General features: G+C 35.4%; 101 protein-coding genes, 1 tRNA gene, 1 other RNA gene and 3 pseudogenes (1 of these 106 only partly in view). 42 read left to right on the top strand and 64 right to left on the bottom strand.

Annotated features, from left to right (window positions below; all coding sequences use genetic code 11):
* The 3 genes in view from IPP61_16525 to trmB are tightly spaced (at most 9 nt apart) and all read left to right on the top strand, a layout consistent with a single transcriptional unit that may run on beyond the window.
* Window positions 1-39, top strand: partial view of a hypothetical protein gene (locus IPP61_16525; GenBank protein MBL0326754.1) — the final stretch only. 903 nt of this gene lie to the left of the window's left edge; 39 of the gene's 942 nt are visible here — the last part of the coding sequence; its start codon lies off the left edge, out of view; its stop codon occupies window positions 37-39.
* 9 nt (window positions 40-48) lie between these two features.
* A complete protein-coding gene (locus tag IPP61_16520) occupies window positions 49-1341 on the top strand; it encodes a bifunctional folylpolyglutamate synthase/dihydrofolate synthase (GenBank protein ID MBL0326753.1) in 1293 nt (430 codons plus the stop codon).
* Window positions 1342-1344: 3 nt separating this feature from the next.
* Window positions 1345-2019 carry a tRNA (guanosine(46)-N7)-methyltransferase TrmB gene (gene trmB / locus IPP61_16515; protein ID MBL0326752.1) on the top strand — a complete coding sequence of 225 codons (675 nt, stop codon included), beginning with the start codon at window positions 1345-1347 and terminating at the stop codon, window positions 2017-2019.
* 38 nt (window positions 2020-2057) lie between these two features.
* On the opposite strand, the gene gap is transcribed toward trmB, so the two are convergent.
* Window positions 2058-3068 carry a type I glyceraldehyde-3-phosphate dehydrogenase gene (gap, locus tag IPP61_16510; protein MBL0326751.1) on the bottom strand — a complete coding sequence of 337 codons (1011 nt, stop codon included), beginning with the start codon at window positions 3066-3068 and terminating at the stop codon, window positions 2058-2060.
* Window positions 3069-3498: 430 nt separating this feature from the next.
* On the opposite strand from gap, the gene IPP61_16505 reads away from it, so the two are divergent.
* Both IPP61_16505 and IPP61_16500 read left to right on the top strand, forming a co-directional pair.
* Window positions 3499-4308, top strand: coding sequence for a 2,3,4,5-tetrahydropyridine-2,6-dicarboxylate N-succinyltransferase (locus IPP61_16505; GenBank protein MBL0326750.1), 810 nt, complete (start codon window positions 3499-3501; stop codon window positions 4306-4308).
* A 402-nt stretch (window positions 4309-4710) separates the two neighbouring features.
* The gene (locus IPP61_16500) at window positions 4711-5127 is read left to right on the top strand and encodes a helix-turn-helix transcriptional regulator (protein MBL0326749.1); all 417 of its coding nucleotides are present in this window, start codon (window positions 4711-4713) and stop codon (window positions 5125-5127) included.
* A gap of 106 nt (window positions 5128-5233) precedes the next feature.
* Here IPP61_16500 and IPP61_16495 read toward each other — a convergent pair whose 3' ends face one another.
* The 7 genes from IPP61_16495 to IPP61_16465 all read right to left on the bottom strand — a co-directional run bounded on the left by IPP61_16495 (window position 5234) and on the right by IPP61_16465 (window position 13135).
* On the bottom strand, window positions 5234-6646 hold the full coding sequence (locus IPP61_16495) for a hypothetical protein (protein ID MBL0326748.1): 1413 nt from the start codon (window positions 6644-6646) through the stop codon (window positions 5234-5236).
* 84 nt (window positions 6647-6730) lie between these two features.
* A complete protein-coding gene (gyrA, locus tag IPP61_16490) occupies window positions 6731-9283 on the bottom strand; it encodes a DNA gyrase subunit A (protein ID MBL0326747.1) in 2553 nt (850 codons plus the stop codon).
* Between the two features lie 87 nt (window positions 9284-9370).
* Entirely contained in the window at window positions 9371-10048 is a 678-nt protein-coding gene (gene trmD, locus IPP61_16485; protein MBL0326746.1) for a tRNA (guanosine(37)-N1)-methyltransferase TrmD, read from the bottom strand.
* Window positions 10049-10052: 4 nt separating this feature from the next.
* Window positions 10053-10583 carry a 16S rRNA processing protein RimM gene (gene rimM, locus IPP61_16480; GenBank protein ID MBL0326745.1) on the bottom strand — a complete coding sequence of 177 codons (531 nt, stop codon included), beginning with the start codon at window positions 10581-10583 and terminating at the stop codon, window positions 10053-10055.
* 62 nt (window positions 10584-10645) lie between these two features.
* Complete coding sequence (locus tag IPP61_16475; protein ID MBL0326744.1) at window positions 10646-11287, bottom strand: 30S ribosomal protein S16; 642 nt, start codon at window positions 11285-11287, stop codon at window positions 10646-10648.
* An 82-nt stretch (window positions 11288-11369) separates the two neighbouring features.
* Window positions 11370-11719, bottom strand: an RNA gene (rnpB, locus tag IPP61_16470) — RNase P RNA component class A.
* Window positions 11720-11764: 45 nt separating this feature from the next.
* On the bottom strand, window positions 11765-13135 hold the full coding sequence (locus IPP61_16465; GenBank protein ID MBL0326743.1) for a DUF4403 family protein: 1371 nt from the start codon (window positions 13133-13135) through the stop codon (window positions 11765-11767).
* A gap of 241 nt (window positions 13136-13376) precedes the next feature.
* Between IPP61_16465 and IPP61_16460 the strand changes: the two genes are divergently transcribed.
* A complete protein-coding gene (locus IPP61_16460; protein MBL0326742.1) occupies window positions 13377-14651 on the top strand; it encodes an aminotransferase class I/II-fold pyridoxal phosphate-dependent enzyme in 1275 nt (424 codons plus the stop codon).
* Between the two features lie 77 nt (window positions 14652-14728).
* Here the strand turns inward: IPP61_16460 and IPP61_16455 are convergent, their stop codons facing one another.
* The 6 genes from IPP61_16455 to IPP61_16430 all read right to left on the bottom strand — a co-directional run bounded on the left by IPP61_16455 (window position 14729) and on the right by IPP61_16430 (window position 23220).
* Window positions 14729-16819 carry a VWA domain-containing protein gene (locus IPP61_16455; GenBank protein MBL0326741.1) on the bottom strand — a complete coding sequence of 697 codons (2091 nt, stop codon included), beginning with the start codon at window positions 16817-16819 and terminating at the stop codon, window positions 14729-14731.
* A 25-nt stretch (window positions 16820-16844) separates the two neighbouring features.
* The gene (fabG, locus tag IPP61_16450) at window positions 16845-17588 is read right to left on the bottom strand and encodes a 3-oxoacyl-[acyl-carrier-protein] reductase (GenBank protein ID MBL0326740.1); all 744 of its coding nucleotides are present in this window, start codon (window positions 17586-17588) and stop codon (window positions 16845-16847) included.
* Window positions 17575-18270 (bottom strand): 16S rRNA (cytidine(1402)-2'-O)-methyltransferase, encoded by a 696-nt coding sequence (gene rsmI / locus IPP61_16445; GenBank protein MBL0326739.1) that lies wholly within the window; start codon window positions 18268-18270, stop codon window positions 17575-17577. Before rsmI ends, fabG begins: the two co-directional genes overlap by 14 nt.
* Before the next feature lie 578 nt (window positions 18271-18848).
* Window positions 18849-18933 (bottom strand) — tRNA-Ser (locus IPP61_16440).
* Window positions 18934-19073: 140 nt separating this feature from the next.
* Window positions 19074-21827: a PD-(D/E)XK nuclease family protein gene (locus tag IPP61_16435; protein ID MBL0326738.1), complete on the bottom strand. Its 2754-nt coding sequence runs from the start codon at window positions 21825-21827 to the stop codon at window positions 19074-19076.
* A gap of 82 nt (window positions 21828-21909) precedes the next feature.
* Window positions 21910-23220, bottom strand: coding sequence for a deoxyribodipyrimidine photo-lyase (locus tag IPP61_16430; GenBank protein MBL0326737.1), 1311 nt, complete (start codon window positions 23218-23220; stop codon window positions 21910-21912).
* A gap of 117 nt (window positions 23221-23337) precedes the next feature.
* Between IPP61_16430 and IPP61_16425 the strand changes: the two genes are divergently transcribed.
* The 4 genes from IPP61_16425 to IPP61_16410 are packed head-to-tail and all read left to right on the top strand — an operon-like array spanning window position 23338 to window position 26332.
* Window positions 23338-24048, top strand: coding sequence for a hypothetical protein (locus IPP61_16425; protein MBL0326736.1), 711 nt, complete (start codon window positions 23338-23340; stop codon window positions 24046-24048).
* A 3-nt stretch (window positions 24049-24051) separates the two neighbouring features.
* Entirely contained in the window at window positions 24052-25191 is a 1140-nt protein-coding gene (locus tag IPP61_16420) for a 5-(carboxyamino)imidazole ribonucleotide synthase (GenBank protein ID MBL0326735.1), read from the top strand.
* 5 nt (window positions 25192-25196) lie between these two features.
* The gene (gene purE, locus IPP61_16415) at window positions 25197-25679 is read left to right on the top strand and encodes a 5-(carboxyamino)imidazole ribonucleotide mutase (protein ID MBL0326734.1); all 483 of its coding nucleotides are present in this window, start codon (window positions 25197-25199) and stop codon (window positions 25677-25679) included.
* Window positions 25679-26332: a LysM peptidoglycan-binding domain-containing protein gene (locus IPP61_16410; GenBank protein ID MBL0326733.1), complete on the top strand. Its 654-nt coding sequence runs from the start codon at window positions 25679-25681 to the stop codon at window positions 26330-26332. The genes purE and IPP61_16410 overlap by 1 nt, the downstream gene beginning before the upstream one ends.
* A 48-nt stretch (window positions 26333-26380) precedes the next feature.
* On the opposite strand, the gene IPP61_16405 is transcribed toward IPP61_16410, so the two are convergent.
* The 3 genes from IPP61_16405 to IPP61_16395 are packed head-to-tail and all read right to left on the bottom strand — an operon-like array spanning window position 26381 to window position 28454.
* Window positions 26381-26671, bottom strand: a complete 291-nt coding sequence (locus IPP61_16405) for a hypothetical protein (GenBank protein ID MBL0326732.1) — start codon at window positions 26669-26671, stop codon at window positions 26381-26383.
* A 2-nt stretch (window positions 26672-26673) separates the two neighbouring features.
* Window positions 26674-27360: a lipoprotein signal peptidase gene (locus IPP61_16400; GenBank protein MBL0326731.1), complete on the bottom strand. Its 687-nt coding sequence runs from the start codon at window positions 27358-27360 to the stop codon at window positions 26674-26676.
* The gene (locus IPP61_16395) at window positions 27357-28454 is read right to left on the bottom strand and encodes a proline dehydrogenase family protein (GenBank protein MBL0326730.1); all 1098 of its coding nucleotides are present in this window, start codon (window positions 28452-28454) and stop codon (window positions 27357-27359) included. Before IPP61_16395 ends, IPP61_16400 begins: the two co-directional genes overlap by 4 nt.
* 208 nt (window positions 28455-28662) lie before the next feature.
* Here IPP61_16395 and IPP61_16390 point away from each other — a divergent pair, with 208 nt between their 5' ends.
* The 4 genes from IPP61_16390 (at window position 28663) to pdxA (ending at window position 33451) form a co-directional block, all read left to right on the top strand.
* Complete coding sequence (locus IPP61_16390) at window positions 28663-29757, top strand: bifunctional 3-deoxy-7-phosphoheptulonate synthase/chorismate mutase type II (protein MBL0326729.1); 1095 nt, start codon at window positions 28663-28665, stop codon at window positions 29755-29757.
* A gap of 91 nt (window positions 29758-29848) precedes the next feature.
* Complete coding sequence (locus IPP61_16385) at window positions 29849-30487, top strand: Crp/Fnr family transcriptional regulator (protein ID MBL0326728.1); 639 nt, start codon at window positions 29849-29851, stop codon at window positions 30485-30487.
* Between the two features lie 163 nt (window positions 30488-30650).
* Entirely contained in the window at window positions 30651-32063 is a 1413-nt protein-coding gene (locus tag IPP61_16380; GenBank protein MBL0326727.1) for an MBL fold metallo-hydrolase, read from the top strand.
* Between the two features lie 308 nt (window positions 32064-32371).
* Window positions 32372-33451 (top strand): 4-hydroxythreonine-4-phosphate dehydrogenase PdxA, encoded by a 1080-nt coding sequence (gene pdxA, locus IPP61_16375; GenBank protein MBL0326726.1) that lies wholly within the window; start codon window positions 32372-32374, stop codon window positions 33449-33451.
* 3 nt (window positions 33452-33454) lie between these two features.
* Here the strand turns inward: pdxA and IPP61_16370 are convergent, their stop codons facing one another.
* The 3 genes from IPP61_16370 to IPP61_16360 all read right to left on the bottom strand — a co-directional run bounded on the left by IPP61_16370 (window position 33455) and on the right by IPP61_16360 (window position 36261).
* Complete coding sequence (locus tag IPP61_16370; protein MBL0326725.1) at window positions 33455-34294, bottom strand: tyrosine-type recombinase/integrase; 840 nt, start codon at window positions 34292-34294, stop codon at window positions 33455-33457.
* A gap of 255 nt (window positions 34295-34549) precedes the next feature.
* Window positions 34550-35770, bottom strand: a complete 1221-nt coding sequence (locus tag IPP61_16365; protein MBL0326724.1) for an NAD(P)/FAD-dependent oxidoreductase — start codon at window positions 35768-35770, stop codon at window positions 34550-34552.
* Window positions 35770-36261 (bottom strand): hypothetical protein, encoded by a 492-nt coding sequence (locus IPP61_16360; protein ID MBL0326723.1) that lies wholly within the window; start codon window positions 36259-36261, stop codon window positions 35770-35772. Before IPP61_16360 ends, IPP61_16365 begins: the two co-directional genes overlap by 1 nt.
* Before the next feature lie 96 nt (window positions 36262-36357).
* On the opposite strand from IPP61_16360, the pseudogene IPP61_16355 reads away from it, so the two are divergent.
* Window positions 36358-38487 (top strand): annotated as a pseudogene (locus tag IPP61_16355) (RNA-binding transcriptional accessory protein).
* A gap of 2 nt (window positions 38488-38489) precedes the next feature.
* On the opposite strand, the gene IPP61_16350 reads toward IPP61_16355, so the two are convergent.
* The 3 genes from IPP61_16350 to IPP61_16340 are packed head-to-tail and all read right to left on the bottom strand — an operon-like array spanning window position 38490 to window position 41362.
* Window positions 38490-39119, bottom strand: a complete 630-nt coding sequence (locus tag IPP61_16350) for a threonylcarbamoyl-AMP synthase (protein MBL0326722.1) — start codon at window positions 39117-39119, stop codon at window positions 38490-38492.
* The gene (locus IPP61_16345; protein MBL0326721.1) at window positions 39101-40465 is read right to left on the bottom strand and encodes an amidohydrolase; all 1365 of its coding nucleotides are present in this window, start codon (window positions 40463-40465) and stop codon (window positions 39101-39103) included. The genes IPP61_16350 and IPP61_16345 overlap by 19 nt, the downstream gene beginning before the upstream one ends.
* A 21-nt stretch (window positions 40466-40486) precedes the next feature.
* Window positions 40487-41362: a glycerophosphodiester phosphodiesterase family protein gene (locus IPP61_16340; GenBank protein ID MBL0326720.1), complete on the bottom strand. Its 876-nt coding sequence runs from the start codon at window positions 41360-41362 to the stop codon at window positions 40487-40489.
* Window positions 41363-41537: 175 nt separating this feature from the next.
* Here IPP61_16340 and IPP61_16335 point away from each other — a divergent pair, with 175 nt between their 5' ends.
* From IPP61_16335 to IPP61_16325, 3 genes are all read left to right on the top strand, one after another.
* On the top strand, window positions 41538-41795 hold the full coding sequence (locus IPP61_16335; protein ID MBL0326719.1) for a 30S ribosomal protein S20: 258 nt from the start codon (window positions 41538-41540) through the stop codon (window positions 41793-41795).
* A gap of 93 nt (window positions 41796-41888) precedes the next feature.
* Window positions 41889-42587, top strand: coding sequence for a DNA repair protein RadC (gene radC, locus IPP61_16330; protein ID MBL0326718.1), 699 nt, complete (start codon window positions 41889-41891; stop codon window positions 42585-42587).
* 12 nt (window positions 42588-42599) lie between these two features.
* The gene (locus IPP61_16325; GenBank protein MBL0326717.1) at window positions 42600-42887 is read left to right on the top strand and encodes a rhodanese-like domain-containing protein; all 288 of its coding nucleotides are present in this window, start codon (window positions 42600-42602) and stop codon (window positions 42885-42887) included.
* 243 nt (window positions 42888-43130) lie between these two features.
* Here the strand turns inward: IPP61_16325 and IPP61_16320 are convergent, their stop codons facing one another.
* The gene (locus tag IPP61_16320) at window positions 43131-44294 is read right to left on the bottom strand and encodes a divalent metal cation transporter (GenBank protein ID MBL0326716.1); all 1164 of its coding nucleotides are present in this window, start codon (window positions 44292-44294) and stop codon (window positions 43131-43133) included.
* A gap of 158 nt (window positions 44295-44452) precedes the next feature.
* Here IPP61_16320 and IPP61_16315 point away from each other — a divergent pair, with 158 nt between their 5' ends.
* Genes IPP61_16315 through IPP61_16305 form a run of 3 tightly spaced genes read left to right on the top strand, consistent with a single transcriptional unit; the run spans window position 44453 to window position 49953 of the window.
* Entirely contained in the window at window positions 44453-45526 is a 1074-nt protein-coding gene (locus tag IPP61_16315) for an efflux RND transporter periplasmic adaptor subunit (GenBank protein MBL0326715.1), read from the top strand.
* A 5-nt stretch (window positions 45527-45531) separates the two neighbouring features.
* Window positions 45532-48618: an efflux RND transporter permease subunit gene (locus IPP61_16310; protein ID MBL0326714.1), complete on the top strand. Its 3087-nt coding sequence runs from the start codon at window positions 45532-45534 to the stop codon at window positions 48616-48618.
* A 33-nt stretch (window positions 48619-48651) separates the two neighbouring features.
* On the top strand, window positions 48652-49953 hold the full coding sequence (locus tag IPP61_16305) for a TolC family protein (GenBank protein ID MBL0326713.1): 1302 nt from the start codon (window positions 48652-48654) through the stop codon (window positions 49951-49953).
* Here the strand turns inward: IPP61_16305 and IPP61_16300 are convergent.
* The 5 genes from IPP61_16300 to IPP61_16280 are packed head-to-tail and all read right to left on the bottom strand — an operon-like array spanning window position 49930 to window position 55887.
* Window positions 49930-50670 (bottom strand): LamB/YcsF family protein, encoded by a 741-nt coding sequence (locus IPP61_16300; GenBank protein MBL0326712.1) that lies wholly within the window; start codon window positions 50668-50670, stop codon window positions 49930-49932. The two genes, IPP61_16305 and IPP61_16300, sit on opposite strands and share 24 nt — an antisense overlap.
* Window positions 50663-51580: a biotin-dependent carboxyltransferase family protein gene (locus tag IPP61_16295; GenBank protein ID MBL0326711.1), complete on the bottom strand. Its 918-nt coding sequence runs from the start codon at window positions 51578-51580 to the stop codon at window positions 50663-50665. The genes IPP61_16300 and IPP61_16295 overlap by 8 nt, the downstream gene beginning before the upstream one ends.
* Window positions 51577-52233 (bottom strand): 5-oxoprolinase subunit PxpB, encoded by a 657-nt coding sequence (gene pxpB, locus IPP61_16290; GenBank protein ID MBL0326710.1) that lies wholly within the window; start codon window positions 52231-52233, stop codon window positions 51577-51579. The genes IPP61_16295 and pxpB overlap by 4 nt, the downstream gene beginning before the upstream one ends.
* Complete coding sequence (locus IPP61_16285; protein ID MBL0326709.1) at window positions 52230-54236, bottom strand: thioredoxin domain-containing protein; 2007 nt, start codon at window positions 54234-54236, stop codon at window positions 52230-52232. The genes pxpB and IPP61_16285 overlap by 4 nt, the downstream gene beginning before the upstream one ends.
* Window positions 54229-55887 (bottom strand): T9SS type A sorting domain-containing protein, encoded by a 1659-nt coding sequence (locus tag IPP61_16280; GenBank protein ID MBL0326708.1) that lies wholly within the window; start codon window positions 55885-55887, stop codon window positions 54229-54231. Before IPP61_16280 ends, IPP61_16285 begins: the two co-directional genes overlap by 8 nt.
* 33 nt (window positions 55888-55920) lie before the next feature.
* Here IPP61_16280 and IPP61_16275 point away from each other — a divergent pair, with 33 nt between their 5' ends.
* Window positions 55921-56370 carry a hypothetical protein gene (locus IPP61_16275; protein MBL0326707.1) on the top strand — a complete coding sequence of 150 codons (450 nt, stop codon included), beginning with the start codon at window positions 55921-55923 and terminating at the stop codon, window positions 56368-56370.
* Window positions 56371-56480: 110 nt separating this feature from the next.
* Window positions 56481-57965 carry a helix-turn-helix domain-containing protein gene (locus IPP61_16270; protein ID MBL0326706.1) on the top strand — a complete coding sequence of 495 codons (1485 nt, stop codon included), beginning with the start codon at window positions 56481-56483 and terminating at the stop codon, window positions 57963-57965.
* On the opposite strand, the gene IPP61_16265 is transcribed toward IPP61_16270, so the two are convergent.
* The 3 genes from IPP61_16265 to rplU all read right to left on the bottom strand — a co-directional run bounded on the left by IPP61_16265 (window position 57962) and on the right by rplU (window position 59274).
* On the bottom strand, window positions 57962-58558 hold the full coding sequence (locus tag IPP61_16265) for a NifU family protein (GenBank protein MBL0326705.1): 597 nt from the start codon (window positions 58556-58558) through the stop codon (window positions 57962-57964). The genes IPP61_16270 and IPP61_16265 overlap by 4 nt on opposite strands.
* Window positions 58559-58660: 102 nt before the next feature.
* A complete protein-coding gene (gene rpmA / locus IPP61_16260) occupies window positions 58661-58927 on the bottom strand; it encodes a 50S ribosomal protein L27 (GenBank protein MBL0326704.1) in 267 nt (88 codons plus the stop codon).
* A gap of 32 nt (window positions 58928-58959) precedes the next feature.
* The gene (gene rplU / locus IPP61_16255) at window positions 58960-59274 is read right to left on the bottom strand and encodes a 50S ribosomal protein L21 (protein MBL0326703.1); all 315 of its coding nucleotides are present in this window, start codon (window positions 59272-59274) and stop codon (window positions 58960-58962) included.
* 301 nt (window positions 59275-59575) lie between these two features.
* On the opposite strand from rplU, the gene IPP61_16250 reads away from it, so the two are divergent.
* The gene (locus IPP61_16250; protein ID MBL0326702.1) at window positions 59576-60715 is read left to right on the top strand and encodes a glycosyltransferase family 4 protein; all 1140 of its coding nucleotides are present in this window, start codon (window positions 59576-59578) and stop codon (window positions 60713-60715) included.
* Window positions 60716-60768: 53 nt separating this feature from the next.
* Here IPP61_16250 and IPP61_16245 read toward each other — a convergent pair whose 3' ends face one another.
* The 5 genes and pseudogenes from IPP61_16245 to IPP61_16225 all read right to left on the bottom strand — a co-directional run bounded on the left by IPP61_16245 (window position 60769) and on the right by IPP61_16225 (window position 68946).
* Window positions 60769-61761, bottom strand: coding sequence for a hypothetical protein (locus IPP61_16245; protein MBL0326701.1), 993 nt, complete (start codon window positions 61759-61761; stop codon window positions 60769-60771).
* A gap of 422 nt (window positions 61762-62183) precedes the next feature.
* Window positions 62184-62723 carry a hypothetical protein gene (locus tag IPP61_16240; GenBank protein ID MBL0326700.1) on the bottom strand — a complete coding sequence of 180 codons (540 nt, stop codon included), beginning with the start codon at window positions 62721-62723 and terminating at the stop codon, window positions 62184-62186.
* Window positions 62724-62770: 47 nt separating this feature from the next.
* Window positions 62771-65152, bottom strand: a complete 2382-nt coding sequence (locus IPP61_16235; protein ID MBL0326699.1) for a TonB-dependent receptor — start codon at window positions 65150-65152, stop codon at window positions 62771-62773.
* 66 nt (window positions 65153-65218) lie between these two features.
* Window positions 65219-68205, bottom strand: a pseudogene (locus tag IPP61_16230) (DUF2723 domain-containing protein).
* 111 nt (window positions 68206-68316) lie between these two features.
* Window positions 68317-68946, bottom strand: a complete 630-nt coding sequence (locus IPP61_16225) for a deoxynucleoside kinase (GenBank protein MBL0326698.1) — start codon at window positions 68944-68946, stop codon at window positions 68317-68319.
* Window positions 68947-69062: 116 nt separating this feature from the next.
* Between IPP61_16225 and surE the strand changes: the two genes are divergently transcribed.
* Window positions 69063-69833 (top strand): 5'/3'-nucleotidase SurE, encoded by a 771-nt coding sequence (gene surE, locus IPP61_16220; protein ID MBL0326697.1) that lies wholly within the window; start codon window positions 69063-69065, stop codon window positions 69831-69833.
* Here the strand turns inward: surE and IPP61_16215 are convergent.
* Entirely contained in the window at window positions 69830-70381 is a 552-nt protein-coding gene (locus tag IPP61_16215) for an NUDIX hydrolase (GenBank protein MBL0326696.1), read from the bottom strand. The two genes, surE and IPP61_16215, sit on opposite strands and share 4 nt — an antisense overlap.
* Window positions 70382-70431: 50 nt before the next feature.
* On the opposite strand from IPP61_16215, the gene IPP61_16210 reads away from it, so the two are divergent.
* Window positions 70432-71427 carry a cation transporter gene (locus IPP61_16210; GenBank protein ID MBL0326695.1) on the top strand — a complete coding sequence of 332 codons (996 nt, stop codon included), beginning with the start codon at window positions 70432-70434 and terminating at the stop codon, window positions 71425-71427.
* Window positions 71428-71429: 2 nt separating this feature from the next.
* Here the strand turns inward: IPP61_16210 and IPP61_16205 are convergent, their stop codons facing one another.
* From IPP61_16205 to IPP61_16195, 3 genes are all read right to left on the bottom strand, one after another.
* A complete protein-coding gene (locus IPP61_16205) occupies window positions 71430-73751 on the bottom strand; it encodes a glycoside hydrolase family 65 protein (GenBank protein MBL0326694.1) in 2322 nt (773 codons plus the stop codon).
* 25 nt (window positions 73752-73776) lie between these two features.
* On the bottom strand, window positions 73777-74424 hold the full coding sequence (gene pgmB / locus IPP61_16200; protein MBL0326693.1) for a beta-phosphoglucomutase: 648 nt from the start codon (window positions 74422-74424) through the stop codon (window positions 73777-73779).
* Window positions 74425-74519: 95 nt separating this feature from the next.
* Entirely contained in the window at window positions 74520-76385 is a 1866-nt protein-coding gene (locus tag IPP61_16195) for a glycoside hydrolase family 13 protein (GenBank protein ID MBL0326692.1), read from the bottom strand.
* Window positions 76386-76519: 134 nt separating this feature from the next.
* Between IPP61_16195 and IPP61_16190 the strand changes: the two genes are divergently transcribed.
* Both IPP61_16190 and IPP61_16185 read left to right on the top strand, forming a co-directional pair.
* On the top strand, window positions 76520-78241 hold the full coding sequence (locus tag IPP61_16190; protein MBL0326691.1) for an alpha-amylase family protein: 1722 nt from the start codon (window positions 76520-76522) through the stop codon (window positions 78239-78241).
* Between the two features lie 94 nt (window positions 78242-78335).
* Window positions 78336-79619, top strand: a complete 1284-nt coding sequence (locus tag IPP61_16185; GenBank protein ID MBL0326690.1) for an MFS transporter — start codon at window positions 78336-78338, stop codon at window positions 79617-79619.
* A 27-nt stretch (window positions 79620-79646) separates the two neighbouring features.
* Here the strand turns inward: IPP61_16185 and IPP61_16180 are convergent, their stop codons facing one another.
* The 4 genes from IPP61_16180 to IPP61_16165 all read right to left on the bottom strand — a co-directional run bounded on the left by IPP61_16180 (window position 79647) and on the right by IPP61_16165 (window position 81212).
* Window positions 79647-79841, bottom strand: coding sequence for a hypothetical protein (locus IPP61_16180; protein ID MBL0326689.1), 195 nt, complete (start codon window positions 79839-79841; stop codon window positions 79647-79649).
* Entirely contained in the window at window positions 79841-80050 is a 210-nt protein-coding gene (locus tag IPP61_16175; GenBank protein MBL0326688.1) for a hypothetical protein, read from the bottom strand. The genes IPP61_16180 and IPP61_16175 overlap by 1 nt, the downstream gene beginning before the upstream one ends.
* Window positions 80051-80572: 522 nt before the next feature.
* Window positions 80573-80986, bottom strand: coding sequence for a putative toxin-antitoxin system toxin component, PIN family (locus tag IPP61_16170; GenBank protein MBL0326687.1), 414 nt, complete (start codon window positions 80984-80986; stop codon window positions 80573-80575).
* 1 nt (window position 80987) lies between these two features.
* Window positions 80988-81212, bottom strand: coding sequence for a hypothetical protein (locus IPP61_16165; GenBank protein MBL0326686.1), 225 nt, complete (start codon window positions 81210-81212; stop codon window positions 80988-80990).
* Between the two features lie 186 nt (window positions 81213-81398).
* Between IPP61_16165 and IPP61_16160 the strand changes: the two genes are divergently transcribed.
* On the top strand, window positions 81399-84209 hold the full coding sequence (locus tag IPP61_16160) for a leucine--tRNA ligase (GenBank protein ID MBL0326685.1): 2811 nt from the start codon (window positions 81399-81401) through the stop codon (window positions 84207-84209).
* An 89-nt stretch (window positions 84210-84298) separates the two neighbouring features.
* Here IPP61_16160 and IPP61_16155 read toward each other — a convergent pair whose 3' ends face one another.
* From IPP61_16155 to bshA, 6 genes are all read right to left on the bottom strand, one after another.
* The gene (locus tag IPP61_16155) at window positions 84299-85999 is read right to left on the bottom strand and encodes a carbohydrate-binding domain-containing protein (GenBank protein MBL0326684.1); all 1701 of its coding nucleotides are present in this window, start codon (window positions 85997-85999) and stop codon (window positions 84299-84301) included.
* A 92-nt stretch (window positions 86000-86091) separates the two neighbouring features.
* A complete protein-coding gene (locus IPP61_16150; protein ID MBL0326683.1) occupies window positions 86092-86658 on the bottom strand; it encodes a pentapeptide repeat-containing protein in 567 nt (188 codons plus the stop codon).
* A gap of 67 nt (window positions 86659-86725) precedes the next feature.
* Window positions 86726-88000, bottom strand: coding sequence for an acetyl-CoA hydrolase/transferase family protein (locus IPP61_16145; GenBank protein ID MBL0326682.1), 1275 nt, complete (start codon window positions 87998-88000; stop codon window positions 86726-86728).
* Window positions 88001-88172: 172 nt separating this feature from the next.
* Window positions 88173-88838, bottom strand: coding sequence for a hexitol phosphatase HxpB (gene hxpB, locus IPP61_16140; protein MBL0326681.1), 666 nt, complete (start codon window positions 88836-88838; stop codon window positions 88173-88175).
* Window positions 88838-90622 (bottom strand): ABC transporter ATP-binding protein, encoded by a 1785-nt coding sequence (locus IPP61_16135; GenBank protein ID MBL0326680.1) that lies wholly within the window; start codon window positions 90620-90622, stop codon window positions 88838-88840. Before IPP61_16135 ends, hxpB begins: the two co-directional genes overlap by 1 nt.
* Window positions 90619-91749 (bottom strand): N-acetyl-alpha-D-glucosaminyl L-malate synthase BshA, encoded by a 1131-nt coding sequence (gene bshA / locus IPP61_16130; GenBank protein ID MBL0326679.1) that lies wholly within the window; start codon window positions 91747-91749, stop codon window positions 90619-90621. Before bshA ends, IPP61_16135 begins: the two co-directional genes overlap by 4 nt.
* A gap of 189 nt (window positions 91750-91938) precedes the next feature.
* Between bshA and IPP61_16125 the strand changes: the two genes are divergently transcribed.
* Together IPP61_16125 and purN are read left to right on the top strand one after the other, a co-directional pair.
* Window positions 91939-92784, top strand: a complete 846-nt coding sequence (locus IPP61_16125) for a geranylgeranylglycerol-phosphate geranylgeranyltransferase (protein ID MBL0326678.1) — start codon at window positions 91939-91941, stop codon at window positions 92782-92784.
* A 56-nt stretch (window positions 92785-92840) separates the two neighbouring features.
* Window positions 92841-93407 carry a phosphoribosylglycinamide formyltransferase gene (purN, locus tag IPP61_16120; protein MBL0326677.1) on the top strand — a complete coding sequence of 189 codons (567 nt, stop codon included), beginning with the start codon at window positions 92841-92843 and terminating at the stop codon, window positions 93405-93407.
* On the opposite strand, the gene IPP61_16115 is transcribed toward purN, so the two are convergent.
* From IPP61_16115 to IPP61_16100, 4 genes and pseudogenes are all read right to left on the bottom strand, one after another.
* Window positions 93404-93805, bottom strand: coding sequence for a DoxX family protein (locus IPP61_16115; protein MBL0326676.1), 402 nt, complete (start codon window positions 93803-93805; stop codon window positions 93404-93406). The genes purN and IPP61_16115 overlap by 4 nt on opposite strands.
* Before the next feature lie 6 nt (window positions 93806-93811).
* Window positions 93812-94047: pseudogene (locus IPP61_16110) on the bottom strand (DUF4834 domain-containing protein).
* A 99-nt stretch (window positions 94048-94146) separates the two neighbouring features.
* The gene (locus tag IPP61_16105; protein ID MBL0326675.1) at window positions 94147-95394 is read right to left on the bottom strand and encodes a TlpA family protein disulfide reductase; all 1248 of its coding nucleotides are present in this window, start codon (window positions 95392-95394) and stop codon (window positions 94147-94149) included.
* Between the two features lie 139 nt (window positions 95395-95533).
* Window positions 95534-98170: a T9SS type A sorting domain-containing protein gene (locus tag IPP61_16100; protein ID MBL0326674.1), complete on the bottom strand. Its 2637-nt coding sequence runs from the start codon at window positions 98168-98170 to the stop codon at window positions 95534-95536.
* A gap of 122 nt (window positions 98171-98292) precedes the next feature.
* Here IPP61_16100 and IPP61_16095 point away from each other — a divergent pair, with 122 nt between their 5' ends.
* The 4 genes from IPP61_16095 (at window position 98293) to folK (ending at window position 101872) form a co-directional block, all read left to right on the top strand.
* The gene (locus IPP61_16095; protein MBL0326673.1) at window positions 98293-100191 is read left to right on the top strand and encodes a RecQ family ATP-dependent DNA helicase; all 1899 of its coding nucleotides are present in this window, start codon (window positions 98293-98295) and stop codon (window positions 100189-100191) included.
* A gap of 121 nt (window positions 100192-100312) precedes the next feature.
* Window positions 100313-100654 (top strand): hypothetical protein, encoded by a 342-nt coding sequence (locus tag IPP61_16090; protein ID MBL0326672.1) that lies wholly within the window; start codon window positions 100313-100315, stop codon window positions 100652-100654.
* Window positions 100632-101390, top strand: coding sequence for a geranylgeranylglyceryl/heptaprenylglyceryl phosphate synthase (locus tag IPP61_16085; protein MBL0326671.1), 759 nt, complete (start codon window positions 100632-100634; stop codon window positions 101388-101390). Before IPP61_16090 ends, IPP61_16085 begins: the two co-directional genes overlap by 23 nt.
* Window positions 101387-101872 carry a 2-amino-4-hydroxy-6-hydroxymethyldihydropteridine diphosphokinase gene (folK, locus tag IPP61_16080; protein ID MBL0326670.1) on the top strand — a complete coding sequence of 162 codons (486 nt, stop codon included), beginning with the start codon at window positions 101387-101389 and terminating at the stop codon, window positions 101870-101872. Before IPP61_16085 ends, folK begins: the two co-directional genes overlap by 4 nt.
* Window positions 101873-101882: 10 nt before the next feature.
* On the opposite strand, the gene thyA is transcribed toward folK, so the two are convergent.
* The 9 genes from thyA to IPP61_16035 form a co-directional block, all read right to left on the bottom strand.
* Complete coding sequence (gene thyA / locus IPP61_16075; protein MBL0326669.1) at window positions 101883-102674, bottom strand: thymidylate synthase; 792 nt, start codon at window positions 102672-102674, stop codon at window positions 101883-101885.
* 84 nt (window positions 102675-102758) lie between these two features.
* Window positions 102759-102953: a hypothetical protein gene (locus IPP61_16070; GenBank protein ID MBL0326668.1), complete on the bottom strand. Its 195-nt coding sequence runs from the start codon at window positions 102951-102953 to the stop codon at window positions 102759-102761.
* 57 nt (window positions 102954-103010) lie between these two features.
* Window positions 103011-103430: an OsmC family protein gene (locus IPP61_16065; GenBank protein ID MBL0326667.1), complete on the bottom strand. Its 420-nt coding sequence runs from the start codon at window positions 103428-103430 to the stop codon at window positions 103011-103013.
* 26 nt (window positions 103431-103456) lie between these two features.
* Window positions 103457-103807, bottom strand: coding sequence for a heavy-metal-associated domain-containing protein (locus IPP61_16060; protein ID MBL0326666.1), 351 nt, complete (start codon window positions 103805-103807; stop codon window positions 103457-103459).
* Between the two features lie 72 nt (window positions 103808-103879).
* On the bottom strand, window positions 103880-106072 hold the full coding sequence (locus IPP61_16055) for a carboxypeptidase-like regulatory domain-containing protein (protein ID MBL0326665.1): 2193 nt from the start codon (window positions 106070-106072) through the stop codon (window positions 103880-103882).
* A gap of 57 nt (window positions 106073-106129) precedes the next feature.
* Window positions 106130-106504: a hypothetical protein gene (locus IPP61_16050; protein MBL0326664.1), complete on the bottom strand. Its 375-nt coding sequence runs from the start codon at window positions 106502-106504 to the stop codon at window positions 106130-106132.
* A gap of 111 nt (window positions 106505-106615) precedes the next feature.
* The gene (gene bcp, locus IPP61_16045) at window positions 106616-107065 is read right to left on the bottom strand and encodes a thioredoxin-dependent thiol peroxidase (GenBank protein ID MBL0326663.1); all 450 of its coding nucleotides are present in this window, start codon (window positions 107063-107065) and stop codon (window positions 106616-106618) included.
* A complete protein-coding gene (locus IPP61_16040) occupies window positions 107049-108947 on the bottom strand; it encodes a M23 family metallopeptidase (protein MBL0326662.1) in 1899 nt (632 codons plus the stop codon). The genes bcp and IPP61_16040 overlap by 17 nt, the downstream gene beginning before the upstream one ends.
* A complete protein-coding gene (locus tag IPP61_16035) occupies window positions 108948-109556 on the bottom strand; it encodes a fumarylacetoacetate hydrolase family protein (protein MBL0326661.1) in 609 nt (202 codons plus the stop codon).
* A 138-nt stretch (window positions 109557-109694) separates the two neighbouring features.
* On the opposite strand from IPP61_16035, the gene IPP61_16030 reads away from it, so the two are divergent.
* The 7 genes from IPP61_16030 (at window position 109695) to IPP61_16000 (ending at window position 114864) form a co-directional block, all read left to right on the top strand.
* Complete coding sequence (locus IPP61_16030) at window positions 109695-110528, top strand: M48 family metallopeptidase (GenBank protein MBL0326660.1); 834 nt, start codon at window positions 109695-109697, stop codon at window positions 110526-110528.
* A 116-nt stretch (window positions 110529-110644) separates the two neighbouring features.
* Complete coding sequence (locus IPP61_16025) at window positions 110645-111238, top strand: hypothetical protein (GenBank protein ID MBL0326659.1); 594 nt, start codon at window positions 110645-110647, stop codon at window positions 111236-111238.
* Complete coding sequence (locus tag IPP61_16020) at window positions 111235-111981, top strand: hypothetical protein (GenBank protein ID MBL0326658.1); 747 nt, start codon at window positions 111235-111237, stop codon at window positions 111979-111981. The genes IPP61_16025 and IPP61_16020 overlap by 4 nt, the downstream gene beginning before the upstream one ends.
* The gene (locus tag IPP61_16015) at window positions 111978-112730 is read left to right on the top strand and encodes a hypothetical protein (protein MBL0326657.1); all 753 of its coding nucleotides are present in this window, start codon (window positions 111978-111980) and stop codon (window positions 112728-112730) included. The genes IPP61_16020 and IPP61_16015 overlap by 4 nt, the downstream gene beginning before the upstream one ends.
* Window positions 112727-113002, top strand: a complete 276-nt coding sequence (locus IPP61_16010) for a hypothetical protein (GenBank protein MBL0326656.1) — start codon at window positions 112727-112729, stop codon at window positions 113000-113002. The genes IPP61_16015 and IPP61_16010 overlap by 4 nt, the downstream gene beginning before the upstream one ends.
* Window positions 113003-113358: 356 nt before the next feature.
* On the top strand, window positions 113359-114375 hold the full coding sequence (locus IPP61_16005) for a tetratricopeptide repeat protein (protein MBL0326655.1): 1017 nt from the start codon (window positions 113359-113361) through the stop codon (window positions 114373-114375).
* A 267-nt stretch (window positions 114376-114642) separates the two neighbouring features.
* Window positions 114643-114864 carry an antitoxin VbhA family protein gene (locus IPP61_16000; protein ID MBL0326654.1) on the top strand — a complete coding sequence of 74 codons (222 nt, stop codon included), beginning with the start codon at window positions 114643-114645 and terminating at the stop codon, window positions 114862-114864.
* Window positions 114865-115343 lie beyond the last annotated feature (479 nt).

Genomic DNA, 115343 nt, shown 5'->3' with positions numbered 1-115343 from the left:
TCAACAGGTACAATTACCATTAATATCACCAGGGGATAATATTTGGGAATGACTTACGATCAAACCATCGAATATCTTTACAGTCAATTACCTGTTTTTCAAAAATTAGGTAAAAAGGCTATAAAACCAAAGCTTACCAATATAAAACTTCTGTGTGAAGCTCTTGGAAACCCGCAGAATGATTTTAAGAGCATTCATATTGCCGGTACCAACGGAAAGGGTAGTAGTTCTCATTTTTTAGCCTCTATTTTACAGGAAGCCGGTTTTAAAGTAGGATTATATACTTCTCCTCATCTCAAAGATTTCAGAGAAAGGTTCAGAATAAACGGAGAATTAATTTCTAAAAGCTATGTTGTTGATTTTGTTGAAAAAAATAAACAACTGATAGAAGAAATTGAACCTTCATTTTTTGAACTTACAGTAGCACTTGCATTTAAGGTATTTTCCGAAGAAAAAGTGGACTATGCAGTGGTTGAAGTTGGGCTGGGAGGGAGGCTTGATTCTACTAATATAATTAGCCCTATCTGCTCTTTGATAACCAATATTGGTTTTGACCACATGGACATTTTAGGCAATACCTTACAAGAGATTGCAAAAGAAAAGGCAGGAATAATAAAACCTGGGATTCCGGTTATTATTTCTGAATATAATGCTGAAACAGCTCCTGTTTTTAATAATAAGGCTTCAGAATGTCATTCTGATATATATTTTGCCTCAGAGTCTTTTAATATTTCTAATCTGAAAGATAGTATTGATAAACTTTCATTTACTATAACTGATAATTATTCTTTGGATACTTTTGAGGTAAATTCAGAGTTAGTTGGTTTTTATCAAATTGCTAATATAATTGGTGTTTTTCAAACATGTTCGGTTTTAAACAAAATTGGTGTAGTCATTTCTACAAAAAACATGTTGGATGGAATTAAAAAAGTTGTGACTAATACTAATTTAAAAGGCAGATGGCAAATATTAAATAGAAATCCATTGGTTATTTGTGATACCGGACATAACGAACATGCATTGAAAATAACTTTAAAAAGGCTTTCTGAGGCTAAATTCGATAATTTACATCTTATATTGGGGTTTGTAAAAGATAAAGACTTAAAAAAGGTTTTCGATCTCTTTCCCAGTAACGCAAAATATTATTTTACCACATTTGACTCATTTAGGGCCCATAATCCTTCTTTTTTAAAAGATTTTGGAGATAAATATGGGTTAATATCTGAAACCTACACAAATGTTAATCAAGCTTTGGCACATGTAAGATCAATTTCCTCCCAAAAAGATATTATTTTTGTGGGTGGAAGTACATATTTAGTCTCAGAATTAAACGAATTATAAGAATTGTCAAGAAAGAAACTACCCCGGTTTGAACATAACCAAACTGCTCAAAATGTTATTGAAAGAGGTAAAGAATTATATACCACAATAAAAGGGAAATGGAATGAGGTTTACTTTAAGAATCAAAACCCAATTTCACTTGAGCTTGCTTGTGGAAAAGGTGAATATACCGTTGGACTTGGAAAAGAATTTCCAGAGACAAATTACATTGGAATTGACATAAAAGGTGATAGAATAGCCAGAGGATCAAAAAAAGCAATTGAGTTTGGCCTGAAAAACGTAGCATTTCTTAGGACCGGAATTCAATATCTGGATGAGTTTTTTGTCCCTGATGAAGTAGATGAAATTTGGTTGATTCACCCTGACCCACAGCCCAGGGACAAAGAAGAAAAAAGGAGGTTGACTAATACGAAATTTTTGAATTTATATAAAATCTACTTAAAAAACGAAGGTTTATTTCATTTGAAGACTGATAGTAAATTCTTATACGAATATTCACTGGAAGTAATTAAGTCTGATCCTGAATTTGAAATAATTGATTTCACTGATAACTTATATCTCTCCGAACTCAACAAAGAACATTTTGAAATCAAAACCCACTATGAACAACTATTCCATCAAAAAGGCTCAGATATTCATTACATAAAAGCCAGGCATAAAAAAAGAGCTTCAAAGTGATTTGAAGCTCTTTTTAATTGTTGAAATTAATTTCGAAATTACTTAATCAACGAGGCAAAATATTTCACTGTTCTAACCAATTGAGATACATAAGACATCTCGTTATCATACCAGCTAATAGTTCTCACTAATTGAGTATCACCTACTGTTTGAACTCTTGTCTGAGTAGCATCAAACAACGATCCGAAGCTGATTCCGATAATATCTGAGCTTACAATTTCATCTTCTGTGTAACCAAAGCTTTCGTTAGCAGCGGCTGCCATAGCTTTATTGATTTCTTCAACAGTAACTTTTTTGCCAAGTACACAAGTCAATTCAGTTAATGATCCTGTCAGGGTTGGAACTCTCTGAGCTGATCCGTCAAGTTTTCCTTTCAAACTAGGCAAAACCAAACCAATTGCTTTAGCTGCCCCTGTACTATTAGGAACAATATTTTGTGCTGCCGCTCTTGCCCTTCTCAAATCACCTTTTGCATGAGGTGCATCCTGAGTGTTTTGGTCATTAGTGTATGCATGAATAGTTGTCATCAAACCATTAACTATGCCATATTCATTCTCTAAAACTTGTGCCATTGGAGCAAGACAGTTGGTAGTACAAGAAGCTCCACTTATTATGGTCTCTGTTCCATCCAAAATGTCATGATTAACATTGAATACTACAGTTTTCAAATCACCGGTAGCAGGAGCTGAAATCACAACTCTTTTGGCACCAGCAGTGATATGAGCACTTGCTTTAGCGGCATCTGCAAAAAATCCTGTGCATTCCAAAACCACATCTACATCATGTGATCCCCAAGGAATTTGTGCCGGATCTCTCTGAGCATAAATATTAATTGAATCGCCATTTACGATAATTGAATTCTCAGTAGATTCCACTTTTTCTTCAAATCTACCTTGAGCTGTGTCATATTTTAGCAAGTGAGCAAGGGTTTTGGGGCTTGTTAAATCGTTGATAGCTACAACATCGATACCTTCCATGTTATATATTTGTCTGTAAACCAAACGACCAATCCGGCCAAATCCATTAATTGCTACTTTGATGTTTTTCATTGTCTTCAAATTTTATGTAAAAAAAGATTCACAAAATTAGAAATAATATTCCCAATTACTATATCAATTTAGTATTTTTATTGCCTTAATTCTATGAAAAGCAACACACAATCTTTAAAAAAATCAATATGTTTTAAGATTTTTATTTGGGGAAATTGTATTATTTTTAAAGAATACCAATAGGGGAGAGACAAAGCTATATTACTAATAATTTTAGTACATTAGCATGCTCTTTTATTTTTTATCTTAACCTAAAAAATCTTATATTTGTATTATATTTTTCTTTAACGAAATAATATTCGGGTAAAAAAAATGAAATTTCTGATCCTGAAAAAGTCTTTTATTTTATAACTTTAACAGATTGATTTCGTACAATTTAAGTGTATCTTAATTAAGTAAAACTATTTCAAAATATAATAAAAATAATACAATGGAGGAATTGATATTGGCAGCATGGGAGGATAGAACTCTTTTAAAAGAAAAAAGTACAGTAGATGCTATCAATGAAGTGGTGAGAAGAGTGGATCTTGGGGAAATTAGGGTGGCTAATTTAAATAGCAATAACGAATGGGTGACTAATGAGTGGGTGAAAAAAGCCATTATTTTATTTTTCCCTTTGAGACAAATGGAAGTCCTGGAAGCAGGAATCTTTGAATACCATGATAAAATGGAGTTAAAAAGAAACTATAAAGAACTGGGTGTAAGAGTGGTTCCTCCTGCAGTAGCAAGATATGGTTCTTATATTGCCCCTGGAGTAATTTTAATGCCCTCATATGTAAATATTGGTGCTTATATCGATGAAGGTACAATGATAGATACTTGGGCCACAGTAGGAAGTTGTGCCCAAATTGGTAAAAATGTACATTTAAGTGGGGGTGTAGGCATTGGAGGTGTTTTGGAGCCACCTCAGGCAAGCCCTGTTATAATTGAAGACGGTGCATTTATTGGATCAAGATGCATTGTGGTTGAAGGAGCACATATCGGTAAAAAAGCAGTACTTGGTGCCGGAGTAACGATTACAGGTAGCTCAAAGATTATTGACGTTACCGGACCGGAGCCTGTTCAATATATCGGACATGTACCTGATAACTCAGTTGTAATACCTGGTACGCTTACGAAAGCTTTTCCTGCCGGAGAATATGGCATACCGTGTGCATTGATAATTGGAAAAAGAAAGGAAAGTACTGACTTAAAAACTTCATTAAATCAAGCACTTAGAGAAAATAATGTTAGTGTTTAATTAGAATAATAATAATTAAAAAGGGGCTCAATGTAATAATTGAGCCCCTTTTGTTTTAATAAGTTTGCAGATTAGAAACTTTTTTATAATTTGAAAGCACAAAAGCCGGAACCCTTAAAATAGGACTCAGTTTAAAAAAAACTGAGTCCCTAGTTCTTAATTAGTTTAATGGATATAGCAATTAGTTTATTATAGGAAAACACAAAGCCGAAACCCAAATTCTTTTTGCAAATATTATCTCCTAAAAAATTAAATCCAACAAGCTTTCTATTTATAATTATCCTGCAAAAAAGTTGACTTTTTTTGTCAATAATTTTAAGTATGTATATGTATATAATTAACAAATGTTATTTATTTTGAATTTATTTGTCAATTATTGCACAAATTTGCTACATTTGTGTTATGGAATTAAGGGATAAGATAGAAAAGTTAATTATAGGGCTTGGTTTGAGTGCAGCCAGATTTGCTGATTATATAAACGTTAGCAGACCTATAATAAGCCACATTCTTTCTAACAGAAATAAACCCAGCCTGGAGATTATTCAGAAAATAATTAGCAAATTTCCTGAGCTCGGTTATGAATGGATTTCAGATGAAAAAGACATCGACAAAACAATAATTCAAAAACTAGCCAAAGATCTTAATTTTCAATTTAGATCTGATGATTTTTATGATGAACGAGAATTGAATATTCCCATACAATATAAAGGTGAAGAAAAAATATTCAATTCTCAGGCCTTACCGAATCAGGAAAGAAAAGAAGTAAAAGTTATGATTTTTTATTCTGATGGTACGGTTGAATCATTTATTCCTAAATAATAATTATATCTTATTTTCTGATTTATGATTTGTTTTATAATTTATATTATGTTAAATATTAAAATATAAAATAGGCCACAATATCTTGTGGCCTATTTTGCAGAAATTAGTTTTTACACTGTTCCAATATACGGTTTAGATTTTTTAAGTTTTCAATAACCATATCATCATCAGATTTTAATGTTTGACATTTATCAAAATATGGTTTTGCAATACTAAACTGTTCGCAAGCTTTTTGCTCAATTACTTTACCTTCTTTCTGGAAAGTTTTCATATCCATCGCATCAACTGCTTTTTTAGTCTCTACGGCCTGATTAAAATATAATACTGCCATATTGAAATTAGTTTCATAGTGGTCCGGATCCAAAGCCAGAACTTTATTATAAATATTCAATGCTTTATCTTGAAATGACTTCTGGTTTTGAATTAGTTCGGGCAATTTAGCATCCAAACCTACAGAGCTCAAATCCGCTTTTTTGGTTTCAATTTCACTTTGGATCTTGGTTATCCCCTCTTCAATACTCACTTTTTGACTTGTTACCTCAGCAATTCTCTTTTTAGTGGCAGCGGCTGTTTTAGGTTCTTTTTTCAATTTTGTAGTTAAATTGGCAATCTCACTTTGATAAGCTGAAAGTTTATCCTTTTCATTTTCCAGCTTTTTCTCCAGATCAACAGTGCTGTGTTTTTCGATTGCATCTTTAATTTTGAAAATTTCTGAGTTATAATCCTGTGATTTGCTATCGTATAGCAATCCAAGATTAGAAAGATTTAAAACATTTGTAGGGTCATTTTCAACCATTTTATTTAGGTCAGCAATAGCTCCATCAATATTGTTTGAAACGATATAAGTATTGATAATTTCATTTTTCAAATCTTTATCAGCAGGATTCATTGCAACGCCTTTTCTAAGAATCGTCACTGCCTCATCCCATTTTTTCTCTACTTTTAGAATCTGTGCCAGGCTATAAAATACCGCCGGATCTTTCCCGCCATTGCCGATATAATTGTTGAAACTCACTTTTGCATCTTCGTTATTTCCTACCGCCTGATAAACGATTCCGGAATACAATGAAGCAAGTGTATCTTTCGGGTTAATCTTAGTGCTCATCCCGAAATATTTGGCGGCCATTGCCAGATTTTTGCTATTATAGTAGTTTGCTCCTTGTGATAGGAATAAATCACTCATTGTTTTACTGCTAAGGGCTTCTTCGATAGCCTTAGATTTTTTTCCACCCGCTGCTTTTTCAATTTCTAATGCCTTCGAATAAGCATCAAAAGCTTTCTGTGCAGCAGATGAATCATCAGTACAACGACTTCCCTGAGTTACATATGCTTCTGCCAATTTTACCCAAGTAGCACTTTTTACGTTTTGTTTAGGGTTTTCAGAAGTTTTAATTGCTTTGTTTACAGCATCGGCATAACCTTTACATTCAATCTCTTTTAAAGGGTCTGCTGCTGTCTGACCTTTAGCAGTTAAAGCGATTACACTTATAAAACCTGCTACAATTATTTTTTTCATTTTTTAATTGATTTTATTTTTGTTTTAGACAAATATTTAAAATTTGGTTTATTTTTTTCTTATTGTTTAACAATTCATTAATTATTAAGATTCGGGAGTTACTTCAGGATTATCTGATGATTCTCCTGACTGAACATCACCTTCCTCACCTTGTTCATCTACAGCATCTTCACTAATAATTCTGGTCACTGAAGCAATTCCATCATTGTCATTTATCCTGATCAACTTAACTCCCTGTGTATTTCTACCCATAACCCTTAGATCAGCCACCTGTATCCTTATTGTTATTCCTTTGTTGGTAATAATCATTAAGTCGTCAAAATCTGTCACTTCTTTAATCGAAACGAGCCTTCCTACTTTATCAGTTATATTAAGTGTTTTAACTCCTTTGGCACCTCTGGCAGTGATTCTATAATCTTCAATATCAGATCTTTTACCAAAACCATTTTCCGATACTACCATTAATTGTGCATCTTCTCTGTTGATACAAATCATACCAATAACGTGATCATCTTCAGCCAACGAAATGCCTCTCACACCAGTCGCTCCCCTACCCATAGGTCTGATACCTGATTCGTGGAATCTAACCGCTTTACCCTGACTTGCAGCAATAATGATGTAATCATTGCCATTAGTTAAAGCTACGTCAATCAAAGTATCACCTTCATTGATATTAAGTGCAATGATACCATTTTGGCGTGGTCTGGAATATAGCTCAAGTAGCGTTTTCTTCACAGTACCTTTTTTGGTACACATTACAATATAATTATTCTTGATATAATCAGGATCTGACAATGTTTTCACATTTAATACAGCCTTGATTTTATCATCTGACTCTATATTAATCAGGTTTTGAATGGCTCTTCCTTTAGACAATTTATTTCCTTCAGGAACTTCAAAAACCCGCAACCAGAACAGTTTACCTTTTTCAGTGAAAAACAGCAGGTAATTGTGATTTGTAGCCATGAAAAGGTGTTCTGTAAAGTCTTCGTCTTTAGTTTTCACACCTCTGGATCCTGTACCACCTCTACCCTGAGTTTTATATTCGGCCAGGTTGGTTCGTTTAATATATCCTTGATTAGAAACTGTTACGAGCATTTCGTCGTCAGGTATCATATCCTCGATATTGAACTCCCCTCCTACCATCTCAATTTTGCTTCTACGAGCGTCACCAAATTTGGTTTTTATATCGAGCAAGTCGGCTTTTACAATTTCTTTCTTTCTTTCGTCAGAGGCCAAAATTGAATTTAGTTCATCAATAAGTTCTTTGATTTGCTTATATTCTTCAATGATTTTGTCTCTTTCAAGGCCGGTTAACCTCTGCAATCTCATGTCAAGAATTGCCCTGGCTTGAATTTCTGAAAGACTATATGTACTTATCAATCCTGCTCTTGCTTCGTCAGGATCCTTAGAATTTCTAATTAAAGCAATTACCTCATCAAGGTGATCTAAGGCTATTAATAAACCTTCAAGAATATGGGCTCTTTTTTCTGCTTCTTTTAATTCAAACTGTGTACGACGAGTAATTACTTCAATCCTATGCTCAACATAATATTTGATTAATTCTTTGAGATTGAGAGTAACAGGTTTTCCTTTTACCAAAGCAACATTGTTGATGCTAAAGGATGATTGCAGTTGAGTATACTTGAAAAGGTTATTTAATACTACATTTGGAACGGCATCGCGTTTTAAATCATAAACAACCCTAAGACCTTCACGGTCTGACTCATCTCTAAGATCGGAAATCCCCTCAATTTTCTTTTCATTGATCAGTTGAGCCGTTTTCTCAATCATGTTGGCTTTATTGACCATATAAGGAATCTCGGTAACGACGATTTGTTCCTTACCAGTTTTTGAAACTTCAAAATTGGCAACAGATCTGATAACGATTCTACCTCTACCGGTTTCAAAAGCCGATTTTACACCACTATACCCATAAATAATTCCTCCTGTAGGGAAGTCAGGGGCTTTAATAAATTCCATCAATCCTTCAATTTCGATATCTGGATTGTCGATATATTGAATAATTCCTTCAGCTACCTCAGTTAAATTATGAGGAGCCATATTCGTGGCCATACCTACAGCTATACCGGAAGTACCATTCAACAAAAGATTTGGGATTCGGGCTGGTAATACAGAAGGTTCGGTAAGAGAATCATCAAAATTGCCCTGAAAATCAACTGTTTCTTTGTTGATATCAGAAAGCATTTCTTCAGCAATTCTTCTTAGGCGGGCCTCTGTATAACGCATCGCTGCTGGCGAATCGCCATCAATCGAGCCAAAATTACCCTGACCATCGACCAGAGGATATCGTAAGGACCATTCTTGTGCCATACGCACCATGGTATCATAAACCGAGGAGTCTCCATGAGGGTGATATTTACCCAAAACCTCTCCCACAATACGGGCAGATTTTTTGTAAGGCCGGTTATGATAGACACCCAACTCAGACATACCGAAAAGTACTCTGCGGTGTACTGGTTTGAAACCATCTCTAACGTCGGGTAATGCTCTGGAAACGATCACTGACATAGAATAGTCAATGTACGCACCTCTCATTTCATCCTCAATATTAATTGGAATAATTGTGCCGTGATTACCAGCACTCAGATCTTGATTTTCGTTTTCTTCTGCCATAAATATAGGTGAAGGATTCTATTAAAAATTAAGGTAAAGTTTTTACTATTTTTTTGTAAAAGTACGTTTTTTTCAGGAGAAAAACAATCAAAAATCCAACAAATCGGGCCTTCTGTTTTGAGTCCTTTCTATTGACTTCTCCAGTCTCCATTCATTGATTATTTTTTCATTCCCGGATAGTAAAACCGAAGGAACTTCAAGGCCTTCAAACACTGCCGGACGCGAATAAACGGGGGGGGCTAAAAGATTATCCTGGAATGAGTCTGTTAGTGCTGAAGTTTCATCATTTAATACACCCGGTATAAGCCTAACGAGGGCATCAGTAAAGACAGCAGCTGCCAATTCACCACCAGATAATACATAATCACCGATTGAAATTTCTCTGGTTACAAATATCTCTCTAATTCTTTCATCTATGCCTTTATAATGCCCACAGATTATTAAAATATTTAGCTTTAATGACAAGAAATTTACAGTTTTTTGATTCAAATTCTCACCGTCTGGGGTCATGTAAATTATCTCATCAAAATTAACCTGTTTCTGTAAATCCCGGATGCAATTAGCCAGTGGCTCAACCATCAATACCATACCGGCACCACCTCCATATTGATAATCATCGATTTGCTTATAGTTTCCCTGTCCATATTTTCTTAGGTCGTGAATATATATGGAAACATGGCCATTTGATTGAGCATTTTTCACAATTGACTGCGAAAAGAACCCTTCAATCAGTCCGGGTTGACAAGTTATTATATCAATTCGCATTTTCTCAGGAATTTAAATATACATCTACCAAGCCATCAGGGATATTTAATTCAATAGTAGTATTTTGGTGATCAATTTTTTTGATGAATTGATCAACGATGGGAATTAAAATTTCAACGCCATTATGGTCAACAGCAAACAAATCATTGCCCGTACTTTCATATATTGCCTTTATTTTACCAATTTCTTTTTCAGAGTTACTATCATAAATATTATAGCCAATTATTTCATGATAATAAAACCTATTCCCTTTTAGTTTTGGCAAAGCAATTAATGGAAGGAATACTTCAGCATTGACGACTTTCTCGGTTTCTTCAATTGAGGTTATTTCTTTCAATTTTAGAATTGACTTTTTCCCTCTAATCTGTATTTTCTCTACATCGTATGGAATCAATTCACCTTTTATGTCTAAAAGGATAACGTCAAGTTTTTTATAATTTTCTGGTTGATCTACATCGAGATAAATTGTCACTTCACCTTTTAATCCATGTGATTTAGTGATTTTTCCCAGAGAATAACACTCGTTTTTTTTCATAATACTAAAATAAAAAATCCCCGCCGTAAAAGCGAGGATTTATAACAAAAATCTTCTGAAAATTATTCAGCTGCAGGTGCTTCTTCTGAAGCTTCTGTAACTTCGGTTGTAGCCTCTGGTGCTGCAACTTCTTCAACAGATGGAGTTTCTTCAGCAACAACCTCAGCTTCTACTTCTGTTTCCACAGCGGCACTTTCTTCTGAAGCTTTCTGTGCTGCTTCAGCTTGATTAGCAGCATCAATAAGAGCTTGCTCAGCTTTTAAAACTGCTGCCTCTTTTTCTTCTTTTTTCTTACGCTCGATATCTAAAGCAGCAATTTTCTGAGAGTTTTTATCGCCAGCTAGTTTTGCGATTTTTTTAGCTCTAAGTTCTGCTTTTTCATTACTCCAGGCTTCGAATTTTGCATCGGCTTGTTCCTGAGTAATTGCACCTTTAGTAACACCAATCTGAAGGTGTTTTTTTATCATTACACCATTAACTGACAATATTTTTCTAGTGGTGTCAGTTGGTTGAGCACCTACTTGCAACCAATACAAAGCTCTATCAGCTTTCAAGTTAATTGAAGCCGGAGTAGTATGAGGGTTATATTGACCAAGTTTCTCGATAAATCTACCATCACGTGGTGACTTAGCGTCTGCAACAACGATATCGTAAATAGGCATTTTTTTACGACCTCTTCTTGCTAATCTGATTTTAACAGCCATTAAATTGTTAATTTAGTGGGGAACCCGTCCCCTGTTTTTAAAATTGGAGTGCAAAAATAGAAATTTATTTTTGTTTTTCAAAAAAAGAAATAAGCTAATAAGCCGAATTCTGTATTTTCCTATCATTTATCTCGGTGAAAAATCACTTCTTCACTCTAGCGACCTACCCTCCGACTAAGGCGAGCAGCCCTGCAATGTCGGTATATTTGGTCTTTCAACTCATGAGGTTTACCAATGCAGCCAATTTCGCAATCGGCTCGGGGGTCTCTTACACCTCCATTTCACCCTTACCCCGCAATTGCTGGGCGGTATTATTTCTGTGGCACTTTCTGTATTTCATTAAAATGAAACCCTACCCGTTAGGTAGCATGATGCTCTTTGTTGTTCGGACTTTCCTCTACGGTCACCCGCAGCGATAGGTTAGCTTATTTCAATACAAAATTAATAAAAAATATCCAAAATAGAACCGGCGAATTATCACATGCCTTTTACAACTATCTCTACTTTGGCTTTGGAATTTACTATGGCCAAAATCCCGCTTTCAGAAGCTTTGACTTTATCGGGGGTAATGGATACAATCTCACCTTTCATTTTTACTCCTTTAGTTATTTCAGAGTTTATAGTTTCAAGTACAGCAGCTCTACCATAATTAATAATATCATCGACCGGAAGGCCAAACTCACTTTCGATTTTTCTTTCCATATAGCCTTCCAGTAACCATGCACCGGATTTATGAAGAATATTTTTGGTTTTGATATCCAGTTCCGCTGCTGTCAATTCCACGACTTTCTTTTCAGGATTATACTTAGGGACACCTTTTATGAAAATAGTCCCTTTAAAGCTTCCTTTAGTTACGGTTTTAATCAATAGTTGATCATCCAAAAAGCCAACTTCAAGGTCGAGGATTTCAATTTTGTATTTCCCATTTTTAAATTCATATTTCTGACCTTTAAACATGTTTTGGCTGATTTTGGTAGCTTGTTCATAGCTTATGACATTAAAAAGCTGTATTTCAAATATGTCTGGGATACTGGCTACCGTTTTAAATACCGGAAGTTTGATAGGTTTTGGATCTAAGCTGGTAGGATTTCCAACCAAAGTTTCAACAAAGACTTTGATTCCAAGTGTAGATTTGAGGCTTTTTCCAACTGTCTTCAGGGGTGTCATAAACATGTCAACAGGATCTACAATTACCCAGGTATTATATTCCTCTGAAGCCAGAAAAGGCTTTTTGGCAGTTTCCCATGCTTTTAAAACATAGGGTTTAAGGGAATAATTTTCTTTAATGGTCTGATCTATTTGCCTCGCAAAAAGCGACAAATTATTTTCAATTAGTTTTCCAATTATTGGTGTAATCGGAATGTCCATATAACCAGTTTTCAAAACAGGTTTAGTAATCCAAACGTAACCTAAACCATTTGTTAAAGTTTGAATATCATAATCAGGGGTAATTGAAAATTTTGAAGAGAATTTTAATTTTAATTCAAATTCAGTGGCTGGTGCCTGTGAAACACCCAAAACAGATATTCTTTTTTGTGCCCAAATTTTTAAAGGTACTTCGTAGGAGAAAACATCATTTTGTAATCCGGTAAAAATCAAATTTCCTTTTCTCCAGACTTTTACTTTCAATTCATCATGATCGTTATCATCAAAACTTTTATCCTCATAAATCATATCAGGCATTCCGGAGTTAATCTGATTTTGTAAATCATCAATCGAAATATCAATTGGAATACTAATGATAGAAGGCTTTTTTTCAAAATCCAATGCGGCATTTATTTCTTTTACATCCTGAGCACCGGCTAAAACTGAATACAGTAGAGAAATACTAAAAATTACTTTTTTCACTCAATCGACTTTTATTAAAACAAAGATACAAACGAAAAACTTTGACTGGAATTTTAAATCAATTTTAAGAATTAAAATAAATAATAACAATGAAAATTATTTTTTATTCGTTTTTTAAGTTTATTTCAAGTATATAGAGAATTTGATACCGTTTAATAATTGACCTATATCAACCACCCAATATTTTGCTTTTTTTGGTATAGACCTTGTAATCTGGTTGTTATATTAAATCAAACCAGTAATGATACATATTTCAAAAGAATTAGAAGCATTAAATCAATCATTTGTTGCCGCACAGGAAATTGGGGTAATCAAAGCAGTCTCCACCGGAGACCACTATGATGGTCATAAAGTAACCGTCAGAGGACAAGAAGCAGTTTTTTTTGGTAACTGCAGTTATATGGGATTAGACCAAAATGAGGAAATAAAAGAAGCTGCCAAAGAAGGAATAGACAGATATGGCATGTATTTTTCATCATCAAGGTCATTTATGGGCTTAGAGATTTTTGAACAAATGGAAGAGTCTATCGAAAAAATGTACGGTCAACCTGTAAATATCACTACTTCCACTACTTTTGCTCATGTTTCCAATTTTCCAATACTTTTGGGAAAAGAAGATGCAGTAATTCTGGATTTATATGTTCACAGTAGCCTTCAAACCGCCATTAACATCACCAGAAACTCGGATATTCATGTCGAATATATCAGACATAGCCGCATCGACCTTCTGGAAGAAAGGATCAAAGAATTAAAAGAAAAACACCGAAACGTGTGGTACATGATTGACGGTGTGTATTCGATGATGGGTGATGGTGCCCCAATGAAAGATATTAAAGTATTACTCGACAAATATGAACAATTTCATGTTTATGCCGATGATGCTCATGGTACCAGTTGGATTGGAAAAAACGGTGTCGGTTACGTTTTGAATGAAATGGGACAACATGAAAAATTGTATTTGGGACTATCAATGGCAAAAGGATTTGGTGTAGGTGGTGGATTAATGGTATATCCCAATCGGGAAACAAAAGAATTGGTAAAGACCTTGGGTACAAATATGGTGTTTTCCGGTCCACCCCACCCTGGTGTTGCTGCCGCTGCAATAAAATCCGCTGAAATACATATGAGAGCGGAATTTGCCGATTGGCAACTTGAATTAAAACAAAAAATAGAATACTTCTGGAAAAAAGCCAACCAACTCAACCTGCCATTGAGCGGTGACCACAAAACTCCAATTTTTTATGTGGTTTTAGGAAGTCTCGAAAATGTCTTTTATGCCTCAAAATATTTAGTTGACCATGGTGCTTTTGTTGATACATGCAGCTTTCCAAGTGTACCTATGAATAAGTCAGGATTAAGAATGACGATTTCCAGGTTTATTACTATTGAAGACATTGACAATGTGCTTAATAACCTAAATGATGCTTATACTCAACTTGAGCAAATGGGTCAGGCCGACAGAGAAAAAATGAAAAAGCTTATGCGTCCAAAACAAGCTAAGGTGTTGGTAAGTTGATTTTAAGAATTTGCCATGAAAATCACTTATAATTTTTTAGCTTTCCGTAAAATAAAAAACCGGCTTGTCCGGTTTTTTTAATATCCTCCCAGGAATTTTCTATAGCCCCATTCGATAGAAGCCAGGGCAATAAGAAGAAATAAAATCCATTTCAGGCTCACTAAATCCTTCATTTCTTCATTGCTGACCACTTTATTAATTAATCCCTTGCTTTTCAAACTATTACGAAGTTCAATAACATTTTTATAGTAAACATAGTCACCGTTATTTTCGTTTGAAAGGGTTTTTAACAAATCAAAATCAGCCTTTACATTTATTGTTTCTATATCAGAATTGCTAACCATAAACTGTCCCGTAGCTGTTTCTTTTTTTCCTAAAATTTCAGCAGTGGCCGTATAAGAATATAATCCAGCGGATAAATTTGAAAGTTCAAAACGTGAAGTCTCAGGAGTATTGGTAAAACCATAATTTTTTACTGTACCATTTTCACTTTTTATACTTAATGAAATACTCTGATTATAGATTTTTTCAAAAATATTATTGTACGCCTCGGCTTCGAAAACAATTTTTTGGTCTAATTCAAATTTTTCATTTAAAGGATAAACCCTCAATTTACTCTTATCCTCTTTTATGGTAAGAAGTTGAAGTGTTTTTATGAAAAAATCATCAATTACAAACTGTCGGCTGTCAATAGAAAATTCTTCCAAACGCCACTGCCAGAGGCCTTCACCAACGAATACGGCGTTTTTCCGATCTAAATTTCCATTATATGCCAATAGCGGTCGCTCTGTATTTATACCTGAAAACCTTTGATACATGATAATTTCTGAACCTGGAAAAGTTTTATATTCACCAAATGGCGAATTAAGGGGAGGAAGTTTGGCAATTAATTCATTAGCATTTACGGGTAAATTAAACCTGTTAAATGATGAATTGATTAATCCAGTGACTTTATCAATTTTATTGATTTGTGCATTTATGCCCATCACATTCTGCATCCCATTTAAAACCTGCAGGTTGGTACGACTTCCAACAAAAAAAAGTGTTGGTTTTTTTTGAGCAATTAAAGCATTGACTAACTGGATGTTACTGCCGTACATATCGGGTAATTGATGCAGAATCAATAAATCAAATGACTCTTTGGGTATTTGGTTTGCGGTTACGTTTTGAGCTATTACCACTTTTAATTCAAATAAATCATTTTTTTCAACAATAGACTTAATGGCTTTTATATCAGGGTGTGGTGCATAAGCCACCAAAAGGATTTTTTCTTTTCCGTTTACAACATCAATTAAAAAATCTTTTACATTATTTTTCAACGAATACTCCCCTTCCAATGCTTTTGCTTCAACGATATACCGCTGCTTTCCTTCTTTTTCGGCTTGAAGTTCAAAGCTAATGGTTTGAAAATCATCAGTTTGTGAAATGATAATGTTTTTTGATTGTAAAATTTTGCCCTGACCATTTTTAATATTTACAATGGTTGACTTCCCCTTTAAAAGTGTGGAATTAATATCAACATTTACCAGGAATTTATTCCCTAAATATGCAATTTTATTGGCGGATATTCCATTGATTGACAAGTCTTTAACACTGGTGGTATCACCATAACCAATGGTATGAACATTGAAAGGATATTTTTGAAATGAAGGAAAAACGCCTTGATTTATTATTCCGTCACTTACTAAAATCACATCAGAAATATTCTGACCTTCATAATTATTTTTAATATCAGAAAAAGTTTCAGAAAGATTAGTGGTATTTAATTCGAACTTAATTTTTTCAAAATCTTTAAAAACTTCATCACTTTTGAGGGTTTTTACCTCATAATCAAATTCATTTTCCTGTAAATAGTCGCTCAATGCAGTCAACCCATTTTTTAACTCTAAAAAAGCCTTAATTCCCAAAGCATTCATAGATCGGGAATTGTCAACCAATATCAAAACCTTGGGTTTAATGATAAGTTGAGAAACATACTTGACTAATGGCCCTAGTAATAAAAAACAAAGAATAAAAGTAATTAAACCTCTTGTGGCCGCTAATAAATATTTGGGAGAAGCTTTGTAATTTTTCTCTTTTATATAAGTAAAAATAGCAAAAACTATAGCAACAAACACACAGATTAATACATACCAAAGCGGAGATTGGAGAATTAATTCTGGTTTCATTGAAAAATTAGGCTTTATTGTTGAATTACATTAACATACCACCATCCACTACAATCACTTGGCCGGTGATATAAGATGAGGCATCAGAGGCTAAAAACAAGCAGGCATTTGCAATGTCCTGACCTTGGCCGGCTCGTTTTAGAGGTATAGATTTAGTCCACTCTTTCAATTGCTCCTCGTTGAGTTCACCTGTCATTTCAGTTTCTATAAAACCGGGGGCAATAGCATTGCAACGGATATTTCTTGAACCTAATTCTTTGGCAATTGACTTGGTAAACCCGATCATTCCGGCTTTTGATGCAGAATAATTGGCCTGACCGGCATTTCCCATAAGGCCAACCACGGATGTAATATTAATAATTGAGCCACTTTTTGCTCTCATCATCGGCTTGGTGGCGGCTTTGGTAAGGTTAAAAACCGATTTCAGGTTGATTCTCATCACCTCATCCCATTGTTCTTCTGACATACGCATCAACAATGTATCTCGGGTAATTCCGGCGTTGTTTATCACAACATCCACACCACCAAAGTCCTCAACAACTTGACTAATAAGATTTTCAGCTGAAACATAATCAGAAGCGTCAGATCTGTAACCTTTACAAAAATTACCAAATTGTCCAAGCTCCTGTTCCAAGGCCTGCCCTTTCTCAATTGATGAAAGGTATGTAAATGCTACTCTGGCTCCATTTTTTGCAAATTCGGTGGCAATCGCTTTTCCAATTCCTCTTGATGCTCCTGTTACCAAAACACATTTATTATTCACGTTCATAATCTTTCTTTTTTGAATTATTACCTTCTAAAACAATTACAATTTCGCCTTTAATTGTACGATTCGCAAAAATAGTAAGAATTTCTGACAAAGTGCCTCTCAAAGTTTCCTCATGTAATTTTGAAATCTCCCTAGAAACTGAAACCCGCCGGTTTTCTCCAAAATACTCTATGAAATTTTCTAAAGTTTTGACCAATCGGTGTGGTGATTCGTAAAAAACCATGGTCCTGGGTTCCGTTTTTAGCTCTGTAAGTTTGGTTTGCCGACCTTTTTTTACGGGCAAAAAACCTTCAAATACAAAACTATCGGTTGGTAAACCAGAAATTACCAAAGCCGGAATAAGAGCAGTGGCACCTGGCAAGCAAATAACCTCAATTTGATTTTGGATACATTCCCTCACGATCAAAAAACCCGGGTCGGAAATTCCAGGCGTGCCCGCATCCGAAATAAGTACTATCTTTTTGTCCTTTTTTAACTCAGTAATTATTTTGTCAACGGTTTTGTGTTCGTTAAAGATATGATAGCTTTGAAGAGGCCTGGAAATTTCAAAATGCTTTAATAAAATACCTGAAGTGCGGGTATCTTCAGCGAGAATTAAATCTGCTTCTTTAAGATTTTCTAAAGCCCTGATAGTCATATCTTTAAGATTACCGATAGGCGTAGGCACTAAAATAAGAGGCATTTGTCGTAAAATTGTTAATGTTGATATCTTGATAATATTTTCTTTGGCAAAAAAAATGTATCGTGTTATATGTTAGTTAATTATGCAATATAACCTAATTATTAATACCAATGATACTATTTTTAACTATTGCCATTTTATTAATTTCTATTTTGATTGTTTCGAAATTTAAGCAAAAAAAGGAAGCCGCATTTCCTAAAGAGTATTTAGAGATGATGAGAAACCGACCAAGATCTACAAATTATTAACAATCAGTATTTTATAAAATTTCTATTGGAAATAAATTTCCAAATAATGCAAGACAATCACAATCAAAAGTACCTAAACACGATATTTTTATCCTGTTGTGCCCTTTTTATTGAATTTTATCCAATTCACTGATAATCAACATATCAACAAATAGAAGGCTCTAATTTCCAATGATTTAAGCCTTTTCATATCAATTTTTATCCTTAAAATATTTCTCAAAGGAATTGCCCGTTTTGATTTATGGAATAATTCTGATGAGAAAAATGTCTAATTATTATTTTCCAAAAGGTAAAAACATAAAAAAAACCGACAAATTGTCGGTTTTGGAGCAGAGAGAGAGGGATTCGAACCCCCGGACCTGTAACAGTCAACGGTTTTCAAGACCGCCGCATTCGACCACTCTGCCATCTCTCTAAAGTAAGCTTGTCAGCCAAATCGGATGCAAAGATACCAGTTTTTTCTTTACTCGCAATATCCAACAAAATGTTTTTTTTAAATATAATTTGAATATCATCCTAAAACTCTAGGAATCAAGCTTTAGAATGATGTAAAATTTATTCTCTTTTACAAATATTTCTGAAGTCGCAATACTGACAATTCTTTTTCTCTTCAGTTTGAACAATCTCTACCTCTGGATTTAAAATTTCCAATACTATTTTTTCCAGTGTTTCATCTATTGTTTTTACAAATTGCAGGTCTTTTAATTCGATTTGTTCAAGCGATAAATCCTTTGTTAAGTTTCTGAAAGAGTAAATTCTAGCTTTTAAATTAAGATCGGATTGATTATTTTTCAGTACCGAAATAATACTTATATTTTTGAAAACCAGATAAATATAAAAATATAATTGCCTTTGTTTACCAAGTTTATTTTCTGAAAATATCTCCTCAATAGTTTTATTTCCAGTTTTAGAAAAATCTACTTCCCCTGATTTAAAATCGATTAATTCCAGTGTGTTACCATGTTTTTCGATTTTGTCAATTGTTCCCTTAAACTTTACCCGGGAATCCCCTATCAACCTGCTATATTCCAAAAATATTTCATTATCTATGATTTCATAAGGATTTTGAAAATTGGCAATTCGCATTTCAAAATATTGGTCGAGAAGTTTTTCTGCAACGTTTTTTAATAAATAATTTATACCCTGCTGATTATCCACCTTTACTTTTAATTCAGTAAAAACTTTTTCAATAACAGCAGGAATATTTATCCGGTTAAATTCTAATTCTTCTTTGGATTTTAAACCTTTGTCTTTGTCGATCAGCTCGAGTGCAGCATGTAATATTACTCCGAATGTATCTACCATGATGGTTTCAGAGATTTCGTTTTCAGGTTTTAATTTTTCAACATTGAGCCAATAAAATCGTAAAGGGCATTCAATGTAATTGTTAAGTGTTGTTGGACTCAAGCCGTTATATTCAAGATATTTCTTTATATTTTTTAAGATAAACTCGTTTTTCTTAATTACAATATTTTGTTTTTCAGCACTTTCTATATTTTCATTTTCAAAAACAATCCTTGGATAGAAAATATTGATTTTAGGATTTTTGGGAACCAATTGATTTTCTATCTGGCTAATAAAACGGCTTTTTTCTTTTATGGTCATTTCATTACTTGCTCCTGTCAAATAAACAAAATTTATATTTTTTGCCCTTTGAAGTAATCTTAAAAAATGATATGCCATGATAGAATCCTGATCGGTGTACAGTGGCAAATTGAAATAATATGCGGCATCATCGGAAATAAAGCTATTAGAACGAGTATTGGAAGGCAAAAAACCTTCATTAAACGACATCAAAGTTACATTTTCAAAATCTAAACACCGGGTCTCCAATAAGCTCATTATTTGTAAAGGAGTGTTTTGGTCACCTTCAAATGGTAGTTTTTCATTCTTTAGCATTTCTGTAATCAATACCTCAAAAGCCTTGACCGAAATATCAAAACCGGTAACCAATTGATCCAGAACTAATGAAAGCTTGGAAATCAGAACATTGCAAAAAGTTATTTCAAGTGTCTGTTCCCTTAATATTTCAATCAATGATTCAGCCCATTCTCTCAGAATTTCAATCAAAACCCGGGTGTTACCCTGTTCAAACAATTGGCTGAATAATTTAGAATCTTCTTGATTGAAATCTGATTTTTCAAAATAGAATTTTGAGCTTTTATTAATTATTTTCTCAATTTGAATATAATTTTTGCCTAATAATTCTTTAAAAATATCAAGTTCAAAAAAACGCATTAATGAATTTCTATGAATTTTTTTATTTTTTTGAAAATCTATATAATTAACTATCAATAATTTAATCAATCCAGAAACCTTGCTATGAGAAAGCGGAATACCGATAGATACATTCAATTTCAAAGATTTTTGAGGAAGATTTAGTATTAGTGGTTCAAATTGAGCCTCGTCTAGAACTGCAAGTACGTGATTCTGTTCCCCGGTTTCTAAAACAATATTATTCAGCAATTTAATTTGAGCTGATTCATTGGGAACTTCAAAAACCCTGATATTTTTTGCTGAATTAGTCAAATAGTCAAATTCATAATTCCAGGTTCCATATTGGCCAGTTTTTTTGTATTGAAGGAGCTTTTTGCCTGCTTTTTGGCCAGAATTCATATAATATGTATCTGTATCCCAAATACAAAAAGCTTTTTGATTCTTTACCAGATGTTGAATAATCTCTTCTTCAGCTTTACTTAATGCATTTAAACCAATGAAATAATGAAATCCGCAGTTTGTACCAAACAACTCATTTTTTTGCAGAGATACCATGCGATAGGCTTGTCCTCGGCTGCATTCATTGTTTTTTATAAGGTCTTTTTGAAGTTCTTCATAAAGAAAAGCGACTTTGTCAAAAAAACTGAAATAAGTCATCGTGTTGGCAGAAAACTGGAAATCATCTGACAATCCCCATCTTTCAATGGCCTGGGCCTCACTCATATACTTAAAAAGTTGATGAGGTTGCTCTACCAAGGAGAAATCTATATTTTCAAAATCTTTTAAGAGCGTAGGAATCCATTGCAAGAAAGTTTCGATAGATTGATCGGCATCAATTCTTTTCCAAATTTGGAAAGCCCGAAGATACAAACTCACATTATCAATCAATTTCAATCCTGATTTTTCTATCAGAAAATCATCAATTGCCCAGATTTTGGGTAAAAAAAAGGGTTTATCTGAGAAATTGGAAAGTTCCTTTTTGAAATAATAAACTGCCCTCCTACTGGGTAAAATCACCTGAATGTCACGAAGTGATTCGAGTTGATTTTGTTGAAAAATATCTTTGGCGGCAATTTTTAAAAAAGAATCCATCGGGAATGATAATTGTCCAAAACTACGAAAAAGACATATTAATCTTGAATTTTAATAAAAAATAGATTTCAATATTTAATAATTATAATACGCTTAGTGCTTCTTTATAAACTTCCAAAGCCCTTTTTCTGGCAAAATCATGGTTCACAATAGGTTTTGGATAGGAGAAATCCTGAAATTCCGGTACCCATCTCTTAATATATTCCAACTGTGGGTCAAATTTTTTGGTTTGTTCTGAAGGATTGAAAACCCTGAAATAGGGAGCGGCATCACACCCACTACCTGAGGCCCACTGCCAACCTCCATTATTGGCGGCAAAATCAAAATCCAGGAGTTTTTCAGAAAAATAAGTTTCACCCCACCGCCAATCAATAAGCAAATCTTTGCATAAGAAGGACCCCACGATCATCCTTACACGGTTGTGCATAAAACCAGTCGCATTGAGCTCCCTCATTCCCGCATCCACAATTGGAAAACCCGTTCTGCCATTACACCAGGCTTCAAATTCTTCAGAATTATTACGCCAATTTATCAAGTCGTATTTAAGTTTAAAACTCAATCCTTGATTAATCTGGGGAAAATTGGCCAGGATATTCATATAAAAATCCCTCCAAATCAATTCATTTAACCATGTCTCATTGTATTTCAAAGCAAACTGTACGCATTTTCTTATACTTATTGTCCCAAATCTTAAATGCATACTGAGTTTTGAGGTTCCAGATATTGAGGGTATGTCTCTGTTTTTATGGTAGTTGGCTATAATTTTGGTATTTAATTCCGGGTTTTGAAACTGGATATTTGTTTTTTCAAATCCAATTTCCTCAATTGAAAGCATTGGAAATGGATCTATTTTTAAAAATAAATTGACGTATTTCTCTATAGGATAAGGCTTTACATAAAATTCAGTCAAAGTTGCTTTCCATTTTTTCGAATAAGGTGTAAAAACCGTATATGGCTCATTTGAACCGGAAAGTATCTCTTTTTTCTCGAAAATACACTGATCCTTAAAAGAATAAAAGGCAATTCCTGATTGATTACTTATATTTTTAATTGCCTCATCCCTTTCCAGAGCATATTTTTCGTAATCATGATTGGTATAAATTTCTTTGACATTGTATTCTTTAAAAATCTCTTTCCAAATGTCTGAAGGAAAACCTGACTTTACCAGCAAAGTTGTGCCCAACTTTTCAAGCTCTTTTTTTAAAGAAAATATTGTCTGATATATAAAATCAACTCTTTTATCGTATTTATTATTAAGCTTTTGTAAGATATTTTGATCAAAAATAAATAAAGGAAGTACTTCCAAACCAGATTTTAGAGCATGATACAAACCGGCGTTATCTTCCAATCTTAAATCTCTTCTAAACCAAAAAATTGCGATTTCTTTTTTCATTAACATCATTTTTAAGAGTAACTTTGTTCTAATAATTTTGTTTGGGTTTTCAGATAAAAATCTCTCAAAATTGCGTTTTCTATCATATTCAATTTTTCATTACTAAATACAATTATCATGAAATTTAAAGTTTTTGTATTGTTAATGTTGGCTGTAAATATAGCCAATGCACAAAAAACCGCTCAGGATGTAATCAAAAAATACCTTGAGGTTACCAATATTTCAAAAAGTAGTGCCACGATTACCGACATGGTAATGTCAATTACCACCGAAACTCCCCGAGGTGTTAGCGAAACTGAAACCAAAATTGCATTTCCGTTTAAATATAGTACCTCCATGTTCTCAAACGGTATGGAATTGATGTCAACTAAATTTGATGGCGAAACAATGGTTATGAAAAGCAACTGGGGAAATAACAATCAGGAACCCAAAAAAGGAAAAGAAGCCATTACAGAATCTGCAAGACTCAATCCTTTTGTTGAAATGGAGTATGAAAAATTAGGGTTTACACTCGCACTTCTACCTCAGGAAACAATTGATGGCAAAACTTACGATGTAGTAGAAATAAAGGATGCTGACGGAAAAGTTTCAAAAGACTACTTTAACACAGCTACAGGCTTGAAAGACAGAACTTCTATGAGTAGAACTAGTCCAAGAGGAACAATAGAAATTGTTGCAATTTTTGAAGATTATAAAGCATTTAAAGGTTCTGATATTTTATTACCAGTGGTAAGAAAACAAAAAACTCAAATGGGAGAAATCAGTTCTGAGCTTCAATCAGTAAAATTTAATAAAGGTTTAAAACCCAAAGAATTCGAAATAAAATAAAATATGGGTTTTAAAAACAATACTAAAATCGGAATTTTAGGGGGCGGTCAATTGGGCAAAATGCTTATTCAGGCTGCCCTTGATTTTGATTTGGATGTTTCGGTGCTTGAAAATGACGCTCATTGCCCTTGTGCGGGGATTACCAGAAATTTTGTTTTGGGAGATATAATGGACTTTGACACAGTCTATAATTTCGGAAAAACTTTAGATGTAATTACTATCGAAATTGAAAATGTCAATATTGAAGCACTAAAAAAACTGGAGGCTGAAGGCAAAATGGTCTATCCACAACCTGCAATAGTGGAAACAATAAAAGACAAAACCATACAAAAGCAGTTTTTTGCAGACCACAATATTCCAACATCGGATTTTTTTCTTATTGAAAATAAGGAAGATGCAAAAAATAAAATCCAAAGTTTTCCGGTAGTTAATAAAATTGGAGTAGGTGGCTATGATGGTCGGGGTGTGCAAATCATCAGAGATAGTGGAGATATTGAGAAGGTTTTTAATGCCAATGGAATCATTGAACAATTAATTGATTTTGAAAAAGAACTTGCTGTGATTGTCGCACGTAATCCTTCAGGCTCAATTGTGGCTTTTCCTGTTGTAGAAATGGTATTTCACCCTGAAGCCAACCTTGTTGAATATTTATTTTCCCCTGCAAATATTAGCACTGATGTTGAGGAAAAAGCCAAAAGCATTGCTAAAACTGTAGCTGAAAAATTTGGAATAGTTGGCTTACTTGCTGTTGAAATGTTTTTAACTAAAGATGGGCAAATTTTGGTCAATGAAGTGGCTCCACGACCACATAACAGTGGGCATCACACTCAAAAAGCCAATCTGATTTCTCAGTTTGATATGCATTGGAGGGCAATTCTTGATTTACCATTGGTAGATTTAAAACCAGTTTCAACTGCGGCAATGGTAAATATCCTGGGAGAGCCCGGCTACGAGGGGGCTGTAAATATTGAAGGAATGGACCAAATACTGGGCATCGAAGGTGTATTTCCGTTTTTTTACGGCAAAAAGACCACAAAACCATTTAGAAAAATGGGTCATGTAACAATTTTAGACTCAAATTTTGATAATTTGATTGAAAAGGTGAATTTTGTAAAAGATAATTTAAAAGTAATTTCCAAATAATCTGCATGGTAGGAATAATAATGGGTAGCAGTTCTGATATGAAAGTCATGCAGGGTGCTGTAGAAATATTTGAAAAATTTGAAGTTCCTTACGAAATTGAAGTCGTATCGGCACACAGGACACCCGAGAGGATGATAGATTATGCCAAATCAGCGGTTGAAAGAGGTTTAAAAGTCATAATTGCAGGTGCGGGTGGTGCCGCACATTTGCCTGGAATGGTTGCTTCAGCTACGATTTTGCCGGTAATTGGAGTGCCTGTAAAATCAAGTAACTCTATTGATGGATGGGATTCAATATTATCTATTTTGCAAATGCCCAATGGAGTACCCGTGGCCACAGTTGCACTAAACGCATCTACAAATGCAGGATTATTGGCAGTTCAGATACTCGGAATTGAGAACAAGGAATTGAAAGACAAACTTTTGGGTTACAAAGAAGAATTAAAAGAGAAAGTGAAATTAATGAACATTGAAATAAAAAATAAGTAATGGAATTTGAAGACAGAAACCCCAAACCCGAGCATCCAAATAGCACCACCCCTACTGCTGTTTTGGCTATTTTGATTGTTTTAGTATGTGTTTTGCTTTATGTTGGCTGGCAGATGATGTCAGATGAGTCCAATTCAAGCTCTGAACTTGCCGCCGAAGAAATGGTAGTACCAAAAACTACTGATTCAGTAGTAGTAGATGAAGACGATATGAAAGATCAAAAAACTGAAGTCTCATCGCCTGAAGTAGCGAAAACTGAAGAAAAAACTTCCGAAACGGTCGTCTCTGATGCAAAAGTTGAAGAGAAAAAGGAAGAAAAAATTTCAGAACCTGTTGCCATTAAAAGCGAAACTGGTAAATATACCGTAAAATCAGGAGAGACTTTTTTTGGTATAGCCAATAAGTTTAATGTGAGTGCAAGTACTATGAAAAAACTGAATCCTGGTGTTGATCCTGAAGGAATTAAGGTAGGAGTTACAAAATTAACCGTACCCGTTCAGGCTGTTCATACTGTAGGACCGGGAGATATTTTAAGAGTTGTTGCCAGTAAATATGGAATTTCAGTAGAACAATTGATGGCTGCGAACGGAAAAACTAAAAATTTCTCTGAAAGAGGAGAAAAATTGCTGATTCCCAAAAAGGAAAAAGAATAAAATTTAAATTGATTAATATTGAAAAGCTGTTTGAAAGAACAGCTTTTTTTATACTTCAAATAAATATAAAACCATAGTAATCACTATTGCGGCAATAACACCTATATTGAGCCACTTTCTTGATGATTCAACTTTATGATTCATTATCACCAACATAAGCAATACAGAAATGCCTAAAAACACCTCTTTAAACATAGTTTGGTACTTACCTTGCGGAATTTGATAAGAGAAAAACAATGCCATAAAAATTCCTGCGGCAACTCCTACTTTATAAAATCTTAATTTATTTTCAGTACTCATAATTTTTTCATTCAATCGTTTAAAATAAAAACCTCTCATTTTCAGGAATTCCCTTCACTATTATCCTGATTTTGTGAGCTTTTGTGTTCACCAGTTTCTAATATAGACTCATTTTCAGTCATATGCATTACAAAATCATTATCCATAGGTTTCATTTCCAAAAACCTTTTTTGAAAAAAGAGAATTGAAACTACACCTAAAAATATACAAGCATCAGCAAAATTAAATATCGGTGTAGAATGGTAGGTCCCTCCCACTATAGGCACCCACTCTGGCCAGAAACCATCGAGAAAATAAAAATAAAACATATCAATCACCTGTCCATGAAACCAGGGATAGGGTGCTTCTGTTGGTGCATTTCCATTTATTAAAACACCATAAAACGTACTATCTAAAACATTTCCCATTGCCCCTGCAAGTATTGCTGCAATTGCCCATAAGAGACCATTATTTGGGGTCTTTGTGGCTTGAAAATTAAGATACCATCCAATACCAAACATTGCAACCAACCTGAACAATGTCAAAGCGAGCTTACCATATTCTCCACCCAGCTCCATCCCAAAAGCCATTCCTTTATTGGTAACATAATGCAGCTTAAAAATTCCTGGTATTAAATCAATATTTCCAAAATGTTGGGGTAAAACCACAAAATGCATCCATAATTTCAAAACCTGATCCACAATTATCAGGGTAATAGCAAACAAAAAATACTTTAAGGAATTATTCATACATTCTCTTTCTTTCTTCTGTCAATTTCAATTTTAAACATTCTGAACTCTCTGCTTGTTTGTCCGGCAATTGATGTATTTTCCTCAGCTCTACGCAATAAATAAGGCATTACAGATTCTACGGGACCAAATGGGACATATTTTGCCGTGTTAAAACCAGCTTTAGCCAAATTAAAAGTTATATTATCGCTCATTCCCAAAAGTTGGGCAAAATAAACACGTTGATCCCCAACATCCAAACCTTTTTTTTCAATATGCTCCACCCCCACTTTACAGCTCTCTTCATTATGGGTACCTAAGCACACACTAATCCACTCGGCATTTTCAATACACAATATGGTGGCATTGTTAAATTGACGGTCAGTTATTTCCTTATTTGCATTGATTGGGTCTTCATAATCAAGTTTTTGTGCCCGTTCTCTTTCTTTTTCCATATAAGCACCTCTAACTAGTTTAGCACCAACTTTAAAACCTTCACTTTTCCCGGTTTCAAAATGACTTTTTAAAATATTGTATGCCTGGGTTCTGTATAATTGATAGGTATTAAAAATTATAGGTTGATTTCCCTTGTTATATTTTCTCATTAAATCCAGTACCAAATCATCAATAACATTTTGTATCCAGGTTTCCTCAGCATCAATAAATAGTCTCATTTGATGATTTTTGGCTGCTTCTGCCAAAGTATTCAATCTGTTTTTAAATGCCTCATATTTCCTCTTTTCTTCAGTATCCAAGGGATTTTTATTTTCCTGTATTTTGGTCAGTAGATCTCTGGAACCAATTCCTGTTATTTTAAAAACAGAATAGGGAATCTTATCCTTGTGATCTTTGGCATAAATTATTGATTGTAATATCTCATCTTTAGTTTGATCAAAACTCAATTCATCATCTTCCCCTTCAACCGAATAATCGAGTATTGTTCCAATTTGAAAATTATGCAATTTATGAATAGTCCTCTCGCACTCATCAATAGTTTCTCCTCCACAAAATAACCCAAAAACTGTGTCCTTTATTATTTTTTTTATGGGCAAGCCAATCTTGAGACTAACTTTTATAAAAAAAGTGCCTATATTTACGAGCCAATTTTGGTTCATTAGTCGGTAAATATTGTAATTCTTCCACAAAATCGAAGAGTTTTGGCTTTCAAACGCAACTTTTGTGTCTGTAAAGTCTATTTGAGAAATCAGATTTTTCACTATGATTTTAGATTTGTTAATGAATATACAAAGATACTAATGATTGGAAAAAAAATATAAATTTAGGATAAATCAATTGGTAGAAGTACCCAATACTAATTAAAAAATGAAAGCGAATATTGATGTTTTACCCTTAAATACATGGGTAGAAACCGAAGGAAAACCATTAATCATTGCCGGTCCTTGTAGTGCTGAATCTGAGGAACAAGTAATGGAAACTGCTATTAGTATAAAAAATAATGGTTTTGCCCATATTTTGAGAGCCGGAGTTTGGAAACCGCGTACCAGACCGGGTAGTTTTGAAGGAAAAGGCGAAGAAGCATTGCCATGGTTGCAAAAAGCTAAAGCTGAAACCGGTCTGAAAACTGCTGTTGAAGTTGCCACGCCTCAGCACGTTGAACTCGCCCTTAAATATGGCGTTGATGTACTTTGGATTGGTGCCCGCACTACAGTTAACCCATTTAATGTACAGGACCTTGCCGATTCACTGAAAGGTGTAGATATTCCGGTTTTAATCAAAAACCCTGTAAACCCTGATTTAGCTTTATGGGTTGGTGCTTTTGAAAGAATTGCGGGTGCTGGTATTAATAAAATGGGAGCTATTCACAGAGGATTCTCCAATGCTCAGGAAACCAAATATCGCAATTCTCCAATGTGGCAAATTGCCGTTGAATTGAAGACATTATTTCCTCAAATTCCGTTGATAGGTGATCCTAGTCATATGGCCGGAAAAAGAGCTTATTTGGCAGAACTGACCCAAAGAGCAATGGATTTAAACTATGACGGTCTGATAATTGAATCTCATCGCAATCCTGACGAGGCCTGGTCTGATGCTTCTCAACAATTGACTCCGAATGCTCTTGCTGAAATGCTTTCAAATATTGAATTCAGAAAAGCGACTTACGAGAGTGATTTTCAAAGTGAACTAGAAAGATTGAGACAAAGATTAGATAATCTGGATCGCGAGCTATTGGAGGTTTTGGCAAGCAGGATGTCAGTAGTAGAGCAATTAGGTGAATACAAAAGAGATCATAATGTGGCTGTTCTTCAACTTGACAGATGGAAAGCAGTGCATGAAACCCGTGCAGAATGGGCTAAAAGTCTCAATTTGTATCCTGAAGTTGTGGAGGAATTATTCAAATTGATTCACATGGAGTCAATTAGAAAGCAAACCGAAGTTATGAATCAACAAAATGCCTGATATTTTGAGTTATTGAATAAGAGAGCACTTTTCTTTTGAGAAAAGTGCTTTTTTGTTTTATTTTTGTTAAAAATAGAAATCAACAATCAATATGCAGAAAGATCCGGAATTCTACGAAAAGCAATTTAAAGGGCTTTTTGAAACCGAATTAATCCAGGAATTAAGCCAGATTGGAAATTTTATGGAACTTGAAGCAGGTAGCTATCTTATGCGACCAGGAAGCTATATCAGGTTTGTTCCCATAATAATCGAAGGCACAGTAAAAATAATGAGAGAAGATAAGGATGGGAAAGAAATGCTGCTTTATTATCTTTCCGGAATGGACAGCTGTGCTATGTCATTAACTTGCTGTTTACAATCCAAAATCTCAGATATTGCCGCTGTTGCCGAGGAAAAAACAAGATTTGTTGCAATACCAGTTGAGAAAGTTGACGAATGGATTTGCAAATACAATAGTTGGAAACAATTTGTATTTAATACTTACCAGAAAAGGTTTGACAGCTTGATGGAGACCATTGATTGTATAGCTTTTAACAAACTAGATCAGAGACTTATATCTTTGATTAGAAAAAAAATCAAAATTACGGGCGGTACCAGAATACTCTACACCACACATGAAGAATTGGCAAACGAACTGGCGACCTCCAGGGAAGTAGTTTCCAGACTATTAAAACAATTGGAAAAAATAGGTCAATTAAAACTTTCGAGAAACAAAATTGAATTATTATAATTTTATTTGTTTTTCAATATAATTTATAGAAATAATCCAAACGTGACAAAAATCACTTTTTGAAAGAATTCCGTTTACGAGATTTGCTTCGAAATTATTACTTACAAAACCAAAAAATTACAATTGGTGTAATAATAAGAACAATAATCTAAACAGAATTATTATGAAAGTCGAGCAAATGTACACCGGCTGTTTGGCCGAAGCCGCTTATTACATTGAATCAAACGGAGAAGTTGCTATAGTTGATCCATTAAGAGAACCGGATCCCTACATACAAAAAGCAGCCTCTGAAGGAGCAAAAATCAAATATATTCTTGAAACCCATTTTCATGCCGACTTTGTATCTGGTCATTTAGAACTAGCAGCAAAAACCGGAGCTACGATTGTTTTTGGCCCCACTGCTCAACCGGGTTATGCGGCGTTAGTAGCCAAAGATGAGGAAGAATTGCAATTAGGCGACATCAAAATAAAAGTCCTTCATACCCCGGGACATACAATGGAATCTTGTTGTTTTCTTGTAAAAGATGAAAAAGACAAAGACTATGGTATTATTACCGGCGATACCCTTTTTATTGGTGATGTTGGTCGCCCAGATCTGGCAATAAAAGGAAATGTAACTCAGGAAGTGTTGGCAGGGTACTTATATGACAGTCTTCACAATAAAATTCTTACTCTTGATGACGATGTAATAGTTTTTCCGGGGCACGGTGCCGGCTCAGCATGTGGTAAAAACATGAGTAAAGAGACTACAGATAGTCTTGGAAATCAGAAAAAGACCAATTATGCTCTTCAAGCCAAAACCAGAGATGAATTCATAGATAAAGTATTAACCGGTCTAGTTGCCCCGCCTCAATATTTTCCTAAAAATGCTGTGTTAAATAAAATGGGGTATGGAAAAATTGATGATGTGTATGAAAAAGGACTGAAAGGTCTTAATCCGCTGGAATTTAAAACTGCTGCCGAAGAAACAAATGCTTTGGTGCTGGATTTAAGAGCTGCTCAGGAATTTTGTAAAGGATTTATACCTAACAGCTGGAATATTGGCCTGGAAGGCTCATTTGCCAGTTGGGCAGGTACTTTGATTACAGATTTGGAACAACCTATACTTTTGGTTGGCGAAGAGTCAAAGATAAAAGAAGCAATCACCAGACTATCAAGGGTGGGTTATGACAATACACTGGGCTACCTCATCGGAGGGATTGCGGCATGGCAGGCCGATGGAAATGAAGTTGAAACAATTACCTCCATTTCAGCTTCTGAATTTGCTGAAACATTCCATAAAAATCCTGAAATAAACGTTTTAGATTCAAGGAAAAAGAGTGAATACGACTCAGAACATGTAGTTGGTGTAAGTAATTTTCCATTAGATTTTGTACATCAAAATTTGGCAGAACTTGATCCGGAAAAAACCTATTATATCCATTGTGCAAGTGGTTACAGATCAATGGTGATATCTTCTATTTTAAAATCCAAAGGTTACAATAACCTCATTGAAATAGCTGGAGGCTTCAAAGCAATAAAAGAAACAGGCAAATTAGAACTGACAGATTACATTTGCCCTACTACCCTATTATAATCAATTATTTGATTATCAGATAAATATATTGCTTAATAAATTTCGAATTTTGTTTTTTTATAAGGTTTAATAGTAACAAAGGTTGGGTTTTGTAAACCCAACCTTTTTCGTTTTTAAGGAATGAAGTTATATAAAGCTTTTGTTTATATAAAAAATAACATTTTTGGAAATTAAAATTTTCAGATATTATACTTACATAATTAAAATTAAAAAAGAATCAAAACGAGATTTAAGAATAATCCCAATTGAAAAATGGACAAAAGCTGAGTAATAATTATTAATTTTGAGAAAAATTGTTTTATTGTTTTATGGAGAATGAATTCCTTCCGAAAATCGGAATAACTATAGGTGATGTAAATGGTATTGGGCCGGAAGTTTTACTAAAAGCTATTTCAACTAATAGAATAAATAAAATTTGCACGCCAATAATTTATGGTTCCGGCAAACACCTGAGCAGATATAAGCAGGTGATTGATATGCATCACTGGCAATACGTTGGAATTAATGAAGCAAAACAAGCTCAGTCAAAAAATTCAAGTCTGATAAATTGCCTTAAAGGTGATTATTTTGAAATAGAATTTGGAAAAAAAGATCCGAAAGCAGGGAAATTAGCCTTTGATTCATTAGAAAGAGCTACTAATGACCTTAAAAAAGGAGAAATTGATGGATTGGTGACAGCCCCAATTTCTAAAGAAAATATTCAAAGTGAAAATTTTAAATTTCCCGGACATACCGAATACCTGGCGAAGAAATTTGAAAAAAATCAGGTTTTGATGTTAATGGTAAGCGATGATCTCAGAATTGGAGTAGTAACTGGCCATGTTCCTCTTTCGGATATAAAAAATAAACTTACCAAAGAGTTGATTTCTGAGAAACTAAGGATATTTATTGATTCTCTAAAAATAGATTTTGGAATTCAGAAGCCAAAAATTGCTGTTTTAGGTCTAAACCCTCATGCAGGTGAAAACGGGTTATTGGGTGAAGAGGAAAATAACGTAATCATTCCTGTAATCAAAGATTTTACCCAAAACGGAAATATTGTAATTGGGCCGTTTCCAACCGATGGCTTTTTTGCCAATGGTAGTTACAAAAAATTTGATGGAATACTCGCCATGTATCACGATCAGGGCCTCACACCATTCAAAATGATGGCATTTGAGTCAGGAGTGAATTTTACAGCAGGGCTTATGGGAATTCGTACTTCACCGGACCATGGTACCGCTTTTGATATTGCTGGGAAAAATCAGGCTGATGCAAACTCCATGCTCAGTGCAATTTATTTAGCAGTAGATATTGCCAAAAAAAGAAAGGAATTTGTTGAATTGGAAACCAATGCTCTGAAACACCAAAAAATTGACCTTGAAAACCTTAAAAAAGAAAAGCATTAAGTTTTAGACAGGCAAATCCATGATTTCGAGCGGCGTATGGATATTATAGGTATTAACTTTGATAAATTGCTGATAAACAGTAGTGGTTTGAATGTTGGAATGGCCTAATATTTTTTGCAAAATATGAATATCCATGCCCAATTCTAAGGAATGAACAGCAAAACTATGCCGTAGAGTATTAACTGTGGCAGATTTGTTTATACCGGCATCATTAAGGGCTTTCTGGAAAAATATCTGAATATTTCTTGCTGAATAATAACTGTCACCACCAGCTCCGGTAAATAATATTGTAGTTGGAGAATATTTCTCTAAATAACTTTTAATGAAACCATTAAGCTTCGATGGCAACCTTAGAACTCTATTTTTCTTTGGGGTTTTATTTCTAATTGTAATGGTATGTTCTTCAAGATTCAAATCAGAAACTTCCAGATTAATGACTTCGTTTATTTTTAGACCATTATTGTAAACCAACATCAGCAATAATCGGTGTTTCATGTTTTTGATTGACCCAAATAAGCTTACTAACTCATTTTTTGACAAAACATCAATAACCTGTTCTTCTTTTATTTTACCAGTAGATTTTAAATTTAACGTTTTATTAAAAATTACTTCATAAAATAATTTAATGGCTTTTCCGGTTTGAACAGCGTCATATCTTGAATTTTTGGTTTGAGACATTTCCAATAAATAGCTGGAAATAAGTTCATCAGTAATTTTGCTTTGAGGATAATCGCGAAAATGATTATAAAAAACAAAAATGGCATTCCTGTACGCTGCGATAGTTGCAGTATTGTATTTGCCTTTTTTTAAATGCTCAGTAAATCGCTCAATTAAATGTGTCACAATCCTACGCTTAGTTTTTGATGGTTTATCTTTGGAAACCAAATTTAATATTTTTATTTGATTCTTTTGAGAAATTTACTAATGCTTTTTGATTTTATTTCAGGTAATTTTATTTAAATACAAATTATTAATAGCTATTTAACTTAAATCCGATTTATGATTTTGAAAACAGGGTTAGAAAGATTATTATTTCTTTTAAAAAGAATTTTTCAATACCGTTGTATGATTTTTTAATTCTCAAAAAAATAACAAGTATTAAACCGAAGCAATACTTCTGCCAACGTGCCAGCCTGCGGTCCAGGCGGCCTGAAAATTAAAACCTCCTGTCATGGCATCTATATTTAATACTTCACCGGCAAAATACAGATTAGGGATAATTTTTGATGCAAAATTCTCTGGATCAATTTCTTTTAAATCCACTCCTCCTGCGGTTACAAATTCTTCTTTAAATGTACTTTTACCATTTACCTCGTAAATAGCCCGCTGAAGGTTTTCTCCCAGATTTGACCACTGTTTTTTACCGGATTCGGCCCATTTCTGAAACTCATTTATGCCTGATTTCTCACAAATATACTTCCAGAATCTGGCTTGAATTTGGAACAAAGGGGTGTTTTGAATTTGCTTTTTGGGATTAATTTCCAGTTGATTTCTGAGAGTTTCTAAAAGTTGATTTTTTGAAATCGCCGGGCAAAAATTAATCTCAATTTTAAAAGAATAGTTGTTCTCTGCCAAAAATACAGCAGCTTTTGATGATAATTTCAAAATTGCCGGACCTGACATGCCCCAATGTGTTATCAAAAGTGGATCTCTCTGCGAAAATGAAGAGTTTTTTATGGTTACAATTGAATCTTCAAAACTAATACCCTGGAGCTCTTTTATCTCTTTTTCAGTAAAATTGAATGTAAAAAGCGAAGGAATGGGTGCAATCACATTGTGTCCGAATTCTTTAATTATTTGCCAGATTCGGGCATCACTTCCAGTAGCAACCAATAAATTTTTCCCCGAAATTTCATCAATTTCTCCGACTCCCACTTTCCAAATTCCTTCCAGATTTTTTAAATATTCAACTCTGTATCCTGTTTTAATTTCTATTTTACCAACTTTTGTCAAATTTAAAAAGCAGTCAATAATGGTTTGGGAATTGTTTGAAACAGGAAATACTCTTCCGTCTTTTTCAGTTTTTAATTTTACTTGATGAATATCCAGCCAATTCTTCATTTCCCTCGGACCGAATCTTGAAAATGGTTCCATCAAGAATTGACTTCCTCTTGGATAGAATTGAATGAGTTCTTCGGGATTTTCTATTGCATTGGTTACATTGCAACGGCCTCCCCCTGATACCTTAACTTTTTGCAGACACTCCCTGTTTTTTTCTAAAATAACTACTTTTAAGGAAGGTTTCAGAATTGTGGCGTTTATTGCAGCAAAAAAACCTGCAGCACCTCCCCCTATTACAATCAAATCGTATTGAGCCATTAATTTTTGGCGAATTTATCAACTAATCTTTGTCTTTCCTGCCTCAAAGTTACAATCAAATCATTGATTTCAGGGATAGATTTTCCGGATTCAAAGGTTACTTTGTGTGATTTGTCTTTATCTGTAATAATTTCAATCCATTCTGCTCCACCATCAGCACAGTCAGGACAGCCATAAACCTCATTTAATGCAAAGAATTTGTCAATTTCCAATGATTTTTGAATACCGTTAACTGTGGCAGTTGGAAGTGATTCTGCATATTTATATTTAGTATCTTCCCCTCCGCCAATTACTCTTTCTTTTATCAAAAGTTCAACATTTTGACCATTAATCGTAATTTCAGAGTAACATTTTCCAATACAGAAACCAAAACTCTGGCCTGATTTAATAGTGTAGCCTGAAATTGCAGAAACATCCTGACTTTCAAGGATATTGCAGGAGTTTAATGAAATAATCAGCAACGATGCCAATAAAATCTTAAAAATCTTCATGATAATTCTACTTTTTATTCAGTATATTTTTGGTTCAATTAAAAAAAATCTTCGGACTTTTGTGATTAGGATATTAAATAACAAAAAACAGTTGGAATGACAGACCGCCAGTTAAGTTTTATTTCGGAAAATATTAGTATTAGTCCATCTCAAGTCAAAAATACTATAAAATTAATTGAAGAAGGCGGAACCGTCCCTTTTATTGCCAGATACCGGAAAGAAGTAACCGGTAGTCTTGACGAAGTTCAGATTTTGGACATCAAAAAATATTTTGATAAGTTTCAGGAAGCCGATAAACGTCGGGAAGCTATTTTAAAATCTATTGAGGAGCAAGGGAAACTTACCAATGAACTTAGAAGGAAAATAGAAGATGCATTGTTTTCTGCCGAATTGGAAGATTTGTATTTACCCTATAAACAAAAAAGAAAAACCAAAGCGAGTATTGCCATCGAAAATGGTCTGGAACCATTAGCCAAACGTGTTTTCACTCAAAATGAACGTGATATTGATTCAATTGCCGAAATGTTTTTATCTGAAAAAATAAATACTATTGAGGCCGCTCTGTCCGGTGCCAGAGATATCATTGCTGAATGGATCTCAGACGATATTAACGCCAGAAACAAAGTAAGATCTCTTTTTGAAAAACATGGAATCTTGATTTCTAAAGTAAAAAAAGGGAAAGATACCGATGGAGCGAAATACAAGGATTATTTTGAATATGATGAACTCGCAAAAAATATCCCATCGCATAGGTTTTTGGCCATAAAAAGAGGCTAAGAAGAAGGTTTTCTCAAAACTTCAATAGAAATTGAAGAGAGTTTTGCCGTGGATCACCTCGAAAGAATTTATTTGAAAGGATTTCCTGAGCCTAAAAAACAAGTTGCCCTTGCTATTGAAGATTCAATTAAGCGTTTGATAATTCCCAGCATAGAAAAGGAGTTTGAGAACAAGCTAAAAGAGAAAGCCGACGAAGCCGCCGTGGCCATTTTTTCAACTAATTTACGGCAATTATTACTCGCAGCTCCTCTGGGTCAAAAAACGGTTCTTTCGATTGATCCGGGCTTCAGAACCGGGTGCAAAACTGTGGTTTTGAATCCGAGTGGAGATTTAGTTACCGAAACTGTGATATATCCTCAAATAAAATCGCAGGAATCTTCTGCCATATTAAGGAGTTTGTTGGAAAAATATAAAATTGAAGCCATAGCGATAGGCAATGGAACCGCAAGCAGGGAAACAGAAGATTTTGTAAAAAAAACCATCTCTTCAATACCAGAATTCAGTAAAGTAATGGTCATAATGGTTTCGGAGCAGGGAGCTTCCATATATTCAGCATCTGATATCGCCAGAGAAGAATTTCCGAATAAAGACATAACAGTGCGTGGAGCAGTTTCAATTGGAAGAAGATTGATGGATCCATTAGCCGAATTGGTGAAAATTGACCCAAAAAGTATAGGTGTCGGGCAATATCAACATGATGTAGATCAAAAATTATTAAAAAATACGCTCGATACGGTGGTGGAATCTTGCGTAAACCTTGTAGGTGTGGAACTCAATACCGCCAGTAAGAATTTACTAAGTTATGTTTCAGGTATAGGAGAAGGTATTGCACAAAATATCGTAGAATACAGGGCAAAAAATGGAAAATTTAAAAGCAGAAATGATTTAAAAAAGGTGCCCAGACTTGGCGAAAAGGCTTTTGAGCAGGCAGCTGGCTTTTTAAGAATACATGGAGCCGAAAATCCTTTGGATAATTCAGCTGTACATCCGGAAAGATACAAAATAGTAGAAAAAATGGCGAAAAGTATTTCTACAGATATTTTTGAATTGATTAAAAATGAATCCTTGAGAAAATCTATCAGAGTTCAGGATTTTGCAGGCCCTGAAATTGGTCTGCCCACTTTAAATGATATAATGTCGGAATTGGCCAAACCAGGACGCGATCCCCGTGAAAAACTGGAGGCATTTGAATTTGGCAATGTAAACTCGGTTGAAGATTTATCAGTTGGAATGGTTTTACCCGGTATAGTCACTAATATCACTGCCTTCGGGTGTTTTGTGGACATAGGTGTTCATCAGGACGGATTGGTTCATTTATCAGAAATGGCCAATCGCTTTATAAAAGACCCCAATGAAGTGGTAAAAGTGCATCAAAAAGTAAAAGTAAAGGTAAAAGAAGTAGATAAAATCAGGAAAAGAATAGGGCTTTCAATGAAGGATTTAGGATGATATTAAACTTCAATAAATTCACCTAAACCCTCTCTGACTACGTTTATTTCGGTCTCTGAAGTGCAATCAAGTACGGTTGAAGGAATTAACCCACACCAACCGCCATCTATGATAATATCAACTTTATGCTGATTTTGATCAAATATTTCTTCTATCTCGTTGGGATATTCAATGATATCGTCAATATCGTCTTTTACGGAAGTAGTAATTATGGGATGTCCCAGAGCTTCAATAATTCTTCTTGGAATATTGTGATCAGGAACTCTAATTCCAATGGTCTTCCGGTTAGTTTGGAGTATTTTTGGTAAATCGCCGGTCGATGGTAAAATTACAGTAAATGGCCCGGGGAGTATCTTTTTCATCATTCTGAAAGCAAGATTGGGTACTTTCGCATATTTTGAAATATCACTAAGGTCATGACAAACAATAGAAAACTTGTTTTGGATAGGTTTAATATTTTTCAACTTACACAATCTTTCGACAGCTTTTACATTACTCGAGTCACATCCCATCGAATACACCGTATCAGTAGGATAAATTATCAATCCTCCAGCCTTCAAACAGTTTACAACATATTCAATTTTTCTGTCATCCGGATTTTCAGGTATTATTTCTACAATTTCAGCAGCCATTTATTTTTTATTTTTTTCTGAGTAGAAACGGGTTTATTTTTCAAATTATACTTTTCGCCATAATCAAATACAAGATTACAGAAAGTTTTTACCCCCAAATCAAACCCTGATTCATCTAAATAGAAATCTGGAGTATGATGCGGTGCCACTTCTGAAGGATTTTTCTTTGGATCCATGCCCCCTAAAAAGAAAAACATAGCCGGTATTTTTTCCTGAAAATAGCTAAAATCCTCTGCCCCCATTGCTGCGGGCACAATTTTCACATTTTCTTTGCCTGCAGAATACTCCAGCGTAGAAGCCATCATTCCGGTAAGTTCAGGATCATTTACTGTTACCGGATACCCATTAACAATATTTACTTCAGCTGTGCATCCGGCTGATTCAGCTATTCCTTTGGCAATTGCGTTGATTCTTTTGTGTACCAATATCCTATGTTCTCTACTTAAAGTCCTGATAGTCCCAATCATTTTCACTTCTTCAGGAATGATATTATGCCTTATTCCTCCATGAATTGCCCCAACAGTTACTACAGCAGGAGCTTCGGTAAGTTTCACATTTCGGGAAACAACTGTCTGTAAAGCACTGATAATCTGAGAAGAAGTCACAATTGGATCTACACCTTCCCAGGGGTATGCCCCATGGGTTTGCTTTCCTTTTATGGTAATATTGAGCTCATCCACTGCCGCCATCAACGGACCTGGTTTGTAGGCAATTTTACCGGCTGGGGTTTGGGAATTAATATGTAAACCAAATGCCACATCTACCTTTGGATTCTCAAGAACACCTGCTTTTATCATTCCATCAGCTCCAAAAGGTATATTCTTTTCCGATACTCCTTCTTCAGCAGGCTGGAAAATAAATTTCACAGTTCCCGACAATTCGTTTTTCATTCCTGCCAATACTTCAGCTGTACCCATTAATATTGCTACATGGCTGTCGTGCCCGCAAGCATGCATGACCCCGGTATTTTGATCATTATAGATTGTCTTTACATTTGATTTAAAAGGAACATTCACCCTCTCAGTCACGGGTAATCCGTCCATATCAGCCCTCAAAGCAATCACTGGGCCTGGTTTTCCACCTTTTAGAATACCTACAACACCTGTAAATGCAACTTTTTCCTGGACCTCCATACCAAGCGAACGAAGGTGCTTGGCAACAATTTCAGCAGTTCTAAATTCCTGATTTCCAAGTTCGGGATGTTCATGAAAATCTCTTCTCCAGGTAATAACCTTCTCCTCAATGGCTTCAGAAGCCAGATTTATGCGACTTTTTATGTCATTTTGTGCTTTAGACAAATAACTTATCAACAAGCAAAATGTTGTTATTAATTTGATTTTTAACATTTTAAATTCAAATATTTAGGGTCATTTAATAATATTAATTCTTGAAAATACTGCTTCAGGGCGGTCAGTGGCAAAAATATCCACCCCTTTTTTTATTAACTCATCATATAAGACATCACCGGTAGCTGCCGCCTTTTTATCAAGATTACCCAGCACACCCAAGATTGTTTTAATGCCTTTTTTATGTAAAAAATCTATAAATTCGGCTTTGGGCTCGCGGGTACCTATAAAAGCCAGCATATTTTTATCCGGAATTCCCAAATCTTTAAGTCTTTGATAATCGCTTTCCTGCATCAAACTGACAGATATCAAAACATTTGGATTTAATTTAAAAACCTCAAGGGCTTCATTGGCATTGTAAGTAATTATTACAGAGAAATTTTGAGCATTTTTAGCCTCAACCATTTCAATAACTTTGCGATAAGGCGTTGTTTTTTTTACATCCAATGTAAATATCACTTTGTTTCTGCCCCAATCCAAAGTTTTATCTAAAGTTGGAATTTTATAATTGGTTTTATTACCAAAATTATCCTTTAAATAATATTCCTGTATTTCTGAAAAATTATGTGAAACTACCAAACCTGTACCGGTTGAAGTTCGGTCAAGGCTTTTATCATGCATTAAGACCAAAACAGAATCTTTTGTCATTTCCACGTCACATTCGATAATGCAAGGCATTTTTGAGTTAATATATTGAAAAGATTCCAGGCAATTTTCCGGGTAACCGGCTAGCTCGCCCCCTCCTCTGTGGACAGAAACCTGAGTCTTTTTTTCGCCTTTAAACTCAAAGTAGTTAAAAATGGATTGTGGTTCTTTTATGTAATTCGATGAAATTTTTGTTGATTTACATGCCAAAAACATAAAAGCCACTGATATGGCAAAAAAAAGTTTTTTCATTTTTTGAAATGAAGATTTTATATGAAATAATCAAAAATGGAATCATAAATTTACTCAAAGAGCCCGTAAAAATTAAATTTTATCAATATTTTCAAAATTTATTTTATTTTTATTCAGATATTTCATAAATTTGCACTCCAAAATTTTGAGATACAGATAAAAAAATAAATACAAGATGGCAAATCATAAGTCAGCGATTAAGAGAATCAGGTCAAACGAAACGAAAAGATTGAGAAATCGTTATCAGCATAAAACAACCAGAACGGCAATCAGAAAACTGAGAACCACTAAGGACGCAGCTGAAGCAACAACCTTGTTAAAAACTGTTTCTTCTATGCTTGATAAATTGGCAAGAAAAAACGTGATTCACAAGAATAAAGCAGCAAACCTTAAGTCATCATTGACTAAACTTGTTAATCAAATGGCAGCTTAATTCTAATTAAGTTCATAAGATATTGAAGGCCGGCATTCCGGTCTTTTTTTGTGCCTGATTATTCCTATATTTGTTTAAAATAGCAAATTAATTATGAGCTACGCCACAAAAACCACTATAAAAACCTGGGCAGAAGAAGACAGACCCAGGGAAAAACTGATATTAAAAGGTCGCCATGCCCTTTCTGATGCTGAACTCATCGCAATTTTGCTTGGAATGGGCAGTACTGAACATACCGCGGTTGAACTGGCAAAAATAATCCTGGCTGAAGTAGGAAATGACCTCAACAGACTTTCAAAAATGAGTGTCAATGAACTCAAAAAATTCAAGGGTGTAGGAGAAGCAAAGGCAGTAAGCATAGTGGCCGCAATGGAATTAGCCCGAAGGAGACAAGCTACAGAAACAATTGAAAATATTAAATTAAAAACCTCCAATTCGGTTTATAATCATCTAAAACAGTTTATGCTCGACCTCGATCATGAGCAATTTTGGATGATTCTTTTGAAAAGAAACCTGGAGATTTTGAAAACCATTCATATCAGTACCGGAGGAATAGCAGGGACAGTAGCTGATCCAAAAATTATACTGAGACATGTTATTGAAAACCTTGCCAATGGATTCATAATAAGCCATAATCACCCTTCAGGAAACCTAAAACCCAGCGATGCTGACATTCGACTAACAAGAAGACTCAAAGAACTGGCTGATTTACTTGAGGTTACGCTTATTGACCATATTATTTTTTCTGATAATGGCTATTACAGTTTTGGAGATGAAGGGTTGTTGAGTTAAAATAAAAAGGTAATGAAAGAAATTATAGAAATTTCAAAGCATGAGTTGAATGACTTAACTACAAATCAGGATTCATTTATTGTCGTTGATATCAGAGAAAAAGATGAATTCAATGATTTCAATATTGGCGGTTTAAATATACCCTCCCATGAAATAACTGATAAGATAGATTATTTGAATACTTTCGAAAATATTGTGGTCTTATGTTCAAATGGCCTCAGAAGCCATATTATGTCGAGAGTAATCCAAAAAAAAATCCCATCAGCTCAGATTTACCACCTGACTGAAGGGATAATTTAATAAACCTTCCGGCCTATTATTTCTTAATATTTTCTGTCTTTACTTTTTAACCAGGTCCCCATTAAAAATGCTGCTGATAGCAATGTAACAAAAAACAATATCGGTACCCAGGTAGGAAATTGATATCCAAACATTTAATTTCTTTTTTTCACAAAAGTATTATATAATTAGAAAAATACATAATTCTTTCTTCAAAATTCACATAAAAATTGATAAATATTTTCTTAAAATAGATTACTAAAGTCAGATTTTAAGACTGTAAAAACTAAAACCAATTAGTAAAAATACTAAAATCCAAGAAGGAAAAATCAGCCAATTTGAAGGAGTATAATCTTTAAATATTTTTTTATTTTGAAAGGATAATAAAGAAATTATTAATCCTAAAGGTAAAATAAAACTATTGATATAGCCGGCAAACAGGAGTAAATTCACTGGTTTTCCTATTATTAAATATATGCAAGTAGAGATAGCCAAAAATATAAAAATGAAAATCTTTTTACTTTCATAAAATCTCGGGTGTAAATTTTTGAAAAATGAAAATGATGTATAGGTAGCACCCAAAACCGAAGTGATGGCTGCCGACCAAAGCACTATTCCAAAAAATATTTTTCCAAACTCTCCAAATGAAATAAAGAAAACTGATGCAGTTGGATTTTCCGGGTTTAAGACTCCCCCACCTAAAACCACTCCCAGGGTGCCAATAAAAAGCAGATAACGCATAATTCCAGTGGTCAATATTCCCGCTGAAGCACTTTTTGAAATCCTGCCAAGATTTTTTGTACCCGTGATTCCGCCATCTAATAATTTTTGAGCTCCTGCAAAAGAAATATAACCTCCAACTGTACCACCAACAAGGGTCAAAGTTGATTTTATGTCAAATTTTTCCGGCCAAAATGTACCACCCACCACCATTTTAAAATCCAGATTAGCTTTAAATGCCAATAATATCATAAAAAACAGCATGACAATTGCCAGGATTTTGACAAATACATCCAGCACTTTCTGTGAATCTTCAATAAAAAAAACAATTAAAACAGTTATTACCGAAAGAATTGCACCAATTAAAGGTTTCAAACCAAAAATTGTTTCTAAACCGAGACCGGTTCCTGCAATATTTCCAATATTGAAAACCATGCCTCCAATTATAACAAGAATGGATATTACCGAACCCAATCCGGAAACTAAACTATTTCCCAGAGTTTGAATATTCCTCCCTGAAATACCAATCGCTCTCCAAATACTTGTTTGGGCCAACACGTCAATGACCACAGAGATAAATACAATAAATCCAAAATCATATAAAAGATTTCTGGTAAAAACAGTTGTTTGGGTCAAAAAACCCGGGCCAATAGCTGATGTTGCCATCAAAATTGAAGCAGACCAAATAGCGGAGCCTCTATTTTTCATAGATATTAATTTTCAAAGGAAAAAACTAGTTTCAAATGTAATTTCTAAGTTTCTTAAATCAATATTTTGGTCTATGGATATTTAAGAATTATCCATTATAAAATTTCTTAATAATTAATATGTATTAAATTAGGAGAAAATTTTACATACTTAACATTATGCGTCCATTAATAATAGCTGCTGCCATCATTTTACTTCTAATTTTAGGAAAAATCTTCTTTTGGAGCTCCGATTCTGAAAAAGAAAGTGGGAAACCCGGAGATAAAAAAATGATTATGGGTGGAAAACCTGGTGAAATGAAACCCATTATGGTAAAAACCATTACCGTAGGTTTAGACAACTCCGATAAAACGGTTTTTTCATCTGGAACTACAGTTGCCAATGAAGAAGTAGAATTAAAAAGTGAAATCTCAGGAATAATTACAAAATTAAATATCCCAGAAGGTAAAATGGTTGCCAAAGGCTTTTTAATTGCAAAAATAAAGGATGATGACATAGTAGCTCAATTAAGAAAAATAGAACTTGAAGAAAAACTTGCGGCACAAATTGAAGCCAGACAAAGAAAACTATTAGATATTAATGCGATCAGCAAAGAGGAATTTGAAATTTCTCAAAATAAAGTCCTCACGTTGAAAGCTGACAAAGATTTATTGAAAGTGCAATTGGCAAAAACTGAAATTAGGGCTCCTTTTGCCGGAAAAATTGGCTTAAAGAATATTTCGCTTGGAGCATATGTTACTCCCGCCACCGTCATTACATCTTTAGTTCAGTTTAACCCAATAAAATTGGATTTTACAATCCCGGAAAAATATTTAAATTCTATAGTACTGGGGAAAACTATTAAATTTCAAACCGATGGATCTTTGGATGAGCGAACAGCCTCTATTGTTGCAGTTGATCCAAAAATAGATGAGACAATGCGAACTTTAAAAGTAAGAGCACTTTCCAACAATAGTTCAAATACCCTTTTGCCAGGTATGTTTATAAAAGTTTTTATCAATTTGGGTTCCACTCAATCTGTAATGATTCCTACCGAAACGGTGATTCCTGTTGTTGATGGTAAAAAAGTTTTTGTAAAAAGAAATGGAAAAGCTGAAGAAATTAAAATAGAAACCGGTTTGAGAAATGCCTCAAGTCTTCAAGTTTTGAAAGGTCTTAATGTAGGTGACTCTTTGATTACTTCCGGTCTCATGACTTTAAAAGCCGGTACACCGGTATTTACAAAAAAATAATAAATATGTCATTATCAACCTTATCTATCAAGAGGCCAGTTTTGGCCATTGTAATGAACCTGCTTATTTTGCTTTTCGGGTTCATTGGTTTTCAGTTTCTTGGAGTGCGGGAGTTCCCATCTATTGATCCGCCTATTGTTAATGTTGGGGCAAATTACCCCGGAGCAAATGCGGATATTATAGAATCTCAGATCACCGAACCTCTCGAAAAAGCACTGAACAGTGTCGAAGGTATTAGATCAGTAAGTTCTTCATCTAATCAGGGTTCTTCTAATATCACAATCGAGTTTAATCTCGGAGTGGATATGGAGAAAGCCACTAATGATGTTAGAGATAAAGTATCGCAGGCAGTTTTTTTGCTTCCCAAAGACCTAGACGGCTTACCAACCGTAAGGAAAGCCGATGCCAATGCTGAAACAATTATTTCTCTTTCTTTAAATAGTAACTCAAGAAGTATTCTGGAAGTATCTGATTTTGCAGAAAACGTAGTTTCACCTCGTTTGGAAACTATCGAAGGTGTAAGTGAAATTAGGATTTGGGGCTTCAAAAGATACTCAATGAGAATCTGGATGGATCCGGAGAGAATGGTTTCGATGGGCGTAACTACTCAGGATGTAAAGTCGGCTCTGGATAGAGAGAACGTTGAACTTCCATCAGGTAAATTGCAAGGTAACAATACCGAATTAGTGGTAAAAACCATAGGTAGGTTTACCAATGAGGAAGATTTTAACAATATGATTGTAAAAAATGTTGGAGAGCAAATAGTAAGGCTTAAAGACATTGGATATGCCCAGATTGGTGCTGAAAATCAGGAAACAATATTAAGATGGAACGGCGTTCCAATGTGTGGAATTGCAGTACAACCACAGCCTGGTGCCAATTTTCTTGATATTGCCAAAGAAGTAAATAAAAGGAAAACTGAAATTGAAAAAACTCTTCCCCCTGATCTGAAATTAGGGACTATTATTGACTATACCACTTTTGTAAAACAATCTGTTGAAGAAGTAGCCGAAACTCTGATTATTGCGGTCATTCTGGTAGTGATTATTATATTTCTTTTCTTCAGAGACTGGATAATCGCTGTGAGGCCTCTGATTGACATCCCTGTCTCACTTGTTGGTACTTTTTTCATTATGTACCTTTTTGGTTTTTCAATCAATGTCCTAACGCTTTTAGCCATTGTGCTCGCAACTGGTCTGGTGGTGGATGACGGAATTGTGGTCACAGAAAATATTTTCAAGAAAATAGAAGAAGGAATGAATCCTATCGAGGCGTCTGTAAAAGGTGCCAATGAGATATTCTTTGCAGTTATTTCAACTTCAATAACACTTGCAGCTGTATTCTTGCCTGTAATATTTATGGAAGGATTTGTTGGTCGACTTTTCCGTGAATTTGGAATTGTTCTTTCGAGTGCTGTTTTAATTTCGGCATTTGTATCCCTGACATTAACTCCCATGTTAAATGCTTACTTGAATAGAAAAACAGCCAAAAAATCAAGATTTTATGTGGTTACTGAGCCATTTTTCCAAAAATTAGAAAGTAGCTACCACAGTAGTTTGGTAAATTTTGTTGCAAAAAAATGGATTGTGATGCCTATCATGGCTGTGATATTTTTGATGGTTTATATTTTTTGGGGGAAACTAAACTCAGAGCTTGCACCCCTTGACGACCGCAGCAGTTTACAGGTTCAGTTTTCCGGCCCTGAGGGTTCATCTTACGACTACATGGATAATTACATTCAGAAAGCTGAAAAGATGATTAATGACTCTATTCCTGAAGTAAATGGAGTCATGACCGTTACTGCTCCTTCATTTGGAGGTTCTGGTGGTGCAAATACTGGTTTTGGCCGGATTTCACTTTATCCAAAAAATGAAAGAACCAAGTCACAAATGGAAGTAAGTGACAACATGACGAATATTTTGAGGAAAATTTCCGATGGCAGAGCATTCGTAAACCAACAGCAAACGATTGCAGTTAATAAAAGAGGGGGTTTGCCTGTTGGATATGTAATTCAGGCTCCTAATTTCAAAAAACTTAGAGAATATTTACCAAAATTTATGGATGAGGTTCAGAAAAACCCAACTTTCATGATTTCAGATGTAAACTTAAAATTTTCAAAACCTGAGCTTTCAATAATAATTGATAGAGAAAAATCAAAAAGCTTAGGGGTAGCCGTGGCAGACGTGGCACAAACCATGCAGCTGGCCTTCGCCGGACAAAGATTCTCATATTTCACCATGAATGGTCGTCAATATCAGGTAATTGGGCAATTTGACAGAAAAGACCGAAATGAGCCTTTTGACCTCAAAAGTATGTATGTAAAAAACAGTCGGGGCGAATTGGTTCAACTCGATAATATCGTAAAAGTTGAAGAAAACAGTAGTCCGCCACAATTGTACCATTACGATCGTTATATGAGTGCCACGGTATCAGCCGGCCTTGCACCCGGGAAAACTATTGCTGATGGTATTAAAGCCATGGATGAGATCAGAGATAAACTCAACGATGAAACCATCAGAACAGTACTTACGGGCTCATCAAGGGACTTTGCAGAGAGTTCTTCCAATACAATGTTTTCTTTTGGATTGGCTCTTATACTTGTATTCCTGATTTTAGCAGCTCAATTTGAAAGTTTCGTCGATCCCCTTATAATCATGTTTACGGTGCCTTTGGCCATAGCTGGTGCAGTAATCTCACTTTGGTTTTTTGATCAGACTTTAAACATTTTTAGTCAGATAGGAATGATTATGCTGATAGGATTAGTAACAAAAAATGGAATTTTAATCGTAGAATTTGCAAATCAATTAAGAGAAAAAGGTTATACCAAACCCAAAGCCGCCATTGAAGCTGCTTCAATGCGTCTTCGTCCTATATTAATGACAACATTGGCTACAACATTTGGTGCATTGCCGATAGCGTTGGCTTTGGGCTCTGCAGGTGCCAGTCGCCGCTCAATGGGAATTGTAGTTATTGGAGGTTTATTGGTTTCTTTGATTCTTACGCTTTATGTGATTCCAGCCATATATATTTATTTAAGTAAAGAAAAGAATTTTGAAAGAATGAAAGCCATTGAAGAGATGGCTCATGAGTAAAAATGCTTTTTTTTTTTAAAATTAAAATTGTAAATGAAATTTAGAAAATTATTAACCACAGTTTTTGCCATAATAAGTTTAACTGGTTTCAGTCAAAAAGTATTGTCTCTTTCTGAAGCTCAAAATATTGCCTTAGAAAATAATTATGGTTTAAAGGCCTCAAAAAAACAAATTGAGCTTGTTGAAAACCAAATATTTAAAGCCAATGCGGGCATGGTTCCTACAATTGACTGGAATACAAGTTTAAGTTCATCATTTAACCAGGTACATCAAAACTTTATTGATGGCAGAGTCATAAATCGATTTGGTAGATCAATAACCCCAAATACGAATCTAGCATTGAGTTACACGCTTTATGATGGAAAAAAAATGCAGGCTACTTTTGAAAAACTAAAAACTCAGGGTCAGCAGGCAAAAGTCCAAAATCAAACAATGATACAAAATACACTCTCAAATGTTATGCTGGTGTATTACGATATTCAGCGTTTGGAAGGGACATTGGCATATCTGAAAGAGATAATGAAGTATTATGACGAAAGGCTGAAAATAACTGAGGAACGCTGGCAGATTGGCCGGGGTTCAAAACTGGATTACCTCCAATCAAAAGCCGATATCAGTATTCAACAAACCAATCTCGTAAATACTGAAAATCAATTGAAAAATTCAAAGATTAAGTTAAATGGTCTGTTGGGACGAAGTCCGGCAATTGAATTTGAAGTTGAAAAAGATGGGTTTAAAGGTTTTTCTTACAGTTTGAAAGATTTGATTGACGAAGCAAGAAGTCAAAATCCGGAATTTTTAAATATTAAAAAGTCTGAAGAAATAAACTTACTTACACAAAAAGAAAGTGAATCATTCAGAAAGCCAAGGATAAATTTGAATAGCTCTTTTGGTTACAATTTTAACTCAAACAACGCCGGTTTAATTACTTTTAACCAATCTATTGGTCTCAACGCCGGGGTTAGTGCTACCTGGAGAGTTTTTGATGGTGGCACGATAAAACGTAATATTCAAACCACCAAAATCAACGGAGAAATACTTAGAATTCAGGAAGAAGACCTTTTCAATCGGATTGAAAATGACCTGACTTCTGCCTATCAACAATATGAAAACGATAAGGAGATATTGTCACTGGAAGAGTTAAACAGAAATGTTGCCGAAGAAAATCTCGAAATTTCATTGGAAAAATTCAAACTCGGTTCTTCAACTATTCTTGAGCTAAATGATGCCCAGACCCGATATAACACCGTGATGAACAGACTTGTAAGTGCCCAATACAATGTGAAAATTTCAGAATTGGACTTACTTACTTTAAGTGGTAGATTGGTAAAATAATCTCACTTTTTCGGATACGTTTTGAGCGATTTTTAATGCATTTGGCGTATCACTGTGGATGCAAATTGTTTCAGCATTTAGTTGAATATTAGTTCCTTCTATTGTTTTTACCGGCCTATTTTCAAGAAAAGATTCTACCTGTAGCTCAATTAGATTTAAATCTTCAATTACTCCGCCGCCAGTACGGGCTGCGAGACTTTGGTCCGTCCTATAATATCTGTCGGCAAATACCTCATTCATTGTTTTTAAGCCAATTTTTTGTGCTTCTTCTATACTTTTACTACCTGAAAGTCCCACCAAAATCAAGTCCTCAGAAAACCCGAAAACCGCTTCAGCAATTGCATTGGCGTATTCATGATTTTTTGCAGAAATATTATATAAGGCACCATGAGGTTTTACATGATTTAATTTTACAGAAAACTCCTCAGCGATTTCTGACAAAATAAATAATTGAATAGTAATCAAATTTTTAATCTCTTTGTGACTCAATAATATTTCCTTCCTTCCAAAATTAGGAGAATCATTGAAACCAGGATGAGCTCCAATTTTCAAATTATGCTTCAATGCCTTTTCTATGGTATATCGCATCTGTTTTTCTGATCCCGCATGAAAACCACACGCAATATTTACCGAATCCAAATAAGGCATAAGCGAAGCATCATGACCATTTTTCATGAAAACTTCTATTTCGCCCATATCACAGTTTAATTCAAGCATTTGTTTTAATTTTCAAATTAATTGCCGCCCCAAGTTTTTTAAAAAATATATTTCTCTCCAAAATCAATTGGCGGGATTCCTCCAAAGTTATTGCTTTAAAAAACACCTGCTCTCCTGGCGATTTTTGAGCCAAGACATCAATATCTATTGACGAAACAAAGCCCAATCTCGGATAGCCACCTGTCACCTGACCATCAGACATCAAAACCACTAATCCGCCATCGGGCAATAATTGGATTGTACCCTTGGAAACCGGATTTGAAATAATTTCTTTATATTTTTGAAGCTTTAAATTTGAACCCATAAGTCGAATTCCCATTCGGTTGGAATTCTTACTCATCTCAAAACTTTCATTATTTATGATTTGGCAAGAAGAATCATCCAACTCAAAATATTCATTTCCAGGAACAAATCTAATCGTTATGGTCTTAATTTTCTCCTCAAAAAACCGGTTGTTTAAACCAATTTTGTTAAAATGAAAAGTTTTAGATTTTAAAGAAATATTAATCCCTGGCGAAATTATTTTTCCTGGAATAATATCTGAAAGATTGCTTTCAAAACCACCTTTTACGCTAAAATATGCCCGAAACCCCGATTTCCACTGCCTAAAACTCAAGACTTGGCCCTTTTTTGCAAAAATTATTTCAAGATTACTAAAAGGTTTTGTATCCAAAAATGGGCTAAAATCTGCTCCTGAAATACCAAAAGTACAATCTTCTTCAAATTGAACCATTATCGCTGGAAAATGAAATTCAATACACGGTTCATCAGGTTGATTTCCTAGAATTAGATTTAATATTTTAAATGAAAATAAATCCGCAGCACCACTTGGAGAGATACCCACCCATTGATGCCCAAAATTCGGCTTGCTTTGAATTGAGGCCAATATTCCGGATTTTACAATTTTCATATTTTAATAGGAATAAATCGAATTTTGTCTCCCGGTTTTAAATAGGATTTTTGCGGAGAATCTGGAAAAAACAATTCCTGTTCTGTTGTGCCAATAATATGCCATCCACCTGGGCTATCCTGGGGATAAATCCCCGTCTGAATCCCTCCTATTGCAACACTACCTTTTTTTACGATTAATTCCGGGGTATTTTTTCTTGGTATGAAAAGTCGGCTATCAAGCCCCATTAAATAAGGAAAACCCGGTAAAAATCCAATCATTGCAACAGTGTAAATTGGTTCAGAATGTATTTTTATGACTTCAGAAATTTCCAAATTGCAAAATTTGGCCACATTTTCCAAATCAACTCCAATATAAGAAACAAGAATCTCAAATAATTCTTCTTCATTATTTTTTTCAGTTAAACCATTTTCAATGAATTCTGAATGGAGATGCAGGATGGTGCTCTCGAAGTTTCCGATAAAATTCTCTGAAAAATAAATGCCTAAAGTATTGTAGGTGGGTACAAGGTCAATGATTTCGGGATGATTTTTAATTTTTAGAAAACTAAAAAATGATAGAACTTTTTGGTTAATTTCAGTACAAATCCCCTCCCCAAAGCAAATATTCAATGCCTTTTCATTGATATAACTTATTTGAAGGGTACTACTCATTGTTTCAATATTTCGATAGCCTCATTAAGATTAGTGAGCGGTAAAAGACAGGTTTTGTCGATGCAAATGTAAATTCTTGTCTGATTATCATTCAGTAATCTTCCTTCAAAAGCCGGTAAATTAGAGGTTTGATTTGTTCCAAAAAATATAGCATTCGGCAAAAATCTGGCTTTTTGTAATTCTTTCAAGATATTTTTATAATCAGGCCCAACCACGACAATATCATGCTTTTGAGCGGAAAAATACATGCCCAAAGCCACCCAGTTTGACAACCATTGAGGGTCTTGAATCAACAAAGGTTTTACTTTTTTAAACATCGTCTCAGAAATTTCCAGAAAGCTTTCTTTTTCAAAAATTCGGCCTAATAAATTAAGATTATGTGCCATCATAGAATTTGATGAAGGTATCACATTATCAAAGATTTCCTTTTTACGTGCAATTAATTTTTCAGCATTTTTATCTGTAAAATAAAACAGATTTTCTGAATCATCATAAAAATTATCTATCAGGTAATCAGTCAATTGTAGGGAATAGTTTAAATATTTCTCCTCAAAACAATATTGATAGTAATTGATAAAAGCGGCAATTGTTGAGGAGTAATCTTCCAAAAATGCCAGATTATCTTTATGACCAGCCTGATGTTTGAGTCTTAATAAATCTCCATGTTTTACCATGAAATTATTTTCAAAAAATTCGAACCCATTTTTTACAATGTCAATTGGAAAAACCACATCTGTAAATCGTAAAGTTTCAACTAAGCCATTTAATACCAGTGCGTTCCATCCACACAGAATTTTATTATCTAAGCCAGGTCGAACCCTATTTAATAATTTATTTTTCAGGATTTTATGTGATTCGACTAAAGTTGGAAAATTTTCGGGGTAATTTTCCAAATGTAAAATATTCTTATTTTCCTCCCAATTTCCCTGTGCAGTTACTTTGTAAGTTTGGATAAAATAATCTGATTTTTCAGCGAGAGCTTCTTTTATTTCTTTTTCCTCCCACACGTAGTATTTCCCTTCTTCTCCCTCAGAATCAGCATCAAGGGCCGCAAAAAAGCCACCGACAGCTGATGACATTTCGTGCTCTAGCCAGGCCACCGTAGAACTTAAAGCCCAATCAGTCAACTGTTTAAATCCTATATTCTCTTTAAAATATAAATTGGCCCGGGCGGTTAGTGAAAGCAGTTGACCGTTGTCATAGAGCATTTTTTCAAAGTGAGGGATTTTCCATTTATCATCGGTTGAGTACCGACACCACCCACCCGAAATATGGTCAAAAATTCCTCCGAGTATTATTCTCTCAATGGTTAATTTTAATTGATTTATGTGTTTTTCATTCGGAAAGTATGCTATTGCATCCAATAACATTTTCCAGATTGTAGGCATTGGAAATTTTGGAGAACGTTTCATCCCACCATCAATGGTATCATAAGATTCCTGAATCTTATTTAATATTTGATTTATTTCATCCCCTGAAAAGGCAATTTCCTGTATTTCTTGTCCAAAAAAATACTTTTCTGAATCTTTAATATTCAACGATCTGGCAAATCCATCAGCAGATTCCTGCAACTTTTCTCTTTGTGTTTTAAAAGAGTTAACCACACTTAGCAACAGGTTGATCCAATTTTTTTTTGGAAAGTAGGTACCCCCATAAAAAGGTTTGGTATCTGGCATCAGGAAAACATTTAATGGCCAGCCACCTCTCAACCCCATGTTTTGCAAGGCATCCATATAAATGGCATCAATATCGGGTCTTTCTTCACGATCAAGTTTGATACAAACAAAATAATGATTCATGATCTCGGCCACTTCAAAATCTTCAAAACACTCATGTTCCATCACGTGGCACCAGTGACAACTGCTGTATCCGATGCTTAAAATGATAGGTTTATCCTCAGTTTGGGCTTTATTTAAGGCCTCATCGCCCCAAGGAAACCAATCTACCGGGTTGTCTTTGTGCTGAAGTAAATATGGGCTGGTTTCTTGGGCTAGTTTATTCATTGATTAATAATTTCCGGCTTTGGATTAGGGTTCCTGAAGAAATCAAAACCTGATAATTTCCGGGTACCAATCCTGAAAGACCTGTAATATGAACATAACCATCCTCATTTATTCTCAGTTCTTTTGAAATGATAGTATTGCCTTTAGAATCTGTTATTTTAATAGATCCGCCTGCTCCTATCTTACACAAACCTTTGATTTTCAATTCATTACTAGCAGGATTAGGAAAAATTAAAATATCATGAGAATCTTTTGTAGTAGCAGTTGGAAGTGATAAGTCATACTTACATAGGAATATTTCATAGCCTTTCAATGTAATATTTTTTGACCAATTTCCATTTTTTATGGTAAACTCTACCGATTCATTTTCTGATTTTGCATAAGGATTTTGTGCCGCTACCAGTAGTTGATTTCCATTTTGAATACCTCTCCAAACCGGTTTTTTGTTTTCATTATAATCTCGTGCCGAATACTCCTCAATAATTTTATAATCACCATCAAAAACCTCCTTAAATTTTGATAGCCGGTATAAGCCTTTTGTAAAATACTCATAATTAGAAAAGTTTGATTTTTCATTCAAATCAGAAGGGTCTTCCCAGAAAAAAATACCTTTTGCCCCTGCCATAAATGGAAATATTGCCATCGCTTCTGCCATCCATGGTTTAATGTTTTTTTTCACATAATCTGGATTAAAACTATACCTCTGCCACACAAAAAGCATCTGTTCTTTATCTGACCATGCCCGATTGGCTTCTATCTGAAACAATAAATATGACAAATATTCAGCAGCAAAAGGATGTGGATAATCGTAATAAAAATAAGCAGAGGGCGTCAAAAAAGACTGATGATTGTAAAAGCTACCTCCTACGATTTGTTTATCAAAATCCAGGCATATATAATTTATTGCTGATTTCTGAGTTTTCCATTGCTCCCATGTTCGGCCCTGAATATTCGTAAAAGTATTCAAAATTGGGCTATCTGTATAGCTACTAAATAAGCTTGCGGTAGGATGAGCATTGGTTTTGAAATAATCGTATGACGAACTGTATAATTTTTGTAATTCTTTTTTATATGCCAAAATAAACTGTTCGTTACTCAAGCTTTTAATTTCTGCAGGCGTAAAAGGAGATTTTTTTAAAACAAGAATGGAATCATCGGCTTTAATTTGCCTTTCAATATCAAATATCACCAGATCAGTATCCACAAAATCACTTCCACTTGTTAATTTCTTAAAATCAGCAATTCTGCTATCCCAATATCTTTGTAAAGATGGGAGGTCGTTGCCCCAAGGATTTTTCTCCAAATGCCATGGAGGTAAAGGAGAAGCTTCAGAAAGATTGTAAAACATCAGAGCCCGATTTCCGGAGGGTATCCGGGAGAAATTAGTTGGATTTGAAAAATGAGAAAAGCCCCTTTTCACCTGCAACCCGTAGTTTTCATTCCAACCGGCTCCACTGTAAACCACTTTAAAAGGCAAAGTGAATTCTGGGAATTGTCCCCAGTTGACCCCAACTAATGAGGGTTTAAAATCAAAATCTAATTCCTGGGCACAACTTTGAGAATAAACGTAAAAATTTACCGTTAGAATTAACAGTACAGAGCCTAAAACTCCCTTTTTAAAGAAAATGTTGCTTAACTTTGTACCTGTCATCGGGCAATTGATATTTGCAAAAATACGTGAAATATGAGAAATCTGTTTATTGTTTTAAGCCTTCTTTTGGTTTTTGTGTCGTGTAATAAGGATAAAGTTAAACCTGAAGATAATCTTACGACTTCAGAACTTTTAAGCAGAAATGCCTGGAAATTAGACCGATACACAGACGTTTCCGGTAAAACAATTAGTGATGGCAGTCTTAATGCTTCTGCAATTGTACTTTACCAAATGCTTTTTGAATTCCGAGATAACCAGGAAACCAGAGCTATAGAAAAAGTTTCGAAAACCATAATAAACCGTGGTACTTGGAGTTTGGTAGATAATGAAAAAGTATTGGATATCAATATTGTAGGTTTTCAGGGTAAATTTAAAATCGTATTATTACAAAAAGGAAAACTTACATTACAAGCCTCAACCGGAAACTTTTTAAGTGGTGTAGGCACTGAGCTTAATATGGAATTTTCGGAAAGTACAAATTAATATTGATTTCTTCATAATAAATTACGCTTACCATACATTTTAATCCTCTTAATTGGGTTTTATATTGCTTTTTTCTACCTTTAAATCCATAACCTGATTTGCCCTGAATTATGAGTCTAAGCACAGATCACATTAAACTTATTTTTGGCCTGAAATTAAAACAACTCAGGCAAGAAAAAGGATTGTCTTTACAGGAGCTTTCTAATATTTCAGGGCTTTCGATGTCGTACATTAATGAAATCGAAAAAGGAAAAAAATATCCCAAAGCCGATAAGATTTACGCCCTTTCCGATGCCCTGCAGGTAGAATACGACAATCTGGTGTCTTTGAAGCTGAGCAAAAAGCTGGATCCAATTTCTACTTTGTTGAATTCTAATTTTCTTACTGAAATACCCTTTGATTTTTTTGGAATTGACCCGGCAAATCTGCTGGAAATGCTTGCGGATGCACCTACAAAATTGAGTGCTTTTATAAACACCGTTATCAAAATTGGAAGGAGTTATTCCATGAGTGTGGAACAGTTTTATTTTGCGGTTCTTCGTTCATATCTCGAAATGCACAACAACTATTTTCCTGATTTAGAAGAAATTGCTGAAAAATTCATTGCAGAAAACAAGCTTTCAGGCAATTCTCAAATTGATGAATTTTATTTAAGTAATTATTTATTAGAGCATTATAATATTAGAATAGAGTTTTTTGACGAAACACAATATCCCTCTCTAGCTTCGATTCGGTCAGTATTTGTTCCTAAGTCAAAAAAACTATTGTTAAACAAAAGAATAAGTTCAGACCAACGGGCTTTTACTCTTGCACGTGAATTGGGATTTCTATTTATGAATCTCAAAGACCGTCCAATGACCTCTTCCTGGGTTGAAGTTCATTCATTTGAAGAAGTTTTTAACAATTTCCAGGCTTCTTATTTTGCCGGTGCCATTTTGTTAAAAAAAGCTCCATTGGTCAACGATCTACAAGCAATTTTTGAAGAGAGTATTTTTTCCGAAAAACAGATTAAAAATTTAATTCAAAAATATCAGACTACGCCTGAAACGCTAATTCACAGGATTTTCAGTCTTTTGCCTCAAAATTTCAAATTTGACAAACTATTTTTCCTAAGATTTGAAGCTCCTGCCAATACCAAAAATTATGTTTTGACCAAAGAGTTGCATTTATCAAAGCTTCATGACCCCCAAGAAAATCGTAGTGAAAACTATTGCAGAAGGTGGGTATCGTTGAAAATTCTGGATGAATTGAGTACTCTTCAAAACAAAAAGAATAGTAAGCCTACAACTTTGGTCCAGACCCAGATTTCGGATTATGCAGATGCCGGAAACCAATATTTTATTATTTCCATTGCACGACCATTAAATATCATCGAAAATACTAATGTGAGTGTCAGTATTGGTTTTGAAATCGATGACGATTTAAGAAATATTATCAAATTTATCGATGACCCGGCGATTCAAAAAGTGAAAGTAAATCAGACTTGCGAAAAATGTTCAATTTTTGATTGCAAAGAAAGAGTTGCCGCACCTGTGATTCTTCAAAAGAAAAGGCAAATAGATGCCATGAAAACCACTTTGAAAAACCTGGTTTAGATTCCTTCCGCTTCCACCAGTTTTACTTCTGGAATCATAGAAGTTAAAAGCCTTTCAATACCTGATTTTAAAGTAATTGTGGCCGAAGGACAACCACTACAAGAGCCCTGAAGAAATACCTTTACCAGTCCTGACTCTTCATCAAAAGAGGAGAAGTTTATAGCACCTCCGTCTGATTCAACAGCCGGTCTTACATATTGATCTAGTGTAGCCTTAATTTTGGCAATTACAGGACCATCACTCGCATTGACTATAAGTGTGTTGGAGTCAATAGTTTTCTGAGCAAAAACAGGCTGATTTTCGTCAAAATATATTTTTAGAAACTTTTTCAGGTCAAATACCACTTCGTCCCATTCGGTTTCAGTGTCTTTGGTTAAAGTAATGAAGTTGGAGCTTATAAAAACCCTTTGTACAAAAGGAAACTGGAAAAAATCAGCGGCAAGCGGCGAAGCTTTAGATTCCTCCAATGCTGATTTCATATCAGGATAGTCAAATGAAAGTCCCTCTGGAACAATTTCATAATTGAGTACAAACTTCATGGAGTTGGGATTTGGACTCAACTCAGTATAAATCATCGTATTTCTTTTAAGCATCTTATTTCCTTTTGCAAATTCAACAATAGTTTTTGCTTTTAAGTTTTTTTAAACAAAAAAAAGGAGACAAAAGCCTCCTTTTCAAAAATAATCTTAGGAAAATTAAGCTTCAGTAACCTGAGGCAAAATATGTACGAAAGATTTCCCGTTGCGACCTTTCTTGAAGGTAACGATACCGTCTTTCAAAGCGAACAAAGTATGATCACGACCAAGACCTACGTTTTGACCAGGATTGTGTTTAGTGCCACGCTGACGCACCAAAATATTGCCTGAAATGGCCACTTGACCACCATACAATTTCACACCTAACCTCTTACTTTCCGACTCGCGACCGTTTTTCGAACTACCGACTCCTTTCTTATGTGCCATTTCTTTAAATAATTTTTAAGATTCTGAAAAAATTAAGCAGCTACAATCTCGTCAATCTGAACTTTAGTCAGAAACTGACGATGTCCATTTTGCTTTTGGTAACTTTTACGTCTTTTTTTCTTAAAAACGATAACTTTCTCGCCTTTAAGATGTTCAAGAATTGTGCCTTTCACAGAAGCACCACTTACGGTTGGGGTACCCACAGATACCGCACCGTCATTATCAACAAGGAGTACCTTGTCAAAAACAAGCTCAGCGTTCGTTTCACCCGCCAAACGGTGGGTATAAATGTAACGACCCTTTTCAACTTTAAATTGCTGGCCTGCTATCTCAACGATTGCGTACATTACAATATATTTTAGTTATTATAAAAAATTTGGAGTGCAAAATTAGATATAAATAATTGAAAAACAAAGAATGGGCTAATATTTTAAGGTTCTATTACTATTTTTTTGAAAAAACTTTAGTAATAAATTTCATAAAAATCTAAATAGCTTCAATTGCCATTGATTTCAAACTTTTTCAGAAAAAGTGTCTTTCTTAAAATGTATTTACTTTATTGGTTAAACAAAATATTTTAATCTCAAATTATAAGTTAGCTTTTGGATATTTCACTAATTTTGAGATTCCAAGACTTAAAATTTAAGAATGAAAATATTAATAATTCATCAATGGCTTTGGGCTCACTATAAAGCTAAGATTTACAGCGAGTTACAGACTATTGTGAATGAAAATAACGACGAATTATTGGTTTTGCAAACTTCCAGTAATGAGCTTACAAGGGCCAAATTAGGTAAAGCCGACGAAAGTATTCATCAATACAATTATAAGTTACTTTACGATGAATATTACGAAAATATATCCAATTTCAGACGTTTTAAAGCCATGCTTTACTGGGTTAGGATGTTTAAACCCGATGTAGTCAACATTTCAGGATATTACGAACCTGCCATGAATTTGGTTCTGCTCTATTGTAAAATCGTGGGTATTAAAGTTATTATTTCGGTTGATTCCACAGAAAGTGACAACCCTAACATAGGATGGAAAGAAAAAATCAAAAGCCTGGTAGTTAAATTAGGAGACGGTCTTTTTTGCTATGGAAGTAAATCGGCAGAATACATGTTTAAACTTGGTGTGAACCCGGAAAAAGTTTTACTAAAAAACAATTCAGTTGATAACCAGAAACTTGAGTCCATTTTTAAAGAGGCAAAAAAATACTGTCAAGAAAAAAAGAAGGAATTGGGTCTCAGAAAATTTAACTTTATTTTTGTTGGCCGCTTAATCAAATTTAAAAACATCGATAATCTTCTGGCAGCATACAATGAAATTAATTCTCACGATTGGGGTCTGTTAATCCTAGGAAACGGATCAGAGGAAGACAAATTAAAGAAATACATTTCAGATAACCAATTGGAGGGTGTCTGTTTTATTGATGGAAAACAGTGGTTTGAAATACCGGAATTTATGGCTTTGGCTGACGTATTTATCTTACCAAGCTTTTCAGAACCATGGGGACTTGTAGTAAATGAAGCCATGGCTTGCGGAATGCCTGTTTTAGTCTCTGAGAGGTGTGGCTCTGCAGCGGACTTAGTGATCGAAAATGAAAATGGCTATACATTTGATCCCTTTGACGTAAAAGAAATGGCTTCAAAAATGAATGAATTCGTGGTAAAACCTGAGATTATTGGGCAATTTGGATTAAAATCTAAACAAATAATACAAAATTTTTCTCCAGAAAAAGTTGCTTCCAATATGATGGATGGTTTTAAAAAAGTATTTACTGCATAGTCATTGGCCAAGCAAAAAACTTAAAATGAACTAATGAAAATTCCTGAAGATCTTCAGGAATTTTGACTTAATTCCTGAATTTTCGCCTTTACAAATTGATTTGCTCCAGGATATACAAACCTGACAACCAGAAGATAATAGCTAATTCTTGAATATTCAATTATTAGCCCTCCGGTAAAGTTAAGTACCATATAATAAATAAATCCATAAGCGATAAATTCGGAGGCAATTGATTGCGGATTTCTCATTTCTGCTATTGAAATTTTTATCATATAAAAATATAGCAGAGTGTAAAATAGAAAAACGAATAACCCGAATGAGTCAAAGACTTCAAGATGTGGAACATCTACGTAGGTGTGTTTATAGCCATTTCCAAAAAATATATATCTCAACTTACCCTCATTGAAGTTTTCCTCGATTGTATCAAATACTTGACTTATTAAAATCATTCTTCCACTTGCAGAGGCATCAACTTTGTGTGATTTAATATGAGTCTTTTTGTCATTGGTAGTTAAACTTATAAATATTTTTTCAAATCTGTTTTCTATTTGATTAACAACCAATTTGAAAATATCTTGGTTTTGGCTGTATGTTTTAATACCAAATCCTATAAAAATTATAATTACTAAGGCCACATACCATTTTAACAATAATGAGACTACTAATTTTGAAACTTTTTTGATTGTGAAATTAAATGTAAAAAATAATCCAAAAAATATAATTGTCGATATAATTGGCCCCATAGTTTGAGTCATTAATAGGACCATTAGGAAAAAAACAAAAAATGCTATTAAGGGTAAAATCCTAATACTAATTTTTTTCAGATACTTAATTGCTAAAAAAATCAAAATTATACCGAAAAAAGCACCTTTACCATATACATGAGGATTACCTTGATCATCGTTGTCTCCAAATCTAATTGATGCACGTTTACCTATGACAAATAATGGGTCATTCGAAACGGCATAAATCAAAAGGGCGGCACCAATTAGTGATAAAATAATAGCAAGTGGTAGAAAACCATTATTTATCGATTCTTTGGTCATGAAAAGCGACGAAATCAAAACTAGCCCTATTACTGCAAATGTTATTAACTCGAAATTTCCATTAACAGGTGAATATCTGTCTCGAAGTATAAAATAAAGGAAACAGACAATAATGAAAACAAGTACCAAACTAAATGCAACTTTATTTGGTACTTCAAATCGCTTGAAATTTTTAAAAAGTAAAGTTATTCCAAATGGACCAATAGCCATAGCGGCGGTAAATGCCGAACTATTTTGAGCAAGTCCAACTCCATCTCGTAAATAATAGATTAGGGGAAGCCCGGTAATAAACATTACCACAGCAAACATATCCCTATACTTTATAAAATTGCGAACTAAAAACCGCATAAAAAAAATTTTCACAAAAATAAGCTAATTATGCCTTTTCTGTGAAAATTTAAAAGTTTTTTAAAAATCAAATATTAATTAACTGTTACTTTAAAGTCAACATTTGCATCATCACTTCCAGGGGTAACAGTTCCGTTTTTTACGGATTTATTGTTAATTGGGGGCTGATGCCTTAGTTGTACTTTTAGTGTACCTGTTCCTGCCTGATTGGTTTTAAATTTTCCACTTAATCCTATTGGGAAACCATTTACATCTTTATCAGAATATGTATAAGTACCAAGAGAAGAAGGATTTGGAGTAAAAACAACTAAATGCTCGTCACTCTCTGCCGCAACTTCCTCGGTCAAGTCTTCCACCGGATTTTTGCTTTCGTCAAGAAAAGATACAGAAAGCTGATATTCCGTGTTGGCTTTCAAGGCAATGTCATTAATAACCGGAGCTTGTCCACCATCACCATCAGGGTCTTTAAACTGAAATGTTTTTGTATCTGTACCATTGACAAATTCCAGTTTTATCGTGGTAATCAATTCATTTTCATTTTCCAGTTCAACCTCATCTTTACAGGAAAAAAACAATCCCGAGAAAATTCCTAATAATAATAAACTCTTTTTCATTTAAATATTAATTATATGCAACAATGTTGCAAATGTATAAAATTAATTCAAAATGTCAAGTTCATTCTTAAAATAAAATTAATTCCCTGATCAGAAGTGAAATATCTAAACCGGTTTAAATAATCTCTGTAAACGGTATTGGTAAGATTTTTTATTTCCAGTCCACAGTTGATTTTCGATTTATTTTTAAATAAATAAGACTTGGAAAGGTAAAGATCTATCAGATTGTAAGAAGGTGGGCTGGCTGAATAATCACCGCCAATTAATTGAAATTCAGAATTTTCCTCATTTTCAAAAACAGATTTCGTAGGTACTCGTTTTTGTTTTGCCACAAACTGATGGCTGATTTTGATTTTTTCTAACAGTTTAAGAGGTAGCTCAATTGAAATACTACTTACAGAACGATTGGCTGGAATAAATATCAAAGGTTGCCTTCTTTCCAAATCATCGGCCCTTAGAAATGACAAATGGTTTTCGAAAACTATATTTTTTGTAAAATTTAGTCTGTTACTTAAATCAAAACCTTTAAACAGAGCATCGGTCTGAGTATATTTAAATTCCGGAAAAGCACCTCTGATTGTCAACACTCCGTTTCCGGTTGGAGCCATAAATATGTAATCTTGTATAAAATTGACATAAAACTGTGATTCAAAATGATAATAACCGGCTTCAAATTCAATTGTAAGGGCGTTATCAACTGACTTTTCAGATGTGAGATTTCTGTCGCCCACTTCGTAAGAAGCCGCCCCATGATGCACACCATCTGAGAACAGTTCACTGACAACCGGGGGTTTCCAGGCAGTTCCAATATTGTATCCAAATTTAAAGTTCGGGCTAATAATTTTATTCATACTTGAAGAAGCAGAAAATCTATAATTAAAAAAATTCTCTGCAGTAATCTCATTTTCGCCTCTTTTTAAATAAAAAACGTCCATTATCCGGGTATCCAATCTAATTCCTCCCTCCCATTCAAATCGAGATTTCACAAATCTTTCTGTCAAAAAAAGTCCAATGTTTTTAGATAAAAAATTAGGAATGAGGACATTGGACTTGAGCGGATTTTTAAGAGTTCCGGTGGTGATATTCTTTTGAATTGACGTATTTAAGCCCAGATTCCCATTTAGTTTTTTAAATATTGGTTTATGTTGAAAAATTGTTTCTAAAGATTGAGTCGTAATTTTAAATATCTGAGCAGTAGATTTATCACCCCTAAGGGCATCAACTTCTGATCTGAAATTATATTGATTTCCAAATGTAAATGAAACGTTTTGGTTATTTTTCAGGCTTATTGCAGATTTGATTTTTAACAAATTGTGCTGAATATCCTGAAAAGGGCGATCAAGTTTATAGGTAAATGTTTCCGGTGTATAAATCTCCAAAGGCCTTGCCCGGTTTATTGCAGAAGAAAGGTCAGTAAGATTTCCAATGTGTGCTCCTGAAAAAATAGCGATTTTAGTATTAAACTGACTGAAAAACAGTTCATTATCAATTTTTCTAAAAGAATATTTTCCTGCCAGCGAAAAGTTAAATTCCTGTGACCCGGTATTTGCCAAAGAGTACTGAGGAGTTGAAATATTTCCACCTTTTTTTGTAGAAACCTGAACTCTCCAGTTTAAATCTTTTATTTTGTGTAAACTTCCTTCGGTTATCAGTGATATACCATTCTGCCAACCATTTGACATTGAAAACTGGTTAATTTCAGTTAAAAGTTTTTCCCGGTGAACCATTTCAGCAGGTTCTACCAATATTACTCCTCCTATTGCTTCGGGTCCATATCTAACACTCGAAGCACCTTTAATCACTGTTATTTTTTTGGCTAAAAATGGATCTATTTCGGGTGCATGTTCATTACCCCATTGCTGGCCTTCATGTTTTATTCCATTATTTATGGTCATTATTCGATTAGAATGTAGTCCATGAATCACTGGTTTTACAATATTACTGCCCGTACTCATGGTATTTACGCCAGGCAATTCTTTCAATATTTCTCCAAGTAGATTCCCCGATTTTTGTTTGATAATTTCTTCCGAAATGCTCTTAAGATTTGAATTGATTGTTTCAACTTTCCGGGCAACAATATTCACTTGATCGAGATGGATTTCAGATTCCTCAAGGGCTACTTCCCAGTGAAATTCGTGTTTCAGGTCAACCCATTGGGTCTTTTCTTCAAAACCCAAAATTTTTACTGAAATTAAATAACGTCCTTCGCAGATATTATCGATCCGGTATTCACCCAGGTTGTCGGCAAATACTGCTTTTCTTAAACTTTTAATTTCAACCAAAGCACCACTAACAGGTTCACCGGTTTGGGCGTCCTTAATTTTCCCAACCACAAAACATTCACAATCAAGTTTTTGAGCCGAAATGTCTTGATAAAATAAAGTAAAAACTAAAATAAATTTTAGAAGTATGTAAGCTTTTTGCAACATGATTGCAAAAATAACAAAAAGCCCCGGAGAATAGTTCTTCGGGGCTAATATTTGATTTAAAAAAGTCTATTGAATCTTGACTAAATGTGACTCATAAATCTTTTTATACTTTTCTGCCTGAGGCTTATCATACTGTTCTGCAGCACTATAGAGCATTTGAATGGTACGCATATCACTTTGAATAATCTGCTGAATATTTCCATTACCCCATTGACGGTCATTTGAGGAACGATTCTTCTCAATAAAATATTTGAGCTCCTCATCGGCACGGTTAACCATAATGTCAGCTATTTTACGAGCTTTTTCCACTTTTCCTATTTCATAATAGAATATTGGATAATTACCCACCAATTGGTCGTATGGAATGGTTTTATCAGGCATTATTTCCAAAGATTTGTCGAGATATTTTTCGGCTTCCGCTTTTTTACCTTCTCTCACCAATTGATCTACCAATCTTAAAAATGCAAAACGGGCAGTTACAATTGGCACTTTCAGGTAAGTTTCCGAATCATAATACACTTTGTCATTATTAAGATTTCTCCACTGCATACGGTTGATGTTTTTCTCCATTACCTGAGGATTGACAAATCCATCTTTTGCACCATTAACCTTGAAAGGCATCAATCGATAGGCGTAACCTTCCAATTGGCAGAATTCTTTGAGATTCAAATAAGAATTTGGGGCAAGCGTCCCTGAAAAATAAATCGGACGCTTCCAATTGTTCTGAGCGATAATATCCAAAACAACGAGGTCATTTTTAAGGATGTCTCTTTTACCAAAATTCCACTCCATTCGGTCACGAACCAAAGATTTGTAATTTTCAGGCACGAAACTCATTCGAGCTACCTCTTCTGCATTCATATCAAGATAGAAATTAGGAGAAGGTAAAACGTTAATCAAATCACCGGAACTTACCTGCATCTGAATTGCAGGATCGTTGGCTTTAACTAATTTCAAAAACTCTTTCAGATTAATACCGGCTTGAATCTGTGGATTTGAGTTTTCTACAAATGGTATCTGGTCATTGATACCTTTATAGTAATTGTCCGTTTCCAAAGATATCGGTAATGCTTCTGATTCGTAAGTTTTACGTTTCATTTGCTCAATATACCAGTCGGTACCCAAAAGGCTCAGATTACAAACTCTTACGTCGGTTCTAACTCCTTCCACTTCCTGTACGTACCAGAGCGGGAAAGTATCGTTGTCACCCCCAGTAAATAATACGGCGTTTTTTTCACAACTATTCAACAGGTTTCTTGCAAAATCAACCTGATGATATCTATCTGAGCGATCATGACCAGCCCAGGCTTGTTTAGCCATTAAAACAGGCACAAACAAGGCTATTGCAGTTGCAACCCCGGCTTTTGCCACACCATTTTTGATAAATTTCAAAACATAATCAGCTATGGCCATTACACCTATTCCAATCCAAATGGCAAAGAAATAGAATGAACCAACATATATATAATCACGCTCACGAGGCTCAACCGGTGGTGAATTAAGATAAACTACCAATCCAAGACCCGTAAAGAAAAATAGAAGAAACATTACAATTGCATCCTTATCTCTTTTGAAATACATATACAAAAATCCAAGGATCCCCAGGATTAGTGGAAGCCCAAAATAGTTTGTTCTGCCTTTATTCTGAGCATATAATGAAGGTAAATCCTTATTGCTCTCGAAAATGTTTGTAGCTGCAGCATCTGAGATATCAGAGGCACGACCCCAGAAATTCCAGATAAAATATCGCCAATACATGTGCCCAAACTGATGGGTAAACATAAATTCCAAATTTTGAACAAACTTGGACGCTGTCCTTCAGACAAATTGAGCTTACTTCTGTAGAGACTTACATGATTTGGATCCTGAGACCAAACTCTCGGTAACAACATTTTTCCATTTGGATCCCACACATATTCGGGCGAGTAGTCATAGGCTTCATATTTATCTTTACCAACTTTGTAATTGGCCTCTCCTCTTTCAATAGCCTGGAGTTGAGCGGTATAAATCGGTCCATACAACAATGGTCTGGAACCATATTGCTCTCTTTTGAGATAGTATGTAAAGTTTAATACATCGCTTGGATTGTTCTCGTTGATAGGTGGATTATAATTTGATCTGATCAAAGCAATCGTATATGTTGAATAACCTATCAAAACGAATGAAAATGCCAGAAGTATCGTGTTAAGCGTTGCTTTTCCATGTTTTTGACTATAATAAATTCCATAAGCCAAACCTCCGATCAATAACAGGATAAAAAAGATCATACCCGAAGCAAAAGGAAGTCCGAAGGTATTTACGAAGATTTTATCAAATGAAAAACTCAATGTAGGAAGGCCGGTAATAAGCCCGACCATAATTACAGCTAGAATTATCAAGCCACCCAAAAAAGCCATAAATGCTCCTTTGATCTCAATTTTCTTAGTCTTTTTGAAATAATAAAGAATAGCCAATGCCGGAAGTGTCACAAGATTAAGTAAGTGAACACCAATAGATAAACCAACCAGATAAGCTACAAAAACCAACCATTTGTTTTGTTTGGCAGGGTCTTCGATTAATTCCCAGCGAAAAGCGGCCCAAACTACAATTGCAGTAAAAAATGATGATAAGCCATAAACTTCGGCTTCGACAGCTGAAAACCAAAAAGATTCAGAAAAAGTGTAAACCAAAGAACCCACTAATGCCGCACCCAATACTTTGATTGAGTTTTCAGAATTGATGGTTTCGGCAGTTTGTCCAACAATCTTCCTGCCTAATAAAGTGATGGTCCAAAACATAAACAAAATAGTAAATGCACTGGCCAAAACTGAAACCATGTTAACCATAAAAGCAACTTTGGTGACATCAGCTCCGGCAAACATTGAAGCAATGCGGCCTAAAAGAAGGAAAAATGGTGCACCTGCTGGGTGAGGCACCTGCAATTTGTAAGAACACGCGATAAATTCACCGCAGTCCCAGAAACTGGCAGTAGGCTCAACCGTAAGTGTATAAGTGACCAGCGAAACTGCAAATACAAGCCAGCCACCAATATTGTTTAGATTTTTGAAATTCATAAAATGATTATATTCAGTTTATTAAAATAAAAATTAGGAGCGAAATGTTAATTTTTTGCCAAAAATAAGAATTTAGATTGGAATATCATTTAGAAGATATTTTAAATAAAGTTAAATCTTAAGCTGGGTACCAATATTTATAGTTTTTTCAAGCTTATCGGTGATTAATTTAAAATCTTCAGGCTTGTCAACAAAATCCATGTGATTTACATCAATTTCAATAAATTTCCCATGGTCATACTGGTGTTTAAAATTCTCATATAAAGCGTTCAGACTTTTCAGATATTCAGGATCCATGTTTTGTTCGTAATCACGATTCCTCTTTTTAATCTGACTCAAAAGCTTGGGAATGTCAGCTTTTAGATAAATCATAAGGTCCGGTGGAGAGATTGCCTTCATGATAGTATTGAAAAGTCCTCTATAAGTCTGAAAATCAGTCTCATTCATGCTCCCGTTGTCATAAAGATTTTGGGCAAAAATGTAAGCATCTTCATAAATTGTACGGTCTTGAATTATAGTCCTTTCATCCTGGTTAATAATTTTAAGAACCTGTTCGAAGCGACTATTTAAAAAATAAACCTGCAAATGGAAGGACCATTTTTTCATATCGCCATAAAAAGGAGCCAGATATGGGTTTCCATCTACGGCCTCATAAAATACCTCCCAACCGTAATGTTTTGCCAGCATTTCGGCAAGTGTGGTTTTACCTGCCCCTATATTTCCTGTGATTGCAATGTGCATTGTAAAAGATTCTCTCGATAAAATTAATTCGTAAAAATAAGTAATCGCTGAAAATTTTCCGAAGGAAATGAACAATGATTAGTAAATTTGGAGAAATATTCAGAGAAAATAGGAAAATGAAGAAACCACTTATTTTGGTTACAAACGATGATGGAATTACCTCAAAAGGTATAAAAGTGCTGATTGAAGAAATGTCAAAACTAGGCGAAGTTTTTGTTCTTGCACCCGATAGTCCGAATTCCGGTATGGGGCATGCCATCACGGTCGATACCACTTTACATATTAAAAAGTCGCCCATTTTTGGCGAAATTGCTTCATTTGAATGCTCAGGAACACCCGCAGACTGTGTAAAACTTGCTAAACATGAATTTTTAAATGGCCGAAAAATTGATTTGGTGGTAAGTGGAATCAACCATGGATCCAATTCTTCGATTTCTGTCATTTACTCCGGTACCATGTCGGCAGCCATAGAAGGTGCTATTGAAGGAATTCCTTCTATTGGGTTTTCATTAGATGATTTCCATTATGATGCTGATTTTGAGCATACAAGACCTTTCTTAACTAAAATTGCCGCCTATGTTCTGGAAAATGGAATGCCCGAAGGCACGGCTTTGAATGTAAATATTCCAAAAAAACAGGATGAAAATATAAAAGGAATCAAATTTTGTCGCCAGACCAATGGCTACTGGCATGAGGAATTTGATGCCCGAAAAGACCCTCATGGACGCCCTTATTATTGGATGGGTGGTTACTATGTAAATCGGGAATCTGAAGCCCGGGACAATGATATCTGGGCAATTGAGAACAATTACGTGAGTATTGTTCCCTGCAAATATGATTTAACAGACTACAAAGCTCTTGAAAAAATTTCGGAATGGGATATTTAAACCAGACCTTTTAAGATTGCCACTTTCATGATTCCGGCCACCGAAAGCGAGTCGGTTATTTGATTATTCATAACCAGGTCAAAAGCCTCTTTTAAGGATATCTTTTTGATTTGTAAATCTTCGGTCTCTTCAGGCTCGGAATCGCCTTGTGTAAGATTTTCAGCCAAAAATATATAGCCAACCTCTCTGCAAACCGAATTGGAGGTATGTATTTTGGCAATCATAGTATATTTTTCGGCCGAAAAACCGGTTTCTTCTTTCAGTTCACGTTTTGCAGCCTCCAGAATGTCTTCCCCCAAAGGACAACCACCCTCCGGTATTTCCCAAGAATATTCCTCTATAGGAAATCTAAATTGCCCAACCAACCAGGTATTTAGTTCATTATCAACAGGAATGATTCCGATAGCAATATTTTTAAAATTTACTTGCCCGTAAATTCCGTTACCTCCGGAGGGATTTAGTACTTCATGATGCTCAACTTCTATCCATGGATTTTCATAGACCACTTGAGTTGAGAGTTTTTTCCACGTGTTTTTTTGGCTTTCCATGGTTCAAAATTAAGTCAAAAGCAGTAGTTTCGGAAAATTTTTCAATCCAAATGCTCGAAAGACTTTTTTCGAATAAAAAAAACGCCATCATTATTTCGCTCACAGTTTCTTTTATTGTGATGGCGATGAAGTTTTCGGCATATTTAATAACCAAATCCAACGCCATTCTTACCGATGCTGCTGAATCAATTGTAAATATTGTCGCCGCCTCATTTGCATTATACTCATTGCACCTAAGTGAACTTCCCCGTGATGAAAATCACCCTTACGGGCATGGGAAAGTGGAATTTTTTTCATCGGGACTTGAAGGTTTTCTGATAATTATGGCCGGAGTTTTGACTTTGGTGCCGGCAATAAATGCCCTTAGACTAGGCAATGTGGGGATTGATAACCTCAGTTCAGGTTTGGGAATTACTTTTTTTGTGATTATAATCAATGGAATAGTTGGATATTTACTTATAAACTACGGCAAAAAGCTCCATAGTATTGTTTTAGAAGCTGATGGCCACCATCTTCTGGTCGATACAGTAAGTAGCATAGTGTTATTAATTGGACTTTTTGCAGTGAAATTTACCGGCTATAAAATTATTGACCCAATACTGGCTATCATCATGGCTTTCTATATTATCTACAATGGTGTGATGATTTTCAGAAAATCTGTTTCGGGATTAATGGATGAAACTGACTATGATGTTTTGAAAAAAATAATCGAAATCCTAAAGAAAAACAGAAAGGATGAATGGATTGATATTCACAATTTTAGGGTGAAAAAATATGGAGCTGACTTACATATAGATTGTCATTTGACGCTTCCATATTATTTATCCCTGCAAGATGCCCATGAAGAAGTGAGTGGTTTTGAGAAAATTTTGCGAAAAAATACAGTAAATGATGTTGAACTTTTTATTCATTCTGATCCCTGTTTACCTGATTGCTGTCATTATTGCAGGGTGAAAAATTGTGATAAAAGAACGCAAAACTTTGAAAAAGAAGTGCTTTGGACCGCCGAAACATTGATCAGCAACCAAAAGCACTTCAATTATTAAAATCAAAGAGGTTTTTTAAGTGTATTGCCCGAAATAGAAACTACTTCCTCTCCTTTTAGATTCAATAAGAAATCAGGCCCGGTGAGATTAACAATTTCGATTTCAGACTGGCTTATTTTGATTTCGAGTAAATTTTTCTGAATTCCAACTCTGAATGAGAGACCTTCCCATTGTTGTGGCAATTTTGGATCAAGGAAAATTTCACCATTTTTTACTCTCATTCCGCCAAAACCTTTCACTACCGACATCCATGTTCCTGCCATAGAAGTGATATGAAGGCCGTCTTCGGTATCATTATTATAATCGTCAATATCTAATCTGGAAGTTCTCAGGTACATTTCATTGGCTTTGTCCATTTTGTCGAGTTTTGTGGCCAAAATGGTATGTACACAAGGCGAAAGGGATGATTCATGCACGGTCATAGGCTCATAGAAATCAAAATTTCGACGATGTGTATCCAGATCAAAATCGTCTTCAAAGAAATATAAACCTTGCAAAACGTCAGCCTGCTTGATGAAACACGACCTCAAAATACGGTCCCAGGACCATTTTTGGTTGATTGGCCGGTGTTCAGTGATTTGATCTACTGTCAATAACTCTTTATCCAAAAATCCATCCTGTTGTAAATAGACTTCTTTAGATTCATCATACGGAAAATGCATATTTTCGATAATATGCGACCACCTTGAGGTTTCTGTTTCTTCTGAAAAAGATATTTTGTTTGCAATCCTGTCAAAGTCAGTAAGTTCTGCTTTTACTTTTTGCAAAGATTCCAGCGTGTATTTCAAAGTCCAAACCGCCAGGTAATTGGTGTACCAGTTGTTGTTTACGTTGTTTTCATATTCATTGGGTCCGGTAACACCCAGCATCACATATTTTTTCAGATTTTCTGACCAGGTGATACGTTGCGACCAGAATCTAGAAATGCCAATTAGTACCTCCAGTCCATATTCGTTCAGATATTTCTCATCACCTGTATAATTAATATAGTCATAAATGGCATAGGCAATGGCCCCATTTCTATGGATTTCTTCGAAAGTAATCTCCCATTCATTGTGACACTCCTCTCCGTTCATAGTTACCATCGGATACAGAGCGGCTCCATCTTTGAAACCCAACTTTTGGGCATTCTCAATGGCTTTTTGCAAATGATTATATCTATAAACCAAAAGATTACGAGCCACCGATGAATCAGCTGCGGACAAGTAAAATGGAATACAATAAGCCTCGGTATCCCAATAAGTCACTCCGCCATATTTTTCTCCTGTAAATCCTTTGGGACCAATGTTTAATCTGGCGTCTTGTCCGGTATAGGTTTGTTGCAAATGGAAAATGTTGAAACGAATACCTTGCTGAGCCGAAACATCACCTTTTATTATGATGTCATTGCGGTTCCATTTTTCTTCCCACGATGCAACATGTGCAGCCAGTAAATCTTCATATCCTATTTTCGTAATTTTTTCAAGATAGGTTTTTGAATTCACCGCAAGTTTCTCTACCTGGTGGTTTTCAGAGGACAGATTAACCGCATATTTAAAAATGGTAATTGTCTCCCCTTCTGTGGCGGAAATTTTCGTTTCACAAGCTACATATTTTTCTAGCTTTATAGGTAAAGAACTGAATGTTATTTCTTTATCATCTTTTAAAACAGAAAATTTCATGCCGGTGCACACCTGAAACTGCGGAACAGAAGCCCAGGGTGATTTTTTGGTTTGAAGGGTAAGATATGCCTCTGCAAAATGGGTCTCTTTGTCGATTTCCTCCCAAAACTTCTCTCCATGATTTGAATCTTTGTTTGAAATATCACCATCAATAAATGGTTTGAAGGTAATTTCTCCTGAAAAATTCAATGGAGTAACCTGATATTTAATTACACCGGCTTCATCGTTAGCCATTGAACAAAACCTTGAAGACTGAATCCTAATCCTTTTCCCATCCTCGGTTTCAATGGTAGTATCACGGCTTAAAACCCCTGTTTTCATGTCCAATTCCCGATAGAAATGTTCTATTTTGGATTTTGCCAGATCAACTACAATTTCACCAATTTTCACTTCAATACCCACCCAGTTGGCCGCATTGATTACTTTGGCGAAATAATCAGGATACCCGTTTTTCCACCAGCCAACCCGTGTTTTGTCGGGAAACCATACTCCCGCAACATAATTTCCCTGTAAAGAATGACCTGAAAATGTCTCTTCAAAATTTCCCCTCTGGCCCATACGACCGTTCCCAAGGCTCATGAGACTTTCGGTTACTTCATTGTATTCAGCATGAAATCCTTCCTCGATTATCTTCCATTCATCATGCTTAATATAGTTTTTCATTGGAATAATATTTATATAAATGAATTTACAAATTTAAAAATTCGGACACGGAATGTCCTTCAAAACTGCTTATAACGATGTCTGCATTAAATAAAACTTTCGGACTACCGATTCCAACAGCTTTCATATTTGCGGCTTTGGCTGCTTCAACTCCTGCGAAGGCATCTTCAAAAACAATACAACTTTCGTTCTCAAAACCTAAAGATTGAGCTCCTTTTACGAAAACTTCGGGATCAGGTTTGCTCTTTGAAACCTGGTTGCCATCGATTATCGCATCAAAAAGTGGTTTTACTCCGATTTTTTCCAGAATAAGATTTGAATTTTTTGAGGCAGATCCTAATGCGATTTTTACACCCATCTCTCTGGCTTCGGCAAGAAAGCTTGAAACTCCCGGTAAGATATTTGCCGGAGTCATGGTATTGACCAGTTCAAGGTAGTCTGCATTTTTTCTGGCGGCTAATTCCAGTTTCTGTTCTTCTGAAATCTCCAGATTCCCATGTTTTAATATTGCGTTTAAGGAATCCATTCGGCTGATTCCCTTCAAAGTTTCATTGAATTCCTCATCAATGTCAAACCCAAGACTATTTGCCATTTTTTTCCAGGCCTGGTAATGGAAAACAGCAGTATCCACTATCACTCCATCCAGATCAAACAGGAATGCTTTTATTTTCATTTTTCTTTGGTAAATGTTTTTAATATTTTATCAAATTGATCATCCCGAAGTTTTATAATTTGCTTAATTTCACTTCGACAAGCTCAGTGTGACATTTACTTTAATTCCAAAACCAACACTTGGTTGGCTTCTATTTCTATTTTAGAAATATCATTAAATTCTTTTCCGGAAATAATGTCATTTCCAGCTTTTTTGTTTTTGATTACTTCAGCAAAACGGTCAGTTTCAATTGTTTTCTTTTCCTTTGATGTGTTAGAAATAACCATTAAAACCTGCTTTTCAGTATGTCTGAAATAAACAAAAACTCCATCTCTTGGCACAAACTGTGTATATTTTCCTTTGGCAATTGCCTCAGAGTTTTTACGATAATTGGCCAATTTTTTCACAAAGTCAAACGCCTGATTCTCTGCGGCAGTTCTATCCTTCGCCTCAAATTTATTCAAAGAATCTCCTTTCCACCCACCAGGGAAGTCACGTCTTACCTCTGCATCCGAAGGATTCTTGAAATTTTTCATTAAAATCTCAGTTCCGTAATAAAACTGCGGAATTCCACGAAGCGTTAATAGCCAGGTAATACCCATTTTATACTTTTCATAGTCTTCACCGATGACAGAAAAGAATCGGTGATGGTCATGATTTTCAAGAAACAATACATTTTTTTCAGGTTTTTGATAAACCAAATCCTGTGCCAGCACTGAATATAACCTACTTACTCCTTCATTCCATCCAAAATCATGATTCAAAGCTTCGAAAATCGCCTCTTCCACTACAAAATCCAACGTTCCCGGCAGATTAGACTTCATCGGAACTACCAGATTGTTTTTTGTATAATATGCCTGAGCAATTGGGTTATTTACAGCCGATTCACCGAAAATATGCATTTGCGGATTTTCATCATTAAGTGCTTTATTGCATTTATTCATAAAATCCTGGTCATTGTACATATAAGTATCAATTCGCCAGCCATCTATACCAAAATATTCAACAATCCAAAGGGCATGTTGAATCAGGAAATTGGAAACGTAAGGATTTTTCTGATTTAGATCGGGTAAAAATGAAGTAAACCATCCATTTAACATCTCTTTTTTATCGATTTCGGCTGCATGAACATCGTACGTAGGCTGGTCTTTATAAGTAGTATTGGTGTATTTATCCCATTGATTGAGCCAGTCTTTCATAGGAAGATCTTTCAATATCCAATGATTGATACCCACATGATTATAAACTGCATCGTGTACTATTTTCAATCCTTTTTTATGGGCTTCATTGACTAAAGTTTTATAAGCTTCATTTCCGCCCAACCTTTTATCAATATTATAATGGTCGGTAAATCCATAACCATGATATGCACTTCTCATGACCCCACCCTCATCGGTCAAATATTGGTTGTTTTCGATCACCGGAGTCATCCAAATCGCCGTGATACCCAAATCTTTCAGATAATCCAAATGATTTGTAACACCTTGCAGATCACCCCCATGGCGATAAAAAGGATTTTTACGGTCATGATTGGGGTCGGCCATATCAGAGAATTTATCGTTTGATTCGTCAGCATTGGAAAACCTATCAGGCATCAAAAGATAAATAAAGTCATTTTGAGCTAAAGGTTGAGGTTTGGCGTTACGATTTAAAAGCTGATAACTTATTTCAGTTTTTCCAAACATAAATTTCAGATTTCCGGCTTTTGTAGTTTTAGAAATTTCCAAATCCACAAAAAGGTAGTTTGAATTCTCCACTTTGTTAACCTTCTTAAGTTTTACCCCCGGATAAGGTTTTAAGCTTACAACTGATTTTGAGATATCTTTTCCATAAAAAAGAATTTGAAGACTAGGATTTTTCATCCCAACATACCAATTGGTAGGGTTAATTTTTTCCACTTTAAAATCTTGGGAAAACCCTAAAAACGGGCATACAAATAGAAGAATAGCGGGAATAATCCCGGCAAGTTTTCTTTTTATCATTTTTGTTAAAGTATTTTTTACAAAATAAAGCATTTAGAGTTTTTTTTCATAGAAAAAACATTTTTACCTTTGAACAGAATACTTTACACCATATGAAATTTAAAATAACTACGTTTCTTTTTATTACCCTTATTATGAACTTGGCAGTGGCACAGAGGCAGGACAAAATTGTTGTTTATCAGATCTTTACACGATTATTTGCTAATCAAAACGTATCGAATAATTTTAATGGCACACTTCAGCAAAATGGTACGACCAAATTTTCTGATATTAACGAAAATGCTCTGAAGTCTTTACGGGAGTTGGGAGCCAGCCACATTTGGTACACCGGTGTGATAGAACACGCGACCATGACTGACTTTAGTGAATTTGGAATTAAAGCCGATCACCCTCAAGTTGTAAAGGGAATAGCGGGCTCGCCTTACGCCATCAAAGATTATTATGATGTGAATCCTTATCTTGCGAGCAATGTCAATGAAAGAATGAAAGAATTTGAGGCTTTGGTAAAAAGAACCCATGACCTTGGACTTCAGGTGCTTATTGATTTTGTTCCTAACCATGTAGCTCGTCAATACAAATCAGATGTAAAGCCGGAAGGAATTCAGGATTTTGGCGAAAAAGATGAAAAATCTGGTAGTTTTTCGAATCAGAATAATTTTTATTATCTGAAAGATGCCCTTCAGCTACCTTCAGACATAAAACCTCCTGTTGAGTTTTCTGAAAATTACACCGAAAACCCTGCAAAAGCCACCGGAAATGATGTTTTCTCAGCTCAACCCAATATCAATGACTGGTTTGAAACCATAAAACTCAATTATGGTGTTGATTACCTTGATAATCGTAGCAGGCATTTTAACCCGATTCCTGATACCTGGAATAAAATGTATGAAATTCTGGAATATTGGAGTAAAAAAGGCGTGGATGGCTTCAGATGTGATATGGCCGAAATGGTGCCTGTGGAATTTTGGGGCTGGGTCATTCCAAAAATTAAAGCAAAATACCCAAATACGATTTTCATTGCAGAAATCTATAATCCCGGAGAGTACGCCAATTATATTTTTAATGGAAAATTTGACTATCTATATGACAAAGTAGGTCTCTATGATGCTTTGAGAAGGTTGATTGAAGGTCATGGAAATGCCATGGATATCACGAATGTATGGCAAAAAGAATCGGGCGACTTTGCCAATCACATGTTGCGTTTTCTTGAAAATCATGATGAGCACCGGATTGCTTCCGACTTTTTTGGAAAAAATCCAGAGTCTGCCTTTGCTGCCTGGATGCTGTCAGCTACGCTACATACCGGTCCGGTGATGGTATATTTTGGGCAAGAATTAGGTGTAAAACCCGACAAAGCCGAAGGTTTTCAGGGAAATGACGGCCGAACCACCATTTTTGATTTCTGGGGTTTGCCTGAGCTACAAGACTGGATTTCAGATGGTAAATTTGAGATTAAAAACTTAAAACCTGAACAAAAGGCTATTCGTGATTTTTATAAAAAAACCCTTTATTTTTCATTATCCAATGTAGCCATCGCCTATGGTGAATTCCATGATTTACAATACTTAAACAATAATCAGGAATATAACCCAAATAAAACCTATGCTTATCTGAGATTTATTCAGGGTCAAATGCTACTTTTTGTTTATAATTTTGACAAAAACAATACTTTAAATTCTGAGATAAGACTTCCGGTTGATTTGTTGACAGTAAGTTTTCCGGGAAAAAAGGTAATCAAGGCCACCCAAAAATTTGAAGGGAAGGAAAAACATCGGATTAAAATTAATTCAGAGGATGTAAAATTGGAATCTATTTCGGTAGCCCCTAATTCATTTAAAATATTCGAACTTAAATAATACTTAAACCTTAAATACAATGGCATCAGGAGGACAGATTAATTCTTCAAAAAAAAATAACAAACCGGCTCTTTCAACTTCTTCAATCTGGAATATGAGTCTGGGATTCCTCGGAATTCAGATGGGTTTTGCACTACAAAATGGTAATGCAAGCCGTATTTTAATGAATTTTGGGGCCGATGTGCACGAGCTTTCCTGGTTTTGGATCGTGGCACCCCTTACAGGTATGATTGTGCAACCCATCATAGGAAAATGGAGCGATGGCACCTGGACTAAACTTGGCAGAAGACGCCCATTCTTTCTGGTTGGAGCGGTATTGGCCGCAATAGGCTTGTTTATGATGCCCAATGCCGGAAGTTTTACGAAATATTTGCCCGCTCTATGGTTTGGAGCAGGTTTTTTGATGATAATGGATGCCTCATTTAATGTAGCCATGGAACCCTTCAGAGCTTTGGTGGCGGATAAACTAAATTCAGAGCAAAGAACCAGAGGATATTCTATTCAAACAGTCCTGATAGGAATTGGTGCTGTAGTCGGCTCATGGCTTCCTTATGCATTGACCAATTGGCTGGGTATGAATCAGGAAACTGCCGCCGGACAAGTGCCTCAAAATGTAATCTGGTCGTTTATTATCGGTGGTGTGGTGTTATTGGGTAGTATTATCTGGACCATTTCTACTACTTCTGAATATTCACCTGAAGAGTTGAAAGCATATGGCGATGAACATGAATCTTCGGCTCCGAAATCTAATATTTTAGCAGATATTATCGCCATGCCTAAAACAATGAAACAATTGGGCCTTGTTCAGTTTTTCTCCTGGTTTGGCTTGTTTAGTATGTGGGTTTATACCACTTCTGCGGTTGCACAGCATATTTATGGGCTACCAACCGACGACCATTCCTCCGTGATGTTTAACAAAGCCGGTGACTGGGTAGGAATAATTTTTGGGGTTTATAATGGAGTTTCTGCTATCTATGCTTTCATTTTGCCTAAGCTTGCTGCGAAAATTGGCCGTAAAAAAACTCATGCATTTTCATTGGTTGCCGGAGCTATCGGTTTGATTTCTATATATTTTGCTCCAAATCCTGAGTTTTTGATTGTGTCAATGGTAGGTGTCGGCATGGCATGGGGAAGTATTTTGGCTATGCCATATGCCATTTTGGGTGGTGCATTACCAGTACAAAAAATTGGGGTTTACATGGGTATTTTTAACCTTTTCATCACCATTCCCCAAATCCTGAATGCATTGGTGGGAGGGCTTTTTGTAAAATATCTGTTTAATGACCACGCTATATATTCATTAATCTTTGGAGGTATATGTTTCTTGCTTGCGGCTTTTAGTGTCCAATTTGTGGAAGATAAAGAAGAAGCGAAATAGTTATAATTTCTAAAAAACACCTTCAATTCAATAATTGGAGGTGTTTTTGTTTTTTTCGAGGTCAATTAATTTTTTCATCAACAATTCCCTTTCATTTTCCGAAGCTTCAAATAGCCTTTTGTAGTTGTACAATTGTTCTTTTAATTGTTCAATTTCGTCTTTATTACTTGAAGAGTTCGTTCCAAACCAAAACTGTCTGAATGTGTTTAAATCTAGTAGCATTATTTTGTAAATATTTTTTTATTGAATTCAATTATCGTTTTAGCAGCTTCTATGACTTCCTGGTTATGAAGCGTTTGATAAATTAGAGTTTTCCTCACTGTGTCGTAGCTTTTGCCACTCATTATTTTTATTTTCATCAAATCTCCTCTCGTGAATTTTTCCTCAAATCTTAAGTTTCTTTTTGTGGAAGTATTGTACTTTTGTTTCATTGTAGTAGTAAGTAGTTAATATCTGATAAATATATAGACTTTATTCTACAAAAATAACATTTTGTAGATTTTTTTCATTATTTCATGCTCGAAAGATTAAAAGAATTCATAGTTTATAAAATTTTAGCATAAGGAAGTTTGAAACTATTCTGGAAATAGGCAATGGTACCATTTCCCGTGCCATCAAATACAGCAAAGAAATTGGTAGTGATAAAATAGCCAAAATCTGCAAATTATTCCCCGACCTTAACCCGATTTGGCTTATCACTGGCCGTGGTCAAATGCTAAATACTTCAGAACCAAATATTTTGAATGAACCGGAAGAAGTTTATGGACTTGACAAAAACGTAGAACAACTTTTGGAAATCATTGAACTACAAAAATTTAAGATCAGGAAACTGGAGGAAGAGTTGAAAAAGAAGTAGTTTTTAAAACAATTTTGAAAATCAACTAAAAGCTATTTAAAAAAAATCAAAAAATTGAAACTATAAAATTATCCTGGTTTTTTTCACAAAACCAAGTCTATTCAATTTCAATCAATTTTTTAAAATCTTCTGTTTTTATTCTATTTACTTTTGGAAATGAAATTTTAGTCAAAACATTAAAATGCTTGTCTTCAGAAACGATAAAATGGGCATTTGCTGCAACAGCACAATCAAAAAATTTATTATCGTCAGGATCTTTAGTTATTGCGTTCCATTCATAATACCTGACAATTTGAATAATATTTTGACTAAGCATTATTTGATTAAGCGTGTTTTCTGCATCCAAAACTGAAAAATAACGCTCAATTATTTCAGCATATTCATCTAAAATTTCGGTAGTAATACAAAGTTGGTATTTTCCATGGACAAATGCTTCCCAAACCCAATAAAAAGGAGATTTCTGAGAAATACTTGCAACTAAAACGTTGGTATCTAATACAATTCTGAGCATTTTAGCGTGAATTTCTTGCGTGTCCTTTCAAAATTTTTTCGAAATCTTGAAAAGTATAAGCTTTTTCTTCAACAGTTTTATCAAGGTTTTTTTGCATTTTTTTATGATTAAAATCTATTAACAACTGTCTCAATTCAGCTAAATCAGTTTCATTGTATTGCTCATTTACTACCTGCAATACCATCATCTGAGCTTGGTTCAAAGGTGTTTTTAAATTATTACTCATTTTTTTCTTTTTTACAAAATTACAAAATTTACCATATTATCTGATTTTAAATAAATTTACTTCAATAATCTTAAAGAACACAACCAAAATAATCTGAAATAAAGAGCTCGAATTACATTTAACCAAAGTAACATTTTTCCATCAAAAATCGCTATTTTTGCGGAAATTTTTAGATAAAACGCAAGAATGGCAGAGTACAGACACCGGGAAATAGAAAAAAAATGGCAGCAATATTGGGAAGAAAATCAGACCAATAAAGTTGAAATCGACACCGCAAAACCAAAATGTTATGTGTTAGACATGTTTCCTTACCCTTCAGGTGCTGGATTGCACGTTGGTCACCCTCTCGGATACATCGCTTCTGATATATATTCCAGATACAAAAAACTTAAGGGCTTCAATGTATTGCATCCGATGGGATTTGACTCATTTGGTTTGCCTGCTGAGCAATACGCCATTCAGACCGGGCAACATCCTGCCATTACGACCGAAAAGAACATTGAGACCTATATCAAACAGCTCAAAAACATTGGTTTTTGCTATGACTGGTCACGAGAAGTAAGAACTTCGGATCCCTCCTACTACAAATGGACCCAATGGATATTTATGGAGCTTTTCAATGCCTGGTACAATAAAGAAACCGACAAGGCAGAGAAAATAGAAACACTTTTTGACTTATTCTCAAAAGGGGGTTCAAAAGCCGCCAAAGCTGCCTGCGAAGAAGATTTACCCACATTTACGGCTGAAGAATGGAATAGCTGGTCTGCCGAAAAACAATATGAAGTTTCTTTGGATTATCGTCTGACATATTTAGCCGAGTCTGTGGTGAATTTCTGCCCCGAGTTGGGTATGGTATTATCCAATGATGAAGTAAAAGATGGCGTTTCGGAGCGTGGGGGTTATCCGGTGATTCAGAAAAAAATGAGTCAGTGGATGATGCGTATCACCGCCTATGCCGACAGATTGATAAACGGACTCGAAACCATAGATTGGTCAGAATCATTGAAAGACCAGCAACGCAACTGGATTGGCCGCTCTAATGGTGCTTCAGTGAAATTTGCCGTTGAGAATTCTGACAAAAAAATTGAGGTCTTTACCACGAGAATTGACACCATTTATGGCGTGACATTCCTGGTTTTGGCTCCTGAGCATGAATGGGTTGCCGAATTGACCACCGAAAGTCAGGTATCTGATATCGAAAATTACATCACCGAAACCCAAAAACGCTCAGAATTGGATCGTGTAGCCGATGTAAAAACGGTTTCCGGGGCATTTACAGGTTCGTATTGTATCAATCCGTTCAATGGTGAAAGAGTGCCGATTTGGATTGCAGATTACGTGTTGGCGGGATACGGAACCGGTGCAGTGATGGCCGTGCCTTCAGGTGACCAACGTGACTGGAATTTTGCTGAACATTTTGGTCTTGGTAAACCGCAAATACTTGATGCCCAACAAAACTTAGAAACTCAGGCTGATCCTACCAAAGAGGGGAAATATATCAATTCGGGAATGATCAATGGTCTGGGCTATAAAGAAGGTACCGCCAAATTGATTGAATATCTGGAAGCAAACGGTATCGGAAAAGGCAAAGTTAATTTCCGTCTGAGAGATGCGGTTTTTGCCAGACAAAGATACTGGGGTGAGCCCGTCCCGGTTTATTTCAAGAAAAATGCTGAAGGCAGAGATATTCCACATTTGGTAGATAAAAAGGATTTGCCATTGATTTTGCCTGAAATTGACAAATACCAACCGACCGAAACCGGCGAGCCACCTTTGGGACGAGCTAAAAACTGGACTTATTCACCAGAAGGTTCTTCAGAGGTTTATCCACTGGAAATGAGCACTATGCCCGGCTGGGCGGGAAGTAGCTGGTATTGGTTCAGATATATGGATGCAAATAATTCTGATGCCTTTGCTTCAAAAGAAGCCATTGACTATTGGAAAGATATTGATTTGTATCTGGGTGGTACTGAGCATGCAACAGGACACCTTTTGTACAGCCGGTTCTGGAATAAAGTTTTGAAAGATCTGGGTCATGTGCAGGAAGAAGAATTTGCCAAAAAACTGATTAATCAGGGGATGATTCAGGGAAGAAGCAATTTTGTGTATCGATTGAAAGATGCAGAAAAGCCTACTTTTGTTTCGTTTGGCTTAAAAGATCAATACGAAACCGTAAAACTTCATGTAGATGTAAATATCGTAGATAATGATGTTTTGGATTTGGAAAAATTCAAAAACACCAGAAATGATATTGGCGATGATCCTCAATTTATTCTTGAAGATGGAAAATATGTTTGTGGCTCGGAAGTTGAAAAAATGTCCAAATCAAAATACAATGTTGTTAATCCAGATGATTTGGTAGAAAGATATGGTGCGGATACTTTGAGGTTGTATGAAATGTTTTTGGGTCCATTGACCGAGTCAAAACCATGGGATACAAGGGGGATTGAAGGTACCAACCGCTTTTTAAGGAAATTCTGGAGGTTATTTTTTGACCAAAATGGCAAATATTTAGTTTCAGATGCTGAACCGACTAAAGAGGAATTAAAATCGTTACACAAAACCATCAAAAAGGTAGAAGAAGATGTAGAAAACTTCTCTTTCAACACTTCGGTCAGTACTTTCATGATTTGTGTAAATGAATTGACAGATTTGAAATGCCATAAAAAGGCCATTTTGAGCGACTTATTGGTCATTATTTCATCATATGCTCCGCATATTGCAGAAGAGCTCTGGAGCCTGACCGGAAACACTGAAAGCATCACATTGCAGCAATTCCCTCAATGGAATCCTGAATTTTTGGTAGAAGATAGCTTTGAATATCCTGTGCAAGTAAACGGAAAAGTGAGAGTCAATCTTAATTTCCCGGCTGATATGAGCAAAGAAGATATCGAAAAGGCTGTCCTTTCCAACGAGCAGGTAATCAAGTGGATGGAAGGCAAACCTTTAAAGAAAATCATCGTGGTGCCTAAGAGAATCGTCAATGTGGTGATTTAATAAAATCTTATTTTTTTGTAAAAATCGTAAAAAAGCCTGGGAGAAACTCTCAGGCTTTTATTGTATTATTAAAATTAACATTCTAAAAATCAAATACTAACGCTGGTTACCGCTGAAGTAATCGTAAAAGTACCCTTTTCGGTTCCACCACTATAAACACCGCCCGAATAAAGGCCTCCATTCAATGTTCCTGTTGAAGTTCCTCCGGTACTGATGGTATAAGTGGTTCCTTTTACAAGTTCAGCTGATGAAAACACAATTCCGATGTATTTTCTGACGGGCTTAAATGTTATGAGAGTGTTTCCTTTATCATCTTTGACATGAAACAGGGTTTCGGCAGCATTTTGAGATTTAAACGTCAATTTCAAAGAATTTTGTTTTGACGAAGTACTCGGTGCCTGAAACATTTGGGTTCCGGGAGCAGAAGCCAGCAAAATTCCACCTGAGATATTAAAAGTACCATTATAATCAATCGGTACTTCAGGGCTGGAATTCGGACCGTGTGCTATCACAGTGCCCCCTGATTGTACCATGCTGCCATTGCTATCCAAAGGATCACCAGCCGAACCGTTAAGGGCAATGTATCCTCCATTTATGGTTAATATTGCTCCATCATTTTGTTCAGTTCTGTTTCCGGCGGTGGCATTGAGACAGTCGTTGCTTGAAACTATACTTAAATTGCCATCATCAATGGTAATAAATTTTGCTTCGATTCCTTCATATGCTTTAGTGATATTAATAGTTCCTATTTTTATCACAACCTCATTGTCGGCATGAATGCCATTATCAGCAGATGAAACTTCATATATGCCATCAAAAACCGAAACTTTAGTATTGGAGTGAATACCATCATCAGCAGAATTAATGGTAAAATTACCGTTTAAGGCTACTGAAGTTAACCCTTTTATACCTTTTGCTGATAGGGTTTCTGCCACAGTTTTGCTACTTCCACCACCGCTCGTAATATTAAAATCTCCTCCGGTAATGTTAACATTTGTTTGAGCACTTATTCCATCACCTCCTGAGGTGATTTTAAATGTACCGTCTTCAATTCCTATATAACCAAAATCGGCATCAGTTTCGTTGTCTGACTTCAGGCCATCACCACCGGAATTCACATTAAAAGTACCACCTCTGATTACCAAAAAATCTTTACCTCTGATTCCATCATCAACCGAATTTACTGTGATATTCCCATTTTTTATTACCAATCCATCTTTGCTGGCTATTCCATCAGCAAATTTTCCATTAACTGTAAGATTCCCTGCTCCCATTATGGCCGTGTAGGTTTGGCTAAAAAATGCTGCATTCTGTCCTTCCGAAACATCAGTATAAGTCGAAGCATCCGTCAGGACGTTGTTGGAACCTTCCGCAAGTACGACAATCACTTTTTCGGCATTATCAAGAAATAAAGGAGAACTTTTTGAGGAAGTTATATTTACACCATTAAAAATAACCCTCACCAAATTTTTGTCATCGGTGCTCACAACGATTTGTCCGTTTGTCAAAGTACCTGAAATCTTATAAGTACCTGCCGATGAAATATTTAATATTCCATTTGAGATAGTAGCACCTGTACCATTCACTGTTCCAGTTGTGCCATTAAGAGTGATAACTTTCTCGTCAGTGGTGTTCCATGTGTAATCTGAAGCAAGCTCCATGTTTTCGAGGGCATTGACTTCATCCTGGGTATCTGAAGAGTCATCCGGAACTATATCAGTGCTTTTTTTGCAGGAAAAAAATAATTCGGCTAGTAATAAAGAGGTTAACAAGGCTTTAATTTTGGACATTATCAAATATTGGTAAAATGCGTTAATAAAAACAGTATGAAAACTTTATTAACCAATACGCACCAGACCTAAAAAATGTTGCCTAAATAATCCTATTCGATATTTATTTTAAAATCAAGTAGCAAGCCATCGATATTATGTCGTGAAAACTTCGCACCCGAAAGCTGATTTTTTGATGGATTTATTCTGAAATTTTTACTTGTTCTGAAGTCGGCTTTTTGTAAATCAGAATTGTCAAAAGTAGCATCTAATAAATCACAATCAAGAAATTTTGATTCCTGAAGTTTTGTGTTGGAAAAATCAGCTCCTTTCATGGAACAATTTAGAAAATTTGTTTTTTTCAGATTTAAATCCTGAAATATACAGTTCTCGACAATAGAACCAATGAATTTCACCTCTAATAAAAATGGATTTACCAGAGAAAAATCAACACCCGAAATTTTGCAATCAATAAATTCTACTTCTTTCAGGGCAGCGGATTTAAAAGAAACGAGTGACAAATTGCAATCAATAAACCGGCAGTCACTAAAAATAAAACCTGAGAGATGTTTGCGGGAAAAATCACAATTTTTAAAAGTACAAGCCTCATATTCGGCTTTAATTATTTTCTCTTTTAAAAATGAATTCTTATCAAAATCTTGTTCGGCAAAATACTCCATTGGTTGAAATTTTCCCCAAACTTAATTTATTTTTCCCCTAAATATCTCTCAGGCTTTACTGATTTTATCAAAAAATCTTAAATCTGTCAAATGCTTCTTTTTCCAAATGCTCTCTGTGATCAGGATGAGCAATTGCAATCATGGCTTTTGCCCTTTCTCTCAGGTTTTTACCATATAAATCGGCAACACCGTATTCAGTTACAATGTAATGAACGTGTGCCCGGGTTGTTACTACACCAGCACCTGGTTTCAACATTGAGGCTATTTTTGATTCTCCTTTATTGGTTGTCGAAGTTAAGGCAATTATTGGCTTACCACCAGGAGATAATGAAGCTCCTCTGATAAAGTCCATTTGACCACCAATACCTGAGAACATCCTGGTTCCGATAGAGTCGGCACAAACCTGTCCGGTTATATCAACTTCAATCGCACTGTTTATACTGACCATATTTGGCAATCTTCTGATTACTGTCGTGTCGTTCACGTATTCAATGTCCAGCATCCTGATTCCGGGGTTATCATCCACAAAATCATACAATTTCCTTGAACCCAGCATAAATCCTGAAACAATCACGTCTTTGTGGCGGGTTTTATACTTATTAGTAATTACACCACCCTCAACCAAAGGAATGATACCATCAGAAAACATTTCTGTATGGATTCCCAGGTCTTTATGATTTCCCAACAGAGACAAAACGGCATCAGGAATGGCACCGATACCCAATTGCAAAGTAGCACGGTCACAAATCATTCCGGCAATGTGCTCCCCTATTTTAGTTTCTTCAGGGGTCAATGGATGCGGCGGCATTAATGGCAATTCTGCATCGTGATAAACCATTGCTGCAAATTTGCTGATGTGCAATAGACCATCCCCATGCGTCCTGGGCATTTTAGGGTTTACTTGTGCTATTACTGTTTTTGCAACATCTGTGGCAGCTTTGGTAGCATCAATAGAGATTCCCAAAGAGCAAAAACCATGTTTGTCAGGAGGCGAAACCTGAATCAGAGCCACATCAATAGGGATGATACCTCTTCTCATCAAGATGGGAACTTCGCTCAAAAACGCAGGTATAAAATCGGCGTATCCCTCATTTGTAGGTTTTCTGAGGTTAGCACCCAGGAAAAATGAATTGACATGAAAACTCTTGCTCATTTCTTCAGATGCATAGGCGGCTTCACCCTCTGTATGCAAATGGTAAACTTTGACATTTTTGAGTTCCTCATGTCTTTGAGCCATGGCTTTGGTCAACACCGTAGGAGTGGCTCCAGCTGTATGTACAAATACACTATCTCCCGACTTAATAAGTTTGACGGCTTCTTCTGCTGACACGTAATTTTTCATAAGATTTAATAATAACACACCCTTTTTTGCACGAATGACACACTTTTTGATACTATTATCAGGTTTTGTGGACCAAAATCCGCCTTGGGTGCTTCATGGTGCGAATTTGTGTAAAAAATACACGTAATGAAATGACGTTTGGTAAGTGTAGTGTATGAGTATTATCAGAATTTTATGTATTTATCCATTCCAGAAGCGATGGTAATCCGGAAACTTTGTGAAAAGCGATGGAATATTCCTCCCGTTCAAAAAAATGTGCTTCAGGCACCGCAATGGTTATAGCACCAGAAGCGACAGCTCCTTTTACGCCATTGATAGAATCTTCGAGGATAAGGCACTTTTCAATTGGCTTACCAAGCTTATTTGCAACTGTCCAGTAAACATCAGGATTAGGTTTGTTTCGTTTTTCCAGAAGAGCAGAATGATAAAAATCAAATTTGGAATTAAGTTGTAATTTTTCAAGGACTATTTCAATCAAAAACATAGGGGAAGCTGAGGCTACACCTATTTTTAAACCTTTGGAAATAAAAAAATCTATGATTTCATTGACACCGGGCATAGGTTCGGCTCTTTCTTTTATCAATACTTTGATTTTCTCAAATAACAGTTCTTCAAGCTCTTCCTTGGTTTTACCCAGCCAGGGGCGTTTTTTATACCAATAATCAAACACTCCGCTGGTAGGCACACCGGTAGTCTTTAGGCAATCTTCAGTAGTTAAGATAAGACCAACTTCCGCAAATACTTCTTTTTCGGCGATGTGCCATAGTGGTTCTGAATCCACCAAAAGTCCATCCATGTCAAAAATGACCGCCTCAATTTTATCTAAAACTTCTTTCATCAATAGACTTCTTCTTTTAATATCTGTCTGTCATACAGCTCTTTATAGGCACCTCCATATTCCAGCAACTGATCATGGCTTCCTTTTTCAATTATTTCTCCCTGATCCAGAACAATGATTTGGTCGGCTAAACGGGCATTCGAAACCCTGTGAGAAATAATGATGGTGGTTTTACCTTTCATTAATCTTTTCAGGTTTTCTAAAATATGATTTTCGGTATGTGTATCAACAGCAGACAGACAATCGTCCAAAATCAAAATCTTTGGATCCTTGATCAAAGCTCTCGCGATAGAAGTCCTTTGTTTTTGACCTCCGGAAAGCGTAATTCCCCTCTCTCCTACTATGGTTTCAAATCCTTTATCAAAACCCATAATATTGTCAAAAATCTCGGCATCACGGGCCGCTTGAAGTACATCTTCATGTGAGGCGGAATTTTTCCCAAACTTAATATTCCCCTTTATAGTATCGGAGAAAAGAAAAACCTCCTGAGGTACATAGCCCATTTGTTGTCGATAATGTGCTACTTCATAGTCCTGAACCGGAATATCATCAATTAGTATTTTACCTGAGCTAACGTCATACATTCTTAACATCAGCGAAGCCAAAGTACTTTTACCTGAGCCGGTAGTGCCAATTATGGCCAGAGAATTCCCTTTTTCAATTTCAAAACTGATATTTTTCAGGGCCTGAATACCGGTATCAGGATACAAAAAACTAACCTGTTCAAACCTGATATTACCTTGAAGGTCATTTTTAATATTTTTATCCGAAAGAATCGTATTTTTAGTTTTCAAAAATTCATTGATTCTTTTCTGCGATGCTTCTGCCCTTTGAATTTGACCCGATGTCCAGCCCAAAGCCGTTAAAGGCCATGTTAGCATAAAAACATACATGATAAATTCGGCGATATTACCGGCAGACAAACGACCGGCAATAATTTCCTGACCGCCAATGTAGATACAGATTACAGTGCTAAACCCTATCAAAAACATGATTGAAGGCGAAAACAAAGAATCTACTCTGGTCAAGCCCATAGTTTGGTGTTGATAGTTTTTACTTTCTTTTTCAAATGAACGGAAGAATACGTCCTCTTTTGCAAAAGACTTGATAACCCTTATTCCTGAAAAAGACTCCTGCACAAAAGTTGACAAATTAGATAATGATTTCTGAATAAGTTCCGATTTCTTATTTATGACACTACTAACAAAGAAAATACTGATAGAAAGCACGGGCATTGGAATCAAAACATACCAGGTGAGCCGCACATTTACAGAAAACATATAGGAGATTACCAGAAAGACCAGAATTACCATATTGATCAGGTACATAAGCGATGGCCCCAAATACATTCTTACTTTTCCAACATCTTCCGAGATTCGAGCCATCAGGTCGCCGGTGGAATTTTTTTTATAAAAAGCTAAAGGAAGAGTCTGATAATGAGAATAAATCTCGTTTTTGAGATCATACTCAATATACCTTGACATAACAATGATGGTCTGACGAACAGCAAACAGAAACACTCCTTTTAATATAGCCATGAGCAAAATTATGGCACCAAATACGGCAATACTTAGAGTAATAATTTCATAAATTGATTTCTGCAACACAGAGCCTGAAAACAAACGGTACTGGTCAATGTTATTCTTGACCATCTCCAATGCATGCCGCACCACCTGAGCAGGAATAATGGCAAAAAGATTGGAAATCAGCGTAAAACTTACCCCTAAAAAAAGTAGATATTTATATTTTATGAAATACTTATTGAGATAGGAAAGCTCTCTCATTTAGCCATTTTTTTCATTATTGTTTTGTAAAAACTCTCATATTTAGGCACAATCAGATTCAGGTCAAATAGCTTGGCTCTCTGAAGTGCATTTTTCTTAAATATTGGTAAGTTTTCATCTTTCAATACAAAAATAGCATTTTTTACCATATCATCAATATCGCCTACATTACTCAGGAAACCGGTTTCCCCGTGGATATTTAATTCAGCAAGACCTCCAATGTTTGAGGATATCACAGGTACTTCACAGGCCATGGCTTCAAGGGCTGCCAAACCAAAACTTTCTTTTTCGGAAGGCATCAAAAACAAATCTGCAACCGACAATACTTCCTCTATAGCATCCAATTTACCAATAAACCTTACATCCTCACATAAATCGAGTTTTCGGCAAAGTTCCTCCATCTTCTGTCTTTCTTCACCGTCGCCCACCATCAAAAGTTTACTCGGCACTTCCAGTCTGATTTTTGCAAATGCTCTGATAATATCCTCCACACGTTTTACTTTTCTGAAGTTGGAGGCGTGTACAAGCAATTTTTCATTATTAGGGCAAATCAAACTCTTGAAATGATCCTTTTTCTGCTTATAAAACCTGGTTAAATCCACAAAATTGTAGATAACCTCTATTTCATTTGTGATTTTGAAAGACTTAAAAGTATCCTTTTTCAAATCTTCAGAAACAGCAGTAACGCCATCAGAATTATTGATTCCAAAAGTTACTATTGGACTCAAAGCCGGATCACGGCCCACAATCGAGATATCGGTTCCATGTAAAGTGGTTATCACCGGTATATTTATTCCCTCAAGCTTTAAAATTTGTTTTGCTAAAAACGCAGAAGTAGCGTGGGGTATGGCATAATGCACATGAAGTATATCTAATTTGGCATATTTTACTACATCCACCATTTTGCCGGCCAAAGCTGACTCATAAGGAGGATATTCGAAAAGTGGATAGTTGGAAATATTTACTTCGTGATAAAAAATATTTTCATTAAAAAAATCAAGTCTGATGGGCTGCGAATATGTAATAAAGTGTACTTCATTTCCTCTTTGAGCCAGAGCTTTTCCAAGCTCGGTGGCTACTACTCCGCTACCACCAAAGGTTGGATAGCAAACTATTCCTATTTTCATTAATTATTTTTGAGGTGACAATATAAATCTGAGTATATAACATAATTTTAATATAAAATGATTCCAGCAAAACCTCTATTCCGATCAATTTATGATTAATGTAAATTTAAATTAAATTTTAGCACTTTGGTTCTGAAAAACAGAACTCAGTTTCTGATTTCAGGGTTTTATTAATAAATTTGGAAAAACATTTACCCTAATATCAAGAACTTCGCCCGCCTCATAAGATATCCCAACCTTCTGATAATTGCTGTGACGCAACTATTGGTAAGAATTTTTTTAATTAAAAATCAGGAAATACCTTTCTACAAAGACTATTTGTTTCTAATAATGGTGGTTTCTACACTTTTGGTGGCTGGCAGTGGATATATTATTAATGACTATTTTGATGTAAAAATTGATCGAATCAATAAACCTGATGAAGTGATTGTAGGCAATACCATTAAAAGGAGAACGGCCTTACTTTTTCATCAAATTCTTAGTGGTGTAGCTTTGATATTGGCATTTTTTCTGGGATGGAAAACCCTGGCTATCAATGTTTTTTCGATTACAACATTATGGCTCTATGCATCGATTTTAAAGAAAAAAACATTTATTGGAAACCTCATTGTAGCACTTCTAACCTCTCTTTCGATTGCACAAATCGCAGTATATTTTGAACCTGAAAACAAACTGGTTTATATCTATGCCCTGTTTGCGTTTTTTATTAATCTTATCAGGGAAATCATCAAGGATATTGAAGACATCAGAGGGGATAAAACACATGGAGCCAAGACATTACCAATTGTCTATGGCATAAGGAAGACCAAATACCTGATCTATTTTTTACTTTTTGTGTTTGTTGTATTTGTGATATTATTGACATTTGAAATAGGAAATCTCAAAATATTTACTGTTTTTTCTATTATCGGGTTATTCATTATATACCTGATTTATAAACTGGTAAACGCAGACAGGAAAAAACATTTTGCTTTTTTAAGTCGCTGGTGCAAAATCATAATGCTCATAGGGATGGGAAGCATTGCTTTATTCTAAAAACTAAATAACCTGGATTTACAGAAATCTAAAAAACTTATACATTTTAAAATTTAATGAAAAAACTAGCAATATTTGCTTCCGGTTCAGGTTCAAATGCAGAAAACATATTTAATTATTTCATTGAGAATAAGGAAATTGAAATTTCATTAATTCTGACAAATAATCCACAAGCAGGAGTGATTGAAAGAGCCAACCGAATGAACATTCCGGTGGTAATTTTCAACCGAAACACATTTTCAAAATCTGATAAAATTGTAGAACTTCTTAAAAATCAAGGTATTGATTGGGTTATTTTAGCAGGTTTTTTATGGTTAATTCCTAAAAATTTGATTGAATCTTTTCCTGAAAAAATAATTAATATTCATCCGGCATTATTACCAAAATTTGGCGGTAAAGGCATGTGGGGGCATCACGTACATGAGGCGGTAGTAACTCAGAAAGAGAAAGAATCAGGTATAACCATACATTATGTTAACGAAAAATACGATGAAGGAAAGGTGATTTTTCAGGCCAAATGCACTGTAAACGAGACCGATACTGCTGATACAGTAGCTGAAAAAGTCCATCAGCTTGAATACGAACATTTTCCTAAAATAATAGAAAAATGCGTTTTTGATTAACCAAAAATCCGGTTATCCATTGAAATCCTGCCTGGGCCGGTAATAAATATTGCGGTATAAATACTTAAAAACAGTATAGCGTGCTCTTTTACGTCCCATGGATCTGAATGGTGAACAATAAAAGCCGCAACGGTCATCACAGCCATCAAAACTACAAGTGCAGGCCGGGTCATAAAACCAAGAATCACAAATATTGACAGAACCAATTCAGCAAAAATTGTGATAATCAACGATAAACCCTCTCCTATACCCAGAGGATCGGCAAACGACCAGTCTCCGGCAATTAGTTTCATTAGTTTGCCATAGCCGTGCATAAGCATAAATAGTGAAGGTATCACCCGTAATGTCAGAACCGCAAAATCAATTGAAATTGGGATATTAAATTGTTTGTTTCTCATAAAAAACTACTTGACTTCTTCATAGTCAACATATTGACCACTTGAAGAAGGTGAATTATTGTCTTTTTGGGTATATAGTCCACCTTGATTTCACCTTCAGGTCTTTGAGGGGGATTTTGTGATTTTTGATATTTTTTCTGCTCATTCACGATTTGACGTCCAACAATAAGCCAAAATAAAAATCTGCGGAGTGGAGCCACAAAAATCAAAAGCAATAATATCAGGAACAAATATTTAAACATACTAATTGTACTTTTAAATAAAACTTCGATTCATTTATTTAAATTCAAAATTATCACAAAAATCAAGATTTTCAATGTAATTTTTTAGAAATCGAAATATCAGTTTGCCAGCAAAATGAGTTCCTTTAGCGTATCAGGGTTGCTAGGCCGGCTGGCATCCATTTTTATTACTTTGCCTGATTTGTCCATGATCATGTATCTGGGGATTCCGGTGATTTTAAATTTTTGCACTACTTTTGCGGCCCAGGCTCCTGTGGCAAATGCATTTTGAAATATATTAAGACCCAGTTTTTCCATCCCTGTTCGCCATGCTTCTTCTTTTTCATCAATAGAAATATACAAAAACACAATTTTCTCTTTTTGAGCCGGGGTCAGACTTTCATGCATTTCTTTTGAAAACGGCATTTCTTTACGACAAGGCCCGCACCAACTGGCCCAAAAATCTATATAAACCACCTTGCCCAGGTACTTTGACATATCAAAAGGCTTACCTTCCACGGTTAACATATCCTGCCAATCATTTTTAATAGAATTAGCGGCTTCTTCGGCTTTGATTTTGTTGGAAATCTCTTCATTTTTTACAACTGTCTCTAAAAAACCACCTTCCAAATATTTTTTGTATTGTTTATCTTTGATCTGGCCGAGAATATTTTTGGTCAAATTTTGGGTAAGAAGTGCCTTATGGTGATTTAATAAATCGGCAAGCAGATAATCCAATACCTCTCCTTTAAAATGATTTAAAGCGTAATCTGATTTATCATGAGTAGCCTGAAGGTTGTCAGAATATTTTTCAAATTTTCGTTTTGAAGAGTTTTGGTAAGTTAAATAATAATACAACAAGGACCTGAAAGAGCTGATTTTGAGCAAATTATCATCATTGATCATATTTTCGTTTAATCCCTCTGAAATTACTGTTGGTAAGGAAACAACCTTTTTAAAACCTTGGTCCGCATTGCCTCTAATAATTGGAAAAGCAAATATTTGATACCAGTAATTAAATTTTATTTCATTGCTAATCAAAGTATATAAGTCCGGATTGATTTTGTCCTTGGAATCATTTAGAAACTTCATTTGGCTTTGTTTTTTATCAAACAATTCCATTTCGAGTTCATCAATGTTGGTACTTAATAGTTTGGAATTAATCATCGCACTATTAAAGTCCTGATGATATTTCTCCGAAAAATCGATCATAAATGTCAAATTTTCAGGATTTTCCAACATCTTTTTGAGTTCAATATTTTCAGAGGATTTAATAACGAAAATATCAGTGCTGTCAACATTCAGAAATAAAATATCCTGAGCAAATACATGAAAACTGATAAATAATAAAAAAAAGACTTTTTTCATTTAACTATGAATGTATAAAAAAAGAAACGAAAAACTGATAGCAATAAGTGTAATCAGAATACAAAAACCATTCCCAAAATTAATAAATTAAGTCAATAGCCTTGCAAAAAAAATCCCCCGGTTTCGGAGGATTTCTATTTTATAATTTTACAAATCTTTTTATGATTTTCCGTTCATTTTCAGTCAGTTTCAATAAATAGGTGCCTGGCTTTAGGTTTGAAATATTAATATCATGATTCAGGTTTTTGGCATCAGTTGGAATCTCGTCAGTATAATAAGTTCTGCCTTTCATATCAAAAATCTCAATTTTTACCTGATTTTCAGTTTCTGCCTGATATTCAACTTTAAAATGACTCTGACTGGGATTAGGCCCCATTTTTAAGCCAAGAATCTGGTTGGGATCATTAGATAATACTTTGGGAGCGGCTTTCTGCACATACAAATTATCTATAGACCAACCCCAACCATTGGTCCATTGATCGGCATATAACCTAAAACGCAAAAGCATGGTTTCACCGGCAAAATCACTGGTCAATTCATCTCCATAAATTTCTATTGTCCGGCTTTTTTGGTAAGTTAAGGTTCCTGTAGCGGTTGAATTTGATTGTGTCCCACTATTCTTCTTCGAATTATATAGTTTTTCCATTGTCGCATATTTGCGGCTGTCATAACCATCTTCCAGAGGAAACCAGAAAACACCATCTAGTGAACCTTCCACAACCACGAAATCAAAGAAACCATTTTCTCCATAAACAGATCCCGCCTCACCAGGTTCAACCAAAACCACCTCATCAAAAGTAACCGTGGCACCAGTAGATTTCAACTCAATGGGCACTTTTAGCATGGCGATTTCATTTCTTTCAAAAGACATATATGGAAAATCGGTGGCAGGATCCAATAGCCCGATTCCATTTTTATAGGGATGACTACTATGTAAACCATTACTGGTAAAACCTGAAGGCTGCGTTATTGAAAATCCAAGTTTTGCAAAATCTCCGTTATCAGTTTCGAAATCAGTGGAATATTCCTTTACGGGATTTCCTTTTAGGTCTGTTATTAAAAACTCATAAAATGTAGCCTGAGGCGTATCTTCAACATTTTCTCCGCCATAATACGTAGGAAGAATGGTTTTATTTTTGGATTTATCCTGAGCAATAATCCTGTATTTTACCAAATCCCCATCTTTAAGATTTTTGATACCATTTTCCTGAAAATAAGCAAAAATATCAGCTGAACCCTGAGAAAAATCGGGGTTATCAATACCCGGGCGATATTTTTTCAAACCAATTGGAGACTGACTAATACCATTTACTGAATATTCTACATACACAGTATCAATACCTTCCTGGTAATCGTCTTCAACATTTGCCACCAAGCTTACTGGAGAATCAGAAATCAGGATTTCCGGCTGGTAGTGCTCGATTACCGGGCCAAATTGATCTTTTTGGCCAATTTCAAAACTATAAATATAATTTTGATTGCCAAATCCACCGCTTGCCGGTGCAGTGACTGTATCTTTAAAATTGTCAATTACACTAAAATAATATTCAATTTTCTTTGAATTTGCCGGTAAATCAATATCTGCGAAATATAAACCATTTGAACCTTTTTGTAAAGGCAATACTACCGCAGTTGAGGCAGCTGCATCATTTAATATATACGAAATTTTTGCTGAATTGCTAACCAAACTTGTATCTGAGAGTATTTTTGCCTCAAATCTCACTTTACGGGCAGCAAGAATATTTTTTAATGGTTCATGTGAAATTGAAGTACTTTTCCAGCCCATTTCCGCAAAAATCGCCATTGTATGCGGACCGGGATCAAGGTTTTTTTCTCTGTAACTAGCAGTTGGTGTCATCAATGAATTTGGCCCGCCTTTTCCATATTTTACATCATCCAGATGGGAAATACTCGAGCCGCTTTCCCATGTAGAAGGTGCATAAAGCTTGATGCGGGAATCCACCGGCTCATAGGCAGTATTAGGTCCGACAAAATTTAAATCTTTACTTGTCAAAGCAGTTTTGAGGGTAGCGGAAGGGTTTTTATAATTAAGTGTATCAACCAAATACTTAGAATCGGTTTGCTTAATTATAAATTTATCAAAAATCGAATAAAAAGAACCACCAAAACCATATGAACCTTGAGTACCCGAAACCCGCATAGAGGATACAAAACCCAGTCCATGACCAAGTTCGTGCAAAACTATAGAGGTAAAATCAAATGTATTGGAGGGTACACTGCTACTGGTACCGAAATACCAGGGCATATCTGAATTAAACCGACAAAAAATATCATCTTCATTGATAGAATTTACTTCTTTGCCGGCGAGTTTTTCAGCCAAAGCAATAGGATAATAGGTATTTACCTCTCTTGCCCCGGAAAAATTGCGATAATAATTTGTAGTATTTGCTGAGCCTAAAACACCATTATCCAAAGACTCCCAATAAGCGGTAACTTTAATATTGACCGTTGAACGTAACATATTTGCCCAAATATCTACCGCCCGCTGAAATGCCGCTTTGGCTTCTTCCGGAAAACCAACATAAGTAACATCAAAAGTCGCCCCCTGAGGATTAGCCGCAATTCTTGCTTTAGGATTATTGATTCGATCTTTTACATAAGCGGGCATATCCCGAAAAGAGGGACTATCCACAAATCTGGCCGGACAAACCACATCAGGAGCCTTTCTTTTTTCTACCTTAAAATCATATTTGATTTGTGCTTTTGTCACCAAAAAAAAGCACATGAACATGAGTAGAGTAAAAATTCTTTTCATAAACAAAAATTACGGGTTTGCGATTTTTGGTAAAGATAAATCATTAAAACACCTAATGTTTTCTATCCAGAAAAAATATTCGATAGTTTTACACTCAAGTACGTAAATTTTCATAAAAAAGTATGCTTGCAGCATTAGATATTTTAAAAAAATATTGGGGATATGACCGATTCAGGCCTTTGCAAGAGGAAATTATTGAAAGTATTATAAATAAAAAAGATACCCTGGCTCTCTTGCCTACCGGTGGTGGAAAATCAATCTGTTTTCAGGTGCCGGGCATGTTTTTTGATGGGCTTTGTCTGGTTATTTCCCCATTAATTGCCTTGATGAAAGATCAGGTTTTTCAATTAAATGCAAGAAATATTTCAGCTGCAGCTATTTATTCGGGTCAAAGGTCGGGAGAAATCAACGAGATTTTGGAAAATGCCACCAATGGAAACCTGAAGTTCCTTTATGTTTCTCCCGAAAGGCTTAAAGCCGATGCATTCATTAACAGGGTTAAATACTTACCTATAAGTTTATTAGCAATAGATGAAGCTCATTGTATCTCAAAATGGGGTTACGATTTCAGGCCGGCATATCTCAAAATATCCGAGTTCAGAAAACTCATTCCACATGTTCCAACCATTGCCCTTACGGCCACCGCAACACTCAAAGTCAGAAAAGATATTATAGATAAACTGGAATTGAAAAAGACTCAGGTTTTTCTGAAAAGTTTTGCCAGAGAGAACCTATCCTACAGTTCGATTGAAACAGAGCTAAAAGAAGAAAAACTTTTACAAATCATCAATTCCATTGAGGGAACAGCGATAGTCTATGCCAAAACCAGAAACCGAACCGTGGAATTTGCCCGTTTTTTGAAAAAGCACAAGATATCTGCTGATTTCTATCACGCAGGATTAAGCCTCAAAGAGAGAAATAAAAAACAGGATGACTGGATTAACAATAAAACCCGGGTGGTGGTCTCGACCAATGCATTCGGGATGGGAATTGACAAAGCTGACGTAAGACTAGTGGTTCATGTTGATTTGTGCGAAAACCTGGAAGCTTATTATCAGGAGTCCGGCCGGGCAGGAAGAGACGAGAAAAAAGCCTACGCAGTTTCCCTTTTTAATCATTCTGATATCGAAAATCTGGAACATAACCTTGACAATAAATATCCTGATGACAGTTTTTTATCTAAAATTTATCAGTCATTAATCAATTATTATCAGCAAGCATTTGAAAGTAACCCTCAAAAAAGCTTCGATTTTGATTTACATAGTTTCGCATCCACATTTGGTTTAAATGTTTATCAGACGCATTACGCGTTGAAATTACTGGAAAGTCAGGGGCTGATTTATCTGAGTGATGCCTATCATAATCCTCCCAAATTGAAATTTACGGCATCTTCAGGGCAAATATTCAACTTCCAAAACAACAGCCCAAAGAGCGACTTATTTATCAAAACACTTTTAAGGATTTATGGTGGTGAGATATTCACCTCATATATCAATATTTCGGAAAAAGAAATTAGTCAGGCTTATCTCTCTCCGGTAGAGGAAGTGGTGAAAATTCTTGAGAAAATGCAGCAGTTGGAATTGGTCGATTATATTCCACAAAAAAATGCGTCACAATTAGGCTTTTTGACTGAAATTCAGGATCCTGACAGACTAAGTATAAACCATAGGGAGCTGGAAGAAAGAAAGATTAATGAAAAGCGGGCTTTGAGGGCAATCAAGAACTATACATTGCAAAAATCAAAATGCCGGATGCTCTTCATTCAGGATTATTTTGATGAAACTTCAGACAAAAATTGCGGAATTTGTGATGTATGCATCGAAAAAAAGAAAAAAGGAATTTTGAATAATGATTCGAAATTAATTATTTCTCAAATCGAAAAAATACTACCCTGTAGTATTGCGAAAATTCAAAAGTTGGTAGTTGCTGATGAAAATCATTTGAAAACCATCATTGATTTCAATCTAAAAACCGGACTATGGGCATTTGATTCTCAGGGTTTATTATTCAGAAAAGATTAAGAAAAATTCTTTTTCACACCTAAGAAATATACAATTCATATTTAAAATTGCACAAAAAAATACATTCTTCTCTTTTTTAAAACAATTACATTAACTTCGCAAAGCAAAAGAATATTTTTAGATGGACGAAAGAGACCGAAAAAAATCACAATTGGAAGATACCCTTGAAAGTGCCACTTTGGCTATTAAAAATCAGTTGGGTGATTACAAAGATAAAAGTAAGAATTTGTTGATAATCGGCGGAATTGTGGTCGCTGCTTATGCTTTTTCTAAAATTTTCATGGATGACGACGATGAAGAAAATAATGAAGATAAAGCCCGGCAAAAAGATTCTCCATCATTTATCAGTACGGCCATGAGCGGAATGGTTACTTCGGTATTGCTTACTTTGGCCAAAAACAAAATAATGGAATTATTAGAGCAATTGAATAAGGATTCGGATGGTACTGAAGAAAATAATTGAGAATAAAGAAAGTAAGAAAAAATCTCTTGGGGTGCTGCTCGACCCCGATAAACTTGATTATGATATTCTAAAAAACTGGGTGGGGCTCATAAATCAGCATCCCATTGACTTCATTTTGGTAGGTGGAAGTTTGATTTCAAGTGATTTTTTAGGTCAAAGCATTCATTTCCTGAAAAAAGAAACTAATATCCCTATTATTTTATTTCCCGGAAACAGCCTTCACATTGATAATCAAGCCGATGCTATTTTATTTTTATCTTTGATTTCCGGACGAAATCCTGAATTCCTGATTGGCCAACATGTAATTTCGGCACCAGCCTTGAAACGCAGCCAACTCGAAATACTTCCTACCGGTTACATGCTTGTTGATGGCGGAAAAGCGACGACTGTTTCTTATATTAGCAATACCACTCCCCTACCAAATGATAAACCTGATGTGGCTGCTGCTACTGCAATGGCCGGTGAAATGTTGGGTTTAAGATTATTGTATCTTGATGCAGGCTCAGGAGCCAAAAATCCGGTTGACAAAAAAGTAATCGAAGCCGTTCATCGAAATACATCGGTGCCATTGATAGTGGGAGGCGGAATCAATACCGCAGAAAAAGCCTATAATGCCCTGCAAGCCGGTGCTGATGTAATCATTGTGGGAAATGCCCTTGAAACCGATAAAACCTTTCTATTTGAACTTTCTCAGGTGATGGAAAGCTTTAAACAACCGAGTGCTATAAAGATATGAATCGGTTGATTTTGGGTCTGGGCACCAATCTGGGCGATAAAAATTCCAATCTTCAGGAAGCTATTAATCTGATTGAATCCGAAATTGGGACCATAAAGAAAAAATCCTCTGTTTACGAAACCCAGGCTTGGGGAGTTGAAAATCAGGACAATTACTATAATATGGCCATAGAAATTGAAACTAATTTTTGGCCTTTCAAAGTATTAAATATGATTCTGGCTATTGAGGAAAAAATGGGAAGAATCAGATCTAAGAAATGGGAGAGCAGAATTATTGATATCGATATTCTGTTTTTTAATGAAGTTTCTATTTCCTCAGAAAATTTAAGCATTCCACATCCTTACATCCAAAAAAGGCGGTTTGTACTTGAGCCTGTTTGTGAAATATCACCCGATTATTTTCATCCAAAATTCAGAAAATCAGTTACTAAGCTCCTTGAGGATTGTCATGATGAAAGTTGGATTGAAAGAATTGCAAAATGAATTTGGCTCATCAAATAGCCACAGGAGCTTTTATGCCGGGATATGGGTTGTAATCGACCAATTCAAAATCTTCGAATTTGAAATCAAAAACTGACTTTACCTCAGGATTTATTTTCAATTTGGGTAAAGGTCTTGGTTCACGGCTCAATTGGGTATTGACCTGCTCCAGATGGTTGGAGTAAATATGTGTATCGCCACCGGTCCAGACAAAATCGCCTAATTCCAGGTTACATTCCTGAGCGATCATCATGGTCAAAAGGGCATAAGAAGCAATATTGAAAGGAACACCTAAAAATACATCTGCACTGCGTTGGTACAACTGACAGGAAAGCTTATTATCAGCCACATAAAACTGAAAAAATGCGTGACAAGGCATCAAAGCCATTTGAGAAAGCTCTCCTACGTTCCAGGCCGAAACGATGATTCTGCGGGAATCGGGATTGTTTTTTAATTGAGACAAAACTTCTTTGAGCTGATCTACTTCTCCATTATTGCCTGACCATGAACGCCATTGCTTACCATAAACCGGACCCAGATTTCCCTCTTCATCTGCCCATTCGTTCCAGATACTGACTCCATTTTCTTTAAGATACGCAATATTGGTTTCACCTTTGATAAACCATAAAAGTTCATGAATAATGCTTTTCATGTGTACTTTTTTGGTGGTTACCAATGGAAATCCTTCATTAAGATCAAACCTCATCTGATATCCAAAAACACTGATTGTACCTGTACCTGTGCGGTCGGTTTTCTGAGTACCCTCGTCCAAAATATGTTTTAAAAGATCTTGATATTGCTTCACTTATCGGATGTTTTTTTTCGTAAAAATAACAAAAAAAAGGCTTCCAAAAAAATGGAAGCCTTTTGAAAAATTTAATCTTATAACTTATTTCTTGACACAGCAAGCTGTTTTTCCTTTTTCAGCCTCTGTTTTACAATGCGATTTTGAAGCTTCTGAGCAACATTTTTCAGTTTTTGCTTTTTTACCTCTCTTTTTGCCGAAGGCAATGGGAGAATCGGCAGCAAATGAACTGAATCCAAGGGCGATAATTAATGTTAGGAGAGCGATTTTTGATTTCATAATCTTATTTATTTTGTGATTAATAAAATTAAAAAATCAATCTTCGTGCCAAACCTCTCAGACTAGCTCATAAGTGTGGGTTATTTGGGCAGAACATGATAATTGAGCGGTTGCCGAACAGTATTTTTCCATCGACAATTCAATCGCTTTTTCTACTTTTTTTGCATCCAGATTTCCCTTCAGAATAAAATGAATATTGATTTTCCGGAATGGGCTCATTTCGGTTCCCTCAATTTTTTCACGATCCCCCTCAATGACGAGTTTAATGTCTTCCAATGCTTGCCTTTGTTTTTTCAAAATCAAAATCACATCGATGGAAGTACATCCACCCAGACCCATGAGCAATAGTTCCATTGGTCTTGCTCCCTGGTTTTTTCCGCCGATGGCTTCTGCCGCATCAATATTTACGACAATTTCAGATGCACCTTTCGCCTGAAAATGAAAGGCATCATCAACTCTGTTTAATTCTACTTTCATAATTTTTAGATTTCAATTGACCTTTTTTATTGATGAGCATCAGCAGTTTTTTGGCAACATGCAGGTAATTTATCATGAGATTTCTGATCTGCAATCACTTCGTCGGCATCATAGCCAATTTTCGAGATTTTTACTTTCAATTTCTCAGGATTAGTTTTTTTGGCGTTATAAGAAATTTGAACAGTTTTATCATCCAGATTTAAAACTGCCTTTTCTACGCCTTTTGTCAGACTCAAATCATGCTCGATACGTTCTTTGCACATTCCACATTTGGCAGAAGTCTTAAAGGTTACCTCTTCTATGGTGGCAGATTTTTGGGCAAAACCCGAAAAGGATATAAACAATACTATAGACAAAACACCAAGAATCTTTTTCATTATTTTTAAAATTTATTTATTTGATATTCAGAAATTTACAATTACCATTTTAAGAAAAATACGGATTAAAAATTAAGGAACTTTATAACGAAAACCGGTATAAATGGTAGCCCCCACCACAGGCCCCCAGGCCAAACCCGCATCAAAGTTATTAGAAAATGGCTGGTCAGCCGAAACAATCGGATCTTTTTGCTTAAAATTTGTAAGATTCTCTCCGCCCAGATAGATTTCAACTTTTGGAAAATTTCTGTTGATTTGAGCATTGAGATTTACAAAAGAAGCCGAATAAACTACGGGCATGGTCCGGTAATTGAGCAGATCAAAATTGTTCCCTGAATTAGGGATTCTCCTCTTACCGTTCCATTGTAAGGTAAAGTCATATTTCCATTTGTCATAAGGCAATGCATAGGCTACGTTGATTAAAACCCGGTTTTTAGGCAAAAACATTTTGTCAAAAAGTATCTTTTCCTGATTGGGTTTGCCTAATGTCTGCTTGCTTTCCACAAATTTATAGGCAAGTTTAAGCTCCCAATTTTTTCGCGGTCCATAGTTAATCTCAAAAAGGCCACTTTGGGTATAGGATTTTCCTTCAAGATTATAAAAATACAGATACTGGGTATGCTCAGCATCTGCCACCATTTGGTTCTTAAATTTTGTAAAATAGTATTCCGCCATAAATGAGAGTCTTCCAATCTCCTTAATGTAAGAAGTACCGATATTTATTGATTCTTCCGGCAAAAGTTCTTCTAAAAACACTACCGACCTGCTACTTACCAGATTACCGAAGTATTCAGCCAGTGGATTGGCAACTCTGAAGCCGGTGCCCGCACTCAGCCTCCAGGTGTCATTTTGCCCAATATCTTGCTTGAAATGTAATCTGGGTGTAAACTTAGTCCCAAAAAGATTATGATGGTCCAATCTGGCACCTAACAATAAAACGGTGCGGTCCAAATGATTGTAGGTGTATTCATAAAATATTCCCGGCACTGATTCATTTCTGATCCTTGTAAGACCACCTAATTTTTCATCATAATTATCATTCAGATAACTGATTCCGGTTTTGTAAGTATGGCGGGTATCCACAATTTTATCCTGATAAATCAGATTAAGATAAAAACTGTTTTGGTTGGCGAAATAGGGCTTTTGTCCGAAATAGGAATCAGAAAAATGTGCCGAGTAATTGAGAATCAAACCCAGACCCCGAAATGGTTTTTCCTGGAAAAGCCTTGCCGTTTTAGAAAAAACTTCAAAACGTTGGGTCTGATTGGAAAACCCATAAATCAATGGACTTTCTTTTGCCGAGACAAAGCCCATTTGCCCACCGGAACGGTTTTCTGCCAGATATTTTGCACCAAACTGAGCCATATATTTATCTGACTGATATTTCCACCGGTTAATGAGATTGATCTGTTGATATCTTGGTAAATCACGAAAACCGTCATTATTTCGGTCAAATTCGGTGGGAAGTGCCGATCCATGACTCAGAATACCCATAGACCATTTCGGATTTAGTTTTCTGGAAACATTGAGGTTCATTTCAGCCCTTCCCCAATGGTTGAGATAAGCGTTTAGAAGGAATCTTTCCGAATTTTCAGGCTTTTTAATTTCCACATTAATCACGCCCGCCATGTTTTCGTAGCCATTAACCACAGAACCCACACCTTTTCCAATATCAATAGACTGTATCCAGGTACCGGGAATGTAATTGAGACCAAAAGTGGCAGCCAAACCCCGAAGATTAGGTATATTTTCGAGATTGGTTTGAATATAAGCCCCGCTCAATCCCAGCATTTGTATCTGCTTGGCACCGGTAACTGCGTCGGCATAACTTACACTTACTGAGGCATTGGTTTCAAAACTTTCGCTCAGATTGCAACAAGCGGCCTTGGTGAGTGCCTTGCTGGTGAGGGTTTCGGTTTGAATAGCCGACAAACGATCTATTACTGTGGCATTGCCATTTACCACCAAAGCGTCAAGGGTGGCGTTAGATTCTTTCAGGACAATAGTCAGAAATTGGTCGTTTTGGATTGAAATGGTATCAGAATTAAAACCTAATAATGTAAAAACCAGTTTGGGATTATGAGTTGCGGGTTTAATTGAAAAATCACCTTTTTCGTCTGAAAACACCACATTGCCTTTTTCACCAATAATACTAACGATTACACCGGGCAAAACCTGATTTTGAGAATCTTTAATATTCCCTTTGATTGACTGTGCGAAGGCACTGGAACTAAATATAATTAATAGAAACAGAATATTTTTCATTTTTCATAAATTCAAAAAAACATAAAACACTTAATTAAAAGTACTTATATGTATTTCTTAAATTAAAAATGAATTATTCAGAATAAACAACTTTGTGACAGGAGGAGAGGAATCAGAATAAAAATGATATCCTGAACATTCGGTTAAATTGGATTCAGCTTGTTTAAAATCAAAAACTGAGGGTTTGGTATGGTAACAGAAAACATCAAAATGCAGATTAGAATCAAATTTCCCACCGGTATCCACCTTATTGACCAGATGCTCAATTTTACAACAGGAAGACCTTTTGATTTTCGTACCGTTGTCACGCTCAGGCTTGTAATCTCCATAGCAGGTATGAAGTTTTATTGAAACCGTTTCCTTTTTGGTAATCAGACAGGTATGCTTAAAATAAGCATAGCCATGACTACTCAGCAGAGTAATCAGTGTCATGAATACAGTCAAAAATTTAAGAATACGTTTTTTCAATTGAAATTTGAAATTTTTACAAATGTAGAGATAAAACGAATCAAATATCTTTTTAGTTTTTGTATCGAAAAAAAATCAGGCAATAATTTGAGAAGTGTGGGCTTTTGATTCCACTTTATCGATGATTTCGGTTATGATTCCTTTTTCATCAATCACAAAAGTGGTCCTGAAAGTACCCATGTACTTTTTGCCGTACATCATTTTTTCGCCCCAAACGCCGTATTTATCAACGATGGCATGATCAGGGTCGGCAATTAAGTCAAAAGGTAGCTCAAACTTAGCTTTAAATTTTGCATGCGATTTTACATTATCCACGCTCACACCTAATACGACATATCCATTTTTTAAAAGCTGCTCATAATTGTCTCTCAGATTACACGCCTGGGTAGTACAGGTGGGAGTATTGTCTTTGGGATAAAAATATAAAACTACTTTTTTCCCTCTGAAATCGCTGAGTTTTACTGCTTTTCCATCCTGATTTAAAGCTTCAAAATCAGGGGCTTGTGAATTAATTTCCGGTCTCATTGTTTTTGTTGATAATTTCGGTTTCGTGCCTGGCAATATTGCCGGCGTTGTCTGTTATAGATAAAACAACTTTACCCGAAAAAGGTTTTGATTTGTCTGCTTTTTCTGACCATATTAAACCCGATTTAAACTCATAATTCATCAGCACCCATTCGTCGTTTACGGTGCAGTTGATAGTTTTTATTCCAGAAAGCTCGTCTGAAATCCTGTATTTCAAGGAATTGGAATCAAGAGTTCGTGGGGTAATCAGGGGTGGCACGCCATCGTACATCAATTGATAGGTTCCAAATTCTTTGATATTAAATTTGATTTCGTTTTTTGCCCATTCTCCTCCAATAAACTTTGGTTTTCGGTCCTGAAGATAAATGCCGAATTTATCAATATAGTTAGGTGCATTGAAATACTTCCAGGTTACCGTGGCCTGACTTTTCAGCGGGATAATATCTTCGTGCAGAATTAATTTATTCTCCTTTTCCTGCATATTTACCGGAGCATCAAAAAATACAGATTTCTGAAAATCAATATCGAATTTTTCTGATTTAAAATTTGGCTCTGATTTCCTTATGAAATAATTAACCGGAACATCCATTTTCTTGTTTCCTACCCGGAGTTCTTCAATAAAATTTTCGCTCAAATCAAATACTTTTAACCAGTTGTTTTGAATTGATTTTTCAAAATAAGTAGTATCGAATTTTCCATTTGCTTTTACAGTAATCTTCTCAGGAATACTGTCACTGCCCTGATAGTTTAGGAATAGAAAATTGTCCGAAATTCCTACTGTCGGCGGTGACTTTTTGATGGCCGGGCTGACACTTTTATCAAGGCTTTCGTTCAGAATTTTAAATTCCAAACGGGCAGAATTCATGAAAGAATCAAAAACCTCCAATTTAACCGCATTGGTATCGTTTTTTATCGAAAATTTCCCTTTTTCATTTCCTGTACTATAAAAATCGAAATCATTTCCATCAAGCACATAGCACCTATGAATCTTTTGGCCTTTGTTGATTAGCTTTTCATAGTTTACGTGGGTGTTCATGGAAAGCCTGTTATGGAAAGCCATTTTGTCCAGTTTAAAGTCGAATGTTTTTTCTGCGTTAACCTGAAGAATAATCCGGTTTACCCCTTGACGAAACGGTGAATTACCGCTGCGGTCATAGGTCAGCACTTCCAGACCAATGAGTCCTTTTGCATATATTTTTTGAGCCAACACATACTCACCCTTTTTGTTTTTGATGACCGGAAAATTAAACAATCCAAACTTCCCGTTTATGCGGGCATCTTTAGACATGGTTTTCAAAGATATCATTTCAATTACCGGAGCTGCGACATCTTTCAGGTCTGAAAATCCAAACTGAGAGGGATCCAAAACGTTTTCTTTTTCGTCTCTGATTTCGAAATGCAGGTGTGGTCCAGCCGAGCCACCCGTATTGCCGGAAAGTGCCATCAGGTCACCTTGTTTGACTTTAAACTGCTCCGGATTCAGCGAAAGGTCGATCTCCCAGGTTTTTTGTAAATATTGCTGTGCTACCAGATATTTTTGAAGTGTATCGTTCAGAACTTTCAAATGAGCATAAACCGTCGTGTAACCATTGGGATGCGTAATATAGATGGCGTTTCCATAGCCTCCATTCTGGATTTTTATTCTTGATACATAACCACCGGCGGCAGCGTAAACATTTTTACCTTCTACCCCACCCGTGCGGATATCTAAACCGGCATGGAAATGATTGATACGGATATCGCCAAAACAACCTGAAAGCGAAGTCGCCTGACCGGGAGCTATGGGCATAATGAAATATCCTTTGGGAAATGGACTTTGTGCAATTGCGGTTTTTAAACCAATAATCAGGAAAGCAGTTTTAAAATATTTTTTTAGAATCATTTATTTCACTTCAAAATCAAACATCACTTTTTCTTCAATTTTTCCGGTCAGCTTATCGCCTATTTTTACCGGACCAACACCCGCAGGCGTACCGGTGTAAATGATATCTCCGGTTTTCAATGTAAAGTATCTGGAAATAAAAGCAATCAGATAATCAAACGAATATAGCATGAGCGAAGTATTTCCTGTCTGACGTCTTTCACCGTTTACATCGAGCGAAAAATTGAGATTTTGCATATCATAACCTGCCTTTGGAATAAACTCCGAAATGGGTGCTGAGCCATTGAAACCTTTGGCCAGGTCCCAGGGCAGGCCTTTATTTTTGAGTTGGGTCTGAATATCGCGGGCCGTGAAATCAATACCCAGACCGATTTCCTCATAATATTTATGAGCAAATTTTTCTTCGATATTTTTTCCCATTTTAGATATCTTGAGCAAAATCTCCACTTCATGATGAATATCTTGCGTAAAATCAGGATAATAGAAAGGCTCATTGTTACGCAAAATGGCCGTTTCAGGCTTCGAAAATATTACCGGCTGATCGGGTTTTTCGTTGTTGAGTTCGGCAATATGAGCCACGTAATTGCGTCCAACCGCAAGAATTTTCATATTTTAAGATTACTTTTTTACAAAAATAAGTCTTACAGAATAAATGATTCAATTAATTTAGCGTTTTAATCAAAAAAACGGGTAATTGATTAAAAAACTAAAAATATCAGGCACGTAATTACCATAATTAACAACAAAATGAATAAAAATTATAAGATTTTACTGACGGTTTCTCTAATGGCTGTGTTTGTATGGGCATGTCAGAGAGTGCCTTTGACCAACAGAAAGCAGTTTGTTGGGCTGGTATCGGGTGAACAAATGATGAGTCTGAGTTTTCAGCAATACAAGGGATTTCTGGATACCGTAAAACAAGTGCCGGCATCAAAAGCCGATGCCCAGATGGTTGCCAGAGTAGGTGAAAGAATAAAAAAAGCAGCGGAGAATTATCTGATTCAACAAAATCTGGGTTCCTTATTAGACGGATACCAGTGGGAATTCAGAACTGTAGAGAGTAAAGAGTTAAATGCCTGGTGTATGCCCGGTGGAAAAGTGGTTTTTTATACGGGAATATTGCCTATTTGTCAGTCGGAAGCGGGTATTGCGGTGGTAATGGGTCATGAGGTGGCACACGCCATAGCCGAGCATGGACGCGAGCGTATGAGTCGTGCAATGATGGCACAGGGAATCACTCAATTAGGAGCTGTAGCTGCAGGAGTAGCCACAGGCGACCAACGGGTAATGGAAGCCGCAGGGCAAGTATTGGGAATTGGAACTACGCTGGGTGGAGTATTGCCCAACAGTCGTAAACAAGAGGCAGAAGCAGATAAAATTGGATTGATTTTTATGTCAATGGCAGGTTATAATCCTCAGGAAGCTGTGGCTTTCTGGCAAAGAATGGCGAAAGCAGCCGAAACCTCTCAAAAACCTCCGAAATTGCTTTCGACTCACCCTACTGATGAATCCAGAATTGCGAATCTTACAGCACAAATGGATAAGGCAATGAAATATTATTATGCCTACGGAAACAAATAAAAATATTTACAATTATAGTTCTAATCCTGCCCTTTACCGGGTGGGATTTTTTTTGGGAAATAAGAAATCCCGAATTGGAACGTTTATTGTAAAAATAAATAAAAATCGTTTTTTGAATGTTAAAAACAATATTGGCACTTTCCGCCATGGTGTTATTGAGTTCCTGCCGAAAATTTGAGGATTTCCGGGAAAGCGATCCCAGTGCTCAGTCGGAAGGTTATTTTATAAAAAAAACCATAAAAAGGAGTGCTCTGGATAAAATTTGGCTCGAACCATCGCGACCCCTAAAAAACATTAGTGACAGCTATCGTACTGAGAAATTTCTATTCATTGCTGAGTATGCAGAAGGCATTCATATTTTCAAAAACCCTGAAAGTACCAATCCTGAGCCTCTTTATTTTCTAACCGTACCCGCCTTGAGAAACTTTACCGTTAAAGATGACCATATCATTTGCAACAACGGTGATGATCTCATAGCCTTTAAAGTGAAAGGACTTGAATTTCTGGACCAATTTAAACCCGAAAAAGCCGACAGCGTGATGTTTGCTCCCGGAAATATTGGATTTGTAAACCGCAGGAAAAATGTTTTCAAATTTCCGGATTACCCCGAAGCCCGGAATGTTTACTTTGAGTGCCCTACGGATACCACAGGGTATATATTGGAATGGGAAAAAAGGAAAATCACCACAAAACTAAGCTGCTACAGATGAAAAATATAAAAATCACATTCGGAGTTTTGATTTTGATCCTAATCATAACGGCTTGTTCTGAGGTTGAAAAGATTGGCTCATTAAGGATTTTGGGAAGTAATACCGAAGTTGAGAATTTCAGTGAAACGGAAGATGGTCAGAAGATAATTCTGAGCAAAAACTCCATCAATTTTCTGGCCGATGAGTTCATTACGAATCTGAATATGCAAACCTTAAAGATGGATTCGGCTGATATTGAAAAAGTTGCAGGTAATGCCGACACGCTGGTTTACTTAAGTTCAAAAGGATTAGGGGCGATTTTCCCCGGTAACAATATCAAAACCAAATACTATGCCTCCACCGCAATCAGTATTTGTGATCAGATTGCCCTCATTGACAGCGTAATATTGGTGGCAGGCGGTGGCAGTGAATGTCTGCCCAATTTAGAGCCGGGGATCAAGTTTTTTACTATAGACAAAAACAAAGACATAAAACTCAGGAAATCAGCGGGTTTTGATAAGGTGATTGACATAAAATCGATGCAAAGGTTTTTAATTTCTCTTTCCGCAGATGGTAAACTGACCGTGAACCGATTAAACCCGGACCATACGCTTACCCAAACTTCGGAGAGTAATATTCCAGACGCCAAACATATCAGGATTATCCCCAAAATGAATAAGTTTATGGTGAGAACACCCACTTCAGTATGGCAATTTGAACTTTCGGACCAGGGTATTTTAAAGAAAATCAATCAGGTAGGATGAAAGAGCGAATATTGATTTTATTATTGATACTGTGTGGAATGAATGCGTTTTCTCAAAAAAATGCAGGGATTGATCTGGATGAACAGGCAACGGTTAAAAATGTGGAGTTTACCCATGTGCCTTTTTTATTGCTGCGGTTTAACCCCACCACGCTTTTTGGGGTAAATAATACACTGCAATATGGAGCTGAGCTCGCTCCGCCTTTTGGGCGTTTTAGTTTTTCGTTTGATTATGGCAAAGGAAAAGGCTCAGGCAATCTGAATAAAGATTACAAAAAGACCATGCCTTTGAACCAAAATGTAGAATACCGCGGCGAAATCAAAATGTATTTTTCAGATTGGTATCCGTTTTATGCCCTGGACAAAAAGCCTTTTGGGAGATATTATGCCATAGAATACGTCAATGGCACCTACGACAGGGTCATGAATGCTTTTGTGGGATTTGGTGGTGAGAACCTTCCCTCCTACGCAACCATTACCGGGATTGAGTTTCAGGAAACCCGGCAGACGGTAAATCTGAAATTTGGTAAGCATTTTCAAATCCATAAACACTTATTTTTAGATGGCTATATTGGTGCGGGACTGGGAAAATATGCTGTAACAGAGGCAACCTTCACTGATCCGGATTTTGACCCCAATTCCACCATCCTACATTTGGGATATATGACCAACAAAAACATTAATCAACCGGAAACCTCGGGTTTGTATTTTAGCAAAACCGCAGGAATCAGAATTGTGGTGCCTTTATGAGAATATTTAAATTATTAATATTGAGCTTATTGACCCTTAGTCTTAATGGCTGCTGGGCACCCAGATGCCCCATGGAAAGTTGTCATATAAAAATGGAGCACCGGCATTCTACCCAGGTATCGGGTACATTTTCGGGGAAAAGCATAATGGCTGTGCCGAGAATACATTTTTTGTGGGATAAGGAAAAAGGTGAGAAAATAACCGAAAGCGGAACGGTACCCAAAACCTCAAAACGCAAAATGCGTAAGAAGTTCCCATGGGAAAGGTGGTAAAGGCTGTTTTTTGACTCATTTATTCCCGGCATGGAGTCTAACCACTCGCAGTGCTTTTGCCATCCAAATTTTTAAAACTTCTTTTCAAGTTTTTGCTGATACATTTCTTTATTTGAAGAAATATTTTTTTACTTTCGTAGTGAATTTGGAACACACGGTCTACTCCGGAGGTAAGTATTAACCGACAACGAATAGTAAAAAGAGAAAAATATGACACAATATCAAACTATTTTAATAGCTAAGCAATTTCGTTTTAAAAAAGATAAATATGTCATTTTTGTAAAATGACCATTAGTGCATTTTAAATCACTCTCACATGCTAGATAATTGACAATTAAACTAAAAATCAAACAAATATGAGATTATTAATAACATTAACTTTTGGATTATTCTTTGGACTACCGCTTTTTGGACAAGATAGTAATGTAAAAGAATTAGTAGTACAAGGCACTGAATTGCACGATTTAGGAAAGTATGATGAAGCAATAGCTAAATATAAGGCAGCTTTAGACATTGATCATAACTCAACTTTAGCAAATTATGAATTATCTTATACCTATATGGTTTCTAAAAAATATGAGGATGGGGTTAAATACAGTAAGAAAGTTATTGAACAAAAAACAAATAATCTACATGAGGCTTATATTGTGTTAGGAAGCTGCCTTGATATGCTTGGAAAACCTGAAAAAGCGATTAAAGCATATGAAGAAGGTTTGAAAAAATTTCCAGAAAGCAATCTTTTGAACTATAATCTTGCTTTTACTTTATATAATATTAAGGATTATGATAAGGCTGAAAAGGCAGCAATTAATGCTATAATTGCAAAAACAACTCACGGAAGCAGTCATATTTTATTAGCAATAATTATGAAAGCTAAAGATCAGAGAGTTAAATCATTATTGGCAACCTATTATTTCTTAATGTTGGAGCCAAATACCAAACGCACAAAGATTCACTACAATAGTCTAAAAAATCAACTGGGTCAAGGAGTTGAAAAGAAAGATGAGAATAATATTAACCTAAACATACCTTTAAATTCTTCAAATGATAGCGAATTCGGGGCTGCAGAAATGATGGTAAGTTTATTGGCAGCTTCTCAATTTACTGAAGAAAACAATAATAAAACCGAAATGGAGTCATTTGTTGAAACCACAAATAAGTTTTTTAGTATTTTAGGTGAATTAAAAAATGAAAATAAAGGCTTTTGGTGGGATTTTTATGTGACTTTATTTTATGACTTAGTAAAAACAAATAATTCTGAAGCATTCAGCTATTATATATCTCAATCTTCTGATCAAGATAAAATTGAAAAGTGGTTTGCTGAAAACCCACATAAAATGCAAGAATTTAAAAAATGGATGAATCAGGAATAAACGATTAAAATCAATACACAAGACAGATGATTGGTCATGGAGCCTTAAATGAAAACTTGGAATTTTATTCTTCAATTCCAATTCAGTGCTTAGTCTGTTAATAGCCTCCAAAGTGACTCTGAACAACGTTTATTTATTTTAAGATTTGATACATATTTACTGTTTCATTTTGTAACAAAGACTCTCAGAAAAAGGCTCTCAAATACGAAAATGGTTAAGTTTCATAAAAATTTCTTATTATTGTATATACTTTCTAAACCTGAGACAATGTATAAAAGCATAGAAATAGATCGTAAAAACCTTACTATAATGGGTGTGAAGTTTTCAGACCTGAAATCTCTGGAAAATACTGCCAATGCGATTGGAACAAATATGTTTGAAGGTTTTGAACCGAGTAAAGATTTAATTCAACTCTATGTAGATTGGAAATCAGGAAAGTTTTCTGAATCTGACTTTTTGTCAAGGTTATATACTATTCATGGAAAATAGCTACAAATATTTAGACCCGCTGAAAGAAGACCATTGCCTTCCATTTTGAGAATACCGCTCTTGTCTTGTAAAACGAAAATGCTTTAAGGATCTGCCCCTCCCCCAAAAAATTAAGCTAAAAAGTACCCTTTCCAAAAAGGCATAACGGTTCTTTGCTTAGCTCTATACATTATCAAAAAAATTACCTCTGCCCTGCTCCTAAGCTAGATTTTCAATATTCAACTCGCTTCCTGGCAATAAAATACCCCCTCCGGGAATAATCAAATCGTGAATTTAAAGGTTCCAGGGGCTTCAAATAAGTTAAAAGCCCCCTCCAAAAACTTTTTTACCCCCTCCAAAAACTTTTTATGACCCCCCTAAAACTTTTTTACCCCCTCCAAAAACTTTTTACGACCCCCCTAAAACTTTTTATGACCCCCCTAAAACTTTTTACGACCCCCCTAAAACTTTTTACGACCCCCCTAAAACTTTTTTAGACC

This window comes from Cytophagaceae bacterium, from assembly GCA_016722655.1.
Taxonomy (GTDB): Bacteria; Bacteroidota; Bacteroidia; order Cytophagales; family Spirosomataceae; genus Leadbetterella.
This window is presented reverse-complemented; position numbering and strand designations above follow the sequence as displayed.

Excerpts from the sequence above, each read along its gene's own strand:
- IPP61_16520 (MBL0326753.1), top strand. The coding sequence starts at position 49 with ATGACTTACGATCAAACCATCGAATATCTTTACAGTCAATTACCTGTT.
- gap (MBL0326751.1), bottom strand. The coding sequence starts at position 3,068 with ATGAAAAACATCAAAGTAGCAATTAATGGATTTGGCCGGATTGGTCGT.
- IPP61_16505 (MBL0326750.1), top strand. The coding sequence starts at position 3,499 with ATGGAGGAATTGATATTGGCAGCATGGGAGGATAGAACTCTTTTAAAA.
- IPP61_16500 (MBL0326749.1), top strand. The coding sequence starts at position 4,711 with ATGGAATTAAGGGATAAGATAGAAAAGTTAATTATAGGGCTTGGTTTG.
- IPP61_16495 (MBL0326748.1), bottom strand. The coding sequence starts at position 6,646 with ATGAAAAAAATAATTGTAGCAGGTTTTATAAGTGTAATCGCTTTAACT.
- gyrA (MBL0326747.1), bottom strand. The coding sequence starts at position 9,283 with ATGGCAGAAGAAAACGAAAATCAAGATCTGAGTGCTGGTAATCACGGC.
- trmD (MBL0326746.1), bottom strand. The coding sequence starts at position 10,048 with ATGCGAATTGATATAATAACTTGTCAACCCGGACTGATTGAAGGGTTC.
- rimM (MBL0326745.1), bottom strand. The coding sequence starts at position 10,583 with ATGAAAAAAAACGAGTGTTATTCTCTGGGAAAAATCACTAAATCACAT.
- IPP61_16475 (MBL0326744.1), bottom strand. The coding sequence starts at position 11,287 with ATGGCTGTTAAAATCAGATTAGCAAGAAGAGGTCGTAAAAAAATGCCT.
- IPP61_16460 (MBL0326742.1), top strand. The coding sequence starts at position 13,377 with ATGATACATATTTCAAAAGAATTAGAAGCATTAAATCAATCATTTGTT.
- IPP61_16455 (MBL0326741.1), bottom strand. The coding sequence starts at position 16,819 with ATGAAACCAGAATTAATTCTCCAATCTCCGCTTTGGTATGTATTAATC.
- fabG (MBL0326740.1), bottom strand. The coding sequence starts at position 17,588 with ATGAACGTGAATAATAAATGTGTTTTGGTAACAGGAGCATCAAGAGGA.
- rsmI (MBL0326739.1), bottom strand. The coding sequence starts at position 18,270 with ATGCCTCTTATTTTAGTGCCTACGCCTATCGGTAATCTTAAAGATATG.
- IPP61_16435 (MBL0326738.1), bottom strand. The coding sequence starts at position 21,827 with ATGGATTCTTTTTTAAAAATTGCCGCCAAAGATATTTTTCAACAAAAT.
- IPP61_16430 (MBL0326737.1), bottom strand. The coding sequence starts at position 23,220 with ATGAAAAAAGAAATCGCAATTTTTTGGTTTAGAAGAGATTTAAGATTG.
- IPP61_16425 (MBL0326736.1), top strand. The coding sequence starts at position 23,338 with ATGAAATTTAAAGTTTTTGTATTGTTAATGTTGGCTGTAAATATAGCC.
- IPP61_16420 (MBL0326735.1), top strand. The coding sequence starts at position 24,052 with ATGGGTTTTAAAAACAATACTAAAATCGGAATTTTAGGGGGCGGTCAA.
- purE (MBL0326734.1), top strand. The coding sequence starts at position 25,197 with ATGGTAGGAATAATAATGGGTAGCAGTTCTGATATGAAAGTCATGCAG.
- IPP61_16410 (MBL0326733.1), top strand. The coding sequence starts at position 25,679 with ATGGAATTTGAAGACAGAAACCCCAAACCCGAGCATCCAAATAGCACC.
- IPP61_16405 (MBL0326732.1), bottom strand. The coding sequence starts at position 26,671 with ATGAGAGGTTTTTATTTTAAACGATTGAATGAAAAAATTATGAGTACT.
- IPP61_16400 (MBL0326731.1), bottom strand. The coding sequence starts at position 27,360 with ATGAATAATTCCTTAAAGTATTTTTTGTTTGCTATTACCCTGATAATT.
- IPP61_16395 (MBL0326730.1), bottom strand. The coding sequence starts at position 28,454 with ATGAACCAAAATTGGCTCGTAAATATAGGCACTTTTTTTATAAAAGTT.
- IPP61_16390 (MBL0326729.1), top strand. The coding sequence starts at position 28,663 with ATGAAAGCGAATATTGATGTTTTACCCTTAAATACATGGGTAGAAACC.
- IPP61_16385 (MBL0326728.1), top strand. The coding sequence starts at position 29,849 with ATGCAGAAAGATCCGGAATTCTACGAAAAGCAATTTAAAGGGCTTTTT.
- IPP61_16380 (MBL0326727.1), top strand. The coding sequence starts at position 30,651 with ATGAAAGTCGAGCAAATGTACACCGGCTGTTTGGCCGAAGCCGCTTAT.
- pdxA (MBL0326726.1), top strand. The coding sequence starts at position 32,372 with ATGGAGAATGAATTCCTTCCGAAAATCGGAATAACTATAGGTGATGTA.
- IPP61_16365 (MBL0326724.1), bottom strand. The coding sequence starts at position 35,770 with ATGGCTCAATACGATTTGATTGTAATAGGGGGAGGTGCTGCAGGTTTT.
- IPP61_16360 (MBL0326723.1), bottom strand. The coding sequence starts at position 36,261 with ATGAAGATTTTTAAGATTTTATTGGCATCGTTGCTGATTATTTCATTA.
- IPP61_16350 (MBL0326722.1), bottom strand. The coding sequence starts at position 39,119 with ATGGCTGCTGAAATTGTAGAAATAATACCTGAAAATCCGGATGACAGA.
- IPP61_16345 (MBL0326721.1), bottom strand. The coding sequence starts at position 40,465 with ATGTTAAAAATCAAATTAATAACAACATTTTGCTTGTTGATAAGTTAT.
- IPP61_16340 (MBL0326720.1), bottom strand. The coding sequence starts at position 41,362 with ATGAAAAAACTTTTTTTTGCCATATCAGTGGCTTTTATGTTTTTGGCA.
- IPP61_16335 (MBL0326719.1), top strand. The coding sequence starts at position 41,538 with ATGGCAAATCATAAGTCAGCGATTAAGAGAATCAGGTCAAACGAAACG.
- radC (MBL0326718.1), top strand. The coding sequence starts at position 41,889 with ATGAGCTACGCCACAAAAACCACTATAAAAACCTGGGCAGAAGAAGAC.
- IPP61_16325 (MBL0326717.1), top strand. The coding sequence starts at position 42,600 with ATGAAAGAAATTATAGAAATTTCAAAGCATGAGTTGAATGACTTAACT.
- IPP61_16320 (MBL0326716.1), bottom strand. The coding sequence starts at position 44,294 with ATGAAAAATAGAGGCTCCGCTATTTGGTCTGCTTCAATTTTGATGGCA.
- IPP61_16315 (MBL0326715.1), top strand. The coding sequence starts at position 44,453 with ATGCGTCCATTAATAATAGCTGCTGCCATCATTTTACTTCTAATTTTA.
- IPP61_16310 (MBL0326714.1), top strand. The coding sequence starts at position 45,532 with ATGTCATTATCAACCTTATCTATCAAGAGGCCAGTTTTGGCCATTGTA.
- IPP61_16305 (MBL0326713.1), top strand. The coding sequence starts at position 48,652 with ATGAAATTTAGAAAATTATTAACCACAGTTTTTGCCATAATAAGTTTA.
- IPP61_16300 (MBL0326712.1), bottom strand. The coding sequence starts at position 50,670 with ATGCTTGAATTAAACTGTGATATGGGCGAAATAGAAGTTTTCATGAAA.
- IPP61_16295 (MBL0326711.1), bottom strand. The coding sequence starts at position 51,580 with ATGAAAATTGTAAAATCCGGAATATTGGCCTCAATTCAAAGCAAGCCG.
- pxpB (MBL0326710.1), bottom strand. The coding sequence starts at position 52,233 with ATGAGTAGTACCCTTCAAATAAGTTATATCAATGAAAAGGCATTGAAT.
- IPP61_16285 (MBL0326709.1), bottom strand. The coding sequence starts at position 54,236 with ATGAATAAACTAGCCCAAGAAACCAGCCCATATTTACTTCAGCACAAA.
- IPP61_16280 (MBL0326708.1), bottom strand. The coding sequence starts at position 55,887 with ATGACAGGTACAAAGTTAAGCAACATTTTCTTTAAAAAGGGAGTTTTA.
- IPP61_16275 (MBL0326707.1), top strand. The coding sequence starts at position 55,921 with ATGAGAAATCTGTTTATTGTTTTAAGCCTTCTTTTGGTTTTTGTGTCG.
- IPP61_16270 (MBL0326706.1), top strand. The coding sequence starts at position 56,481 with ATGAGTCTAAGCACAGATCACATTAAACTTATTTTTGGCCTGAAATTA.
- IPP61_16265 (MBL0326705.1), bottom strand. The coding sequence starts at position 58,558 with ATGCTTAAAAGAAATACGATGATTTATACTGAGTTGAGTCCAAATCCC.
- rpmA (MBL0326704.1), bottom strand. The coding sequence starts at position 58,927 with ATGGCACATAAGAAAGGAGTCGGTAGTTCGAAAAACGGTCGCGAGTCG.
- rplU (MBL0326703.1), bottom strand. The coding sequence starts at position 59,274 with ATGTACGCAATCGTTGAGATAGCAGGCCAGCAATTTAAAGTTGAAAAG.
- IPP61_16250 (MBL0326702.1), top strand. The coding sequence starts at position 59,576 with ATGAAAATATTAATAATTCATCAATGGCTTTGGGCTCACTATAAAGCT.
- IPP61_16245 (MBL0326701.1), bottom strand. The coding sequence starts at position 61,761 with ATGACCAAAGAATCGATAAATAATGGTTTTCTACCACTTGCTATTATT.
- IPP61_16240 (MBL0326700.1), bottom strand. The coding sequence starts at position 62,723 with ATGAAAAAGAGTTTATTATTATTAGGAATTTTCTCGGGATTGTTTTTT.
- IPP61_16235 (MBL0326699.1), bottom strand. The coding sequence starts at position 65,152 with ATGTTGCAAAAAGCTTACATACTTCTAAAATTTATTTTAGTTTTTACT.
- IPP61_16225 (MBL0326698.1), bottom strand. The coding sequence starts at position 68,946 with ATGCACATTGCAATCACAGGAAATATAGGGGCAGGTAAAACCACACTT.
- surE (MBL0326697.1), top strand. The coding sequence starts at position 69,063 with ATGAAGAAACCACTTATTTTGGTTACAAACGATGATGGAATTACCTCA.
- IPP61_16215 (MBL0326696.1), bottom strand. The coding sequence starts at position 70,381 with ATGGAAAGCCAAAAAAACACGTGGAAAAAACTCTCAACTCAAGTGGTC.
- IPP61_16210 (MBL0326695.1), top strand. The coding sequence starts at position 70,432 with ATGCTCGAAAGACTTTTTTCGAATAAAAAAAACGCCATCATTATTTCG.
- IPP61_16205 (MBL0326694.1), bottom strand. The coding sequence starts at position 73,751 with ATGAAAAACTATATTAAGCATGATGAATGGAAGATAATCGAGGAAGGA.
- pgmB (MBL0326693.1), bottom strand. The coding sequence starts at position 74,424 with ATGAAAATAAAAGCATTCCTGTTTGATCTGGATGGAGTGATAGTGGAT.
- IPP61_16195 (MBL0326692.1), bottom strand. The coding sequence starts at position 76,385 with ATGATAAAAAGAAAACTTGCCGGGATTATTCCCGCTATTCTTCTATTT.
- IPP61_16190 (MBL0326691.1), top strand. The coding sequence starts at position 76,520 with ATGAACTTGGCAGTGGCACAGAGGCAGGACAAAATTGTTGTTTATCAG.
- IPP61_16185 (MBL0326690.1), top strand. The coding sequence starts at position 78,336 with ATGAGTCTGGGATTCCTCGGAATTCAGATGGGTTTTGCACTACAAAAT.
- IPP61_16180 (MBL0326689.1), bottom strand. The coding sequence starts at position 79,841 with ATGCTACTAGATTTAAACACATTCAGACAGTTTTGGTTTGGAACGAAC.
- IPP61_16175 (MBL0326688.1), bottom strand. The coding sequence starts at position 80,050 with ATGAAACAAAAGTACAATACTTCCACAAAAAGAAACTTAAGATTTGAG.
- IPP61_16170 (MBL0326687.1), bottom strand. The coding sequence starts at position 80,986 with ATGCTCAGAATTGTATTAGATACCAACGTTTTAGTTGCAAGTATTTCT.
- IPP61_16165 (MBL0326686.1), bottom strand. The coding sequence starts at position 81,212 with ATGAGTAATAATTTAAAAACACCTTTGAACCAAGCTCAGATGATGGTA.
- IPP61_16160 (MBL0326685.1), top strand. The coding sequence starts at position 81,399 with ATGGCAGAGTACAGACACCGGGAAATAGAAAAAAAATGGCAGCAATAT.
- IPP61_16155 (MBL0326684.1), bottom strand. The coding sequence starts at position 85,999 with ATGTCCAAAATTAAAGCCTTGTTAACCTCTTTATTACTAGCCGAATTA.
- IPP61_16150 (MBL0326683.1), bottom strand. The coding sequence starts at position 86,658 with ATGGAGTATTTTGCCGAACAAGATTTTGATAAGAATTCATTTTTAAAA.
- IPP61_16145 (MBL0326682.1), bottom strand. The coding sequence starts at position 88,000 with ATGAAAAATTACGTGTCAGCAGAAGAAGCCGTCAAACTTATTAAGTCG.
- hxpB (MBL0326681.1), bottom strand. The coding sequence starts at position 88,838 with ATGAAAGAAGTTTTAGATAAAATTGAGGCGGTCATTTTTGACATGGAT.
- IPP61_16135 (MBL0326680.1), bottom strand. The coding sequence starts at position 90,622 with ATGAGAGAGCTTTCCTATCTCAATAAGTATTTCATAAAATATAAATAT.
- bshA (MBL0326679.1), bottom strand. The coding sequence starts at position 91,749 with ATGAAAATAGGAATAGTTTGCTATCCAACCTTTGGTGGTAGCGGAGTA.
- purN (MBL0326677.1), top strand. The coding sequence starts at position 92,841 with ATGAAAAAACTAGCAATATTTGCTTCCGGTTCAGGTTCAAATGCAGAA.
- IPP61_16115 (MBL0326676.1), bottom strand. The coding sequence starts at position 93,805 with ATGAGAAACAAACAATTTAATATCCCAATTTCAATTGATTTTGCGGTT.
- IPP61_16105 (MBL0326675.1), bottom strand. The coding sequence starts at position 95,394 with ATGAAAAAAGTCTTTTTTTTATTATTTATCAGTTTTCATGTATTTGCT.
- IPP61_16100 (MBL0326674.1), bottom strand. The coding sequence starts at position 98,170 with ATGAAAAGAATTTTTACTCTACTCATGTTCATGTGCTTTTTTTTGGTG.
- IPP61_16095 (MBL0326673.1), top strand. The coding sequence starts at position 98,293 with ATGCTTGCAGCATTAGATATTTTAAAAAAATATTGGGGATATGACCGA.
- IPP61_16090 (MBL0326672.1), top strand. The coding sequence starts at position 100,313 with ATGGACGAAAGAGACCGAAAAAAATCACAATTGGAAGATACCCTTGAA.
- IPP61_16085 (MBL0326671.1), top strand. The coding sequence starts at position 100,632 with ATGGTACTGAAGAAAATAATTGAGAATAAAGAAAGTAAGAAAAAATCT.
- folK (MBL0326670.1), top strand. The coding sequence starts at position 101,387 with ATGAATCGGTTGATTTTGGGTCTGGGCACCAATCTGGGCGATAAAAAT.
- IPP61_16070 (MBL0326668.1), bottom strand. The coding sequence starts at position 102,953 with ATGAAATCAAAAATCGCTCTCCTAACATTAATTATCGCCCTTGGATTC.
- IPP61_16065 (MBL0326667.1), bottom strand. The coding sequence starts at position 103,430 with ATGAAAGTAGAATTAAACAGAGTTGATGATGCCTTTCATTTTCAGGCG.
- IPP61_16060 (MBL0326666.1), bottom strand. The coding sequence starts at position 103,807 with ATGAAAAAGATTCTTGGTGTTTTGTCTATAGTATTGTTTATATCCTTT.
- IPP61_16055 (MBL0326665.1), bottom strand. The coding sequence starts at position 106,072 with ATGAAAAATATTCTGTTTCTATTAATTATATTTAGTTCCAGTGCCTTC.
- IPP61_16050 (MBL0326664.1), bottom strand. The coding sequence starts at position 106,504 with ATGACACTGATTACTCTGCTGAGTAGTCATGGCTATGCTTATTTTAAG.
- bcp (MBL0326663.1), bottom strand. The coding sequence starts at position 107,065 with ATGAGACCGGAAATTAATTCACAAGCCCCTGATTTTGAAGCTTTAAAT.
- IPP61_16040 (MBL0326662.1), bottom strand. The coding sequence starts at position 108,947 with ATGATTCTAAAAAAATATTTTAAAACTGCTTTCCTGATTATTGGTTTA.
- IPP61_16035 (MBL0326661.1), bottom strand. The coding sequence starts at position 109,556 with ATGAAAATTCTTGCGGTTGGACGCAATTACGTGGCTCATATTGCCGAA.
- IPP61_16030 (MBL0326660.1), top strand. The coding sequence starts at position 109,695 with ATGAATAAAAATTATAAGATTTTACTGACGGTTTCTCTAATGGCTGTG.
- IPP61_16025 (MBL0326659.1), top strand. The coding sequence starts at position 110,645 with ATGTTAAAAACAATATTGGCACTTTCCGCCATGGTGTTATTGAGTTCC.
- IPP61_16020 (MBL0326658.1), top strand. The coding sequence starts at position 111,235 with ATGAAAAATATAAAAATCACATTCGGAGTTTTGATTTTGATCCTAATC.
- IPP61_16015 (MBL0326657.1), top strand. The coding sequence starts at position 111,978 with ATGAAAGAGCGAATATTGATTTTATTATTGATACTGTGTGGAATGAAT.
- IPP61_16010 (MBL0326656.1), top strand. The coding sequence starts at position 112,727 with ATGAGAATATTTAAATTATTAATATTGAGCTTATTGACCCTTAGTCTT.
- IPP61_16005 (MBL0326655.1), top strand. The coding sequence starts at position 113,359 with ATGAGATTATTAATAACATTAACTTTTGGATTATTCTTTGGACTACCG.
- IPP61_16000 (MBL0326654.1), top strand. The coding sequence starts at position 114,643 with ATGTATAAAAGCATAGAAATAGATCGTAAAAACCTTACTATAATGGGT.